Origin of the sequence: Allobosea sp. NPDC003192, assembly GCF_050275675.1 — a bacterium.
Taxonomy (GTDB): Bacteria; Pseudomonadota; Alphaproteobacteria; order Rhizobiales; family Beijerinckiaceae; genus Allobosea.
In genome coordinates, this window is sequence record NZ_JBNNPK010000024.1 from 1 (window position 1) to 103,295 (window position 103,295).

Consider the following 103,295-nt stretch of genomic DNA (forward strand, 5'->3'; position numbering starts at 1 on the left):
GTCGCGATTCCGAGCCGGAGCGCCTGCGCCAGCTCGCCGAGGCCGCCTTCGCCCAGAGCAAGGTCGCGCCAGCCCGCAAGACCGCAAACGGACGCGCAGACGATGCCGGATGGGAAGAGTTCTGAGCGCGGGGCGCTTAGGCCGAGCGCTGGCTGGCGACGCCGGCGGCGAGCATGGTCGACGCCATCTGGTCGTAGAGTTCGCTCCAGGCCGCTCGTGCCTGCGCTGTGAACTCTTGTCCGAGCGAGGTCTCCAGCGTCCACAGCAGGGCGCTGCGGACGGCATCGTAATGAGACGGCCGGACACCGTAGCCGCGATGGCGTTCGCCCAGGCGCGTGAGCAGGGCGGTGAGACCGGCTGGATCGTTCAGCATGGCGAGCGCCACGGTAAGCGTCTCGATCAGCTTTGCCGCTTGTGCTTCGATATCGGTCTTGAACAGCGCGCGCGTACTCGGCGCAGTGGTGAACAGCCGCTCATAGAACAGGCAAGCCGTCTCGATCTTGCGCCGATGCAGTTGCGCGAAATTCGACCGGATCAACGCGATATCCTGCGGCGTCACGACCTCCCCCCCTTTTCGAGCGAGGCATCATGAGGGATCGCTTCAGGAACTCTCCGCCAGGACTCGTGAAAACGCAACTCAGAGTTAGCGAATCGTTGCTTCCCTGCGACCGCTAGCTTTGCGCCACCGCCTGACCGGCTCCCCTGGTCAGACCGAGGCGTTCGCGCGCGGACCAGCGCGCCAGCATCAGGACGGCGACGACCGACAGGCCGGTTGCAAGCCCGATCCAGACGCCGACGCCGGCGAGCGGTGTCAGGAAGCCGAGCGCGGCCGAGAGCGGCAAGCCGATCCCCCAATAGCCGAGACCGGCGAACAGCATCGGCACGCGCGTATCGCGCAGGCCGCGCAGGATCGAGACGCCGACCACCTGCACGCCGTCGACGATCTGGAAGATCGCGGCATAGAACAGGAACAGCACGGCCATCTCGGCCACTTCGGCGGCGCGCGGTTTGCTGGCGTCGAGGAAGGGCACGACCAGCCAGTGCGGGACCAGCAGCATCAAGAGGGCGGTGAAGCACATGAAGGCGGTTGCGAGGCCGAGCGCCGTCGTGCCCGCCCGCGTGATGCCCTGGCCGTCGCCGGCGCCGAAGGCGTGGCCGACCCTGACGGTCCCGGCCTGGCCGATGCCCATCGGCACCATGAAGCACAGCGAGGCGATCTGGATCGCGATCGCATGGGCTGCGAGCGGGGTCGGGCCGAGCAGGCCCATCAGGAAGGCGGCGCCGTTGAAGATCCACACCTCGAAGCCGACGGTGATGCCGATCGGCAAGCCCATCCGCCAGAAGGCGCTGTAGCGGCTCCAGTCCGGCCGCCAGAACCGGCCGAACAGATGGTAGCGCCGGAAGCGCCGGTCGAGCGAGACCACCATGGCGAGGCCAGCGAACATCAGGGTCGAGGCCAGCGCTGTCGCCAGCCCCGAGCCGGGCAGACCGAGCGCCGGGAAGCCGAGCCGGCCGAACATCAGCACCCAGTTGGCGAAGGCGTTGAAGACGACCGCGAAGAGTACGGTCACGAAGACCCAGAACGGCCGCTGCAACGCCGCCAGGAAGCCACGCAGGACGAGATAGCAATAGAAGGGCAGGAGCCCCCATTGCAGCGTGTGCAGATAGGAGGCGGCGGCCGCCGCCAGCGCCGGATTCTGGCCCATGGTGGTCAGGATCGTCTCCGCCTGCCAGAGGCAGAGCCACATCGGCCCGGCCATGGTCGCCGCAACCCAGAAGCCCTGGCGCACCGTGCGCCGGACATCGCGCACCGAATGCCGGTTCCGCCCGAGCTCGATCGCGACCATTGGCGCGACCGCCGCCATCACGCCGATGCCGAAGATCAGGAAGGCCATGTAGAGATTGGAGGCGAGCGCGCCGGCCGCCAAGGCATCGGGGCTGAGATGCCCCATCATGATCACGTCGGTCGCCGTCATCGCCGTCTGGGCGACATTGGTCAGCACCATCGGCCAGCTCAGCGCCAGCATGGCTTTGACCTCGGTGAGCCAGGGGCTCGCCGACCGGTAGGGCAGGGCGATCTGCGACATGATGATTGCCTTTTATCTGGGCAGACTGCTCCTTCACAGTCCTTGCCGCGCTTGGTCGGGCCGCGCCCTGCGCGTGGCGCGCTGCGGGTCCGCGCTCGATCGCCGATTCTGCCTCTTGCGCGCGCGGCCTCGTTCCGGCCTGCTGGGCTCCCGAATTGATCGACGCCTGTGGAGAGCCGACGCGATGAGCACCAACCTGCGGATCGATGGGGAGCGCCTGCTCTCGCGGCTGGCGGCCCTGTCGCGGATCGGGGCGACGCCGGAGGGTGGCTGCCGGCGTCTGGCGCTGACCGATGAGGACAAGGCGGGGCGCGACTGGCTTGTCGGCGAATTGAAGGCGCTGGGCCTCGATGTCCGCGTCGATGCGATCGGCAACATCGTCGGCATCCTGAAGGGCCAGGAGGACGGGCCGGCGGTGATCATGGGTTCGCATATCGACACGGTCGGCACCGGCGGGCGCTTCGACGGAGCGCTCGGTGTGATCGGCGGCGTCGAGGTGCTGGCGGCCCTGCGCGATGCCGGCGTGACCCCGAAGCGCGACATGGCGGTGATCGCCTTCACCAATGAGGAGGGCGCGCGCTTCCACCCCGACATGCTCGGCTCCTATGTCTGGGCCGGCGGGATGAGCGTCGAGGCTGCCCATGCCGAACTCGATTCCGACGGCGCCGTGCTCGGGACCGAGTTGACGCGCATCGGCTATCACGGGCCGGAACAACCCGGCTTCCTGCCGGCGCATGCCTATCTCGAACTGCATATCGAGCAGGGGCCGGTGCTGGAGAGCGAAGGCGGCGGGCTCGGCGCCGTCACCGGCATCCAGGCGATCTGCTGGCTCGAGCTGACGCTGACCGGGCGGCCGAGCCATGCCGGCACGACGCCGATGCGTTATCGCAAGGATCCCGGCCTCGCGGCGGCCCGCATCAACATCTTCGCCAACGAGCTGACCAAGACGATCCCGGGCCAGCTCGCCAATTCAGGCGTGATCCGCACCTGGCCCGGCAACGTCAACGTCGTGCCGGAGACCGTGGTGATGACGCTCGACCTGCGCAATCCGCTCGACGTGCCTTTGGCCGAAGCCGAGGCGGCGGTGCGCAAGTTCTGCGCCGAACTCTCGGCGCGCGACGACATCGCGATCAGCTTCCGCGATCTCGCCCGCTTCCCGGCGACGCCCTTCGCTGAGGAATTGATCGCCAGCGTCGAGGCGAGCGCCGCCGAGTTCGGCCTGCCGATCCGCCGGATGATTTCCGGTGCCGGTCATGATGCGCAGATGATGTCGCGTCTCTGCCCGACGGCGATGGTCTTCATCCCCTCGATCGGCGGGCTCTCGCACAATCCGGCCGAACTCAGCAGCGACGACGACATGGTCGCCGGCGCCAATGTCCTGCTCAGCGCCGCCTGGCGCGCCGCCAACGCCTGACGGGGATTTGGAGCCATGACCACCATTTCCTCCCTCTCCGCCGCCGAGCTCGGCGATCTCTATGCCGCACGCGAACTCTCGCCGGTCGAAGTCGCCCGCGACGCGCTCGCCCGCATCGAGCGTTTCGAGCCCGAAGTGAATGCGTTCGTCGTGCGTGACGAGCCGGTGACGCTCGCCATGGCGCAGGCCGCCGAGGCCCGCTGGCTGAAAGGCGAGGCGCTCGGCCCGCTCGACGGCGTGCCGGTGACGATCAAGGACAATCTCGGCGTCGCCGGCTGGCCGATGCGTCGTGGCTCGGCGATCGCGTCCGATGCGCCGTTCCAGCAGGACGCCCCGGCGACGGCGCGGCTGCGCGAGGCCGGCTGCGTCTTCCTCGGCAAGACGACGATGCCGGAATATGGCTGGAAGGGGGTCGGCGATTCGCCGCTCTCCGGCATCACCCGCAATCCCTGGGATACCTCGACCGGCCCGGGCGGCTCGTCCTCGGGAGCGGCCGTCGCCGCTGCGCTCAATCTCGGCTGTATCCATCTCGGCACCGACGGCGCTGGTTCGGTGCGAATTCCCGCCGCCTTCTGCGGTGTCTTCGGCCTGAAGCCGACCTATGGCCGCGTGCCGGCCTGGCCGGCCTCGGTGATGGGCTTCCTCGCCCATCTCGGGCCGCTGACCCGCACCGTGCGCGATGCCGCCCTCGCCATGAATGCGATCGGCTGCCCCGATGCGCGCGACATGACCGCCTTCAAGGATGCCCCGCCCGATTTTACGGCAGAACTCGACCGCGGCGTGCGCGGCTTGCGCATCGCCTGGTCGCCCCGTCTAGGCAGCGATGTTCAGGTCGATACGGAGATCGCGGCATTGGCGCATGCGGCGGCACTGACCTTCCGCGATCTCGGCGCGACCGTCGAGGAAGTCGACCCCGGCTTCGACGATCCGATCGCGACGTTGACGACGCTCTGGTCAGCCGGCGCGGCGCTGGCGCTGCGCAGCACCGATGCCGCGGGGCGCGCGCAGATGGACCCTGGCCTCGTCGCGGCTGCCGAGATCGGCGAGGCGATCGACAGCGCGGCCTACGTCGATGCCTTGCTGTATCAGCGCAACGCGCTCGCCTACCAGATGGCGCAGTTCCACGAGCGCTTCGACCTGCTGCTGACGCCGACGCTGCCGCTGCCGGCCTTCGCGGTCGGCAGGAACACGCCCGAGCATGGCGGCTATGGCGAGGACTGGACGCGCTGGACGCCGCTGACCTACCCCTTCAACATCACCCAGCAGCCGGCCGCCGCCGTGCCCTGCGGACTGACCTCGGCAGGATTGCCGGCGAGCCTGCAGATCGTCGGCGCCTTCGGCAATGATGCGCTTGTCATGCAGGCGGCAGCGGCGCTCGAAACAGCGCATCCTTTCGCTCGGGTCGATGCGCCGATCAAATCGATTTAAGCAGATCGGCGCAATTTTCTGCGTCGCTCCGGTGGGGCGACGCGTCATTTGTTTGCAAACGGTGTCGTGAGCCGCAAACCGGTTCCGTTTGGCACGAACCCTGCAGGGTCGCTTCTTGTCGTAGCGGCCCGTCAAAGCGTGTTGTCAGGTGCGGATTTTTCTGCCCACACTCTAGGCAAGGTCGCCCGATCAGAGGCCGCCGCTTCAGGGGAGAGCATGAGATGGACCGCAGGAATTTTCTGAAGACCGCCGCCGGGACCGGCGTTCTGGCAGCAACCGGCGGTCTCGCCATGCCGGCGCTCTCACAAGGCGCGGCAGCCAAGACGCTGCGCTTCGTGCCGCAGGCGAATCTCGCCAATTTCGACCCGATCTGGGGGACGCAATACGTCGTCCGCAACGCGGCCGCGCTGGTCTGGGACACGCTCTACGGCATCGATTCGAAGTTCCAGCCGCAGCGCCAGATGGTCGACGGCGAGGAGGTCTCCTCCGACGGGCTGACATGGACCTTCAAGCTGCGCTCCGGCCTCAAATTCCATGACGGCACGCCGGTGCTCGCCAAGGACGTGGTGCAGAGCCTGAAGCGCTGGCAGGCCCGCGACCCGATGGGCCTGATGATCAAGGCGATCGAGAACGAACTCTCCGCCGTCGACGACCGCACCTGGACATGGAAGCTCAAGCAGCCCTTCCCGAAGATGCTGCTGGCGCTCGCCAAGAACAATGCGCCGTGCTCCTTCATCATGCCCGAGCGCATCGCCAAGACCGACCCGTTCACGCAGATCACCGAATATGTCGGCTCCGGGCCGATGAAGTTCGCCCGCAATGAATGGGTGCCGGGCGCCAAGGCGGTGTTCGAGAAGTTCGCCGACTACGTGCCGCGCTCCGAGAAGGCCGATTGGCTCGCCGGCGGCAAGAACATGCTGGTCGACCGGATCGAGTGGGTGATCATCCCTGACGCTGCGACCGCGGCGGCGGCGCTGCAGAGCGGCGAGGTCGATTGGTGGGAGACCCCGCTCTCCGATCTCGTGCCGGTGCTCAAGGGCCACAAGGACATCAGCGTCGATATCGGCGATCCGCTCGGCAATATCGGCGCCTTCCGCATGAACCACCTGCATCCGCCCTTCAACAATCTGAAGGTGCGTCAGGCGGTGCTGACGGCGATGAACCAGGAAGACTTCATGCGCGCGATCGTCGGCGACGACGACAAGCTCTGGAAGCCGCTGCCCGGCTTCTTCACGCCAGGCACCCCGCTCTACACCGAAGCCGGCGGCGACATGCTGAAGATGAAGAACGTCGCGGCCGCCAAGAAGCTGATCGCCGAGTCCGGCTATAATGGCGAGCCGGTGATCTGCGTGGTGGCGCAGGACATGTCCGCGACCAAGGCGATGGGCGACGTCACCGCCGAGCTCTTGAAGAGCATTGGCCTGAAGGTCGATTTCGTCGCCACCGACTGGGGTACGGTCGGCGCGAGGCGCGCCCAGAAGACCCCGCCGAGCCAGGGCGGCTGGAGCATGTTCCACACCTGGCATGCCGGCGCCGACTGCATCAACCCGTCCTCCTATACGGCGATCCGCGCCAATGGCGACAAGGCCTGGTTCGGCTGGCCGGACGTGCCGGCGGTCGAAACCGAGGTCACCAACTGGTTCAACGCCAAGGACCTGGCCGAGGAGAAGGCGGCGATGGACCGTCTCAACAAGGCGGCCGTCGAGAACGTGGTCTATGCGCCGACCGGCTTCTATCTCGGCTACCAGGCCTGGCGGAAGAACGTCACCGGCGTGACCAGCGGCCCGCTGCCCTTCTTCTGGGGCGTGTCCAAGGCCTGAGACCGAGCAAGCCCGCGGCCCGGCTCACCACCGGGGTGCGGCTCCAATCAAGCCCGCCGGACTTGTCGGGATCGCCATCCCGATAAGTCCGGCGCCAGCAACGGCAACTCAGGGGTTCGATGCTCGCTTTCATCGTCAGACGCATCATCTCGACGATCCCCGTCATGGCTTTCGTGGCGCTGTTCGTCTTCTCGCTCCTCTACATCGCGCCAGGCGATCCGGCGGCCGTGATCGCCGGTGACCAGGCCTCGCCCGCCGATGTCGAGCGGATCCGCCAGAGCCTCGGCCTCGATAGGCCCTATCTCGTCCGCTTCGGCGAATGGTTCTTCCGGGTGCTGCAGGGCGATCTCGGCACCTCGATCTTCACCTCGCTGCCGGTGACGCAACTCATCGCCCAGCGCATCGAGCCGACCTTGTCGCTGATGGTGCTGACGCTGATCTTCGCGGTGGTGATCGCCGTGCCGCTCGGCGTCGTCGCAGCCTGGAAGGCCGGTACCTGGGTCGATCGCGCCGTGGTCGGCTTCGCGGTCTTCGGCTTCTCGGTCCCGGTCTTCGTGATCGGCTATCTGCTCGCCTATGTCTTCGCGCTCAAGCTCGACTGGCTGCCGGTGCAGGGCTACACGCCGATTTCTCAGGGCATCTGGCCCTGGTTCAAGAATCTGATCCTACCCGCGATCACGCTGGGCACGGTCTATATCGCGCTGATCGCGCGCATCACCCGCGCCACCATGCTCGAGGTACTTCAGCAGGACTATGTCCGCACCGCCCAGGCCAAGGGCGTCAACAACCGCGACGTGCTGTTCCTGCATTCGCTGAAGAACGCAGCGGTGCCGGTCGTCACCATCATCGGCATCGGCGTCGCGCTCCTGATCGGCGGCGCTGTCGTCACCGAGAGCGTCTTCGCCATTCCGGGCCTCGGCCGGTTGACGCTCGATGCGATCCTGCGGCGTGACTATCCGGTCATCCAGGGCGTCGTGCTGATCTTCTCCTTCGTCTACGTGCTGGTGAACCTGGCCGTCGACCTGATCTACACCCTCGTCGACCCGAGGATACGCTATTGACCGCTCCCGCTGCCCCACTGCCCCTGGCGGATGAAGCCGGCGCGGCCAAGCCGCTCAAGCGCTCCTATCTGCGCAAGCACCCTTCGGTCGCGATCGGCGGTTTCCTGCTGCTGGCGATGATCTTCATCGCGATCTTCGCCCCGCTGCTCTGGACGGTCGATCCGACCGCGATCTCGACGGCGCGGCGCACCCGCATGCCGTCCGAGCTCTACTGGTTCGGCACCGACATGCTCGGTCGCGACATCTATTCGCGGGTCGTCTACGGTGCCCGCGTCTCGCTGATCGTCGGTTTCTCGGTGGCGATCCTGGCCTCGGTCGCAGGGCTCGCGATCGGGCTGTTCTCCGGCTTCGTGCGCTGGGCCGACGGCATCGTGATGCGCGTCATCGATGGCATGATGTCGATCCCGCCGATCCTGCTCGCCATCGCCCTGATGGCGCTGACGCGCGGCTCGGTCGGCAACGTCATCGTCGCCATCACCATCGCCGAGATCCCGCGCGTCGCGCGCCTGGTGCGCAGCGTCGTGCTTTCCCTGCGCGAGCAGCCCTATGTCGAGGCGGCGATTTCGAACGGTGCCCGCGTGCCGCGCATCATCTTCAAGCACATCCTGCCCAACACGATCGCGCCGATGACGGTGCAGGCGACCTATATCTGCGCCAGCGCCATGATCATCGAGGCGATCCTGTCCTTCATCGGAGCCGGTGTGCCGCCGGCGACTCCGTCCTGGGGCAACATCATGGCCGAGGGCAGGGCGCTCTGGCAGGTCAGGCCGCACATCGTCTTCTTTCCTGCGCTGTTCCTGTCGATTACCGTTCTGGCGGTGAACCTGCTCGGCGACGGCCTGCGCGACTCGCTCGATCCGCGGCTGGCGAAGAGCATCTGAAGGCGGTTCGGCGTCATGTCATGCGTCGCCATCGGGCGAAGACGAAGCCCGATCCGTTTAGGCTTGGGGAACCCCTCCCCCTTGTGGGGAGGGGCAGGGGTGGGGGTCGCAAAGCCGGAGCGGTCGGCAGACATTAATTGCGCTGCCGTTGTTGCCGGCTCATTTCTCCGACCGGTCACCAAGCGGCGCCACCCCCATCCCCAGCCCTTCCCCACAAGGGGGAAGGGAGGAGCCCGGGCAATCAGCCTTGAGCAAAGAGACTGCGCTGACTGCCAGGCGGCGCTAGCCGCGCAGGTCGAGGACGACGTCGCCGGACACCGCGTCGGTGACGCCGAGACCGCCGCCTTGATCCTCAAGCGTGTCGCGGAAGCTGCCCAGCGTCGCGATCATCTGGTCGCGGGCGCCCTTCAGCGTGGCAAGGTCGGCCCATTCGCCGATCAGGCAATAGGTGTGGTCGCCGGTCTTGATGATGTGGCCCCTTGCGAGACCGGGCCAGTTGGCTTTGCCCTGGCGATGGGCATCGAGGAATTCGTCCTCGCGCCCGGGCTTGATGCGGAAGCGGACGACATTGAACGTGGTCATGGCCTTGATCCGCAGCTCGATGCTGCCTCGGCAGCCGCGGCCGGCGCTTCCGGACCGAGCCCAGAGGAAACGCCCGACGCTATTGCCGTAACGGCAACTGCGCAATGGCGCACAGGGATAACGACGTCCGCTTACAGCGGAAGCCTTGAGCCACGACCAAGCACAGTAGGAACTTTCCAATGCCTCGTATCCTGACCGTCGGCGCAGCCCAACTCGGGCCGATCCAGCGCGACGAGAGCCGCGGCTCCGCCGTCGCCCGGATGATCGAGCTGATGCGCCAGGCGAAGTCGAATGGCTGCGACCTCGTCGTCTATCCCGAGGCGGCGCTGACGGCCTTCTTTCCGCATTGGTGGATGGATGACGAAGCCGAGATCGACTCCTATTTCGAGAGCGCCATGCCCTCGAACGAGACGGCGCCGCTCTTTGCCGAGGCGCAGCGGCTCGGCGTCGGCTTCCATCTCGGCTATCCCGAGCTCGCCTTCGAGGATGGCCGCAAGCGCCGCTTCAACACCGCGATCATCGTGGACAAGGCCGGCAAGATCGTCGGCAAGTACCGCAAGATCCATCTGCCGGGCCATCCCGAGCACCGGCCGGACGCCGTCTTCCAGAATCTCGAGAAGCGCTATTTCGAGACCGGCAATCTCGGCTGGCCGGTCTGGGAGACGATGGGCGGGCGGCTCGGCATGATGATCTGCAATGATCGCCGCTGGCCCGAGAGCTATCGCGTCATGGGGCTGCAGGGCGTCGAGATGATCGTGCTCGGCTACAACACGCCCAAGCACAATCCGCCGGCTCCAGCCCATGACCGGCTCGGCAATTTTCACAACCAGCTCGTCATGCAGGCCGGCGCCTATCAGAACGCGACCTGGGTGGTCGGCGTCGCCAAGGCCGGGCTGGAGGCCGGCGTCGACCAGATCGGCGGCTCCTGCATCATCGCCCCGACCGGCGAGGTGGTGGCGCAGGCGGTGACCGAGGATGACGAGCTCGTCGTTGCCCGCTGCGATCTCGACCTCGGCAACAGCTACAAGAACTCGACCTTCAACTTCGCGAGGCATCGCGAGCCGCAAACCTACGGCATGATCGTCGAGCGCAAGGGCGCGGTGATCGCGTGACCGTCGCCGGCGCATGCGCCGCATTCCCCGGACGCAATCGAGAACCGGCTCTGATCAGGCCAAGGGCTCCCCGAAGCTGCGCCGTGCTCGTCGAGCCGACGGCCGCGGCACCTCGACAGGAGCGATGACATGGCCGCCGAACCCGTGAACAAGAAATTCTTCGTTTCGGACGACCCCGCTGACCAAGCCGACATCACCTACCACAATATGGCCGCGCGCGGCCTCTCGGGTGGGCCTCAGAACGGCGGCATGTCGCATGTCCAGCGTATCCATCTCGATGTTGGACAGCATTATTTCCGCTTCTGCGATTCGAAGCGTTTCACCAAAGATTGGAGAGATGCCGCCTCCGGCTGCTGGTGGGCGGACTACGAGGTGTTCGTGAAGGTGAAGCAGGCGGCGCAGCGCCACGGCACGATCCAGCGCTACGCCAAGAGTATCCGCTCGTCGCGGCTCGCCTATGCCGCCAAGCTCTATTTCGCCATTCCCTATGAATGGGGCGATTGCGGTTCGCTGGTGATCGCCCGGCTCAACGTCCGGCTCGACGCCTATAAGGGGCGCGGGCTTCCCGCCTATTACAATCGTGATCCGCACAAGGCCGACAAGCGGGATGGCAAGGCCGACTACGTTCCGATCCAGGATCCGACCATCTCGCAGCTCTACATTCCGGGCTTGCGAGGTCGCCTCAAGACCGTCTTTACCATCATCCAGAAGGGCGATACGGCCAGTTTCGCCTGAATGCGAAGCATCCGCCGCCCGGTTTCCCAGGGAGCTGTCATGACTCACGATCTCATCCTCAAGGGCGGCAGGGTCATCGACCCGTCGCAGAAGCATGACGGCGTGGTCGATGTCGCCTTCACCGACGGGAAAGTCTCGGGCTTCGGCAAGGACCTGAAGGGTGCCAAGGAGATCCGCGACGTCTCCGGCTACATCGTCACGCCCGGCTTGATCGACCTGCACACCCACGTGTATTGGGGCGGCACGTCGCTCGGCATCGACGCCGACGAGTTCTGCCGCGCCTCTGGTGTCACCACCTCGGTCGATACCGGTTCGGCCGGCCCGGGCAATTGGCCGGGCTTCCGCAAGCATGTGATCGAGAAGAGCCAGGCCCGCATCCTCGCCTATCTCCATGTCTCGCATGCCGGCATCTATGGCTTCGACCACCGCGTCATGGTCGGTGAGAGCGGTGATCTCAGGCTGATGAATCCGATCGATTGCGTCGAGGTCGCCGACAAGAACCGCGACCTGATCGTCGGCATCAAGGTCCGCGTCGGCCTGCATGCCTCCGGCACCTCCGGCACGGTGCCGCTCAACATCGCGCTGCAGGTCGCCAACGAGGTCGGCATGCCGCTGATGTGCCATATCGACCACCCGCCGCCATCCTATGAGGAAGTCATCGGCATGCTGCGGCCGGGCGACGTGCTGACCCACGCCTTCCGCCCGTTCCCGAATGCCCCCTCGACCGCGCAGGGCACGGTGAAGCCGGAGGTGCTCGCCGCCCGCAAGCGCGGCGTCATCTTCGACATCGGCCATGGCAAGGGGTCGTTCTCGTTCAAGACGACGCGCGCCATGCTCGCCAACGGCTTCGAGCCGGACGTGATCTCCTCCGATGTGCACAAGCTCTGCATCGACGGCCCGGCCTATGACCAGGTCACCACCATGTCGAAGTTCCTCTGCATGGGCATGAGCCTGAACAATGTGATCGCCGCTTCGACCGTGAACGCCGCCACGGCGCTGAAGCGGATGGAGTACGGGTCGCTCAAGGTCGGCTCGCTCGGCGATGCGACCGTGCTCACCGTCAAGGAAGGCAAGTTCGACTATGTCGACGTCGTCGGAGAGCACCTGATCGGCGATCGCAAGATCGTTTCCGAGGGCGTGGTGCTGAAGGGCGCCTGGTGGCACCCCAAGCGCAGCAACAAGTTCAAGAAGGTCGAGGCGTAAGGCCTAAGGCGTCATTCTCGGGCGAAGCAAAGCGCAGGCCCGAGAATCTCATGAGGAGAAGGCGCCGTAGGAGCCTCCTCCGGCCTGAGATGCTCGGGGCAAGCCCGAGCATGACGCAGGATCGCTCTCATGAGCATGTCCCCACCCTCCTGGCGTCCAATGCTCGCCGCCGACCTGCCGGCCGTCATGGCCGTGGCGGCGCAGGTGCATCCTGACTACCCGGAAGGCGAGGCGGTCTTCACCGAGCGGCTCGCGCTTCATCCCGCCGGCTGTCTCGTATTGGCCGGCGCGCAGGGGTTTGGTGGTTATGTGCTGAGCCATCCCTGGCTTCTCGGACAGGTGCCGGCGCTCGACAGCCTGCTCGGCGCGCTGCCTGATGATGCCGACGCCTATTATATCCATGACCTTGCTCTGCTGCCGAGTGCGCGCGGCGGTGGCGCTGCCTCCGATTGCGTCAACAGGTTGGCCACACATGCCAGCGCTTCCGGCTTCGCCCGGATGGCGCTCGTCGCCGTCGGCAACTCGGCCGGCTTCTGGCGTCGCCAGGGCTTTCGCGAGGCGCATGACGAAGCCCTTGCCCGCAAGCTTGCGAGCTATGACAGTGCGGCCCGCTATATGATCCGCGATCTGAAAGACGATGGGAGAGACGCATGAGTGCCGATGACAAGCTCAAGGAGCTGGGCCTGACCTTGCCGGAAGTGCCGACCCCGGTCGCGACCTATGTCAGCTTCAAGCGCGTCGGCGACTTCATCTATCTCTCCGGCCAGGGCCCGAAGCGTGCCGACGGCACCTATCCGACCGGCAAGGTCGGCGCCGATGTCTCGATCGAGGAAGCCTATGAGCATGCCAAGCAGACTGGTCTCGGCCTGCTGGCGGCGATGAAGAAGGCAGCCGGATCGCTCGACAAGATCGAGGTGGTGAAGCTGCTCGGCATGGTCAACGCGGCGCCCGATTTCGCCCAGCATCCCAAGGTCATCAATGGCTGCTCCGACCTGTTCGTTGCCGTGCTCGGCGACAATGGCCGCCATGCCCGCTCCGCCGTCGGCATGGGCTCGCTGCCCAACAACATGACCGTCGAGATCGAAGTCATCGTGCGGGTGCTGCCGTGACGACCGCGCTCGCTGAAGAGATCGCCCGCGTCTACGGCACGCCGGCCGTCGTCATCGACCTCGACAAGGTCGAGGCCAACATCGCCCGGCTCCAGGCCGCCTGCGACGCCGCCGGCGTCGCCAACCGCCCGCACATCAAGACGCATAAATCCCCCGAGCTGGCCCGGCTCCAGGTCGCGGCCGGCGCGCGCGGCATCACCTGCCAGAAGCTCGGCGAGGCGGAGGTCATGGCCGATGGCGGCATCGACGACATCCTGATCAGCTACAATATTTTGGGCGAAGAGAAGCTCGGTCGCCTCGGTGCGCTGCAGCGCCGCGTCCGCATGATCGTCGCCGCCGACAACCCGGTGACGATTGCCGGCCTGCCCAAGGCTGCCGAGATCGCCGGGCGCAATCTCGAGGTCGTGGTCGAGTGCGATACCGGCCGCAAGCGCGCCGGCGTCGAGACCCCCGGCGAGGCGGTCGAGCTCGCCAAGCAGATCGCCGCCTCCAAGGGCCTGACCTTCGCCGGTTTCCTGATGTACCCGCCCGAGACCGGCTGGCCGGCGACGCAGGACTTCCTCGACACTGCCAATGCCGGCTTGCGCGAGGCAGGGCTGGAGGCCGGTATCGTCTCGACCGGCGGCTCGCCCAACATCCCCAACATCGGCAAGCTCAAGGGCTCGACCGAGCACCGCTCCGGCACCTCGATCTTCAACGACCGCATGCAGATCGCGGCGGGAGTGGCGGAGCTGGAAGACTGTGCGCTGACGGTCTATGCCACCGTGGTCAGCCGGGCTGGGCCGGAGCGCGGCATCCTCGATTCCGGCTCGAAGACGCTGACCAGCGACAAGGGCAATCTCGACGGTCACGGCTACATCCTCGAATACCCGCTGGCCCGGATCGCCCAATTCGCCGAGGAGCACGGCTTCCTCGACCTTTCCGGCAGCAATGAACGGCCCAATGTCGGCGAGATCGTCCGCGTGGTGCCGAACCATGTCTGCGTCGTCGTCAACATGGTCGACCGGCTGGTGACCGTGCGCGGCGACAAGCTCGTCGGCGAATTGCCGGTGGCGGCGCGGGGTAAGCTGACCTGATCTGTTTAGGCGGAACGGTTCTGAAGCGCGCGGGGAACCCTTCTCCCGTGTGGGAGAAGGGCAGGGATGAGGGCCCGCCCTACCAGTAGAAGGCACTGCGGCAGCCGCCCCGCCCCAACAATCAGCGGCGGTCCCTCACCCCTGCCCCTCTCCCATCCGGGAGAGGGGTTTCCCCCGCGGATGTTTCTTCGCCCTTACCCCTTCCCGCGTTCCTCCAGGAACGCCACCAGATCCCGCCGAACCAGCTCGATATGATCGATGAGCAGGCGGCTCGCCTCCTTCATCGCTCCTGTGCGGCAGAGCCGGATCAATTCGTTATGCTCGGTCCGCGCCCGTTCGATCGACGAGCTGCGCTGCAGTTGCAGGCGCGTATAGCGATCGCTGGTCTGCAGCAGCCCGGCCACGATCGATAGCGTGCGCGGCTGCGTCGAACGGGCATAGAGCGCCATGTGGAAATCGGCGTTAAGCAGGCCCCAGCGGCTGATGTCGCGCGCCGTCATCGCTTCCTCGAACGCGGCCTCCATCCCGGCGACGGCCGCGAAATCCTCTGCCGTCAGCGCCGGCACCGAGCTCGCCAGCAGCCGCGGCTCCAGGAGCTTGCGCAGCTCGAAGACGTCGTTGATCTCGTCGAGCGACAGCCCTGAGACGATCGCGCCCTTGTGTGGCACGATCCTGACGAAGCCCTCCGCTTCGAGCTGGAACAGCGCCTCGCGCACAGGGATGCGGCTGACCTCATAGGCCTGCGCCAGCGCGTCCTGCCGCAATTGCGAGCCGGCCGGATAGCTGCCGTCGAGGATCTCCTGGCGCAGGCGATCGACGATCGCCGAGGACAGGGTGCGGTGCTTCAGGGGAGGGGACATCGGCTGCACCGTAGTGGATCGTGTCGCGGAAAACCATTGACACGTAGATTTTATACAATCTACAACGCGGTCAGGGGAAGGCAAGCATGAACAACGAAGCTGTCGCGGCGAAAAGCCGTTCCATGGCCGTGCCGGAGGCGATCGTCGCTGTGTCCGGGCGCCTGCTCCGGGTCGAGCATCGCGCCATCCAGGGCCTGATGTTCCTGCTCGCGGCGCTGATCCTGCTCAACGTGATCACGCGCTACACCGGCTATCCGATCTACTGGATCGACGAATCCGCGGTCTATAGCGTCGTCTGGCTCACCTTCATCGGCGCTTCTGCGATGACGCGCATGCGGCTCGACTTCGCGGTGACCATGCTGACCGAGCGCTTCTCGGAGCGCGGTGCGGCTATCTTCCGGGTGATCGCGACGCTCGGCGTCGTGCTGTTCGGCATCAGCCTCGGCGTGATGTGCTGGCTCTGGCTCGATCCGGTCGGGATCGCGCAGGCGGGCTTCGATGCCAGGGAATACGCCGCCGGGTCCTTCAACTTCATCTACACCGAGCGCACCCAGACCCTGAACTGGCCGACCTGGGTGATCTACCTGATCATGCCGATCTTCGCGCTCTCGATGACGCTGCATGCGCTGGCGAACCTGTTCGAGGATCTCGGCCTCGTCGCCAGACGGGAGCTGCCCGGCTTCGCCGCCAATGCCGACGGGGTGGTGAACTGATGGCCCTCACGATTGGAGCCTTCTTCGGCATCATGCTGGCCGGCGTGCCGATCGCGCTGTGTCTCTGCCTCGGCGCCCTCATCTACATGGCGGCCACCGGCAACATGCAGCTCCTGCCGAACTACCCGCTGCAGATGTTCGGCGGCGTCGACAGCTACGGGCTGATCGCGATCCCGCTCTTCATCCTGATCGGCGAGATCATGAATGGCGGCGGCATCACCCGCCGCATCGTCGACCTCGCCATGGCCTTCGTCGGCTCGCTCAAGGGCGGGCTCGCCTATGTCAACATCCTCGCCAACATGTTCGTCGCCTCGATCCTCGGATCGGCGACGGCCCAGGTCGCGATCATGGCGCAGGTCATGGTCCCTGAGATGGAGCGCAAGGGCTACGACAAGGACTTCGCTGCCGGCCTCACCGCCTATGGCGGCATGCTCGGCCCGATCATTCCGCCTTCGGTGATGTTCGTCGTCTATGCCGTGCTGGCCCAGGTCTCGGTCAGCGACATGCTGATGTCCGGCATCGTGCCGGGCGTGCTCCTGACGGTCCTGTTCTTCCTGATCATCGCCGGCATGGGCTTCGTCTACAACTATCCGGCCGGCGACAAGCTGACCCTGCGCGAGCGCGCCAGGATCGTGCTGAACTCGGCCCCGACCCTGCTGATCCCGATCGTCATCGTCGGCTCGATCCTCGGCGGCTTCGCCAATGCGACGGAGGCGGCAGCCGTCGGTTCGGTCGCGGCGCTGCTGATCGGCCGCTACTGGACGAAGCAGCTCAGCTTCGGGCAACTGCCGCAGATGATGCTGCGCGCCGGCGTCTATTCGGCGATCGTGCTCTTCCTCGTCGCTGCCGCTGCTGTGTTCTCCTGGGTGCTGGTCTACGGCAAGGTCCCGCAGAGCGTCGCCGCCTCGATCCAGTCGATCGCCAAGGATCCGGTGACCTTCATGCTGCTGGTCAACGTCATCCTGCTGGTCATCGGCACGGTGATCGACGGCATCCCGGGCCTGATCATGACGGTGCCGATCCTGCTGCCGATCGCGACCGAGGTCTACAGCATCGATCCCCGCCATTTCGGCGTGGTCGTGGTGATCAACCTCGTGCTCGGCCTGCTCTCGCCGCCGGTCGGGCTGTGCTTCTTCGTCGCTGCCGCGGTGACAGGAGCCAAGCCCGGCAAGATGTTCCTGGTGACGCTGCCCTTCTTCATCATCTCCTGCGTCCTCCTGGTCCTGCTCTCGATCTACCCATGGCTCTCGCTGGCCCTGGTGAAGTGAACCCGCCTGCCAACCAATAAGGGGAGTACCGTCATGACCATTTCACGCCGCCATCTGATCGCCGCCGCCGCGACCTTGCCGATCGCCAAGCCCGCGCTGTTGCTCGCGCAGAGCAAGGACCTGCGCCTGGGCATCCTCACCCCGAACGGCCACCCCTGGAACGTCGCGGCCGTCAAGGTCGGCGAACGCCTTAAGGCAGAGACCAATGGCCGGCTGAACCTCACGGTGTTCCACTCCGGCCAGCTCGGCAACGAGGCGGCGATGCTGCAGCAGATGCAGTCCGGCGCGCTCGACATGGGCTGGATCATGGCCGCAGAGCTCGGCTCGCGCGTCCCGGCGATCGGTGCGATCACCGCGCCCTATATCGTCGACTCCACCGCCAAGATCGCCAAGCTGGTGCGTGATCCCGTTGCGATGAAGCTGTTCGAGGTGCTGCCGCGTGAAACCGGCTGTGTCGGCATGGCCTGGGGCATCACCGGCATGCGCGCGGTCTTCGCCGCCAAGGAGATCGACGGTATCGCCGGCATCAAGGGCATGAAGCTGCGCATCAACCCGACCCCGGTCTATCGCGATTTCTACCAGCTGCTCGGCGCCGCCCCGACACCCATCCCGACGCCGCAGGTCTTCGACGCGATGACGAACGGCCAGGTCGATGGGCTCGAGGCCGACCTCGAGTTCTCCTGGAACCAGCGCTTCGACAAGGTCTCCAAGACCATCCTGCAGATGAACGCGATCTTCATGCCAGTGATCGCGCTCGCCTCGGGCCGGGTCTGGCAGGGCATGCCGGCGGCCGATCGCGAATTGATCCAGAAGACGGTCCGCGCCGCGCTCGACGAGCAGATCGATGCGCTCGCCGTCAACGAGCCCAAGCTGGTCGAGCAGTTCAAGGCTGCCGGCGCCAACTTCAAGCTCGCCAACCCGAAGGATGCCGAGGCCGTCGTCGCCGAGTTCGACAAGATCTGGCTGCCCAAGGCGCCGGTGCTCGCCGATCTGCGCAAGGCCGGCAAGTCGATCACCGCCTGATAGTCAGGCTATCATCACGGCTGCGAGCGCTCCGCTCGCAGCCGCATCCCTCCCGCCAGCGGACCCTGCCATGACCAAGAACATCTTCAGCGGTACAATTCCCGCCCTGATGAGCCCCTGCACCGCCTCGGGCGACGTCGACTACGCCGAGCTGGTGCGCACCGGCCGCCATCTGATCGACGCCGGCATGTCGGCGGTGGTCTATTGCGGCTCGATGGGCGACTGGCCGCTGCTCACCGACGAGCAGCGCATGGAGGGTGTCGAGGCGCTGGTGAAGGGCGGCATCCCGCTCATCGTCGGCACGGGCGCGCAGAACCCCAAGCGCGCCGCCGCCCTCGCAGCCCATGCCAAGAATGCCGGGGCGCAAGGCCTGATGGTGATCCCGCGCGTGCTCTCGCGCGGCTCCTCGCTTCAGGCCCAGCGCGCCCATTTCGAGGGCATCCTGGAAGCGGCGGTCGACCTGCCGTCGGTGATCTACAACAGCCCCTATTACGGCTACGAGACCAAGGCCGACCTGTTCTTCGCGCTCAATGCGCGCTTCCCGCATCTCGTCGGCTTCAAGGAGTTCGGCGGCGGGGCGGCGCTGACCTATGCGGCCGAGCACATCACCAACCGTGATCCCAAGCTGACCCTGATGGTCGGCGTCGACACGCAGGTCACTCACGGCTTCATCCGTTGCGGCGCCGGCGGCGCGATCACCGGCATCGGCAATGCCCTGCCGAAGGAAGTGCTGCACCTCGTCGCGTTGTCGCAGAAGGCCGCGGCGGGTGATCCGCAGGCCGAGCGCGATGCGCTCGAGCTGGAGCGGGCGCTCTATGTGCTGTCATCCTTCGACGAAGGCGTCGATCTCGTGCTCTACTACAAGCACCTGATGGTGCTGGAGGGCCACAAGGCCTATGAGCGCCACTTCAACGATGCCGACAGGCTCTCCGACGCCCAGCGCAACTATGTCGAGACCGAATGGCGCCGCTTCAAGAACTGGTACGCGAAGTGGGCCGCCGGGGGCCGCGCTGCCAAGGCGGCGTGACGTCAGCCGTCATTCTCGGGCGGCTCCGGATGCCGCGCATTCCACGCCGCGGCATACTCCGCACACAACCGGTCGAGCTCGGCCCGGTCGGTGACGCCGGCCGGCCGCGCCCGCGAGGGCGAGGCCTGCTGGAACGGCACATAGCGCTGATGCGCCACCCGCCAGAGCCGGCGCAACTCGGCGAGCGGATCGGCGTGGTCGTCGACACGGATGTCGAAGCTCGGCACGGGGTCGCTGGCCCAGATCCGGATTGCGCAGGACTGCCGGCCGCGCTTGTCGCCGCCGGCCTTCTCGCCGGCTTCGAGCGCCACCAGCAGGCGCTCGTCGAAGTCGAGCCCCGAATTCTCGACATAAGCCTTCAGGGTTTCCTGGACGACTTCCGGCCCGGCCAGCATGTTGCCGGCGACCGAGACCTGCGGCCCGTTCACCGCCCCGCACCAGTCGATGCAGGCATTGCCGGTATAGGACGCGGTGCGCCCGTCGCGGTCGATCAGATGCAATTGCCGATGCGCTCGGCCTTCGTCAGCAGAGGTCAGGTTGGCGATGATCTCGACCGAGGAGCGCCCTTCCTGCAGCAGCCTGAGGCCATCGACACCGTAGAGCGGGTTGACGAAGGCCTGCGTCGCGATCGCACCGACCCGGCCGCAGCCATAGGGCACGCGCGAGCCGACGGCGAAGGCGCAGGTCGAGACGGCGACGCCATAGGCGCCCGTCGCGGCATCGCGCGCGACGATGGACCAGGTCATAGGCTTATTCCTCAGCGGCCGGCGGCGTAGGCCTGCATCAGACGCGGCGTCGCCGCGGCGCGCAAGAGCCCGTCGGCGCTCTTCTCGGCTGCGGTCAGACGCCCGACGGTCCAGGCCGGCGCCTTCTCCAGCTTGTGGCCGCGCCGCACGAGATCGGCCAGCACCGCCTCGCCGACACTTACCTCGACCGTCAGATGGCCCGGCCGCGCCTCGCGCGGATAGAAGGTCGAGGGGAAATGCTGGGTGTGGAACAGCGGCAGGTCGATCGCCTCCTGCAGATTGAGCCCGTGATGCACCCGGCGCAGGAACATGCCGAGCTGCCATTGCTCCTGCTGGTCGCCGCCCGGCGTGCCGAAGGCGAGGCGCGGCTGCCCGTTCTCGAAGGCGATGGTCGGGGTCAGTGTCGTGCGCGGGCGCTTGCCGGCCGCGAGCGAGGAGGGCAGGCCCTCTTCGAGGAAGAAGGCCTGTGCGCGCGAGTTCAGCGGGAAGCCGAGCTCCGGGATCACCGGCGAGGATTGCAGCCAGCCACCCGACGGCGTCGCTGCGACCATGTTGCCCCAGCGGTCGATCACGTCGATATGGACGGTGTCGCCGCGCCGCGAGGAGGAGACCATCGAGGCCAAGGTCGGTTCGCCGACGGTCGCGCCGCCCTTGGCGCCGTGCTGGCCGGCGATGCGGATATTGGCGAGCGCCTGCGCGACCTGGGCCTCGAAGCCCGGCACCACGCCCGGGCGGATTTCCAGCGAAGCCTCGTTACCGATCAGCTCGCGCCGGCCGCGGGCATAGTCATCGGACAGCAGCGTCGCCAGCGGCACCTTCACGAAGTCGGGGTCGCCGTAATAGGCCTCGCGATCGGCGAAGGCGAGCTTCATCGCCTCGGCGACATGGTGGATGAACTCCGGGCTGGCCGGACCCATCGCGGAGAGATCGAAGCCTTCGAGGATTTTCAGCGTCTGCAGGAAGACGGGTCCTTGGCCCCAGGGGCCGATCTTGAACACCTCCCAGTCATGGTAGGTCACGCTCGCCGGCGCCTCGTAATGCGGCGTCCAGCCGGCCATGTCCTGCGCGGTGAGCAGGCCCTTGTGGCGCTGCCCGGTCGAATCCATCGGCGCTTCCGTGCGGCAGAAGGCGTCCATCGCCTCGGCGACGAAGCCTTTGTACCAGGCATCGTATGCGGCCTGGATCTGCTTCTGGCGGTCGCCGCCGGCGGCCTCCGCCTCGGCGAGGATGCGCTTGTAGGTCGCGGCTGCCGCTGGATTGCGGAAGAGTTCGCGGCCCTTGGGGACATTGCCGCCGGGCAGATAGACCGCGCCCGAGGTCGGCCATTCCCGGGTGAAGAGGTCGCTCAGGCCCGCGATCGTATCGGAGACGCGCGGCAGCATTGGGTGCCCATTCTCGAAATAGCCGATCGCCGGCTCGAGGACCTCGCGCAGGGGCAGGCGGCCATGGTCGCGCAGCATCGTCATCCAGCCGCCGAAGGCGCCGGGGATCACGGTAGAAAGCAGGCCGTCGCCGGGGATGATGTCGATGCCGAGGTCCTTATAGGCCTTGATCGTCGCGGCCGCTGGCGCCGGTCCCTGGGCGCAGAGCACTTCGACCTTCTTCGTCTCGGCCGAATAGAACACCGCCGGCATGTCGCCGGCCGGGCCGACGAGGTGAGGCTCGACCACCTGCAGCACGAAGGCGGCGGCGGCGCAGGCGTCGAAGGCATTGCCTCCCTTTTCCAGCATCGCCATGCCGGAGGCGGTCGCGAGCCAATGCGTCGAGGTGACGACGCCGAATGTGCCGAGGATCTCGGGGCGGGTGGTGAACATGATTGGTTCCTTGGGCAGTAAGGTCAGGATTCTTTGGGATCGAGCGCGTCGCGCAGGCCGTCGCCGAGCAGGTTGAAGCCGAGGACCGCCAGGAAGATGGCGACGCCGGGCGCCACTGACATCCACGGGGCCTGCTCCATGAAGTTCTTGGCGACGTTGAGCATCTGGCCCCAGGACGGGGAGGGCGGTTGCTGGCCGAGGCCGAGGAAGGAGAGGGCGGCTTCGAGCACGATCGCTTGCGCCATGAACAGCGTCGACTGCACGATGATCGGCGAGAGCGTGTTCGGCGCGACATGGCGGAACAGGATGTAGAGCTTGCCGCCGCCAATGGCGCGGGCGCCGTCGACGAACTCCTCGTTCTTGATCGCCAGCACCTGGCCGCGGACCAGGCGGATCAGGATCGGCGCGAAGGAGAGCCCGATCGCGATCATCGCATTGGTCAAGGACGGACCGAGCACGGCGGCGAGTGCGATCGCCAGGATCAGGAAGGGGCAGGCGAGCAGGGCCTCGGTGACGCGCGAGATCACCGCGTCGATCCAGCCGCCATACCAGCCGGCGATCAGGCCGATCGGCACGCCGACCGCCAGCGCGATCGCGACCGAGATGATGCCCGCCAGCAGCGAGGCCTGCGCACCGAAGATCAGCCGCGAGACCTGGTCACGGCCGAGTTCGTCGGTACCGAACCAGTAGAGTTCGGAGGGCGGCTTGCGGATGGCGAGGAAGTTCGACTTCAAGGGGTCAGCGAGCGGCAGCAATGGCGCCAGCAGCGCCATTGCAACGAAGACCAGCACGATCAGGCCGCCGATGCGAGCGGAGCGGCTGCGCAGGAGCTTGCGGAGGGAGCCGCGGCCCTGAAGGGTTGCCCCGGTGGCGCGGACGGTCATGGCGCCCATCAGCTGTCCCTCAGGCGCGGGTTGACGAGGATGTAGAGGACATCCGCGAGGAGGTTCATCACGATGAAGCCGATCGCGGTGCAGAGCACGACGCCCTGGACGACGCCGTAGTCGCGGTTGAAGACCGCATCGACGATCAGCTTGCCGAAGCCGGGGATGGTGAAGACCTGCTCGGTCAGCACCGCGCCGGCGAGCAGTTCACCGAACAGGATCGTCGACAGGGTGATGATCGGCACCAGCGCGTTGCGCAGCGCATGCCGGTTGATCACCGCATCCTCGGCGAGGCCCTTGGCGCGCGCGGTCCGGACATAGTCCGACTGGAGCACTTCGAGCATGGCCGAGCGCGTATGGCGCATCAGCGACGCGGCGAGCCCGCCGCCGAGCACGAAGGCCGGCATGATCATCCGCTCGATCGCGGCGCGCGGATCGCTGAAGATCGATTCGAACCCTGAGGCCGGCAGCCAGCGCAACTCGACCGAGACAAGCAGGATCAGCATGATCCCGAGCCAGAAATGCGGGACCGAGAGGCCGAATAGCGCAACCGCGCTCGCCGAATAGTCGGCGACGGTGTCCTTGCGCCTGGCAGCGATGATGCCGGCGGGGATGCCGATGCCGATGGCGATGAGCATCGAGGCGACCGCCAGCTGGAAGGTGACGCCGAGCTTTTGCACGATCAGCCCGAGCACCGGCTCGCCCGTGCGCAGCGAGCGGCCGAAATCGCCCTGGATCACCTGGCCGAGCCAGGCGAAGAATTGCACCACGATCGGATCGTCCATCCGGTAGATCTGGCGCAGGCGCGCGATCACCTCGGGGTCGCGCTCCTCGCCGGCGATGACGAGGAACGGGTCGCCCGGCAGCGCCCGCTGCAGGGCGAAGACGAACAGCGACACCAGGAACAGCGTCGGGATCGCGATCAGGAGGCGCCGGCCGATCAGGGCGAGCATGGTTCTGGCCGGCGCGATTCCCCTCCCCCTTGTGGGGAGGGGTTAGGGGTGGGGGGCGAAAAGCCGGAGCGATGGTTCGGACGGTCGGGAGACGGGGCGCATGCAATGGGGGCCGTCTTACCGACGGTCACCAAGCGGGACGCCCCCCACTCGCAGCCCCTCCCCACGAGGGAGAGGGGAGGAGCCTTGGCGATTTCGCCAATCACGACCGCTTCAGCCCCGAGAGCCGGATCATCCCGTCGGGGTTGATCACGAAGCCCTGGATATTGGAGCGCAGCGCGAAGAAGACCGTCTGGTTGTAGAGATAGACGATCGGCAATTCGTCCTGGAGGATCTTCTGAGCCGCGTCGTAGCGCTTCTTGCGCTCGGCGACGTCGTAGATCGTGCGGGCTTCGTCGAGCAGCTTGTCGACTTCGGCGTTGGAGTAGCGCCCGTCGTTCTGGTTGCCCTTGGTCGTCACGAACTGGTGGATGTTGCCGTCGGGATCGATGCGGCCGGACCAGCCGATCCGGCTCATCTGGAACTTGCCCTGCTGCTGGTCGCGCAGCTGGCTGGCGAACTCGGTCGAGCGGATCTGGATGTCGATGCCGGCTTCCTGCGCCATCGCCTGGATGACCTGGCCGAGTTGGGCGTCGACCGGGTTGTTGGTGACGAAGAGCTCGACCGAAACCTTGCTCTGTCCGGCCTCCTTGAGCAGCGCCTTGGCCTTGGCGACGTCGCGCTCGGGCACGGGCAGGGCGGCGGAAAGATACTGGTTGCCCGGATTGAAGGGCTGGTTCATCGGCGCATAGAGCCCCTCGAACACCACCTGGCTCAGCACCTTGCGGTCGATCGAGAGCGACAGCGCCTGCCGGATGCGCTTGTCCTTGCCCATCGGCTGGCTGGCGGCATCGCCATGGTTGGTGTTGATGGTGATGCCCTGGTAGCCGAGATTGGCCGTGCTCTGAACCTTGAGGCTCTTATCGCCCTGTGCCGATTTCACGTCTGTCGGCGCCAGCCGCTCCAGCATGTCGAGCTCGCCGGCGCGCAGGTTCGCGAGCCGGACCGTGGTGTCGGGAATGGCGCGGTAGACGATCCGGTCGAACTGGTACTTGTCCGCTTCCCAGTGCCCCTTGAACTTGTCGAGCACGATGCGGTCGTTCTGGACGCGCTCGACGAACTGGTAGGGGCCGGAGCAGATCGGCTTGGCGGTGATGTCGGGTCCCAGGCTCTTCGGCGACAGCATCATGCCGGCGCGATCGGTGAGCTGGGCGAGTAGCGTCGCATCGGGGCGCTTGAGCTTCAGCACGAGCGTCTCCGGGTCGGGAGCCTCGACAGTTGCGACCGAGGCGAGTTCCGATTTGCGCAGCGAATCCGGCAGGGTCATCGCCCGTTCGAGATTGGCCTTGGCCGCTTCGGCGTTGAAGCTCTCGCCGTCATGGAACTTGGCGTCGGTCCTGAGCTTCATCGTCAGCGTCAGGCCGTCGCCTGAGAACGACCATTGCGTCGCAAGGCGCGGGATGATCTTCAGCTCCGGATCGATGTCGACGAGCCGGTCGCACAGGCCCATGAAGACGATACGGCCGACGAAGGTGCGGGCCTTATGCGGATCGAGCATATCGGGGTCTTCCTGAAGGCCGATACGCAAGGTCGATGGCGATTGGGCTTGAACTGGAAGCGCGGCGAGACCGAGCATGGCGGCTGACGCCAGCAGAACGATATGTTTCATCGCTGTTCCCCTCATCGTTGTTTTGCTTTGAACTGGGCTCGTTACCCGAGGCTCCATCGCTCTTGCGGCGATCCCGGAGCCCCGCGAGGCATTCTTGTTTGGTCCCATTCGGTACCAAGCTGGCGCATTTTTCGATGATCGTCGATAGGCTCGTCTTGCCCCTGCCGAGCGTTGTGGCGAACATTCCATGCCGACGCGATTGGTGCAATGGATACAGTGTGACGGCCTGCCGGCACTCATGCATGGCTGCGACGCAACTCGGGCCTGTCGCCGCCGGCATTGCTTCTGGTATGCAAAATCTGCCGGCGCCGCTCGCAGGGTCGCGACGGCGTTGCAGAAGAAGGATCTGACGATGCTGCTGGGTGTGATTGCCGACGACATGACGGGCGCGACCGACGTCGCCCTGATGCTGAACCGCGCCGGCATGCGCACGGTTCAGGTCATCGGTGCGCCTCCCGCCGGCGCAAAACTGCCCGAAGCCGATGCCGTCGTCGTCGCGCTGAAGTCGCGCACCAATCCCGTCGCCGAGGCCGTGGCGGATTCGCTCGCCGCCTGCGAGGCGCTGCTCGCTGCCGGTGCCAGGCAGATCCTGTTCAAATACTGCTCGACCTTCGACTCGACTGCCAAGGGCAATATCGGCCCGGTCGCCGATGCGCTGATGCAGCGCCTCAACGCCCATCAGGCGATCGTCTGCCCGGCTTTCCCGGCCAATGGCCGCTCGATCTTCCAGGGCTATCTCTTCGTCGGGGCGGTGCCGCTGCACGAGAGCTCGATGAAGGATCACCCGCTGACGCCGATGCGGGACTCCAACCTGATGCGTCTGATGGGCGCGCAGACCCCCCACAAGGTCGGGCTCGCCTCCTATGCCGCCGTCAACCAAGGCGCTGCCGCCGTGCGCAAGCGCCTGGCCGAGCTGGCGGCCGACGGCGTGCGCTACGTCGTCACCGACGCAATCGACAACGGCCATCTGATGGTGCTCGGCGAGGCGATTTCTGACCATGTCCTGCTCACCGGCGGCTCCGGCATCGCCATGGGCCTGCCCGAGAACTTCCGTAAGGCGGGGCTGTTGCCCCGGCGCGAGACCGCGACGCATCTCTCTGCGCCGGCCGGCCGCGCCGGCATCATCTCCGGCAGCTGCTCGACTGCGACGCGCGGCCAGATCAAGGCGGCGCTTGCGGCCGGCATCCCGGCGCTGAAGGTCGATCCGCTTGCCTTGACGGCGGGCGAGCAGACACCGGCCAAGCTGGTCGAATGGGCGTTCGCCCAGCCGACCGACAAGCCCTTCCTCATCTATTCCAGCGACGATCCGGCCGAGGTCGCGGCGGTGCAGGACAAGCTTGGTCGCGAGAAGGCCGGCGAGACTGTCGAGCACGCTTTCGCCGAGGTCGCACGCCTTCTGAACGTTGGCGGCGTCGCCCGCCTGCTCGTAGCCGGCGGCGAGACTTCCGGAGCCGTGGTGCAGGGCCTTTCCATCCGCACGCTGGAGATCGGGCCGGAGATCGATCCCGGTGTGCCGTGGACCCGTGTCGTCGATGGGCCGGAGATGGTGGTTGCATTGAAGTCTGGGAATTTCGGCGCGCCCGATTTCTTCCTCAAGGCGTGGGAGCTTTTGAAGTAGCGCGATCGTGTCGCGGCTCGTCACGTTTGCACTGCGGCAAACTCGTATAGGATAGGCAGTGCAAGCGAGGCTTTGGGGGTGCAGATGGCGTTTCTTGGCGATCTCCTGACCAGCGTCGCCGATCGCGGCCGGGCGCTGATCAATTTCGAGCGCTTCGCCTCGAACCGCCGCCGGCCGCTCGACAAGCTTTGCGAGGATCTGCTCTCGGGGCGCGGTGAGGCTTCCGGCATGGCGCTGGCGCAGGCCGTTCTGGAGGACTGGCAGCAGCTCGACGAGGCCGGCCGGCTCGCCTTCTTCCGCCTGCTGCAGGAGCGCTTCGGCCCCGATCGCGAGCGGCTCGACGCCGCGTTGGAGCGCTATCGCGACAATCCCGACGCCGAGGCGATCGGCCAGCTCCATCTGGCCTCCGAGCCACGGCGGCAGGAGCTGTTCCGCAGGCTGAATCTGGCACCTGGCGGCACGCATGTGCTGGTGCGCATGCGCGAGAGCCTGTTCGAGGCGATGAAGCAGGAGCCGGAACTCAAGGCGGTCGATGCCGATTTCCGGCACCTGTTCGGCTCCTGGTTCAATCGTGGCTTCCTGGTGCTGCGCCGGATCGACTGGACCACGCCGGCGAACGTGCTGGAGAAGATCATTCGCTACGAGGCGGTCCACGCCATCAAGGACTGGGACGATCTGCGCCGCCGGCTCGAGCCGGCCGACCGGCGCTGCTTCGCCTTCTTCCACCCGCAACTGATCGACGAGCCGCTGATCTTCGTCGAGGTGGCGCTGACCCGCGAGAGCCCGAGCCGGATCGTCGACGTGCTGAGCGAGGACCGCGAGGTGCTCCCGGCCTCGTCGGCGAGCACGGCGGTGTTCTACTCGATCTCCAACTGCCAGGAGGGCCTGCGCGGCATCTCCTTCGGCAACTTCCTGATCAAGCAGGTCGCGGAGGATCTGAAGCGCGAGCTCCCGGGCCTCGACGTCTTCGTCACGCTCTCGCCGGTGCCGGGCTTCGCCCGCTGGCTCGGTCCGGCGCTGGCGGAGCCGGCCGAACTCGGCCTGACCAATGAGGAAGCGGCGCTGCTGATGCAGGCGCCGGCCGAGGTCGCGGCGCAGGACGAGGTCACCCGCGCCCGCCGCGACAAGCTGCTCGGCCAGATGATGGCGCAGTACATGCTGCGGGCCCGAACCTCGTCGGGACGCGTGATCGACCCGGTCGCCCGCTTCCATCTCGGCAATGGCGCGCGGCTGGAGCGTATCAATGTCGGCGGCAACCTCTCCGACCGGGGCCGGCGCGAGTCGCATGGCGTGATGGTCAATTACCGCTATGAGCTCGACGACATCGAGACCAATCACGAAGCCTTCGCCAGTCGCAATACGGTGGTCGCTTCCTCCTCGGTGAAGAAGCAGCTGCGGCCGGCGACGAAGTGACCAAAGACAACGGAAACGCCTGAAAGGACCCGAAATCATGGGCAATCATCTGTTCGACCTGATCAAGGCCCGCATGCCGGCGCTGACCGCGCCCTTCGCGTTCCTCGATGACGGCCGGACCTATACCTACGCCGACATGGTTGCGGTCTCCGCCCGCTTCGCCAACGCGCTGGTCGCGCTCGGCGTCAAGCCGGGCGATCGCGTCGCCGTCCAGGTCGAGAAGAGCATCGAGGCGCTGATGCTCTATCTCGGCACGGTCCGGGCCGGCGCGATCTTCCTGCCGCTCAACACCGCCTATACCCCGGCGGAGATCGAGTACTTCCTCGGCGATGCCGAGCCGGCCGTCTTCGTTTGCGGTCCCGCCAAGGCCGAGGCGCTGAAGCCTTTCGCCGACAAGGCCGGAGCGAAGCTGGAGACGCTCGGCGTCGGCGCCGGCAGCCTGCTCGACAAGGCCAACGCCGCTGCGGCCGAGTTCGCGGATGTCGCGCGCGGCGCCGACGATCTCGCCGCCATCCTCTACACCTCCGGCACGACCGGGCGCTCCAAGGGCGCCATGCTTTCCCATGACAACCTCGCCTCGAACGCCTTGTCGCTGGTCGACTACTGGCGCTTCAGCAAGGGCGACGTGCTGTTGCATGCGCTGCCGATCTTCCACACTCACGGCCTCTTCGTCGCGACCAACACGATCCTGCTTGCCGGCGCCTCGATGATCCTGCTGCCGAAGTTCGATCCCGAGCAGGTCTTCAAATACCTGCCCAGGGCGACCAGCATGATGGGCGTGCCGACCTTCTATGTCCGCCTGCTCCAGGACCAGAGGCTGTCGAAGGAGGCGGTGAAGCATATGCGCCTCTTCGTCTCCGGCTCGGCGCCATTGCTGGCCGAGACGCATCGCGAATGGCGCGAGCGCACGGGCCACGCCATCCTCGAGCGCTACGGCATGACCGAGACCAACATGAACACCTCGAATCCCTATGACGGGGACCGGGTGGCGGGCACGGTCGGCTTCCCGTTGCCGGGCGTTTCGGCCCGCGTCACCGATCCGGAGAGCGGCACGGAGCTCGCCCGCGACGAGATCGGCATGATCGAGGTCAAGGGCCCGAACGTCTTCAAGGGCTATTGGCGCAATCCCGAGAAGACCAAGGCCGAGTTCAGGGCCGACGGTTTCTTCATCACCGGCGACCTCGGCAAGATCGACTCGGCCGGCTATGTCCACATCGTCGGGCGCGGCAAGGACCTGATCATCACGGGCGGCTACAACGTCTACCCGAAGGAGGTCGAGGCCGAGATCGACGAGATGCCGGGCGTGATCGAGAGCGCCGTGATCGGCTGCCCGCATCCGGATTTCGGCGAGGGCGTTACCGCGGTCGTGGTGGCCAAGCCCGGCGCCGAGGTCAGCGCCGCCGGCATCGCCGCAGCGCTGGAGCAGCGCCTCGCCAAGTTCAAGCAGCCCAAGCAGGTCTTCGTCGTCGCCGACCTGCCACGCAACACCATGGGCAAGGTCCAGAAGAACCTGCTGCGCGAGCAATACAAGGACATCTACGCCAAGCAGTTCAAGGCTGGAGAGTAAGCGGGCTCGTTCGAATGGAGGACGCGGTCAGGCGCTTCCGGAGCAAGGATTGGTGCAGTGATACCAGCGCCGTCCTCCGGAGATCGTCATGCGACGCTTCCTACTGCCGCTTCTCGCAACCGTCTTCGGCTCGGCGGGGATCGCCTCTGCCGCTACCGACTGCAAGGGGACGCTGACCGGGCGCTGGGCCACCAAGGGCGATGTCGCCATGGGGCCGATGAAGATCAAGGTCGACAATCTCGACGCCTACAACGCGGACGGCTCGTTCAGGGCCGTCCGCCGTTTCGTCAATCAGGAGGGGAAGTGGGAGGAGCAGGTCACCTCCGGGCAGTGGACCACCAAGCCCGGTTCTGGTGCTGGTGAATGCGTGCTGAAGATGTCCCTCAAGAGCGAATTCGGCAGTTCCAGCTCATCGACGACTGTGACCGTCATCGATCGCGATACCTTCCGCTCCTTCGGCGTCGACGCCAGGCGGGTCAAATAAGCTCGCTCAGGCGTGCACCGGCGCCTTCAGTTCGATCGTCTCGCCATCGGCCGGGATCAGGAGCCGGTCGCGACCGATGCCGCGGGAATCGGCCGCCTCGCGCAATGCCTGCCGGCTGACGCTGGCATGGTCGAGCGCTTCCATATGGGTCGCGACGATCACCGCCTGCGGCGCCTGCTCGGCAAGGTCCAGCGTCTGCTGCGCATCCATCACGATCAGCGTGCCGTCCCAGAGCGCGCCGCAGGAATGGGTGACGATGACGTCGGGCTCGGCCTTGGCGACAGCCTCCTGCAGCGGCGGGTAGAGCACGCTGTCGCCGCACCAGTAGACTGAAGGCTCGCCCGGCGCTTCCAGGGTGAAGCCCATCACCTTGCCCATCACCTCGACGACCGGCCCGGTGCCGTGCTGAGCCGGCTGCGGCTTGACCACGATCGGCCCGATCCGGACGAAGCATTCGAGCGGCTCGACATTGCTGAAGCCGGCCGCCCGGATCGCCTCTTCGTTGCCGGGCTGGCAGATCAGCGGAATGTCCTTCGGGATGCGAGCCTTGGCGACCTCGTCGAAATGGTCGGCGTGCAGATGCGAGACGATGACGTGGTCGACGCCTGCGAGGATGTCCTCGATCGGCTCGGGCAGGTCGACCATCGGGTTCTGTGACTTGCCGGCGATCGAGCGGCGGCTGAGCTTTTCGCCGAAATCAGGGTCGATCAGCAGGGTCTTGCCGGCGTAGCTCAGCTTGAGCAGGGCGTTGCGCAGGAGTTTGATCTGCATGGCGGCTCCGCGGAAGGAGGGATCGGTCTATCCGATCCTTCCCCGGATGCCACCGCCGCGACCAGTTCGAATTTGTGAAGCAAACTGCATCGCGGCGTTAGATACCTGCGTTTTCAGGGAAATGTTCCACGCGCAGCCGTCCGGGTAATCGATTGGCCTCAGACAAGCTGCTGGCACGAGAAAATCCCTGCGAACGAGCTGTCGATATCGTGTTGTGGTGGAAGCCGCTCAGGCCGCGAACTGGCCGTAGGGCACGGTGTTGCGGGCCGTCCTGAGCGCGCTCGCCCACCAGTGCAACTGCCCGAGCATGGTCGCCATCGCCCGCTCGGCCCGGTCGGCATCGCGCAGGCGGCCGGTCTCGTCGAACTGGTCCCAGGCATTGGCGAAGCAGACGCCGTCGCGGATCGTCGCGGCGTGCAGTTCGGCGAAGACGAGGCGCAGTTGCTCGACGGCGCGCAGGCCTCCAGAGACCCCGCCATAGGAGACGAAGGCGACCGGCTTGCCGCGCCATTCTGCGCCGGTGCCGTCGATCAGTGCCTTCAGTGGGGCCGGGAAGCTGCGGTTGTATTCGGGCGTCACCACGATGAAGGCATCGGCTCGGCCGAGCCGCTCTGTCTGCTCGACGAGGTCGTGCGCGCCGGGGTCGACGCTCTCGACCGAGAAGGGGCCGTCACCCTCGATCTGCGCGATTGTCCAGGCCGCCACCTTGTCGCAGAGGCGCCCCTGGCGCGTGCTGCCATAGATCACGGCGACCTTGATCTGGGGGATGAGCGGGCGATGCATGGGAAGGCTCCGAGGGGCTGGCGGTGCAGCGGAGCGATCTCTATAAGACCTCAAGTAAGGTTAAGGTCAAGCGCCATGAAGCACCCAGCCCGCAATCCGTTCGCCGACGATCTCAGCGTCGGCCAGGTCGCGAGCCGCAGCGGCATCGCGGTCTCAGCGCTGCACTTCTACGAGGCGGAAGGGCTGATCCGCAGCCGCCGCAATGCCGGCAATCAGCGCCGCTACCCGCGCGAGGTGTTGCGCCGCGTCGCCATCATCAAGGTGGCGCAGCGCACCGGCATCCCGCTCAAGACCATCCGCGAGGCCTTCAAGGCGCTGCCGCAGGAGCGCACGCCGACGGCAGAGGACTGGAGCCGGCTCTCGGCGGCCTGGAAGGAGGAGCTGGAGCACCGCATCGACCGGCTGACGCGCTTGCGCGACCATCTCACCGACTGCATCGGCTGCGGCTGCCTCTCGGTCAGGAGCTGCCCCTTGCACAATCCCTGGGACGAGCTCGGCAAGCAGGGCGCCGGGCCGAGGCTGCTCGATCCGGATTGACCGAGGAGGCGTCATTCTCGGGCGGAGCGAAGCGCAGACCCGAGAATCTCGTGACCAGAAGGTGCTTGCCGGAGCCTCTTCTGGCCTGAAATGCTCGGGTCAGGCCCGAGCATGACGCGTTTCAATTAGCCTTGTGCAGCTTCGCGAGCGGGAAACGCGCCACGTCGGCGAGCAACTCGATGAAGCCCTTAGCCTGAAATTCGGCCGTCGCCTTGCCCTTCTCGGCCGTGGCGAGGCTGGCATCGCCTGCCGCGCCGGAGGAGTGAACGTCCTGCGCCATCCAGGCAAAGGGGTGCGCGCCAGTCGGTCTCAGCCAGTTGTAGCCCTCATCCGCCATCTCGACCGTGCGCGGCACGAAGCGGCCGGCCTGGCTCATATCGACGAGGTCGGGCCGGAAATGCAGCATCAGCGAAGTCTCGATGTCGCCGGCATGGATGCCGTGTTTGGCGTCCATTTCGCCATAGAGCTCCGGCGGCAGGCCGAAATTGCTCCAGGAGGTCGAGACCGCGAACATGCCCTGGCTGACGCGCAATTCGCGCGCCACCACCTTCATCGGGTCGACATTACCGCCATGGGAGGTGACGAGCACGAGCTTGCGCAGGCCGGCGCGCTTCACGCTCTCGCCGATCTCGATCCAGCTCCGGATCGCGCTCTCCCAGGAGATGGTCAGCGTGCCCGGCGAGTGCAGGTGCTCGTTCGACTTGCAGATCGCCTGTGTCGGCAGCACCAGCACGTCGAGCCCGGCAGGAACCTGCGGCATCGCCAGCGCCAGCATCGCGTTCATCACGGTGGTGTCGACCGACACAGGCAGATGCGGCCCGTGCTGCTCGATCGCGGCAAGAGGCAGCACGGCGATGGTCGCCTCGGGGGAGAGGTCGGCGAAGTCGGTGGTCTTCAGGTCGCCCCAGAAGCGTGCGGTCATGGTCTTCAGGTCTCGTCGGTGAAGCTGCGGGCCGGCCCCGCGATTCGCGCCTGCTGCCTCAGGGCGACAGGACTGCCCAGCATAGTGAGCGGGGATGACGAGGGAAGGGCCGATGGCACGCGCACGCCATGCGGGCCGCAGTCTCGCCGGCAGGGTTCGTCTGTGCGAAAGCCGGCCACGACGCATTTCCAGTGGGCCTCAGGCCGTGGCATACAAGCTGCCTGCGGGACGCGAGGGTTGTGCGGTCCGGCGACAGGTTCGCGACATGATGGAGGGGGTTAGGCCATGACGATGAAATATCGCCTCGACCGGCGCGCTGCGCTCGGCCTGCTCGGCGGCTCGGCCGCCTCGGTGCTGATCCCGGTACCGGGTGCGCGCGTCAATGCGCAGACCCTCGACAAGGTCAGCTACCAGACCAACTGGCGCGCCCAGACCGAGCATGGCGGCTTCTATCTCGCCGCCGCCAACGGCATCTACAAGAAGTACGGGCTCGACGTCGACATCCGGCCGGGTGGTCCGCAGCAGAACCCGACCCAGCTCCTGCTCGGCGGCCGCGTCGACATGATCATGGGCAATTCGCTGGAGGCGCTGAGCTTCGCGCAGGAGAACCTGCCCTTCCTCTGCATCGCCTCGATCTTCCAGAAGGATCCGCAGGTCCTGATCTCGCATCCTGGCCAGGGCAACGACTCGCTCGCCGCCCTCAAGGACAAGCCGATCCTGATCGCGGCGCAGGCCCGCGTCGGCTTCTGGCCGTTCCTGAAGCTGAAATTCGGCTATCGCGACGAGCAGATCCGGCCCTACACCTTCAACATGGCGCCGTTCCTGGCCGACAAGAAGCTGACCCAGCAGGGCTTCCTGTCCTCCGAGCCCTACGTGATCCGCAAGGCCGGCGTCGAGCCGGTCGTCCATCTCCTCGCCGATGCCGGCTTCGAGAACTACAACACGACCATCACCATCTCCCGCAAGATGGTGCAGGAGAAGAAGGAGATCGTGCAGCGCTTCGTCGACGCGACGGCTGAGGGCTGGGCCGAATACATGAAGGGCGGGCCGAACATCGCCGCCGCCAATGCCCGGATCCTGAAGGATAACCCCGACATGGATCAGGAGAAGATCGACTACGCCCTCAAGGTGATGAACGACAACGGCATCGTCGCCTCGGGTGATGCGAAGACGCTCGGCATCGGCGCCATGACCGATGCGCGCTGGGCGAGCTTCGCCAAGACGATGACGGAAGCCGGTGTCATCCCCGCGGGAGTCGACGTCAAGAAGGCCTACAGCCTGGAGTTCATCAACAAGGGCGTCGGCAAGCCCTGAGAAGGCGGCCCTGCCGTGTAGAGCGGGTCATCCCGGACAAGCCGCCGCAGGCGGCGCTGATCCGGGATCCATTCCTGAACGGTTCAGGCATGGATCCCGGGTCTCCCTTTGGTCGCCCGGGATGACTTCTACTTAAAGATCGCAAACTGGATCATCAGGCCTTTGGACACAGCCTATCTGAGCAGACATCCGGCGGCGGGGCAGGCGAGCGGTGCTCCGCTCGTCTCGATCCGCGGGGTCTCCAAGCAGTTCGCCAACGGCACCATTGCCGTGCGCGATGTCGATCTCGATCTCGGCACCGGCGAGTTCATCAGCCTGCTCGGCCCCTCCGGCTGCGGCAAGTCGACCTTGCTGCGTATGATCGCCGGTCTCGGTAGCCCGTCCACCGGTACGATCGACTGGCCCGGCGCCGGCGAAGACAAGGCCGGGCGCGATCTCGGCTTCGTCTTCCAGGACCCGACGCTGATGCCTTGGGCCAATGCGCTCTCCAACGTCATGCTGCCACTCGTGCTCAAGCATGTGCCCAGGCGCGAGGCGCAAGAGCGCGCCGCCGAGATGCTGGCGCTGGTCGGCCTCAAGGGCTTCGAAAAATCCTATCCGCGCGAGCTATCCGGCGGCATGAAGATGCGGGTCTCGATCGCCCGCGCTCTGGTGATGCGGCCGAAGATCCTGCTGATGGACGAGCCCTTCGCCGCGCTCGACGAGATCACCCGTCACCGCCTCAACGACGACCTGCTGAACCTGTGGTGGCGCGAGCGCTTCACCGCCGTCTTCGTCACCCATTCGGTCTTCGAGTCGGTCTATCTCTCGCAGCGCATCGTGGTCATGGCGGCCCGGCCGGGCCGCGTCATGGCCGATCTCGACGTCTCCGCTCCCTATCCGCGCGACGAACTGTTCCGGACCTCGGCCGAATATGCCCATCTCTGCCGGCTCGCCTCCGGCAAGCTCAAGGAGGCGATCGGCGCATGAGTTCCTCGTACCCGACGACCGCCGTGCCGCATGACGGCACCGATGCCGAGGCCCGCCCGCTTGCGCTTGCCGAGCCGACCATCCTCGGCCTACCGGTCAGCTTCTGGCCGCGCATTCTCGCGCCGATCGCCGTCGGCATCCTGGTGCTCGGGCTTTGGGAATTCGCCGTGCGCTGGAACGAGGTGCCGTCCTATGTGCTGCCCGGGCCGCTCCTCGTCGGGCAGACCCTGATCGCCGACTGGGGCACGCTTTCGGCCTCGCTCTGGATCACCTTGCGCATCACCTTCATGGCGCTGGCGGCGGCGGTGATCGTCGGCGTCGCGCTCGCCGTGCTGTTCACCCAGTCGAAATGGCTGGAGATGGCGCTCTTGCCCTATGCGGTGATCCTGCAGGTGACGCCGATCGTCGCGATCGCGCCGCTGATCATCATCTGGGCCGGCGACATCAACCTGTCCCTGCTGATCTGCGCCTGGATCGTCGCCTTCTTCCCGATCCTGTCGAACACCATCCTTGGGCTGAATTCGGCCGACCACAACCTGATCAATTTCTTCCAGCTGCATGGGGCGACGCGCTGGCAGACCCTGCGCTATCTCAAGCTTCCGGCGGCGCTGCCCTATTTCCTGGCGGGGCTGAAGATTTCGGGCGGGCTCGCGCTGATCGGCGCCGTCGTCGCCGAGTTCGTCGCCGGCACGGGCGGTTCGGAATCGGGGCTGGCCTACCGCATCCTCGAGGCCGGCTACCAGCTCAAGATCCCGCGCGTCTTCGCCGCGTTGCTGATGATCTCGCTCTCGGGCATCGCGATCTTCCTGGCGACGAGCCTGATCTCGCATCTCCTGCTGCGGCGCTGGCACGAGAGCGCGTTGAAGCGCGAGAATTGAAAGCTGGAAGAATTCAGCCGAAGAAGTGCAGCCGGTCCTCGACCGGCAGCGAAGCGATCGCCCGCAGATCGGCCTCGGAATAGCTGAGCTCGACCTGCGCCGAACTCGCGGTTTCCGGCAGCATGATCGCCTTGGCCGGCGCGCCGACCTCGGCGAAGGCGATATCGTCCTCGGCGACCTGCGTGCTGCTGCGCCGGCGATAGGGCGTCGTCTGCTGGCGCAGTCCGGCCTCGTTCAGAGGCGCGCGCCGCTGCGTCTCGTCCTCGACCACGTCGATATCGCCGGGATCGGTCATCGGCTTCGCGGACATCGACCACAGGGGCTCGGCCGGTGGCGCGGGTGCCGGGAGCGGCGTGTCGACCGCGGGCATCGCGGTCCCGTCACCCCCGGCGCGCAGGCTCGCATCGAGCATGGCGACGGTGTCGGCGACCTTCTCGATCTGGTTGGCGCCGGCTTCGATCACCGTGGTCGCGCCGTAGATTTCGGTCGCGCGACGGTCGAGGCGGTCGCAGAGCTCGGGGGGGGCACCATCCTCGCGCAAGGTCCAGGCGATCTCCTGGATGGCTTCGGCTGCATCGAGGATGCCGGCGGCGGTCTCCTGGATGCGGGCGGACAGACGGGAGGAGGCGCCGCCGACGCCGGCGCGATCGAGGTCGTCACGCAGTTCGGCGATGGTACGGGCTGTTTCCGAGAGATCGGCGCCCTGGTCCAGCATGGCTGCGGGGACCGTGCAGAGCCGCTCGAGGCGGGCGATCGCCGACAGCACCATCTCGGTGTCGGCCTGACGGTTGCGCCTGGCGTATTCGGCCAGGAACCAGCGGCCGCGCGCCGTTTCCATCACGGCGGCGGCAATCGCGTCATAGTCGGCCGCGCTCAGCGGAGATAGCGAACGCGCGTCGCTCATGGCCAGGCTGCTCTCCCTGGGCTGGCCGAATCGCATGTCGTCGGCCGAAGATGCCCATCGGCAAAATTGCTGCTGATTCTTTAAGAAATCGCTGCCATCGGCATGTCTCCGTCACTCCGGACCGAACCGCCGCGCCTGCTCGCCGTGCGCCTGTCGGTGATGCACGCGCTGAACTTTCTCGGCGTCGGCTTCTATCTGCCCTTCTTTCCGGTCTGGCTCGGCTCGAAGGGACTGAGCGATGTCGAGATCGGCTATGTGCTGGCGATCCCGATCCTTGTGCGCGTCTTCGTCGCATCATCGGTGACGGGGCTGGGTGACCGGCTGCGGCCCAACATCCTGCTCGCCCTGCTGAACGCGCTGGCGGCGGCGATCTATTTCGCCCTCGCACCACAGGCCCAGCTCGTTCCGATTGCGGCGCTGACGGCGCTCAGCGCCATCGCATTGTCCGGTGTGGTGCCACTCGCCGACGTGCTGACCACGGCTCAGGTCAAGGCCGGGGCGTTGAAGGACTACGGCCGTGTCAGGCTCTGGGGCTCGGTGACCTTTGTGCTCTCCAACCTCGCTGGCGGCTATCTGATCGCGCGCCACGGCGCCTGGCTGATTCCCTTGGTGCTCGCCGGCAGCAGCTCGCTCGCGGCGCTCGCGGCGCTGCAGGCCCCGTCGCCGCCGCTGGGGCTCTCGCCGGCCACGCCGCGCGGCGCATCCGTGGCCGGCTTCGGATTATCGTTTTGGCTGGCGGTCGGTGCAGCGGCTTGCGTCAACGCCACGCATGCGGCGGTCTATGCCTTCAGCTCCCTGCATTGGCGCAGCATCGGCTTCAGCGGCGAGGCGGTCGGCTGGCTCTGGGCCGTCGCCGTCCTCGCCGAGATCGCCGTCTTCCTGTTCGCGGGCAGTATTGCCGCGCGAGGTCTCGTCGGCCTGCGCTGGATCGCGATCGCGGCGGTTGCGGCGGCTCTGCGCTTCGGGGCGATGAGCGCCGATCCTGGCCTTGCCGTCACCTTCCTGCTTCAGCTCCTGCACGGCGTCACCTTCGGCTGCATGCATCTGGGCACACTTGCGGCCGTGTCGGCGCTCGCCCCGGAGGCGCGCCGCGCGGCGGCGCAGGGACGCCTCGTCGCTGCGAGTGCTCTGGTTATGGGCCTGACGACGATCCTCTCCGGTTATCTTTATCGCCTGTTCGGCCCGGGCGTGTTCCTCGCCATGGTGCCGGTTGCACTGCTCGGGCTCGTCCTGGCGGCCCTTGCCATCCTCCGGGCCCGCGGCGATACAGGCTATGGGGGCCGAATCTGATGTGGGGAGTAGGCGAGCCGTCATGGCTGTCGTCGACGACGTTGAGCCGCAGGCCGTCTATCGCGACGATGGTGGCGTCCTCGTCGTGTCGCTGGCCGGGCGCTGGAGCGTAGGGCGGGCGCCGCGTCTCGAAGCCCTGACCAGCGAATTGTCGAAGCGTGTCGCCGATGTGCGCCAGGCGCGGCTCGACCTGTCGGCGATCGAGCGCCTCGACACGCTCGGCGCCTATCTGCTCGACCAGGTCAAACAGGCGGGCGAGGCGAAAGGGGCCTCGGTCGAGCTGGTGAGCCGCCGTCCCGAGCACGGCGTGCTTCTGCGCGAGGTCGAGCGCGACGTCACCGACTACCAGCCGCCGGTCCGCCCGATCGGGCTGGTCACGATCCTCGTCGACATCGGGCAGGGGGTCACCCGCTTCGGCCGCGACCTCGCTGGCGGCGCCGTCTTCCTCGGCGAGGTGATGGCGGGTTGTGTCGGCGCCTTGCTTGGACCGCGTCGTTTCCGCGGACCGTCCCTGGTCAATCAGATCGAGCTGATCGCCTTCAATGGCGCGCCGATCATCATCCTGATCTCGTTCCTGGTCGGCTGCATCGTCGCGCAGCAGGGCATCTTCCAGCTCCAGCGCTTCGGTGCGACCGCCTTCGTCGTCAATCTGACAGGCATCCTCGTCCTGCGCGAGCTCTCGGTGCTGCTGACCTCGATCATGGTGGCGGGTCGCTCGGGCTCTGCCTTCACCGCCGAAATCGGCTCGATGAAGATGCGCGAGGAGATCGACGCGCTCCGCGTGATGGGGCTCGATCCGATCGAGGTGCTGGTGGTGCCGCGCATCCTGGCGCTGATCATCGCGCTGCCGATCCTGACCTTCATCTCGGCCATGTCAGGGCTCGTCGGTGCCGGCCTGGTGAGCTGGCTCTATGGCGGAATCGGCCTCGACACCTATCTCGACCGCCTGAAGTCGGTGATCACCTGGCAGCATTTTGCCGTCGGCCTCATCAAGGCCCCGTTCATGGCGTTCGTCATCGGCCTGATCGCCTCGATCGAGGGGCTGGCGGTCAAGGGCTCGGCCGAATCACTCGGCCATCAGGTGACGGCGTCGGTGGTGAAGGCGATCTTCATGGTGATCGTGGTCGACGGGCTGTTCGCCATGTTCTTCGCCTCGATCCGGATGTGAGGGAACTTCCGGTGCTCGACAGGCCCTCACAGACCGGTCCGCGCGGACCCCAGGCGTCGGGTGGCGGGGAACCCGAGGCGGTGATCCGCGTTCGCGATCTCAAGGTCGCCTTTGGCGACAAGGTGATCATGGACGGACTCGATCTCGATGTGATGCGTGGTGAAATTCTCGGCTTCGTCGGAGGATCCGGTCAGGGCAAATCGGTGCTGACCCGCACCATCCTCGGCCTCGTGCGCAAGCAGCGCGGCACGATCGAGGTCTTCGGCGAGAACGTCGACAAGCTCGATCCGCGCGGCCGGCGCCGGCTCGAGCGCCGTTTCGGCGTGATGTTCCAGCAGGGCGCGCTGTTCTCGGCGCTGACCGTCAAGCAGAACATCCAGGTACCGATGCGGGAATACCTCCAGCTTTCGCCGCGTCTGCTGGAAGAACTCGCCATGCTCAAGGTCGAGATGGTGGGCTTGAAGCCCGATGCGGCCGACAAGGTTCCCTCGGAGCTCTCCGGGGGCATGATCAAGCGTGCCGCGCTCGCCCGGGCGCTGGCGCTCGATCCTGAGATCGTCTTTCTCGACGAGCCAACCTCGGGCCTCGACCCGATCGGCGCCGCCGAGTTCGACGAACTGATCATGACGCTCAAGCAGACTTTGGGCCTGACGGTGTTCATGGTAACCCATGATCTCGATAGTCTATACGTAGCTTGCGACAGGATTGCCGCCTTGGCGGACAAGCGTGTCATCGCGGTCGGTCCGCTCGCCACCATGCTGGCTTCCGATCATCCCTGGCTCAAAGCGTATTTCGGCGGCGAGCGCGCCCGCGCCCGCATGCCCGATCAAACGAGGACGTGACGGACGCCCGCGATGGAATCCCGTGCGAACTACGCCCTGGTCGGTCTCTTCACCCTCGCCGTGATCGCGGCGATGTTCGGCTTCGTCTACTGGTTCGGCAGCGGCGGCGGCGGCCGCAAGCAGGATGTCCGCGTGATCTTCACCGGCACGGTGACCGGCCTGGGACGCGGTTCCAGCGTGCTCTTCAACGGCCTGCGCGTCGGCGAGGTCAAGCAGATCGGCCTGCAGCCGGATGACCCGCGCCGCATCTTCGGCGTGATCGAGGTCGACAACACGACGCCGCTGCGGGTCGACACCCGCGCTCGTATCGAGGCGCAAGGGCTGGCCGGCGTCGTCGCGCTGCAACTGATCGGCGGCGAGCCGGACGCTGCCGTGCTGCAGGCGAAGCCCGGCGAGCCGTTGCCGACCATCATCGCCGAGCGCTCCGAATTGCAGGACATCATCGAATCGGTCCGCAACGTCGCCAAGAAGGCTGACGAAGTGCTCGGCAATCTCGACGGGCTGATCAAGACCAATTCCGGTTCGATCACCAACACGGTCCGCAATGTCGAGAAGTTCTCGCAGGCCCTCGGCGACAATTCCGGTAACATCGACAAGCTGATGACGAGCTTCGGCCAGATCGCCGATACGATTGCGCCGCTCTCGCAGAAGCTCGGCACGCTCAGCGAGGAATTGACCGGGGTGGTTCGCTCGGTCGATCGCGCCAAGATCACCGGCATCATCGACAATGTCGACAAATTCACCGCGGCGTTGGGTGGCTCGAGCAACGATGTCTCCAAGGCGGTCAGCGACGTCGCCTCGATCACCGACAAGCTCAATCGCGCCGCCGACCAGGTCGAGGGCGTGCTCAAGGCGGCGCAGTCCTTCCTGAACACGCAGGACGGGCAGGGCGCCTTCGCCGAGGTCGCCAGCGCCGCGAAGTCGATTCGGGTACTTGCCGACAATCTCGACAAGCGCACGGCCGAGATCACGGCCGGCATCAGCCGCTTCACCGGCCCGGGCCTGCGCGATCTCGAAACGCTCGCTTCCGACGGCAAGCGCACGCTCGGGGATCTCAACCGCGTTCTGCGCAATGTCGAGCGCAATCCCCAGCAGTTCATCTTCGGCGGCCGTCCGCCGCTTCCCCAATACAGCGGATCGCGCTAGCCCGTTATGACCATGCCGATTCTGCCTTCGCTGCTTCGTGGTCGTCTGCGCGCCCTGTCCCTGGCTGTGGCAGGCTCGTTGCTGCTGGCCGGCTGCGGCGGCGGATCGGCGCCGACCACCTATGACCTCTCGGCGCCGCGCGATTTCGGCCGCATCGGCGGTGGCGGTGGCGTGCTGATCGTGGCGCAGCCGACGGCGGTGCAGGCGCTCGACTCCGACCGGCTGATCGTCAAGGATTCGACCGGCGCGCTCTCCTTCCTCGGCGGGGCGCAATGGGCTGACCGGGTGCCCAATCTGGTGCAGACCCGCCTGATCCAGACCTTCGAGAACGGCAGCCGCATCGCTGCCGTCGGCCGGCCGGGCGAACGCATCGTGCCCGATTTCCAGCTCAACACCGACATCCGCGCCTTCAACATCGAAGCCGCCAGCGGCCAGGCCGTGGTCGAGATCACCGCCAAGCTGATCGGCGACCGCAGCGGCAAGGTCCAGCGCGCCAAGCTGTTCTCGGCCCGTGTGCCCGCTGGTGCCGATGGGGCAGGGGCGGCGCAAGCCCTCGACCAGGCCCTGTCGCAAGTGCTGATCCAGATCGCCCGCTGGGCGCGCTGACGGAACGAGCCCGGGCGGTGATGCGTCGCGGGTAATCACATGTAACCGCGCCAAAAGAAAAGGCCGCCCAGAGGGCGGCCTTTTCGTATCGGGCTTGGCCGGCGCTTACTCGAACCGCCCGCTGGCATGGGCCAGCATGGTGTAGACCTTGCCGGTCTCCGACGTCAGGTAGGTTTTCGCCACCATCGAGTCGCGGTCGTCCTTGGCCGCTTCGCCGAGCAGGCGCTCGAACTCTTCGATATAGCGGTCGACCGTATCCTTGAACTCGGTGTCGCGGCGATATTTGCGCCGGATCTCGTCAAAGGTCTGCTGGCCCTGCAACGTGTAGAGCCGGCGGGTGAAGACGTTGCGCTCACCGCGCTTGTAGCGCTCCCAGAGTTCGACGGCCGCGTCATGGTCGATCATCCGGGCAATGTCGACCGAGAGCGAATCGAGCTTCTCGATGCTGTGCGCCGTCGGCTTGGAGGCCTCGGGTGCCCGGTCGTCGCGCGAGGCGCGGCTGAGCAGGTCCGAGAGCCAGCCCGACTTGGCCGGGGCGGGCTGCTCGGCGGCAGGGCGGCGTGCCGGCTCGGCGCGCTGGACCATCTCGGCCCGCACCGGCTCGGGAGCAGGGGCAGGGCGCGCCTGCACCGGCTCTGGCGTCGGATCGATCGAGGCGCGCAACGGCTCGGTCAGCACCGGTGCGCTCTGCACGGCGACAGATGAGGAGGCGCTGACGACCGGAGTCGGCTGCTGATAGCTCGTTGCCGTCCGCCGCTCGCCGTTCGGGCGCGCGACGTCGCTGCTGCGGCCCGAGCGCGAGACGATCTCGGTCAGCTCGTTGAGCGCCTTGATCTGGTCAGCGACGACGCGGCGCATCGCGGCGGTCGATTCCTGCGTTTCGCGCGGCAGTTCGAGCACGCCCTTCTTGAGCTCGGTCCGGGTCGTCTCGAGCTCGCGGTGGATCTCGGCCGACATCGAGCGCATGTCCTCGGCGGCGCTCTGGAAGCGCTCCGTGACCTTGGAGAGCTCGCCCGAAATCTCGTTCACCACCTCCTCATAGGCAGCGCGCAGTGCCTGCGCCGTCGCCTCGCGTTCGCGGCCGCTGGCGGCGCGGATCGAGTCGAACTGCTGGGCGATGGCGCTGCTGGTCGATTCGGCGGCGTCGCTGAGCACGGTGCTGAGCTGGCGGGTGCGCGTCTCGGCATTGCTGAGCGATTCGTCGAGCAGCGACGAGAACGAGCGGGTGATCTGCTCGATATCGTCGGTGCGGGTGGCGATCAGCCCGTGCAGATGCTCCAGCGATTCCTTGCGGTCGGCCAGCACGTTGCCGACGCGGGCCTCGACCTGCTCCAGCCGCTGTGCGACGGCGTTGAGCGCCGAAGCATTGGCCTGCGAGGTCTCGGTCATCGACGAGCCCTGCGCGTCGATCCGCGAGATGAGCGCAGCGGTGTCGCGCAGCGTGCCTTCCGAATAGCCCTTCAGCGTCGCGATCTGGCTCGCGACCTGCTCGGAGGTCCGGTTGGTCTCCTGGACGACCGTCGAGAGGACGCTCTGCAACTCCTCGACGCGGCCCGACAGGCTGCCTTCGACCGCGGCGAGGTTCTTGTTCGCGCCGGTGACGATCTGCTGCATCAGCTTGTTGGCCTCGCCGAGGCGGCCCAGCATGCTGCCGAGCTCGCTGCGTAGCTGCTCGTTGGTCTTGAGCAGCGCCTCGACCGACTGGTTGGTGCCGCTCTCGATCGTCTCGCGCAGCGCGCCCGAGGCGAGGTCGAGCGCCTGGCTGATCTCGGTGCTGCGCTCGTGCAGGCCGGCGACCATGCTGTTGCCGCGGCTCTCGATGTTGTTGACCAGCGCTTCGCCGATGCTGGCGAACTGGTTGGCGAGGGTCGCGCCCTTGCGGCCGATCGCATCGACCACGCCATTGCCGCGTTCGTCGAACAGCGCCCGCAGCTCCTCCGTGCGCGTCGTCAGCGCCGAACTCATCCCCTCGGACTGTTCCGCCAGCGTCCGGCCGAACTGCCGGCTCTGCTGGTCGAGCGTGTTGAGGATGTCGCCGCCGCGCTCGTCGAACAAAGCGCGCAATTCCTCGGCGCGCTGCGAGAGGGCGCCGGCGATGCCGTCAGACCGCTCCTGCAGGATCTGGGCGATCTGGCTGCCGCGCTGGCCGAGCGCGTTCAGGAGGCCGCCGCCGCGCTCGTCGAAGAGCACGCGCAGTTCCTCGGCCCGTTCGGAGAGGGCGGAGGCGATGCCGTCCGAGCGCTGCTGCAGCGTCTGGGCGATCTGGCTGCCGCGCTGGTCGAGCGCATTGAGGACGCCGCCGCCGCGTTCGTCGAACAGGGTCCGCAGTTCCTCGGCCCGCTCGGAGAGGGCGGCGGCGATCCCGTCCGACTTCTCCTGCAGCGTCAGCACGATCTGGTTGCCGCTCTGGTCGAGCAGGCCGATCAGGCCGGTGCCCTTGTCCTCGAACAGGGTCCGCAGCTCGGCGGTACGAGCGTCGAGCGCGCTCGCGATCGCTTCCGAGGTGCCCTGCAGGGTCTGCGCGATCTGCGTGCCGCGAGAGTCGAGTGTGCCAGAGACCGTGTCGAGCCGGTTGACGACGCGCTCTTCGAAGCGCGCCACGCTCTGGTCGAGCGTGTCGGCGATCTGCAGGGCGCGCCCGCCCAGGGTCGCGTTGATGCTGTCGGCCTTCTCGGCAAGCGTCTGCGTCAGCGCCTCGCTCTTGCTGGTGACGATCTCGCCGATCTCGTCGGCCTTGGCGGTGAGGGCGCGTGTGACCTCGCGTCCACCTTCGGCCATGACCCGGGCGATATCGACGGTACGCTCGACCAGCGCCTCGTTGAGTGCGCTGGCGCGCGCACCAAGATTACCGTCGATGCGGGCGATGAGCCCGTCGAGCGAGGTCGCGATCTCGGCGCTCTTGGCGCTGGAACGGTCCTCGAAGGTCTTGATCTGCGTCTCCATGGCGGCGGCCGCTTCCTGCGTGCGCGCCATCATGGTCTCGGCGGCGTGCTGCGAGCGCTCGCCGATGCGCTCGGCCAGCGCCTGGCCCTCCTCGCCGAGCAGCTTCTCGACCTGGCCGAGGCGCAGCGTCACCGAATCGGTGAAGGAGCGGGCGTCGTTGCCGAGCTTGGCGGCGAGTGTGCCACCGCGGGTGACGATGATCTCCTCGAAGGCGCCGAGGCGGGCGCCGATCGACGTCTCGATCTCGCGGCCCTGGACGTCGAAGAGACGGGTCAGCGCATCGTGCTTGCTGGCCAGCGACTCGTTGAGCGCCTGCGAGCGGGCGTCGACCGAGCGCAGCAGCGACTCGGCATTGGCGGCCAGCGCCTGGTTGACGCGGCCCCCCTGCTGGGTAAGGGCGACCACCACGTCCTTGCCGGTCGCGGCGAGCAGGCTGCTGGCGCGTTCGGCCTCGGTGGTGAAGGTGCCGCGCAAGGCGTTCGCAGCTTCCGAGACACGGTCGGCGATCTCACGGCCGTCGACATTGATGGCGTCGGACAGGGCCTTGGTCGCATCGTCGAGGCGGGTGGCCAGAGCCTGGCTCTGCTCGCCGATGAGGCCATGAACCTCGCGACCGGTCGCGGTGAGGCCGGCGATGACTGCATCGCGCTGGCTACCGAGCAGGGCGCCGACCTCGTCCCCGGCCTGGCCGAGGCGAGCGATGAAGCCGGTGTGCTGGTCGTCGATGACCGATTTGGCCGTCTCGCTCGCGGCCAGGATCTTGGCGGCGAGGGCCTCGCCGGTCTCGTCGAGCCGCTGATGGGCGGTCCCGCTCGCTTCCGCCAGCCGGTCGATCAGCGCATTGCCGCGCTCCGCCAGCAGGCCATGGACCGAGCGGCCGACATCGGCGACGCGGGTGACCAGCGCCTGGCTCTGGCCGGAGAGCAGCTCCTGCATGTCCTGGCCGGTCGCGATGACGCGGCCGCTGAGCGCCTCGCCTTCGGCGATGAGCAGGTTGCGCACGCTGGCGCCGGCATCGGTGAGCTGGGCCACCAGCGTCTCGCGCTGGCTGCCGATCGCGCCCTGGACCTCGCTGCCGACATGGGACAGGCGCGACACCAAGCTGTCGCCGCGCTCGCCGATGGCGGTGTGGACTTCGGTGCCGACATCCGACAGGCGGGCGACCAGGCTGTCGCCGCGCTCGCCGATGGTGGCGTGGACTTCGCGCGCGACCTCGGACAGCCGGGCGATCAGCCCGTCGCCGCGTTCGCCGATCGCCGATTCGACGTCGCGGCCGGCATGGGCGACGCGGGCGACGATGCCCTCGGCGCGGTCGCCGAGCGTGCGGTGGATCTCTTCGGTGGTCTCGGACAGCTTGGCGACCAGCCCGTCGCCGCGCTCGCCGATCACGCTCTCGATGCCGCGGCTGGCATCGGCGATGCGGGCGACGATGCCGTCGGCCCGGCCGCCCAGGGTCTGCTCGATCTGATAGGTAGTCTCGGACAGGCGCGAGACGAGGCCGTCGCCGCGCTCGGCGATGATCGCCTCGACGCTGCGGCCGGCATCGGCCACGCGGTTGACGATGCTGTCGGCGCGCTCGCCGATCGCATGCTCGACGCCCTGGCCGATCTCGGCCATGCGCAGCACCAGCCCGTCGCCGCGCTCGCTGATCGCCTCCTGCAGGCGCTGGCCGGTCTCGGACAGGCGGCCGACCAGATGGTCGCCCTGCTCGCCGATCGTGCTGCGCACCTCGTGGCCGAGGTCTGAGAGGCGGGTGACGAGGCTGCTCGCCTCCTCCGAGAACAGGCTGTGCACGGTCGCGCCGACGGCGGAGATGCGCGCGGTCAGTTCCTCGCCGCGCTCGCCGATCAGGTTGTGCAGGCCCTTGCCGGCTTCGTCGAAGCGCAGGGTGATCGAATCGGTCTTCTCGCGCAGCAGCTCGTCGACGGTCTGGACCGTGCCGGAGAGCTTCTCGACCAGGGTCTCGCCCTGGCTGGCGATCAGGCCCTGGACGGTGTTGCCGGCTTCCTGGATGCGGTTGACGACGAGCTCGTTCTGCTTGCCGAGCAGCATGTGCACGCCGCGGCCGACCTCGGCGAGGCGGGTGGTGACGCTTTCGCCCTCGCTGCTGATCGAGGTGCGCAGGCTCTCGCCGGTCTCGGTCAGGCGCTGGGTCAGGCTGCTGCTCTGCGTGTCGAACAGGTCGACCAGGGTGCGGCCGCTCTGCTCGAAGCGCTCGGCGACGGTGGCGCCGCGCTGGGTGATCTCCTGGGCGAGATTGTCGCCGGTCGAGCGCAACGTCTCGTTGACGGTCTCGGCGCGGGTCGCGAGCGACTCGACGACCTGCGCGCCGGTCTCGCTGATCGCGCGGGTGACGTCGCGAGCGCCGGCGGTCAGGCCCTCGGTGAGGACGGCGCCGGTGCGTTCCAGTGAGCTTGCGATCTCCTGGGCGCGGTTGTCGAGTACGGCGGTCACAGACTGGCTGGCGCTCGTCATTCGCTCGCTGACGTCGTGCGAGGTCGTTTGCAGGCGCTCGACCAGATCATTGCCGCGGCCGCTGATCTCGTCGACCATGCGCTCGCCGGCATGGCCGAGCGCGAGCGTGATCTGGTCGCCCTTGTCGGTCAGGCGCGAGGTGACGCGCTCGCCGGCCTCAGCCACCGCCTCGGAGATCGAGCGGCTGGCGGTCTCCAGGTCCTTGGTGATGCTTTCATGCGCGCCTGAGATCGCGAACTTCACGCGCTCGGCATTGCCGACGACGGATTCGCGCTGGGTCACCAGCTCGTCGATGAGCGAGCGTAGCCGGATCTCGTTGTCGGCATAGGCACGTTCCAGCGTCGCGATCTCGCCGCGCACGATGGTCTCGAGCTCGCCGGCGCGAGCGACCGCGCGCTCGATGCCGTCGCCCATGGCGGCAACCTCGCGGCGGATGGTCTGGCTGAGCGACAGCACGGAATCCGTCGCGACGACCTCCGGCTCGGCCAGGCGCAGCGCGACCTCGGTCATCGCGCGCGAGACCAGCCGCATCTCCTGCGTCCGGCGATAGAGCGCCGCGAGCACGAAGAAGAACACCACCGGCGTGCCGGCGCCGAGCGCCAGCAGCGCCCATTGCCCGGGGCCCCAGGCGGCCATGCCGGCCGGAAGACCCTCGGCGAAGGAGCCGTAGCGGCTGACCAGGGTGAAGCCGACACCACCGGCCCAGACCAGGGTGGCGAGGACAGCGAGCCAGTAGGGCCGGCCCGACGGGCGGGCGGCGAAAGCCTGGACGAGCGAGGAGGAATCGCGGCGGTCGTCATTGGCGACGCGGCTGGTGTCCGGTGCGATGGCGGGGCGGGCAGGAGCCGGCAGCGCCTCGGGGGCGGCCTCGGTGCTGGCCGGTGTGATCGGAGCGCTTTCGACGCGCGGCAGCTCGATCTTGAGTTCGTTTTCCCCTGTCGAGGGCAGTCGTGGTTCTACCGGACCAGGTCCCTCGCCCTTCGCCGGGTCGAGCCTCAGCGCCTCCTCGATCGCCGACATTGCCGCTTCGGTCGGATCCTGGAGCTTGTTCTGCCGGGTCATGAATACCGCCTCGCTACGCCACTTGCGACGGGCGGCGCTGTCCGCCGCAGAGCGGGAACCGGCAGCCTCCAGCCGGATCCTACAAGCGACACGACGCCCATCGTTTACTGTCTCGAAGGGTAGTTGAGGCAAGCAGGGATTGAAACCCGTTTGACCGTCTGATTCACAAACGTCGTTAACGCCTCATTCACCATAACGGCGCTTCATCAGGGGTCAGAAGGCTGCGCGAGTTCAGCAGCTTGTGAGAAAACCGAGTACCCCCATGCCCCAGACTGCCATCGACCTCGTGCACCTCGCCCGCCAGACCGGCGGCGATGCCGAGCTGGAGCGCGAGCTGCTGACGCTGTTCGCCCAGCAATGCGCCCGTCATTTGCGCGCCATCCATGGCGGCGACGCCAATGTCCGCCGCGATGCCGCCCACACCCTCAAAGGGGCCGCCCGCGCCATCGGCGCCTGGGAGGTGGCTGAGGCTGCCGACCGGATCGAGCAGCAGCTCGGCCAGGCCGGCTCTGCGCCACGTGAGGATGCGCTCGACGCGCTGACGCTCGCGGCCGCCGAAGCGCGCGCCGTGATCTCACGGCTTGACTGCGCGGCCTGACGCCGCAGGAGAGCGGGCGCGGCACGGCCGATATCGCCGTTTCGCCCGCTTTCGAAATCCTCTAGAGACGAACTGTCCGCAAGCCTCGCTTGCGGACGATGTTCCTCTCGCGAACCTGCCTGCGGCACCCCAGGAAGCCCGGCCGGTTCCTCCAGACCGCGCCAGCCGCGCAGCCGTCGCCAGGCGGCCGGAGTTCACGATGCCGAAGATCACTTACATCGACGCCCAGGGCACGAGCCGCACGGTCGAGGGCGAGACGGGCTCGACAGTGATGGAGGTCGCGGTGCGCAACGGTGTGCCGGGCATCGAGGCCGAATGCGGCGGCGCCTGCGCCTGCGCCACCTGCCATGTCTATGTCGACGAGGCCTGGACTGAGAAGACCGGCCATGCCGAGCCGATGGAGGAGGACATGCTCGACTTCGCCTTCGACGTCCGCCCGAATTCGCGCCTGTCCTGCCAGATCAGGGTCCGTGACGAGCTCGACGGCCTCGTCGTCCGCACACCGGCCCGCCAGGGCTGAATTCCATCTGACTTGATCTCTATTCCGCCGCGGCCGCTGCCGGCGCGACCAGCGTCGTCTCGTGTCCGGGCAGCGGATGGCGTGGCACCAGCAATGACAGGCTGAGCGACACCGTCGCGACCGCCGCCCCGATATAGAAGACGATCGCCGGGTCGCGCAGCCAGATCAGCCCGAAGGTGATCGGCAGGAAGACCGCGGCGATGTGGTTGATGGTGAAGGCGACCGCCGAGGTCGGGGCGATGTCGGCGGGGTCGGCGATCTTCTGGAAATAGGTGCGCTGCGCCAGGACGAGCGTGAAGAAGACGCCGTCGATGACGAAGAGGGCGCCGGCGACGAGCCCGCCCGCCGCGCCGAACTGGCCGTGGCTGGCAAGCGCATAGCCGACGAAGACCGCGATCAGCGAGACGTTCTCGAGCTGGATCGTCGCCCGCTCGCCGACCTTGCCGACGAGATGGCCGAGCAGCGGGCCGGCGAACATGTTGATGCCGTAGGTCACCAGCAGCAGCGTCGCGGTCGCGGCTACGTCGTAGCCGAAGCGCTCGACCAAGAGGAAGCCGCCGAAGGCCATGAAGATCTGCCGGCGCGCGCCCGACATGAAGGTCAGGGCGTAATAGAGCCAGTAGCGCTTGCGCAGCACGAAGCCCTTGTTCTGCGTGACCGTGCCTTGGAAGCGAGGAAAGAGCAGGATGGCAGCCGCCGTCAGCGCCATGGTGACGAGGCCGGCGCCGAGGAAGACATGGGCATAGCTCGGCTGCCAGAGGCGCCAGATCAGCGCGATCGAGCCGAAGGCTATGAGCTGCGCCACCGCCGAAGCCCCGGCGATCTTGCCGAGCAGCCGCGGCGCTTCCGATTTCGGCAGCAACTGCAATTGCAGCGATTGCTGCGCCGTTTCGTAATAGTGGAAGCCGAGCGACATGATCGTCGTCGTCAGCAGGAGGCCGCCGAGGCTGGGGAAATATCCGGTCAGCGCCACGCCGAGTCCGAGCGTCAGCAGGCTGAGATAGGCCAGCACCTGCTCGCGCATGATCCAGAACAGGATGATGGCGGTGAAGGCCAGGAAGCCCGGAATCTCACGGACCGATTGCAGGATGCCGATGTCCTGCCCGGTGAAGCCGGCGGCTTCCTTGGCGAAATTGTTGAGCAGAGCGCTCCAGCTGGCGTAGCCGAGCCAGTTGAGGAAGGCGAGAACCATCAGGAAGGTGGCCGGCGAGGCGAACGGGCCTGTGCGCGGAGCAGGGGAGGCAGTTTCGGTCATCGGTCCACCCGAACGGGCGCAAAATGCGGCTGCGGACTGTCGGGTTCCTGACGGTCGTCGTCAAATTCCGCCGCCCCATGGCAGGCATGCGCCAAATTGATCGATCGCAAAGACGGCGCCGCATCTGCTCGCGATGATCGCATTGTCGGCAGCCAGAGCGGCTCGCGACGACGCGACGCTCTTCCCTTGAGGCGATCGGCTCCGACATAGTGTGCAGGCGTTGGTGCCGATCGTTCGACCATGCCGGCCGGGCGGGCACGCCGGAGGAGGGTGCGATGTACAAGTCGATTCTGGTGCCGGTCGATCTCGCCGAGGCCGAACTGGCAGGCCCCGCCATCACCGCTGCCGAAGGCTTCGCCAATCAGTCGGACGGCTCGATCAGGCTGGTCTATGTCCGCTCGCTGGTGCCGATCACCTATATGGAATTCGTGCCGGCCGACTTCGACGCCGGCCAGCAGTCGGAATCCGAAGCCAAGCTCGCCGAGATCGCGGCGAAGGTGAATCTCCCCGCCGAGCGCGTCTCGGCCAAGGTCCTCGTCGGCTCGGTCCATGGTGAGGTGCTGGCCGAGGCCGACGCCAGCGGCGCCGACCTGATCGTCATCGGCTCGCACGAGCCAGGCATGCTGGCCTATGTGATCGGCTCGAATGCGTCGACCATCGTGCGGCGGGCGAAGTGCTCCGTGCTGGTCGTTCGGTAAGGCGACCTCAGGCCGTCCGCCGACCCGGGACGAGGTCATCGGGAACCTCGCCGGTCGTGAGATTCCTCGGTCGGTTGAGCCTGATCATCGGCCAGACCTGCCAGAAGGAGGCTGCGGCGAGCACAAGTCCCAGCCCCGCGGCGGCGGTCGCGCCCTGCTGGAGCGCGCGCAGGCTGAAGAAGGTCAGCATCACCATCGCACCACCGCCGGCCAGCGCCAGCGCCAGCCAGAGCAGATAGGGTTTGCCGGCGAGGAAGCGCGCCTTGGGACTGGCCCGCGCGATGGCCGCCGAGAGCGCCGAGACGAAGGCATGATAGCGCGCATCGTCACGCTCGATATCGGTGAGCGAGCGCCAGGACAGGTTGCCGAAGGTGATGCTCTTGCCGTCGCTCAGCCGCAGCTGGGTCCGGAAGCCTTTCGACGAGACATTGCTGGGCGCATAGATGAAGCGCACCTGCTCGACGGCGGACAGCCTGACCTGGTCGACCTTGCGGGTCGAATCGATTTCCAGCACGTCGCCCTTGAGTCGATAGGCGATCTCGAAGCCGATCGGCTTCGGGCGTTGGCGCCAGGAGGGCAGGGTGGTATCGTCGAGCTTGTCCATGATGCAGCCTCTAGCGGCTGCCAGCGAACTTGTCTTGGCTTTCGCCCACACTGCCCAGCCCGATCCTTGCCGAGCTGCTGCGAGTGTGGCTCCTTCTGCCCATGGAAAAGATCGCCAGAGCGTCGGAAGGCCGAGCGCGGCATGTTCTGCTCGCGCTGCTCTCCGACGGGTTTCTCATCGTCACTACGGTAGCAGTGCCCGTCTTGGGCTTTCTCTGGTTCATGTCGCCACTCGGCCTCGGCTTCGCCGAGCAGCCCGCGGATCCGGTCAGGAGACAATGGGCCGATATCCTCTATCGGCTTTCATATTATGTCGGCATCCCCATGCTCCTGATCGGGCAGGCCGTGGCAGTTGTCTGCCATAGGAGAGGCCATCGTCGCCGGGGTCTGATCATATCCGCTCTGATCATAGGAGCGTTCGTGCTCTGCGCGGCCCTCGTCCTCGGCCTTCGCTAGCTGTCTGGATCGCCATCTACCGCGTCAGCGCCTTCATCGCGCCGTCGAGCCCATCGAGGGTCAGCGGGAACATCCGTCCGCCCATCAGCCCGGCGATCTGGCGGATCGACTGGGTGTAGCCCCAGAGGTTCTGCTGGATAGGATTGAGCCAGACCGACTTCGGGAAGCGCTCGGTCAGCCTCCGCATCCAGACCTCGCCGGCCTCCTCGTTCCAATGCTCGACCGAGCCGCCCGGCATGGCGATCTCATAGGGGCTCATCGAGGCATCGCCGACGAAGACGAGGCGATAATCGGCCGGATAGGTGCGCAGCACGTCGAAGGTCGGGATGATCTGGTCGTGGCGGCGCCGGTTCTCCTTCCAGACCCGCTCATAGGGGCAATTGTGGAAGTAGAAATGCTCGAAATGCTTGAACTCGGCCCGCGCCGCCGAGAAGAGCTCCTCGGCCAGCTCGATATGCCAGTCCATCGAGCCGCCGACATCGAGAAAGAGCAGGACCTTGACGGCGTTGTGTCGCTCGGGCCGCAGCTTGACGTCGAGATAGCCGTGCTTGGCGGTCTCGGTGATGGTCTGGTCGAGGTCGAGCTCCTCGGCCGCGCCGGTGCGGGCGAATTTGCGCAGCCGGCGCAGCGCGATCCGCAGGTTGCGCACGCCAAGCTCGCGCGTGTCGTCGAAATCCTTGAACTCGCGCTTGTCCCAGACCTTCACGGCCCGGAAATTGCGGTTCTTGTCCTGGCCGATACGCACGCCTTCGGGATTGTAGCCATAGGCGCCATAGGGCGAGGTGCCGGCGGTGCCGATCCATTTCGAGCCGCCCTGGTGGCGTCCCTTCTGCTCGGCGAGGCGCTGTTTCAGCGTCTCGAGCAGCTTCTCCCAGCCGAGCGCCTCGATCTGGGCCTTCTCCTCGTCGGTGAGGAATTTTTCGGCGAGCTTGCGCAGCCACTCTTCGGGAATGCCGACCTGCTCGAAGGCCTCGCCAAGCGTCTCCACGCCCTTGAAGACTTCGGCGAAGACGCGGTCGAAGCGGTCGAGATGGCGCTCGTCCTTCACCAGGCAGGCGCGGGCGAGATAATAGAACTCGTCGACGCGATACTCGGCGAGTTCGGCCTCCACGCCCTCCAGCAGCGCCAGATATTCGCGCAAGGTCACCGGGACCTTGGCGGCGCGCAGATCGGTGAAGAGGCGGAGGAACATCGCGCTACTGTGGCCAGCGGCGCGTCGAGGTCAAGCTGCGGCGGCCTAGGGCCCGTCCGATCGACTTGCGATGCAGGCTGATCGGGGCCGGCTCTGGGCCGCCGCGGTCTAGCAAGGCTCAGGCGACGGCGTCGGCCAGATCCTTGGTGACCTTGAACTTCACGACCGTCTTGGCCGGGACCTTGATCGTCGCGCCGGTCGACGGGTTGCGGGCCTCGCGGGCCTCGCGCTTGGCGGCGGCGAGCTTGCCGATGCCGCCGAGCGTGACGTCGCCACCGGACTTCAGCGTCTTGGCGACGACGCCGGCGAGCGAGCCGAGGATGGCCGAGACATCGGCCTTGGTCTTGCCCGTCTCGTCCGCGATCGCGGCGATCAGTTCATTCTTGGTCATGAAAACCTCCTGAGACCAATGATGCTTAAATTGACGCCACGCCGAATCCCAACGGGTCCGGCGCGTCGCGGCGAATCGACGCGCTATCGCGCACGAATTCGCCCTTTGACATGCCTGCCGCCGAAACACGACGGCATCGGCCGTACATACGCACAGCAATCGGCTTCGTTCCTGTCAAAAGCTGCGAAATTGGGGCGGTTTTCACCAGCTTTGTGGAGCGATTGACAAAACGCCCCAGATTATTTGAAGCTTGAAATAATTTAAGGGAGCGCAACGCGGCATGAAGGCCATCATCATCGGCGGCGGCATCGGGGGGCTGTCACTGGCTCTGATGCTGCACGCACGCGGCATCGCCGCGACCGTTTACGAGCAGGCAAGCGAGATCCGCGAGGTCGGCGTCGGCATCAATACGCTGCCGCACGCGATCCGCGAGCTGGCGGAACTCGGCCTGCTGCCGGCGCTCGATGCGGTGGCGATCCGCACGCGCGAACTGATCTACATGAACCGCTTTGGCCAGACCGTCTGGCGCGAACTGCGCGGCCTGCACGCAGGAGCGGCAGTGCCGCAGTTCTCGATCCATCGCGGCCGACTCCAGGGGGTGATTCGCGACGCGGTGATCGAGCGGCTGGGTGTCGACGCGATCCGCACCGGCCGCCGGCTGCAGGGCTTCCTGCAGGACGAGGGAGGCGTCACCGCGCATTTCGCCGACGCCAGGCTGGGCGAGGGCGGCGAGACGGCGCGCGCCGACATCCTGATCGGCGCCGACGGCATCCATTCGACGGTGCGGGCTCATTACTTCCCCAACCAGGGCGGGCCGCGCTGGAACGGCGTCCAGATGTGGCGCGGCGCCTGCGACTGGCCGGCCTTCCTCGATGGCGAGAGCATGATCATCGCCGGCGGCATGGCCGGCAAGCTCGTGCTCTACCCGATCGCCGAAGGCAAAAAGCCAGGCACGCGCCTGACCAACTGGGTCGTCAACATCCGTACGGGCGACCCGGCCAAGCCGCCGCCGAAAGAGGCCTGGTCCAAGGCCGGGCGGCTCGAGGACGTGCTGCCCTTCGCCCGGCGTTTCACCGTGCCCGGCGTCGACATCCTCGCCTTGATCCATGCGAGCGGCACTTTCTGGGAATACCCGATGTGCGACCGCGATCCGTTGCCGCGCTGGAGCCATGGCCGGGTGACGCTGCTCGGCGATGCCGCCCACCCGATGTACCCGGTCGGCTCCAACGGCGCCTCGCAGGCGATCCTCGACGCGCGCTGCCTTGCCGACCTCCTGGTCAAGGCCGAGCATCCGCGGCATGCGCTCGCCGCCTATGAGGCGCAGCGCTTGCCGGCGACGGCCGAGATCGTCGCGATGAACCGTGCCGGCGGGCCGGAGCGCGTCATCGATGCCGTCGAGGCGCTCGCCCCCAACGGTTTCGACGATGTCGAGCGTGTCCTGCCCTACGGAAAGCGCGAGCAGATCGTGAACGCCTATGCCGGCAAGGCCGGCTTCTCGGCGGCGCAACTCGCCAAGCGCTGAGACGGCCTCAGCGCTGCTCGGCCTTTACCAGCGGCGCGATCCGGTCGATCCGGTTGGTCCAGATGCCGGGGATCGGCCGCGCGAGAGCGCTGAACTCCTCGCCCCGGTCGATGCCGGCCGACCCATTGCCGCCGACCAGTGGCCCGGCGACGATGACCTCGCTGCCGGCAGCGCGCATGCGAGCCGTGAAGCGCGCCGGCCAGCCCCAGATCCAGCTGGTATAGTTGGACGGGATCAGCAGGAGCTGCCGTTCGCAGGATTGCGGCGTCAGTCCGGCCCAGCCGAGCGCGAGGTGATGGATCAGGCAGCGCTTCTCCGCCTCCTTCGACATGGTGCGCAGGGTCGGGATGCGTTCGCGCAGCACTGTGATCGGCCGATCGCCGCCATAGGCCATCACCAGGGAAAGCTGTGCGGCCGGAAGCTTCAGCAGGCGCTCGGCCAGTGCCTCGCCCTCGCGCGGATCATTGCTCTTGACGTTGATCAGCAGGCGCCGGTCCGGAAAACGCGCCAGCACCTCGTCGAGCGATGGCATCAGGCCGATACCCTTGCCGCGGAACGGATAGGTCTTGCCGCCATCGGCCGTATAGCCATGGCCGATGTCGAGCGCCTTGAGCTCCGCCAGGGGCTTCTCGCGGGTGACACCGGTGCCGTTGGTCCGGCAGTCCAGCGTCCAGTCATGGATCACCGCGAACTGGCCGTCGGTCGTCGGATGAATGTCGAACTCGACGATATCAGCGCCCGCACTGAATGCTGCCTCCATCGAGACCAGCGTGTTCTCAAGATGGGGATGCTCCGGCGGATTGATCCGGCTCGCCGTGCAGGTCGTATCGGTGATGCCGCTCGATGGGTAGGTCTGCGCCAGGCCGCGATGCGCCAGCAGGACCGGGCGGCCCGTCGCCGCCGGAGCCAGCAGCGAGGTGTTCTGCACGAAGGTCGTGATGCCCAAAGCGGCGGCCACTGCGCCAGCGGCAAGCCAGAATCGTTTCATCGCTATCCCCTTGAAGCGGGGCGCGATGTCGGCGGCGAAAGCCGGCGAAATTCAGCCGGAACTCAGGCGCCTTCCGTCAGCGCGGCGATGCGAGCCTTCAATGCCGCGTTCTCCTGTTCGAGCTGGCGCAGGCGCCGGACCAGATCGAGCTGGATGGGGGCGTCGTCCTGTTTGGTCTCGGCTGCGAAGGAGACGCCGATGCGCTCGCCGTCGCGCCAGCGGCTGCGCGCCATCCGGCTCTCGCGCTTCAGCGGGGAATAGAGTTCGAACAGCTCGGGCAGCGCGATGCTGCCTGGGAAGACCAGCAGCGCCCCGTCATCCGACTGGTTCCTGACCATGCAATCCAGCGTCGACTGGCGCTGGTTGAAGATGATCTTGGCGCCGATGAAGGTCCGGATTCGGGTGGACCGGCGGCGTTCGGGAATGGTTGTCGCGGCGGGCATGGCCTGGCTCTTGTTCTAGCTCAGGTTGAGATCATGCCCGCTGACGCTCCTGGTTGCAGCAGCAAGCTTTCCTTAACCTTAACTGCACCCGGCGCCCGGAGCATGGGTCGTCGGATCGAGGAACGGCACGATGCTACGCGTGCAGGCTGAGCCTCGTTCATTCAACCGAGGCTCAGCCTGCTTCGCCGCTCTATGATCCGATGCTGGGGGGCGGCAGCTGTGGAAGGAGCCGCGATGAAGACGCCAGCCGTCGCCTTGTTGTCGCTCGGGCTGCTCGCCTCGATCGCGCAGGCCGCCGAGGTCGAGTTCGTCACCTGCGACAACGGGCTTCGCTGCTTCAAGCCGCCATGCCCGTCGCGGGACAGCTTGCTGTTGCCGTCGGGGCGCCGACTCGCCAGGACTGCACCCGATCTCTCCAGACTCAACGAGGCGCAGCGCCAGCAGCTCTTGGTCGGAAACACCGGCCACGGGAGCGCCCTCTATGCAGGCACCATGGTGCTGGCCGGGACCCTGGAGGAGGGATCTTCGGCCAGACTCGTTGCGAGCAGGATCGTGCGCACCGCCACGAAGGCGGAATCGGATTTGTGTCGCCGGCGTTAGGCGCCTTCGGGCGGGGGCGGCAGGAAGTCGATCTCGTAGCGCGCCGACAGGGCGACGACCTCGGCCGGGTTCTGCTCCTTCATCGAATGAATCGCCCAGAACAGGTCGTAGAGCCGGCCGGTGGGAGCGACCCAGAACAGGCACTTCACCGGCGCGTCGCTCTTGTTGAACAGCCCATGCGGGATGTTGCGCGGCAGCTTTATCAGGTCGCCGGGCAGGGCATGCGATTCCTGGCCGTCGAGCACGAGGTCGAGCCGGCCCTCGAGCATGTAGATGAACTCGTCCTGGGTCGGGTGGATATGCGGCGGCACGAAGGTGCCGGGCGGGAAGATGGCGTGCCAGGAGAAGCTGTCCTCGCTCAGCATCTTCGGCACATAGGTCTGGCCGAGGATGTTCCAGGAGATCGCGTCGATCCCCTCATTGGCCTTGGTTACGCCGGCAGTGAGCGGTTTCATCCTCGGTCTCCTTCTTCAAAGATGCAGGAAGCGGTCCTTGACTGCGCTGTCGCTGCGCAGATCGTCGCTGCTGCCGCGCCAGGCGACGCGGCCCTTTTCCAGCACGACATGCCGGTCGGCGATCCTGGCGAGCGCGTCGACGTTCTTGTCGATCACCAGGATCGACTCGCCCTCGGCCTTCAGCGCCGACAGGCAGGACCAGATCTCCTGCCGGATGATCGGCGCCAGCCCCTCGGTCGCCTCGTCGAGGATGACGAGCTTGGGATTGGTCATCAGCGCCCGGCCGATCGCCAGCATCTGCTGCTCGCCGCCGGAAAGCTGGTTGCCGCGATTGGTCTTGCGTTCCCTGAGGCGCGGCAGGAAGGCGTAGACGCGCTCCAGCGTCCAGCGCGCCGGGCCGAAGCGGCTGGCGGCGGTGGCGATCAGGTTCTCCTCGACCGAGAGCGTCGGGAAGACCTGCCGCCCTTCAGGAACGAGGCCGATGCCGGCCTGCGCCAGCCGGAACGGAGCGCTGCCGGTGAGGTCGACGCCGCCGAAGCTGACGCGGCCGGCGCGTGGCCGGATCAGCCCCATGATCGCGCGTACCGTCGTGGTCTTGCCCATGCCGTTGCGGCCGAGCAGGGTCACGACCTCGCCGGCGCCGACCGAAAGATCGACGCCGAACAGGATCTGCGCCTCGCCATAGCCGGCATCGAGGTTCTCGACCGTCAGCACGGGCTAGCCCTCCTCGCCGAGATAGGCTTCGCGCACGGCCGGATCGGCTCGGACGACAGCCGGATCGCCCGAGGCGATGACGCGGCCATAGACCAGAACTGTCACGGTATCGGCCAGCGCGAACACGGCCTCCATGTCGTGCTCGACCAGCAGCATGGCATATCGCCCCTTCAGGCTCTTGAGCAGGGCGATCAGGCGCTCGCCTTCCTCCTTGCCGACGCCGGCGAGCGGCTCGTCGAGCAGGATCGCCGCCGGCTCCAGCGCCAGCGCCATGGCGATCTCCAGCGCCCGCTTTTCGCCATGCGACAGGCTGCCAGCCGGGACATGGGCGCGCTCGGAGAGGCCGACCGCATCGAGCGCGGCGCGGGCCGGGCGGTTCAGGCGCTCGTCGCTGGCGGCGTTGCGGAAGAAGGAGAGCGGATGGCTCGCCTTGGCCTGCACGCCGAGCGCGACATTCTCCAGCGCCGAGAGCGAGGCGATGGTCGAGGTGATCTGGAAGGTCCGCGCCAGGCCGTGGCGGGCGCGTTTCTCGGCATTGAACGCCGTGACGTCCTGTCCGCGGAAGCGGATGCTGCCGTCGTCCGGCGTCAGCATGCCGGAGATCTGGTGGACCAGCGTGGTCTTGCCGGCGCCGTTCGGGCCGATCAGCGCATGCAACTCGCCGGGCGCGACGGCGAGGCTGACGCCGTCGGTGACCTTCAGCGCGCCGAAGGATTTGCGCACGCCGTCGAGGACGAGGACCGGCTCAGCCATGGCGCGGGCCCAGCTTGCGCAGCATCCCGACGATGCCGCCACGGGTGAACAGCACGAACAGGATGATCATCGGCCCGAAGATGACGCGCCAATGCTCGGTCAGATGCGAGAGCGCATCCTCGGCGATCAGATAGGCGATCGCGCCGATGATTGCGCCGTGCAGCGAGCCGACGCCGCCCAGCACCGCCATGAAGATCAGTTCGCCCGAGCGCTGCCAGGACATGAAGGCCGGGCTGACGAACTCGGTGTGGTTGGCGAGGAAGAAGCCGGAGAGGCCGGCCAGCATGCCGCTGATCACATAGGCGACGAGGCGCACACGGGTGACGTCGAAGCCGGTGACGCTGACGCGGGTCGGATTCTCGCGCGCCGCCCGCAGCACCCGGCCGAAGCGCGAGGCGACGAGGCCGCGCACCAGCAGATAGGCGCCGCCGAGCGCGATCAGCACGCTGTAATAGAACGAGGTCCGGTTCGCGAACGGGTTGAGGCCGAGGAGCGTGCTCTTCTCATAGAGCGTCAGCCCGTCATCCCCGCCATAGGCCGAGAGCGCCTGCGCCAGGAAATAGACCATCTGGCCGAAGGCGAGGGTGATCATGATGAAGGCGACGCCGCGCGTGCGCAGACAGACCGCGCCGGTGATCGCGCCGAACAGGGCGCAGACGGCGAGGATCACCGGCAGGATGACGAGCGCCTCGCTGCGGCCCTCGGTGATCATGATGCCGGTGACATAGGCGCCGATGCCGAGGAAGGCGGCGTGGCCGAAGGAAACCAGCCCGCCGACGCCGAGGATCAGGTCGAGCGAGAGCGCGGCGATGGCGAAGATCAGCGCCCGTGTCAGCAGAGCGAGCCAGCCGGCCGGCATGCCGATGGAGACGGCGAGCGGCGCCAGCGCCAGCAGCAGGAACAGGAGGGCCGGCAACAGGACCTTGGCGCGCTCGCGCGGCGGCGCGACGCTGGTGATGTCGGCGGTAGCCGGCGTCGCGTTCATGTCCGGCCTCGCGCCGGCAGCAGCCCTTCCGGCCGCACGAACAGCACCACCGCCATCAGGAGATAGATCAGCATCGAGGACAGGGCGGCGCCGGTCGCTCGCGCCGAGGGCGCGCTCATGAACAACCGCAGCAGATCGTTCATGAAGGAGCGGCCGAGCGTGTCGACCAGGCCGACGATCAGCGCCGCGACGAAGGCGCCGCGGATCGAGCCGATGCCGCCGATGACGATGACGACGAAGGCGAGGATGAGGACGGTGTCGCCCATGCCGGGCTCGACCGAGAGGATCGGCGCCGCCATCGCCCCGGCAAAGCCCGCCAGCATGGTGCCGAAGGCAAAGACGATCATGAACAGCTTGCGGATGTCGACGCCGAGCGCCGAGACCATCGGGGCATTGGAGGCGCCGGCGCGCAGCAGCATGCCGGTGCGGGTCTTCTCGACGATGAACCAGAGCAAGGCACCGACCGCGAGGCCCGAGCCGATCAGCGCGAAGCGATAGGTCGGGTAGAGGATGCCGTCCATCAGCGCGACATTGCCGGTCAGGAATTCGGGAAGCGGCACGGAGAGGGGAGCGGCGCCCCAGACCATCTTGACGCCCTGGTTGAGCAGCAGGATCAGTCCGAAGGTCGCCAGCACCTGGTCGAGATGGTCGCGCTCGTAGAGATGCCGGAAGACCAGGAATTCGAGCGCGAGGCCGAAGACGAGCGCCGCCGCCAATGCCAGCACAAGGCCGAGCACGAAGGAGCCGGTCAGCGAAACGAAGGTCACGGCGAGATAGGCGCCGAGCATGTACTGCACGCCATGCGCCAGGTTGATGAAGTCCATCACGCCGAAGACCAGCGTCAATCCGGCCGCCACCAGGAACAGCAGGATGCCGAACTGCAGCCCGTTCAGGATCTGGACGATGAGGAGGCCGGTGGTCATGCGCTTTGGCAACTCGGCTCGAGAACAACGGACGCCGTCATCCCGGCCGCAGCGAAGCGGAGAGCCGGGATCCATGCCTGAACATCGATCGGTCTGGCATGGATCCCGGGTCGGGCTGAAGCCCGCCCGGGATGACCATTCAGGTCGCGGTGAAGGATGTCACCGTCACTTCAGCGCGCAATCCTTCGCATGCGGGTCGGCGTAGTCCTCGAACACCTTCTGGGCGATCTCGGTCTGGAACTTGCCGTCCGCCCGCTTGGCGACCTTGACCAGGTAGAAGTCCTGGATCGGGTAGCCATTGGTGTTGAACTTGAACTTGCCGCGCAGCGAGGTGAAGTCGGCCTTCTTGATCGCGGCGCGCAGCTTGTCCTTGTCGCCGGTGCCGCCGGCGGCCTTGACCGCCGAATCGATCAATTGCGCCGCGTCATAGGACTGCTGGGCATAGGAGCCGGGCACGATCTTGTAGGCGGCTTCATAGGCCGAGACGAACTTCTTCGTCTGCGGGTTGTCCATGTTGGGCGCCCAGGTCATGCCGCCGAACATGCCGACCGCCGCGTCCTGCTGCGCCGGCAGCGTCGACTCGTCCACCGTGAAGGCGGAGAGGAACGGCACCTTGCCGGTGAGGCCGGCTTGCGACCATTGCTTGACGAAGTTGACGCCGAGGCCGCCGGGCAGGAAGGCGAAGACCACGTCGGGCTTGGCCGAGGCGATCTTGGCGAGCTCGGCCGAGAAGTCGAGCGCGTTCAGCGGGACATAGACCTCGTCGAGGACTTCGCCCTTGAAATAGCGCTTGAAGCCGGCGAGCGAGTCCTTACCCGCCTGGTAGTTCGGCGCGATGATATAGGCCTTCTTGTAGTTCTGGTCCTGGGCGTATTTGCCCAGCACCTCGTGGACCTGGTCGTTCTGATACGAGGTCACGAAGAAGTTCTGGTGGCAGGCCTTGCCGGCCATAGTCGAGGGGCCGGCGTTCGGGCTGATCAGGATCGCGCCCGAGTCCAGCACCGGCTTGGCGATCGCGCCGAGGATGTTCGAGAACACCGGGCCGACGACGAAGTCGACCTTGCCGCCCTCGACGAAGCTGCGGACCTTGCCGACCGCGACGTCGGGCTTGAGTTCGTCGTCGATCACGGTGATCTGCACCGGCACGCCGCCGAGCTTGCCGCCATTCTGGTCGACCGCGAGCTGGAAGCCGTCACGGACCTGCTGGCCCAGTGCTGCCGCCGGACCGGTCAGCACGCTGACCACGCCGATCTTCAAGGGCTCCTGCGCCTGGGAGGCGGAGAGGCCGAGCGCGAGCACGCCGGCGCCGAGCGACAGAATGAATTTGAGCGTCATATCCGATGTCCTCCCGGGACGTGCCAGATGCGACCGCCGGCGGGGTTCCCCATCCCTGTCCATGCGGTGTCGGCAGCCATATTGTTTCAAGCTTAAAATATCTGCAAGAGGGTTCCTGCGGGTAATTTTTGTTCGTGTGCGGAGAGCGTCATTCTCGGGCGTAGCGAAGCGCAGACCCGAGAACCTCTGGAAGGGGAGGCGCGCGGACGAGCCCCCTCCAGCCTAAGATGCTCGGGACGAGCCCGAGCATGACGTTTCCTGGGTAGCTGTCGTCAGGCCTGCACGCCGTCGACGTACCAGTCCATCTTCGAGAGCATCTCGTCGGTGGCGGTCTCGCCGGCCTTGAGGCGCAGCGTGCCCTTCTGGTCCTTGAGCTCGCCAGTGAAGGGGTGGATCGTGCCGGCGACGATGCCCTTCTGGAGCTCGTCCGCCGCAGCGCGCGCCGCCGGGGTCACGGCGTCGTTATAGGGCGCGAGCTTGACCATGCCGTCCTTGATGCCGCCCCAGACGTCGCCGCTCTTCCAGCTGCCGTCCATCGCCTCCTTGACGCGCTTGATGTAGTAGCCCGACCAGTCGTCGACGATCGCCGAGAGCTGCGCCTTGGGCGCGAAGGCCTTCATGTCGGAGGCCTGGCCGAAGGCGAAGACGCCGCGCTGCTCGGCCGCCTGCAGGGCCGCCGGGCTGTCAGTGTGCTGGCTGATCACGTCGCAGCCCTGGTCGATCAGCGCCTTGGCGGCGTCGGCTTCCTTGGCCGGGTCGTACCAGGTCGAGGCCCAGATCACCTTGGTCTTGAAGTTCGGGTTCACCTTCTTCGCGGCGAGATGGAAGGCGTTGATGCCCATCACCACCTCCGGGATCGGGAAGGAGGCGATGTAGCCGGCCTGACCAGCCTTCGACATGTGGCCGGCGAGGGTGCCGATCACGGCGCGGCCTTCATAGAAGCGGGCATTGTAGGTCGCGACGTTCTCGGCGCGCTGATAGCCGGTGGCGTGCTCGAACTTGATCTTCGGGAACTGCTTGGCGACCTGGATCGTCGGGTTCATGAAGCCGAAGGACGTCGTGAAGATCAGCTGATCGCCGGCCTGGGCGAGCTGGCGGATGGCGCGGACCGCATCGGGCCCCTCGGCGACGTTCTCAATGAAGCTGGTCTTGATCTTGTTGCCGTATTCCTTCTCCAGCGCCTTGCGGCCCTGGTCATGCGTCCAGCTCCAGCCATGGTCGCCGACTGGGCCGACATAGATGAAGCCGACGCCGAACGGCGCCTGGGCGCGTGCGCCGACCAGCGGCAGGGCCGAGCTGGCGGCTGCGCCGGCAAGAAGAGTGCGGCGGGTGATGATAGCAGACATGACGGTGCTCCCCATTGTCGGTTGCGGCGTCGTCACGACGCCGGGAAAGGCTTGCCGAGGCAGGCGGGCGCGTCGCGTCCGCCGGTGCGTCCTCCTAGCGACATCATGGTCAGAACCACAATCGTCGCAAGGTAGGGGGTCATCGCCAGAACCTCCGGCGCGATGAAGCTCCAGCCGGCGGCCTTGGCCTGCAGTTCGAAGGTCGCGACCGCGCCGAAGAGATAGGCGCCGGCAAGCAGCCGTCCCGGCTTCCAGGCGGCGAAGACGACGAGGGCAAGCGCGATCCAGCCGCGGCCGGCGGTCAGTCTGTCGGCCCACATCGGCGTCAGCGCCAGCGAGAAATAAGCGCCGCCTAAGCCCGCGAGCGCGCCGCCGAAGGCGGTCGCTGCGGTGCGGATCGCCAGCACGCGATAGCCGATGGCATGGGCCGAGTCGGCGTTCTCGCCGACGGCGCGCAGGATCAGCCCGGCCTTGGTCCGGCGCAGGAACAGGCTGACGGCGAGGACCAGCGCGAGCGAGAGATAGACGATCGCGTCATGCCCGAACACGAGGCGCAGCCAGGGATGTGCGGCATAGTCGGCCGGGAAGAGGGGACCGAGCCGCGTGATCGTGCGCCCGACGAAACCGGCGCCGATCAGCGAGGAGGCGCCGATGCCGAAGATCGTCAGGGCCAGGCCGGTCGCGACCTGGTTCGAGCCGAGGCCGAGGGTCAGCAGCGCGAAGATCATCGCCGCGGCGACACCCGCCAGCGTGGCGGCCAGGAGCCCGAGCGGGACGCTGCCGGTGGAATAGGCGACTGCGAAGCCGGCGACGGCGCCGCACAGCATCATGCCCTCGACGCCGAGATTGAGGACGCCGGCCTTCTCGGTGACGAGCTCGCCCAAGGCCGCGAGCAGGATCGGCGTCGCCGCCGCGGCGAGCGTCATGAAGATCGAGACGAGGATCGCGGCCGTCATGGCGCGCTCCTCGCCGACCGCGCCTTCCAGGCGAGCCGATAGCGCACCAGCACATCGGTTGCGAGCAGGAAGAACAGCAGCAGCGCCTGGAACATGCCGGTGGCGGCCGAGGGCAGGCGCACCGTGCTCTGGGCGATCTCGCCGCCGACATAGGTCACCGCCAGCACCAGCGCGCCGAAGACGATGCCGGGGGGCGAGAGCCGGCCGAGGAAGGCGACGATGATCGCGGTGAAGCCGTAACCGACCGGGAATTGCGGCGTGAGCTGGCCGAACGGGCCGGCCGCCTCGAACAGCCCGGCGAGGCCGGCGAGCCCGCCCCCAGTGAGCAGCGCCGCCCAGGTGACGCGGTTGGCATCGAAGCCGCCATGGCGGGCGGCTGCCGGAGCACGGCCGACGACGCGGACGGCATAGCCGGCAACGGTCTTGCCCATGACGAACCAGGCGACGAGCGCGAGCAGGATGGCGAGCGGCACGCCGAGATGGACGAGCGAGCCTTCCGCAACCGCCGGCAGCGTCTGGCTAGCGCTGAACATCTTGGTCTGCGGGAAATTGAAGCCGTCCGGATCTTTCCACGGCCCGCGCACGAGATAATAGAGGAACTGGACCGCGACATAGGTCAGCATCAGGCTGGTCAGGATCTCGCTGACCTGCAGTCTGACCTTGAGCAGGGCAGGAAGCGCCGCCCAGGCCGCGCCACCCGCAATGCCGGCTATTGCCATCGCCGGCAGGATCCACCAGCCGGTCATGTCATGGGTCAGCAATGCGACGCCGGTGCCAGCGATCGCGCCCATGACATATTGCCCCTCGGCACCGATGTTCCAGACATTGGCGCGAAAGCCGATGGCGAGGCCGAGCGCGATCATGATGAGAGGCGCCGCCTTGACGCCGAGATCGGCCCAGCGCTGCGGTTCGAGCAGCGGCGTGATGAAGATCGCCGTGACCGCCCGCAGGCCGTCATAGCCGATCGCGCCGAAGACCAGCATGCCTGTCAGCATGGTCAGCCCGACCGCGATCAGCGGGCTGAGGTACAGCATCGCCTTGCTGGGCTCGCGCCGGCGCCGCCATTCAAGCATGCGCCGGCTCCCCGGCATGGCTCTCGCCGTGGACGCCGCCCATCAGCAGGCCGATCTCTTCCAGCTTTAAGCCCGCGATCGGCCGCGCCTGCGACAGCCGGCCCTCATTGATCACGCAGAGCCGGTCGGAGAGCTCGAGCAGTTCGTCGAGATCCTGCGAGATCACCACGATGGCCGAGCCCTGCGCGGCAAGATCGACCAGCGCCTGTCGGATCGCAGCGGCGGCGCCGGCATCAACGCCCCAGGTCGGCTGCGCAACCACCAGCACGTCGGGCTTCTGCCCGATCTCCCGACCCATGATGAATTTCTGGAGGTTGCCGCCGGAGAGCGAGCCGGCCAGCGCCGCCGGGCCGGTGGTGCGGACGTCGAAGCGGCCGATGACATCGCCGGCATAGCGCTCGACCGGCCCCTGCCTGATCAGCCCGGATGGCGCCAGCGGCAGGCGATGGCGCGCGGTCAGCACGACGTTCTCGGCCAGCGAGAACTCGGGCACCGCGGCATGGCCGTTGCGCTCCTCGGGCACGCAGGCGAGGCCGGCGGCGCGGCGGGCGCCGGCATCGGCCTGGCCGATCGGCCGGCCGTCGAGCTTGATCGCATCGGCTCGGCCGGCGAGGTGTTCGCCCGAAAGCGCCATCAGCAATTCGGCCTGGCCATTGCCCGCGACGCCAGCGATGCCGAGAATCTCGCCAGCCTGCGCAGAGAAGGAGATGCCCTTCAGGCTGGTGCCGAAGGGCGGCTCGCCTGGCATGTCGAGCCTGTCGACGCTGAGCCGCGCCGCGCCGGCCTTGCCGTCGCCGGCGGGGCGCTCGATGCTCTTCAGCTCCGCGCCGATCATCAGCTCGGCCATGCGCCGTGTCGTCTCGATGCGCGGATCGCAGGTCGCGACGACCTTGCCGCCACGCAGGATGGTCGCGGCCTCGCACAGCGCTTTGATCTCGTGCAGCTTGTGGCTGATGTAGAGGATCGAGCAGCCTTCGCCGGCGATCTGGCGCAGCGTGTCGAACAGGCGCTCGACCTCCTGCGGCGTCAGCACCGAGGTCGGCTCGTCCATGATCAGGAGTTTGGGCTTCTGCAGCAGGCAGCGCACGATCTCGATGCGCTGGCGCTCGCCGACCGAGAGTGTGTGCACGGCGCGATCCGGGTCGAGCGGCAGCGAATAGCTGTCGAGGATCGCCTTGATCCGCGCCTTCAGCTCCTCCGCCGGCACCGTCTCGTCGAGCCCGAGCGCGATGTTCTCCAGCACGGTCATGCCGTCGAACAGCGAGAAGTGCTGGAAGACCATGCCGATGCCGAGCTTGCGTGCCGCCTTGGGCGAGGCGATCTCGACCGGCCTGCCGTCGAAACTGATCTGCCCCTCGTCGGCGCGCTGCACGCCATAGATGATCTTGACCAGGGTCGACTTTCCGGCGCCGTTTTCGCCAAGCAAAGCGTGGATCTCGCCGGGGCGGACGGCAAGGTTGATGTCCTGATTGGCCTTCACGCCCGGAAAGCTTTTCGAGACATGGGCGAGCGCCAGTCGCGAAGATGCCGTCTGATCAGGCGGCTGCGTCATGGCGGTTCCGTGTCCTCGCGCGTCTCGTGGTTGTCTCGCCAAGCAAGCAGCGCACCAGCTCGGCACTCGTCAAGGCGGCGATCACCTCCGGACGCTTGTCATGCACATCCGATCCGCCGATCGGGCAGGTGAGACCAGCCAGAGCCGTGCTGCCGGGGTGGCGGCGGCGGAAGCTCGCCTCGAAACGGGCGCGCTTCGTCGCCGATCCGATCATGCCGACATAAGCGGCATCGCCACGAAGCAACGCGGCCTCGGCCAGACGATAATCCAGCGCGTGGCTATGGGTCAGGACGACGAAGGCCGAGCCGGGCTGGGTAGCTGCTAGCGCGCTTTCGGGGTCGTCGAGCTGCAGGCAGGAGACGGTTGCCGGCACCTCGTCGAACTGGCCGGGCCGGTCGTCGATCAGCGTCACGGCGACCGGCAGCAAGGCGAGGCTGCGCGCCAGCGCCTTGCCGGTGTGGCCGGCGCCGAAGATCAGCACCTGGGGCCGCTCGGCCGCCGCTTTCGCTTCTTCCTGACGCAGCGCCTCGAGATGGGCTGCGGTCGCCGGTTCCATCATCACCCGCACGCGCCCGCCGCAGCATTGGCCCATTTGCGGGCCGAGCGGGATGTCGATCAGCTGCCGCGGCCCGCCGCTGTCGAGCAGGACGCGGGCGAGGTCGATGCAGTGGAATTCGAGCTGGCCGCCGCCAATGGTGCCGGCGCTGCCGCGGGCGCTGACGATCATCGTCGCGCCGGCCTCGCGTGGGGTCGAGCCTTGCGCCTCCGCGATGCGGACGATGATGGCGCCTTCGCCGAGGCTGCTGGCGAGGAAGGCGGAGGGGGTCATCGTACCGCCTCCACCAACGCCCGCACCCGCTCGACAGCATCGAGTACCCGCTCTGGCGTCGCCGGGGCGTCGAGCTGCGGGCAGAAGCGGTGATCGCCGACACTGGCCACCGCATCGGAGAGCGCGTGCAGCACGCTGATCGCCAGCATCAGCGGCGGCTCGCCGACCGCCTTGGAGCGATGGATGGTGTGCTCGCGATTGGGGGCCTTCTCCAGCAGCGCGACGTTGAAGATGCGCGGCCGGTCGGAGGCGACCGGAATCTTGTAGGTCGAGGGCGCGTGGGTCTTGAGCCGCCCCTTCTCGTCCCAGACCAGTTCCTCGGTGGTCAGCCAACCCATGCCCTGGACGAAGCCGCCCTCGATCTGGCCCTTGTCGATCGCAGGGTTCAGCGAGTTGCCGCAGTCGTGCAGGATATCGACGCGCTCGACCTTGTACTCGCCGGTCAGCGTGTCGATCGCGACTTCGGCCGCGGCGGCGCCATAGGCGAAATAGTAGAACGGGTGGCCGCGCCCGGCCTTGCGGTCCCAATGGATTTTCGGCGTGGCGTAGAAGCCGGTGGCCGAGAGCTGCACGCGGGCCATATAGGCCGCCTTGACCAGCTCGACGAAGCCGATCTCGCGTGCGCCGACCTGCACCCTGCCGGGCAGGAAGGCGATCGCCTCCGGCTTTTCCTGCCAGTGCTTCGCGGCGAAGGCTGTGAGCCGCGCCTTGATCGTCTCGCAGGCGTCGAGCGCCGCCATGCCGTTGAGGTCGGAGCCGGAGGAGGCGGCCGTCGCCGAGGTGTTCGGCACTTTGCCGGTGGTGGTCGCTGTGATCTTGATCTCGCCGAGCCCGATGCCGAAGGCCTGCGCCACCACCTGCGCCACCTTCTGGTAGAGCCCCTGGCCCATTTCGGTGCCGCCATGGTTCAGCGCCACCGTGCCGTCGGTGTAGATATGCACCAGCGCGCCGGCCTGATTGTACCAGGTCGCGGTGAAGGAGATCCCGAACTTGACCGGCGTCAGCGCGATGCCGCGCTTGATCACCGGGCTTTCCCGGTTGAAAGCGCGGATCGCCTCCTGGCGGGCGCGGTAGTCGCAGGAATGCTCGAGATCGTCGATCACCTCTGCGGCGATCATGTCCTCGACCTGCTGGTGATAGGGCGTGATCTCTCGCCCTTCGCCGCCATAGAGATTGCGCTTCCTCACCTCCAGCGGATCGAGCCCAGTGGCGTAGGCGACCTCTTCGATGAAGCGCTCGGCTCCGACCATGCCCTGCGGTCCGCCGAAGCCACGAAAAGCGGTGTTCGAGACGGTATGCGTGCGCAAAGGTTCCGAACGGGCCCGCACCGCCGGGTAGAAATAGCAGTTGTCCATATGGAAGAGGGCGCGGTCGGTGACCGGGCCGGAGAGGTCGGCGTTCCAGCCGCAGCGGGCGGCATAGACCGCGTCCACCACATGGATGCGGCCGTTATCGTCGAAGCCGATCTCGTAGTCGACGACGAAGTCGTGGCGCTTGCCGGTGATGACCATGTCGTCGTCGCGGTCGGGCCGGAGCTTCACCGGCCGTTTCAGCTTGCGGGCGGCGAGCGCAGCGACGCAGGCGAAGAGATTGGCCTGCGTCTCCTTGCCACCGAAGCCGCCGCCCATGCGCCGGACCTCGATCGTCACCGCATGCGCGCCGACGCCGAGCACGTTTGCGACCATGTGCTGGACCTCGCTCGGATGCTGCGTCGAGCACAGCACCAGCATGTCCTGGTCCTCGCCGGGGATGGCGAGCGAGATCTGGCTTTCCAGGTAGAAATGATCCTGCCCGCCGATCGCCATCGAGCCCTTCAGCCGGCGTGGGCTGGCGGCGAGGGCGGCAGCAACATCGCCGCGTTCGAGCTTCAGCGGCTCGGTGACGAGATCGGAGCCAGCCGCGCGTGCGGCGGCGACATCGAGCAGGGGAGGCGCCTCATCATAGCTCGCCTTGGCCAGGAGCGCGGCATGGCGGGCCTGCTCGCGGGTTTCGGCGACGACCGCAAAGAGCGGCTGGCCGTGATGCAGGATGTCTTTCGTCGCGAAGACCGGCTCGTCATGCCTGTGCGTCGAGGAGATGTCGTTCGCGCCGGGAATGTCGTTGGCGGTGAGGACCGCGAGCACGCCGGGCGCCGCTTCGACAGCCGAGAGGTCGAGCGAGAGCAGTTTGCCATGCGCGATGGTCGCGAGCCCGAGATAGGCATGAACGGCCCCGGCCGGCTCGGCGATGTCGTCGATATAGAGCGCTTCGCCGGCGACGTGCTTCTCGGCGGAATCATGCTTCAGCGGCGCGCCGACGATCGGCCGGGTCGCCATGGCGTCGAGCCGCTTGCGCGCGTCAGCCATGGGCGGCCTCCGCCAGCAGGCCGGCGACGCGGGTCGAAGTCTGAGGCGTCGTTGTTTCGATCAGGAAACGCCGCAGCAGATTGCCGGCGACCTTGAGCCGATAGGCGGCAGAGGCCCGCATGTCAGTCAGCGGTGTGAAATCCTGTGCCAGCACGGCGATTGCGGCGGCGACTGCGGCCTCATCCCAGGCGCGGCCGAGCAGGGCGGCTTCCGCCTCCTTCGCGCGCTTCGGGATGCCGGCCATGCCGCCATAGGCAAGCCGCGCCTCGTTGACGCGGCCGGCCTCGTCCAGATCCAGATAGAACGCGCTGCAGACGGCGGAGATGTCCTCGTCGAAGCGCTTCGAGATCTTCGAGATGTGGAAAAGCGCGCCAGCCGGCAGCTTCGGCACCAGCACCGCCACGACGAATTCGCCGGGCTGCCGGTCCTGCTTGCGGTAGTCGAGGAAGAAGGCTTCGAGCGGCAGTTCGCGGCGTTCCGCGCCCTTGCGCAGCACGAGAGTCGCCCCGAGCGCGATCAGCGCCGGCGGCAGGTCGCCGATCGGCGAGCCGTTGGCGATGTTGCCGCCGATCGTACCGGCATTGCGCACCTGCTCGCCGCCGAAGCGGCGCATCATCTCGTCCAGCTGCGGCGAGATGGTCGCCAGGGCCTCGCGTACCGCGATCTGGTTGGCCATGGCGCCGAAGCGAAGGTGGTCGCCTTCATCCGAGATCGCACGCAATTCGTCCAGGCGGCCGAGATAGATCACCGGACCCAGCCTCCGCATGCCTTTGGTGACCCAGAGGCCGATATCGGTCGCACCGGCGACCAGAGTCGCCTGCGGATGGGCGCTGACGAGCTCGGCCAAAGCCGTGACGGTGGCGGGCGCGTAGAATTGGCGCTCGCCATCGCCGACCGAGATCGTCTCGCTATCCGCGAGCGCCTTCAGCTGGGCGATGATCGCGGGCATCCCTGCGACGAAGCGATCCTGCTCGCGCTCGGCCACATCCATGCGCTGCGCCGCCGCGATGATCGGCTCGTAGCCGGTACAACGGCACAGGTTCCCGGCGAGGGCATCCTCGATCCGCTGCACCGATGGCGCACGTTCGTTCAGCCAAAGCGCCAGCAGCGACATCACGAAACCGGGCGTGCAGAAGCCGCATTGCGAGCCATGGCAATCGACCATCGCCTGCTGCACCGGGTGGAGCGTCCCGTCCGGCGCCTTCAGATGCTCGACGGTGAGGACATGGCAGCCGTCCAGCGTCGGCAGGAAGCGGATGCAGGCATTGATCGCCTCATAGCGCAGCCGCTCGCCGTCGAGCCGGCCGACGACGATGGTGCAGGCGCCGCAATCGCCTTCGGCGCAGCCTTCCTTGGTGCCGGTGCGGCGCCGGTCGAGTCTCAGCCAATCGAGCACTGTGCGGGTCGGATCGCAGGACGCGATCTCGACCAGCTCGTCGCCGAGCAGGAAACGAACGGTCTCACGCATGGCGGCACTGCCGCTCGCAAATCGGAGTCATGCCCAAGATTAGGCACGTTCGCGGCTTGGCCGGAAGCTTTGATTTAGAGCCTCTAACAATACCTGGACCTATCTGGATGCCGGCAATTCGTCCGATCCGCCAGGAGCGGCGTGAAGCCGATACCGTTGGTATCGGCAAGCGGCGCGACGCCGCGGGCGGGCGAATTCCCGGCGCCGGAGGTGGGTCTTGGAGGGCCGCCTGCGGCGTCGGACCGACTTGCCGATATCGAAGGATATCGGCTGCGCGCTCCTCCTGGCATCCGGCTCCTCCAAGGCCCATCCAGATAGGCCCAGGTTTTGTTAGAGGCTCTTGGTGCAGATATGATCGCGATTTAAGCCGGAGCGGCGAGCCTTGAGCAAAGATGGTGCGACCTTAGCCCTGCGCGGCCGGCTTCTCTGGTTCGTCGCTGATCCGCACGAGGTCGGCGAGGCTGCGCATCGCTATGTCGAGGACGGGCTGCTCGTCATGGAGAACGGCTTGATCAAGGCTGCCGGCGAGGCGAAGGAGCTGCTGCCGAGCCTGCCGGCCGGCGCTGCCATCACCGATCATCGCCCGCATCTGATCATGCCGGGCTTCATCGACGCCCATCTCCACATGCCGCAGACGCAAGTTGTCGCCTCCTATGGCGCGCAGCTGATGGAGTGGCTGAACAAATACACCTTCGTCGAGGAGCAGAAGCTCGCCCAGCAGGGCCATGCGCAGAAGCTCTCAGCCTTCCTGCTCGACGAATTGCTGGCGAGCGGCACCACCACGGCGGCGGTCTATTGCTCGGTGCACAAGCAGTCGGCCGAGGCCTTCTTCGCCGAATCGCATCGGCGCAACACCCGCATGATCGCCGGCAAGGTGATGATGGACCGCAATGCCCCGCCGGCGCTGACCGATACCGCCGAGAGCGGCTATGCCGACAGCAAGGATCTGATCGGCCGCTGGCACGGCAAGGGCCGCCAGCTCTATGCCATCACGCCGCGCTTCGCCGTGACCTCGACGCCCGAGCAGATGGCGGCTTCACAGAAGCTGGTCGAGGAACATCCGGACTGCTTCGTCCAGACCCATATCAACGAGAACCGGGCCGAGATCGCCTTCGCCAGGGAGCTCTATCCCGACGCTGCCGACTATGCCGGCATCTACGAGGATTACGGGCTCCTTGGCCATAAGAGCCTGCTCGGCCACTGCATCCACATGACCAAGCGCGAATGGCGCGCTTTTGCTCAAGCTGGCGCGATCGCCGTCTTCTGCCCGACCTCGAACCTCTTCCTCGGCTCCGGCCTGTTCGATTGGCAAAGAGCCCGGCACGAGGGCGTCAAGGTCGCGGTTGCGACCGACATCGGCGGCGGCACTTCCTATTCGATGCTGCGCACCATGGCCGAGGCCTACAAGATCCTCCAGTTGCAGGGGCAGTCGCTTTCGACTTTCGAGGCGCTGCACGCGATCACGCTGGGCAACGCTGCGGCACTCGGGCTGGACCACCTGATCGGCTCGTTCGAGCCGGGGCGCGAAGCGGATATCGTCGTGCTCGACCCTGCCGCGACGCGCGCGATGGCGCACCGGCTGGAGACGGTGCGCGATCTGGCCGAGGAGCTCTTCGTGCTGGTCACGCTCGGCGACGAGCGCAATGTCGCCGCGACCTATGTCGCGGGGGAGCGGGTGGGGCTGTCGCCATTCTCGGGCGCCGCGTAGCGGCGACCCGACAATCTCTCGCAGGATAGGACGCTCTCTTGTCCTGAGATGCTCGGGTCAAGCCCGAGCATGACGCGCTTTCAGCCCAGCACGCCGCCCTTGCGGGCGTGGTCGAGATAGATCTCGCGCAGGCGGATCGTCGCCGGGCCCGGCGCGCCGTTGTGGATGCTGTGGCCGTCGATGGTCGTCACCGGCATGACCAAGCTGGTCGCCGAGGTGATGAAGGCCTCCTCGGCGTCGAGCGCTTCCTCCAGCGTGAATTCACGCTCCTCGAAGGTGAAGCCGCTCTCGGCCAGGAAGGCGAGCACCGCCGTGCGGGTGATGCCGGGCAGCACCTTGTGCGAGAGCGGGCGCGAGATCAGCGTCTTGCCCTTGACGATCCAGGCGGTCGAGGAGGCGCCCTCGGTGACGACGCCGTCCTCGATCATCCAGGCTTCCTGCGCGCCGTTCTCGGCAGCGAACTGCTTGGCCAGCACGGGAGCGAGCAGGTTGACGCTCTTGATGTCACGGCGGGCCCAGCGCAGATCCGGCGTAGTGACGACCTTGATGCCGGTCTTCGCCAGCGGCGTATTGGCGAACTGGCGTGCTTGCGTGAACAGGACCAGGGACGCTTTCACGCCCTTCGGGAAGGGAAAATCGCGATCCGAAGCGCCGCGCGAGACCTGCAGATAGACGCTGCCTTCGTCCAGGCTGTTGCGGGCGATCAACTCCTGATGGATCGCGACGAGCTCGGCGCGCGAGCAGGGCAGTTCGAGACCGATCTCGCCGGCCGAGCGCTCCAGCCGCGCCAGATGCGCCTCGCAATCGACCAGCTTGCCGCCGAGCACGGCCGAGACCTCGTAGATGCCGTCGCCGAAGATGAAGCCGCGATCGAAGATCGAGATCGTCGCCTCTTCCTCGGGAAGATAGGCGCCATTGACGTAGACGGTGCGGCTCATGGGGAAGGTCTCATGCGGGAAGGACGGACCTTCCTAGCCGAGGTGAGCGCATGAGGCGAGATGGCATGCCGGCTTGCCGACCGGCGTCGGATGCAGGGCGACGCTAGCTGACCGTCTTCGCTTCGAAATGGCGCTGGCGGAAAGCGCGGACCTTGGCTCGGTTGCCGCAGACCGCCATCTCGCACCAGCGCCGCAGCCGGTTCTTGGTGGTATCGAAGAACAGCCAGCCACAATGGTCGCCCTCGCATTGCTTGATGCGGGCGAGGTTCTGTTGCGTGAGTACGGTCAACGCCGACAGTGCGATCGGCCCGCGGATCGCCTCGCTGAGCGTCTGGCTCGAATCCCAGCGCCAGACGAAGCCGTCGCCGAAAGGCGAGAGCTTCGCGCAGGCGAGGCAATGCGCGTGGACACTGGCCAGCCGTGTCCGGTCTTCCTCCGCCGGCGGCTGGCGGCGGCTGAGCGCGACGCCGATCCGGTAGATCGTGTCGCGCAGATCGAGCGCCTCGGCGAGCAGTCGCGCCGCCAGACCGGCGTCCGCCTCGACCGCAGCCAGTGACGCATCGCGGTCGCTGTCGCTGATCACCTTGGCATGCCGGGCCCAGATCACGACGTCGCGTCCCTCGCGCAGATGCTCGAGCTGGTTGGGTCCGCCGCGATCCGAGGTGGTGTTGGTGAAGTCGAAGGCAAGCTCGCTGGCGACGAGCGGCAAGGAGCCGGCGCGGCTGGGGCCGCCTGTGCGATCGATGATCATGTAACCAGCTATCTCAGATTTACAGGTTAAAGCAAGCGACGTAGCGTCCGGCCACGGCTTGGACCGTGGAGGAGAACGGAGATGAGGACCAATCTGATCGCGATGCTCGCCGCCGGCGCGCTCGCGGTGTCGCAAGGCGCAGCGCAGGCGCAGGTCAAGCTCGGCGTCGTCGGACCGATGACCGGCGCGAGCGCTGCCTTCGGTGCGCAGTTGAAGAATGGGGTCGAGCAGGCGGTGGCCGACATCAATGCCGCCGGCGGCATCCTCGGCCAGACGATCGCGCTTTCGAGCGGCGATGATGTCGGGGATCCCAAGCAGGGCGTCTCGGTCGCCAACAAATTTGTCGGCGACGGCGTCAAGCTCGTCGTCGGCCATTTCAACTCCGGCGTCACCATGCCGGCGTCCGAGGTCTATGCCGAGAACGGCATGCTGATGATCAGCCCGTCAGCGACCAATCCGAAGATCACCGAGCGCGGCCTGTGGAACGTCTTCCGCACCTGCGGCCGTGACGACCAGCAGGGGGTCGTCGCCTCCGGCCACATCGCCAAGACTTTCAAGGGCAAGGTGATTGTCGTCGTCCATGACAAGACGACCTATGGTCAGGGTGTTGCCGACGAGACCCGCAAGGGCCTGCACGCCGCCGGCATCAAGGAAGCCCTCTATGAGGGCGTCAACACCGGCGAGAAGGACTTCTCGGCGCTGGTCTCGAAGATCAAGGCGGCCAAGGCCGACCTGCTCTATTGGGGCGGGCTGCACACCGAGCTCGGCCTGATCGTCCGCCAGATGCGCGACCAGGGCCTGACCACGGTGGCGATGGGCGCGGACGGCATCACCTCTGACGAATACGCAGTGATCGGCGGTCCCGGCACCGAGGGCACCCTGATGACCTTCCCGCCCGATCCGCGCCGGCGTCCTGCTGCTGCGGAGGTGGTCAAGCGCTTCGAAGCCAAGGGCATCAATCCCGAGGCTTACACGCTCTACTCCTACGCCGCGGTCCAGATCATGAAGCAGGCGGCCGAGCAGGCGAAATCGCTCGATCCGAAGAAGATCGCCGCCGCGATGCATTCGGACATGACCTTCAAGACCGTGCTTGGCGACATGTCCTATGACAAGAAGGGTGACCGCACCAATCTCGACTACACCGTCTACACCTGGAAGAAGGGCGCGGACGGCAAGATCAGCTATGTCGAGAACTGATAACTTCAGCTAGCCGGTGTCGGTGGCCTCCCCTGGCCGGACACCGATAGGGCGCCGCTTCGCTCCTGCGAGGCGGCGTTTTTAGTTTCAGCATTTCAGCGCCGCCGCGATCAGGCGCTGGGTATAGTCCTGCTGCGGCGCTTCGAAGATCGCTTCTGTCGGCCCGCGCTCGACCACCCTGCCATCCTTCATCACCATGATCTCGTCAGCCATGGCGCGGACCACGGCGAGGTCGTGGCTGATGAAGAGATAGGAGAGGTCGTGCCTTGCCTGCAGCTCCTTGAGCAGGGCGACGATGCTCTGCTGCACGGTGCGGTCGAGCGCCGAAGTCGGCTCGTCCAGCACGACCAGCGCCGGGTGCAGGATCATGGCGCGGGCGATGGCGATGCGCTGGCGCTGGCCGCCCGAGAACTCATGCGGATAGCGGTTGCGCAGCGCCGGGTCGAGGCAAACTTCGGTCAGCGCCGCCGCCGCCCGCCGCTCGCGCTCGGCACGCGACAAGGCGGGCTCGTGCACCAGCAGCCCCTCGGTGATGATCTCGCCGACAGTGAGCCGCGGCGAGAGCGAGCCGAACGGGTCCTGGAACACGACCTGCAGGCTGCGGCGCAAGGGGCGCATCGCGGCGCGATCGAGCGGGGCCAGCGCCCGGTCCTCGAAGCGGACGATCCCGGAGGAGGGCAGGAGCTTGAGCAGAGCACGCCCGAGTGTCGACTTTCCCGAACCGGATTCACCGACGATGCCGATCGTCTGGCCGCGCCGCACGGTCAAATCGATGCCGTCGACGGCGTGCAGTGTCACCCGCTCACGCTTCAGGAAACCGCGCGAGAGGTCGAAGGAGACACGCAGGTCGCGGGCTTCGAGCAGGACGGGCGCATCGGCAGGTGGCGGCTCCTTGTGACCGTGAGGCTCGGCTGCGAGCAAAGCCCTGGTGTAGGAGTGCTGCGGTGCCTCGAAGATCGCCTGCGCCGGGCCGCTCTCGACGACTTCGCCAGCCTTCATCACATAGACGCGCTCGGCATATTTGCGGACGAGGCCGAGGTCGTGGCTGATCAGGATCACGGCCATGCCGAGCCGCTGCCGGAGCTCGGCGATCAGCGCCAGGATTTCGGCCTCGATGGTGACGTCGAGGGCCGTCGTCGGTTCGTCGGCGATCAGGATATCGGGATCGTTGGCGAGCGCCATCGCGATCATCACGCGCTGGCGCTGCCCGCCGGAGAGTTCGTGCGGATAGGAATCGAGCCGGCGCTCCGGATGCGGGATGCGCACCAGCTTCAGCAGTTCCAGCGCCCGCGCCCGCGCCGCCTTGCGCGACAGGCCTTGATGCTTGCGCAAGGGGGCCGCCATCTGCGTGCCGATCCGGAACAAGGGATCGAGCGAGGTCATCGGCTCCTGGAAGATCATCGCGAGCTTCTTGCCGCGATAGCTGTTGAGCACCGCCGGCGGCAGCTTGAGCAGATCGACCTCGCGATAGCGGATCGCGCCGGTGACCTCGCCATTGCTGGCAAGTAGGCCCATCGCCGCCATCACGCTCTGGCTCTTGCCGGAGCCGGATTCGCCGACCACGGCGATAAATTCGCCGGGGCCGACATCGAGATCGATGCCGCGCACCGCCTCGCACGGACCGTCATTGGTGCGGAACCGGACCTTGAGGTCGCGAATGGCGAGGATCGGCTCGCCCATCTCAGCGATCCCTGGGATCGAGCGCATCGCGCAGGCCGTCGCCGAGGAAGTTGAGCGCGAACAGAGTCGTCACCAGGAAGGCGGCCGGGAAGATCAGCATCCACGGCGTCGCCTGGATGGCGCGGGCGCCGTCCGAGATCAGCACGCCCCAACTCGTCATCGGCTCCTGCACGCCGAGTCCGAGGAAGGAGAGGAAGCTTTCGAGCAGGATCACTTTCGGCACCAGCAGGGTGACGTAGACGACGACCGGGCCGAGCGTGTTGGGGATGACATGGCGCCTGAGGATGCCGCCGGTCGAGACCCCGAGCGCTTCGGCCGCCAGCACATAGTCCTGCCGCCTGATCGAGAGCGCTTGGCCGCGGACGATGCGGGCCATGTCGAGCCATTCGATCGCGCCGACGGCGAGGAACATCAGGATGAAGTTCCGGCCGAAGAAGACGACGAGCAGGATGACGAAGAAGATGAAGGGCAGGGAATAGAGCACGTCGACGATGCGCATCATCACCATGTCGATGCGCCCGCCGAGATAGCCGGCGGTCGCGCCATAGGCGACGCCGATCACCAGCGCGACGCCCGTCGCGAGCAGGCCGATCGCGAGCGAGACCCGGCCGGCTATCAGCGTGCGGGTGAGCAGGTCGCGCCCGTTCGAATCGGTGCCGAACAGGAAGTATTGCCGCTTGATCGGGACATCGAGGGAGAGCTGGCGGCCCTCCTGCTCATTGGCGGTGATCACCGGCGTGCCGAACTGGTCGGAGCGGTCGAAATAGACCAGCAGGCGCTGATCGATCGGCCTCTGCGCGGTCAGCACCAGCCTGATGCGATCTCCCTGCGCCACGATCTCGCTTGGCGTCGCCCTGATACGGGAGGCGATGCGTTGCACGGCGGCGGGCAGGGCCTCGGCCTTGGGATAGGCGGAGAGGCTGGCGGGGACGCGGACATAGTCCTGATAGACTCGGTCGTAAGGATGGCCGGTCAGCAGAGGGCCGACGAGGCAGGCCAGTGTCATCAGCGCCAGCACGATCAGGCTCGCCACGGCGGCGCGGTTGCGCAGCAGGCGGATACGGGCGTCCTGCCAGAGCGAGCGGCCGATGGGCGGAGTGGGACAGGCGGAGGTATCGCTCATCGCTCACTCCAGCCTGACGCGTGGGTCGAGCAGCGCGTAGAGCACGTCGACCACGAGGTTGAAGAGCAGCACGAAGATCGCGACCACGACGACCGTGCCCATCACCAGAGTGTAATCGCGATTGAGCGCGCCTTCGACGAAATAGCGCCCAATCCCAGGAATGCCGAAGATCGTCTCGACCACGACCGAGCCAGTGAGCAGGCTCGCTGCCGCCGGCCCGAGATAGGAGACGACCGGCAGGGCCGCGCCGCGCGCCGCATGCAGCGCGATCGTCGTGGTCGAGAGCCCCTGGGCCCTCAGTGTGCGGATATGGTTGGCGCGCAGCGTTTCGATCATCGCCGCGCGGGTCATCCGGGCGATCACGGCGATCTGGGGCAAAGCGAGCGTCACGATCGGCAGTACGGTGTTGCGGAAGGCGCCGCCATTCCAGCCGCCGACCGGCAGCCAGGCGAGGCTCAGGCCGAAGACGATCTGCAGGATCGGCGCGACGACGAAGTTCGGGATGGTGATGCCGGCAGTGGCAAAGCCGATCACCGCATGATCGGCCGCACCATTCTGGCGGAAGGCGGCGAGCGCACCGAGCGGACCGCCGATCGCGAGCGCGAGCAGCAGCGCGCAGGCGCCGAGCCGCATCGAGACCGGCAGCCCTTGCGCAAACAACTCACTGATCGAGAAATCGCGGAAATAGAAGGACGGGCCGAAATCGCCGCGCAGCAGGGCCGCGAGATAGGTCAGGTATTGCTGGAACAGCGGCTGATCGAGCTTGTAGATGCGTCGCAGGTTCTCCATCACCTTGGCTTCCAGCGGCTGCTCGAGATCGAACGGCCCGCCCGGCGCGACGCGCATCAGGAAGAACGAGATCGTCACGATCACGAACAGGGTCGGGATCGCGGTAGCGAGACGGCGCAGAATGTAGGTGAGCACGGGGCTGGCCTCAGGCTCCTGGCCGATCAGGCCAGGAGCCTGCTGTTTGCTATGGCTTCAGGCTCATGAACCGCGTCGGCAGCGCGCCGCGCAGGTTCTGCTGGAAGCCTTGCACCTTCGGTGAGACCAGGTTCTTCGAGGAATAGTAGAGTACCGGGATCCAGGGCACGTCGGCAGCGAGGATCGCGTCCGCTTCTCGCAGGATCGCGGCGCGCTTGGCGATGTCGATTTCCTCGGCGCCCTGCTTCATCAGCGCATCGAATTTCGGGTTGTTGTACTTGCCGGAGTTGAAGCCGGTATTGTCGCTCTGGAACAGGAACAGGAAGTTCTGCGGGTCGGAATAGTCGCCGATCCAGCCATAGCGGGCGATGTCGAAATCGCCGCCGTCGCGCAGCAGGGCGAAATGCGTCTTGCCGTCGGTGTTGATGAAGCTGGTCTCGACGCCGATCGCCTTCCACTGCTCGGCGATGGCGATGACGGTGCGGCGGTTATTGTCGGTGGTGTTGTAGCGCAATTGGACCCGGAGCGGCATGCCCGGCCCGAAACCCGCCGCGGCGAGCAGCTTCTTGGCCTCGTCCTCGCGATCAAGCGGGGAGGCGCCCTTGAAGTCGGCCTCTGCCCGCTCGCCGTAATTGCCGATATTCGGAGGGATCACGCCATAGGCCGGCAGCATGGTGCCGCCCCAGATCTCCTCGGCGATGAACTCACGGTCGATCACCAGCGAGAGGGCGCGGCGCACCCTTATGTCGTCGAAGGGCTTCTTGGCGGTGTTGATGATCAGGAAATAGGTGCCGAGATAGGGCGAGATCCTGACCTGTTCCTTGCCGAGTTTCTCGCGCAATTGCTGGACCTGGTCGGCCGGGATGTCCGAGGTCATCTGCAGCTCGCCGGCCTGGAAGCGGCGGGCGGCGGCGGAGAAGTCCGGTGTCGGATAGTAGAGGACCGTGTCGATCTTGACGTTCGCGGCGTCGTGGAAGGCCTTGTTCTTCTCCAGCCGGATATGCGAGTTCGGCACGAATTCCTTCAGCGTGTAGGCGCCGTTCGAGACCCAGTTCTCCGGCTTGACGAAGTCCTTGCCGAATTTCTGGACGGAGGCCGGATGGACCGGCAGCCCCGTCTGGTGCGTCAGCAGCTCCAGGAAATAGGGCGTCGGCCGCTCCAGCGCGATCTCGAGCGTGCGCTCGTCGACCGTCTTGACGCCGAGATCCTCGAGCTTGGCGCCCTCGCTGGCCTTGTTGATCTTCTCGGCATTGCGGATCGGATAGAGGATGTTGGCGTATTTCGCCCCGGTCTCCGGGTTGACCATGCGCCGGAACGAGAAGACGAAATCATTCGCCGTGACCGGATCGCCATTCGACCATTTGGCGTTGGCGCGCAGCTTGAAGGTGTAGACCCTGCCATCCGGCGCCATCGTCCAGCTTTCGGCGACGCCGGGGACGACCTCGCCGTTGATGTGATGGATCACCAGGCCTTCGGAGAGGTCGCGCAGCAGATGGGCTTCGCTGACGGTCGAGGTCTTGTGCGAATCGAGCGTCTCCGGGTCGCCGTCATTGCCGCGGTGGAACACGACCTGCGCCATGGCGGCGCCGGCAAAGCCCGCGAACGCAAGAAAAAGGCCGCTCGCCAGCGCGAGCGGCCGGATGGCACGCCTGATACCAGACTGACGGTGGGTCTCACGCATGAGAGCTCTCCGAACGTTTCGCACGGGCCCCTTTCCCGCTCCTGAAACGAAGTATGAGCCTATCGCGCGTCGCCCGCCAAGAGCGAAAAGCCGGTATCAACCGCTGAGCTTAAGTCACTGGCCTGCTTTCGAAAGCTGGCTCAGAAACGACTTGAACGGGAGCTCTCCCAAGGTCAGCCGGCAGCGGCTCGCCCTTGCGCCTCCGCCACGGCGACGGCGGTCATGTTGACGACGCCGCGCGCTGTCACCGAGCCGGTCAGGATGTGCACCGGCTTGGCGGCGCCGATCAGGATCGGGCCGACCGGGAGCGCATCCGCCAGCACCTTGGCGAACTGGTAGGCGATGTTGGCCGCGTCGAGATTGGGGAAGATCAGGACGTTGGCAACGCCCTTCAGCTTCGAGGAGGGCAGCACGCGGTCGCGGATAGCCGCGACGAGTGCTGTGTCTGCCTCCATCTCGCCATCGCATTCCAGCTCCGGCGCACGCTCCTGGATCAGCTTGACCGCCTTGCGCATCTTGATCGAGCTCGGTGTATCGGCCGCGCCGAAATCGGAATGCGAGACCAGGGCGATCTTCGGGGTGATGCCGAAGCGTTCGACATGGCCGGCGGCGAGGATCGTCATATCGGCGATCTCTTCCGCGGTGGGGTCATACTTCACATGCGTATCGGCGAGGAAGAAGGCGCCCTTGCTGGTGATGATCAGCGTCATCGCCGCGATGTCGCAGACGCCTGGCTCCAGCCCGATGATGTCGCGGATATGGCGCAGCCGTGAGAGGAAGCGCCCTTCAAGGCCGGTGATCATCGCGTCCGCTTCGCCGCGGGCGACGGCCAGAGCCGCGATCACGGTGTTGTTGGTGCGCACCAGCGAACGGGCCGCCTCGGGCGTGATGCCGCGCCGGCCGGCGATGTCGAGATAGGTCTGGACATAGTCGCGATAGCGCGGATCGTCCTCGGGATTGATCAGCTCGCAATCGATGCCGGGGCGGATCGACAGGCCGAAGCGCTTGACGCGGGTCTCGATCACCGAGGGACGGCCGATCAGGATCGGAATCGCCATGCCTTCCTCGATCGCGACCTGGGCGGCGCGCAGCACGCGCTCATCCTCGCCTTCGGCGTAGATCACGCGCTTGGGATCGGCCTTCGCCTTGGCGAATAGCGGCTTCATCAGGAAGCCGGAGCGGAAGACGAAGCGCGAGAGGTCCTCGCGATAGGCTTCGAGGTCGATCAGCGGCTTCTTGGCGACGCCGGTCGTCATCGCCGCTTCCGCCACCGCCGGCGCGATGCGCAGGATCAGGCGCGGATCGAACGGGTTCGGGATCAGTGAGGTCGCGCCGAAGGTCGAGGCCTCGCCGCCATAGGCGCGCGCCGCGATGTCGGAGGTCGCCTCGCGCGCCAGCGCGGCGATGGCGCGGACCGCGGCGAGCTTCATCGGCTCGTTGATCGTCGTGGCCTGCACGTCGAGTGCGCCGCGGAAGATGTAGGGGAAGCAGAGGACGTTGTTGACCTGGTTCGGATAGTCCGAGCGGCCGGTGCAGATCATGGCGTCGGGGCGCACGGCGAGCGCGTCCTCCGGCGTGATCTCGGGGTTGGGGTTGGCAAGCGCCAGGATCAGGGGTTTTTCCGCCATCTGCTTGGCCATTTCAGGCTTCAGCACCCCGGCGGCCGAGAGGCCGAGGAAGATGTCGGCACCACCGATCACCTCGGCGAGTGTGCGCGCGTCGGTCTCCTGGGCATAGACCTCCTTCCAGCGGTCCATCAGCGTGTTGCGGCCCTTGTAGACCACGCCGTCGAGGTCGGTGACCCAGATATTCTTCCTGCTGGCGCCGAGCTCGACCAGGAGGTTGAGGCAGGCCAACGCGGCCGCACCGGCACCCGAGACGACGATCTTGACCTCGCCGATCTTCTTGCCGGCGAGGTCGAGCCCGTTCAGCACTGCGGCGCTGACGATGATCGCCGTGCCGTGCTGGTCGTCATGGAAGACCGGGATGTTCATCTGGGCCTTGAGCTTCTCCTCGATTTCGAAGCATTCGGGGCCCTTGATGTCCTCGAGATTGATGCCGCCGAAGGTCGGCTCCAGCGCGGCGACGACGTCGACGAACTTGTCGATGTTCTTCTGCTCGACCTCGATGTCGAAGCAGTCGATGCCGGCGAACTTCTTGAACAGGACGGCCTTGCCTTCCATCACCGGCTTGGAGGCCAGCGGACCAATGTCGCCGAGGCCGAGCACGGCGGTGCCGTTGGTGATGACCGCGACGAGGTTCTGGCGCGAGGTCAGCTCGGCCGCTTCCGCCGGATCCTCGACGATCGCCTCGCAGGCCGCGGCGACGCCGGGTGAATAGGCGAGGGCGAGGTCGCGCTGATTGCCGAGCGGCTTGGTCGCCTGGATCTCGAGCTTACCGGGCTTGGGAAGGCGGTGATAAACCAGCGCGCCAGAACGAAGGTCCGCCGACAAGGTGCTCTTAGCCATCCCCACGCTTCCTCTGCGCCGCCGTTGCTTACAGACGAGGTCGCGCGGAAAGGGGGTGGGCGTCAAGCCGGGGCGGGCGACGAAAGACTTGTGCCGCTGAGAAAACGGCGCCGAGTTTCGCCGGCATGTGCCGCAGGATCGCGAAAACCCATCAAAGTCGCGGTCCGTGAAACAGCCGTGAAACAAAATTGAACATTACAAAGAAATAATGATTTCAAAGGCCTCGGCTGTTGCACACTGCCTCTCGCGATACCCGCGGATTTGATCCCTGCGGGGCGTCCCTGGGAGGGGTTGATGGAAGCGACGCGTTCCGCCTTCGAGGAAGTCGTCTCGTTGCGACAGGCCAAGCAGCTGATCCAATGCATGGCGCATGAGCAGAGCTTCCTGCTGCTCTCGCCGCCGGGGCTCGGCAAGTCCGAGCTGGTCTATGAAGCGGCGCGCGAAGCCGGCTTGCCCTGCCGGTCGCTGCTTGGCACCCAGATCGCGCCGGAAGACGTCAGCGGCATCCCGCGCATCGTCGGCGAGCGCTCGGTGTTCTGCCCGCCGCGCGTGCTCTTGCCGGAGAAGCCCGAGCCGTTCTGCCTGTTCCTCGACGAATTGCCGGCCTGCTCGCCCGATGTCCAGAAGGCCTTCTATTCGTTGTTGCTGGAGCGGCGACTCGGCGAGCATGCCTTGCCGAAGGGCACCTGGGTGGTCGCTGCCGGCAACCGCCTTCAGGACCGCGCTTTGGTGCGGGCGATGAGCTCGGCGCTGGTCAATCGCGTCACCATCCTGCAATTGCGCGTCGACACCGACGACTGGCTGGCCTGGGCCCAGCGCGCCGGCGTGCGAGCCGAGATCCGCAGCTTCATCGCGACGATCCCCGACGCGCTGATGCGGCCAGTGCCGGCCGAGCCGGTGCCATTCTCGACGCCGCGCGCCTGGACGCTGCTGTCGCGGGCGCTCGACATGGCGCAGAAGGCCGGCTTTCTCAGCAATGAATTGCGGCGCGCGCTCGCCTTCGGGCGGCTCTCGCCGGAGGACGCCGTGGTGTTCTGCGCGCTGGCCGAGGATTCGATCGGCGCAGTCCGCCCGCTCGAGGACTATCTGCGCAAGCCGGAGCTGCTGCCGAAGGGCGATTCCGCCCGCTGGTTCATCCTCGACTGCATCCGCCAGTTCGTTCGCGATGGGCGCGCCGAGGGCATCAAGCCGGCGGTGATCAATCGCTTCCTGCGCAGCCTGTCGCATGAGCACCAACTGCTCACCCTCAACGACATGGTCGAGACCTGGGGTACGCTCGGTGCCGACCGCGCCATGTATGATCTGCTGCGCAAGGTCGCGGCATGAGAACGGCATCCGATCTTCCGGCTGCCGAACGCGCCACCCATGCGCGGATCATGCGGGGCCTGCGGCTGGTGACGGTGCCGTTCCCGCATCTGGCCGGGCTTGCCGCCGCTGTGCGCGTCGAGATCGACGAGCGCGTGCCGACCATGGGTGTCTTTGCGTCCGGCCGGCTCCTGGCCAACGCGGCCTTCACGGCCAGGCTCTCCGCCGACGACCTGGTCTTCGTGCTCGCCCATGAGCTGCTGCATCTGGCGCTGCGGACCCATGATCGGGCCCGTGGCAGTGCCGCGCTCGAGTTCAACTACGCCCACGACTACATCATCAACGACATGCTGCGGCATGCGCTGGGTACGACCAGCATCCCGGCCGGCGGGCTCGACATGCCAGGCGCACGGGAGCGCTCGGCCGAGGACATCGTGCTGGAGATGCGCCACACCGGCAATTACATGCCGTCGCGGACTCAAGTCTGGGAAGGCCAGGTCGTGACCGTCGAGCAGGTGCTCGGTGCGGCGCGTCAGGCGCCTGCCGGCGCGATGGGCGATGCGCTCGACGCCCAGCGCGAACGTGAGCTTTTCCCCGAGGACAGCGCCGACCAGGCCGAGCGGGCACGGGCGATGCGCGATCTCGCGGCGCGCGGCATGGTGCTGGCGAAGGCGATGGGTGCCTTGCGCGGCCGGGGCGACAGCGCAGGCGGCCAGCAACAGAGCGTGCGGGCGCAGCGCGGCTTCTTCCACACGCCCTGGCATGTCGCGCTCCAGGCTTGGCTCGACGGTGCCGCGCCCGGCGAGCGCACTTACACCCGCGCCTCGCGTCGCGGCGATGATCGCAGCGACGTCGTGCTGCCCGGTCGCAAGCGCCACTCCTGGATGCTGAACGTCATCCTCGATACCAGCGCCTCGATGGGCGACGACATTCCGAAGGCGCTCGGCGCCATCGCCGATTTCTGCGATGCGGCCGGGGTCGACGATATCCGCGTCGTCCAGTGCGACACCGTCGTCACCTCGGACGAGGTGCTCTCGCCGGCGACGCTCGCCGACTACCAGATCAGCGGCTATGGCGGCAGCGACCTCACGCCGGCGCTCGACGCATTGGCGGACGATCCGCGCGTCAGCGCCGCGATCGTCATCACCGACGGCGACATCACCTATCCCAACGAGGCCGTCCCCTACGCGGTGCTCTGGGCGCTGCCGAAGCCCTCGGCCTCGTTCCAACCGTCCTATGGACGGGTCGTCGTCATGCAAGCCGGAGGCGCATCGTGAAGGTCGTTCAGGATCTCGTCGCCTATTTCGACAAGCGCGGAAAACTCTCTCGCCGGCAGCTCAGGACGCTGCTGGAGCAGAACTCCATCGCCTCGGACGCGCCGACCAACATGCACGGGCTCTGCGAGAAGGTAGGCGCCGTCTACTATTTCCGCGTCACCGGTGTCCTCGAAGGCCAGCTCTGGGGCACGGACATCTATAGCGGCGATTCCACGATCGGCGCCGCCGCCGTCCATATGGGCCTGCTCAAGCCGGGCAAGACCGGGGTCTTCAGGGTCACGGTGGTGACGCCGCCGGAGGAGTTCCCCGGCACCGAGCGCAACGGCGTCACCAGCACCCAGTATGGCCGCTATCAGTATGCCTGGCAGCTCTCGCCGCTCTGAGCCGGGGCCTCAGGCCGCCAGCGCGCCGACGCCGCCATCGTGCAGATGGCAGGCGGCGACATGGCCGGGGGCGATCTCCTTCAGCGCCGGCCGCTCGGCCTTGCAGCGCGGCCCGGCCTGCGGGCAGCGCGGGTGGAAATGGCAGCCGGTCGGCGGGTGCAGCGGCGAGGGGATCTCGCCCTTGAGCGGGGCGAAGCGCTTCTTGCGGGCGCTGATCGTCGGGACATTGGCGAGCAGAGCCTGCGCATAAGGATGCTGCGGGCCCTTGAACAATTCGCTCGCTGGCGCCGCCTCGACGACGCGGCCGAGATACATGATCACGACCCGGTCGGAGAGGTGGCGGACCACCGAGAGATCATGGCTAATGAAAAGATAAGTCAGGTTAAGTTCGTCGCGCAGCTTCATGAAAAGATTCAGGACTTGGGCCTGAATCGATACATCAAGTGCGGCGACGCTCTCGTCGCAGACGAGGAATTGCGGCTTGACCGCCAGCGCCCGTGCAATGCCGATGCGGGCACGCTGGCCGCCGGAGAACTGGTGCGGATAGCGGCGGCGATAGGTCGAGTCGAGACCGACCCGGTCGAGCATCTCGGCGACATAGGCGTCCTGCTGCGCCTTCGGCACCAGCCCATGCACCACCGGCGCCTCGCCGACGATGTCTGTGACGCGCAGGCGCGGGTTGAGCGAGGACATCGGGTCCTGGAAGATCATCTGGATGGCGAGCGTTGCCGCCTTGCGCTCCTCCGCCGACATCTCGTCGGTGTAGCGCCCGCGCCAGGAGACGCGGCCGGAACTGGCATGGTGGACGCCGGCGACGACGCGGCCGAGCGTCGACTTGCCGCAACCGGATTCGCCGACGAGCCCGACCACTTCGCCCTGGCGGATCGAGAGGTCGACGCTGTCGACGGCGTGGACGGTCTGCTCGCTGTAATTGGCGCCGAGCAGGTTGGCGAATTTCGAGGCGGCGTCGAGCGGCTTGGTAAAGCGCTTCGAGACGCCTTCGAGCGTGAGGATCGGCGTGCTCATGCCGCAACTCCGGCGAGGTTCAGCGGGTGGTGGCAGCGCACGCCGCGCTCTCCCGGGAACGGGGTGACGTCGGGGGCGATGGCGAGGCAGTCGGCCTGGGCGTAGTCGCAGCGCGCTGCGAAGGCGCAGCCTTGCGGCAGGCGTGCCAGCGACGGCGTCGAGCCCCTGATCTGGCGCAAGGGCGCGCCGGGTTCGCCCTCGGCCGGCAGCGAGCCGAGCAGGCCGTTGGTGTAGGGATGGAGCGGGGTATCGAGCACCGGATCAACCGGGCCGGTCTCGACGATGCGGCCGGCATACATCACTGCGATCCGGTCGGCGAGGCCGGCGACGACGCCGAGATCATGGGTGATCCAGACCAGCGCCGTGCCGGTATCGGCGCAGAGGCTCTGCATCTCTGCCAGGATCTGGCTCTGGATGGTGACGTCGAGCGCCGTGGTCGGCTCGTCGCAGATGATCAGCGGCGGGCGATGCAGCAGGGCGATCGCGATCGCGACGCGCTGGCGCATGCCGCCGGAGAACTGGTGCGGATAGGCGTTGAGCCGCTCCTCGGGCGAGGGGATGCCGACCTTGGCTAGGGCATCGCGTGCGCGGTCCCGTGCCGCCTTGTGCGAGACCTTGTCATGGGCGGTGACGGCCTCGATCATCTGCGTGTCGACGCGCAGGACCGGGTTCAACGTCATCATCGGGTCCTGGAAGATCATCGCGACCTCGCGGCCACGGACCTTGCGGAAGCCCTCCTCGTCGAGCCCGACCAGCTCCTTGCCGTTGAGCTTGATCGAGCCTTCGACGATCTTCCCGGGTGGATCGATCAATCCCATCACCGAGAAGCCGGTGACCGACTTGCCCGAGCCGGACTCGCCGACGAGGCCGAGCACCTCGCCGCGATCGACCCGGAACGAGACGCCGTCGACCGATTTCACCGTGCCGGCGCGGGTAAAGAAATGGGTCTTGAGGCCGCTGACTTCGAGAACGGGCGCCATGCTCACTTCTCCAGCCGCGGGTTGAGCACATCGCGCAGGCGGTCGCCGACCAGGTTGATCGAGACGATCGTCAGCAGCAGCGCAAAGCCGGGGAAGACCGAGATCCAGTAGCTGCCCGAGAGCATGTACTGGAAGCCGTTGGCGATCAGCACGCCGAGCGAGGGCTCGGTCTGCGGCAGGCCGACACCGAGGAAGGACAGCGTCGCTTCCAGCGAGATCGCATGGGCCGTTTGCACGGTGACAATGACGATGACGGGGGCGAGGCAGTTCGGCAGGATGTGCCGGAAGACGGTGCGGGCATGGGACAGGCCGAGAGACTGCGCCGCCTCGACATATTCCTTGCGCCGCTCGACCAGCGCCGAGCCGCGCACGGTGCGGGCGTAATAGGCCCATTGCACCATCACCAGCGCGATGATGATCTTGTCGACGCCCTTGCCGAGGCCCGCGACCAGGATCAGCGCGACCAGCACCGAGGGCAGCGAGAGCTGCAGGTCGACAAGGCGCATGATCGCATTCTCGATGCGCCCGCCGGCATAGGCAGCGATCAGGCCGATCGCCGCGCCGATGCTCGCCGCCAGGATGCCCGAGAAGGCGCCGACCATCAGCGAGATGCGCAGGCCGTAGAGGATGCCTGAGAGCAGGTCCCGGCCGACGCCGTCCGAGCCGAGCCACATGGTGAAGCCCTCGCCCGAGACCGAGCCCGGCGGCTGGCGTGAATCCATGACGTCGACGCTGGCGAGATCGTACGGGTTCTGTGGCGCGATCAGCGGCGCAGCGATCGCGAGCAGGACGATCAGGATGAAAAGGGCGAGGCCGAACAGCGCCAGCCGGTCCTCGATGAAGGAGCGGACGAAGCGCCGGAACGGCGTCTCCTCCTTGGCGGGAGCGGCCGGCGGGGCGGCAGTCGTGGAGGGCAGGGCGGCTTCGCTCATGATGTCGCCTCCGTCAGGCGCACGCGTGGGTCGAGCGCCGAATAGATCAGGTCGACCAGCAGGTTGATGGTGACGAACAGCACGACGACGACCATGACATAGGCGACGATCACCGGCCGATCGAGCCTTGTGATCGCCTCCAGCAGCAGGCGGCCCATGCCCGGCCAGGCGAAGATCGTCTCGGTCACCACCGAGAAGGCGACGAGCGAACCGAACTCCAGCCCGAGCACGGTGACGATCGGGATCATGATGTTCTTGAGGATGTGCACGCCGATGATCCGGCCCTGCGACAGGCCCTTGGCCCGCGCGAACTTGACGTAGTCCATCAGCGCCGCTTCGCGCGCACCGGCCCGCGCCAGGCGGATCACCAGCGAGATCTTGAGCAGCGCCAGGTTGAAGGCAGGCAGGGCGACGTGCTTCCAGCCCTGGAGCGACAGCAGCGAGGTCTCTAAGCCGAGGATCGAGACGGTCGGTCCGCGCCCCGTCGCCGGTAGCCAGCCGAGGCTGACCGCGAAGGTCAGGATCAGCATCAGGCCGACCCAGAAGGTCGGCAGCGAGAAGCCGAGGATCGAGACCGCCATGATGAAGCGGGACAGCCGGCTCTCCGGCTTCAAACCGGCATAGAGGCCGAGCGGCAGGCCGATCACGATCGCCAGGACCAGCGCGACGAAGGCGAGCTCCAGCGTCGCAGGCATGCGGTGCAGGATCAGCTTGATCGCGGATTCGCCATGGACGAAGGAGCGGCCGAGATCGCCCTGGGCAGCGTTCTTCAGGAAGACCAGGAACTGTTCCCAGATCGGCCGGTCGAGCCCGAGCGCGCGCGCCGTCTCGGCGATCTGCTGCTGGTCCATCTCCGGCGAGATCAGCATGTAGATGGGATCGCCGACGACGTTGACGCCGAAGAAGACGATCACGAGCATCGCCGCGATGACGAAGAGGGCTTGCGCCAGGCGGCGCAGGACGAATGCCAGCATGGTCCGGGCCTTCCGGATCGAAGTGCGGGGCGCCATCCCACCCGGCAAGGCCGGTGGGATGGCGCCTTCGCATTTTTACAAGGAAAGAGTGTCGCGCGGTCAGGACCTGGCTTCAAGCCGGTCCTGACCGGGATCGACAGGTCCGGTCAGTCCTTACGGATGCCGGTCGCGAGCGTGTATTCGTCGGTGCGGGCCTGGACCTTGACGCCCTTGCGCGAGGCCCAGGTGTTCAGCTGGAAATGCGTCGGGATCAGGCCGACATCATTCATGCCGATGTCCATCGCCTCGGCCAGGGCAGCGTCGCGCTTGGCGTCGTCGACGGTGCTCAGCGCCTCGACCAGCTTGGTGTCGAAGGCCGGGTTGGAGTAGCGGCCGCGATTGGTCGCACCCATGCCCTTCTGCGGATCGAAGGTGGCGAGCAGCGCCTTCAGCGAGTCCGAGGATTCACCGGTGCCGGCGCCCCAGCCGACCAGGATGAAGGAGAACTCCGGCACGTTGCCCTGGCCGCCCTGCGAGGCGCGGGTGAAGAAGTTCGCCGACGGCAGCGTCTCGACCTCGGTCTCGATGCCGAGACGCGAGAACATCTGCGCCACCGCCTCGATGATCTTGGTATCGTTGAGGTAGCGGTTGGTTGGCCCGTGGAGCTTCATCTTGAAGCCGTTGGGATAGCCGGCCTCAGCGAGCAGCTTCTTGGCGCCGTTGAGGTCATAGGCGACCGGCTTCAGCTTCTTGGAGGTGCCGAAGAAGCCATCGGGCAGGAGCTGGCCGGCGGGGATCGCCTCCTTCTCCATGATGCGATCGACGATGCCCGGGCGGTTGATCGCCATCGACAGCGCCTGGCGGACCTTGAGGTTGCGCAGCGGGTTCTTGATCTCCGAACCGTCCTTGCCCTTGATGAAGGGCGAGACCTCGCGGAAGTGATCCATGTGGAAGTAGATCACGCGGTTCGAGACCGTGCTGGCGACGCTGAGCTTGGCGTCGCCCTTGAGGCGGGCGACGTCGGAGGTCGGCACGTTCTCGATCACGTCGAGATCGCCGGCCAGCAGCGCCGCGACGCGGGTCGGTGCCGAGGTGATCATCCGGAAGGTGACCTTCGACCAAGGCTCCTTGCCCCCCCAGTAATTCTCGTTCGGGGTCAGAACGACGCGGTCGCCGGCGACGTACTCGGCCTGCTTGTAGGCGCCGGTTCCGCCGGTGGTGCACTTGCCGAGGTTGAAGTCCTCGGTGGTGGTGTCCTTGCACTTGGCCGGGATGATGCCGAAGGTCGAGAGGTCGGTCGGCACCAGCGGCGCCGGCGCCGCGGTCTTCACGCGCACGGTGAAGTCGTCGACCTTGGTGAACTCCTTGCCGCGGACATAGGCCGAGAAGCTCGACGGGCTCTTCGGCACGTTCGGGGCGCGCTGCATGGTGGCGATCACGTCGTCCGCCGTGAACGGCGTGCCGTCATGGAACTTGACGCCCTGGCGCAGCTTGAACTCCCAGGTGGTGTCGTCGATCGCCTTCCAGCTCTCGGCCAGCAGCGGCTTCAGCGCCTGCTTCTCGTCCTGGCCGACCAGTGGCTCGTAGATGTGTCGCGCCAGCATGTTGTTGGGCGAGACGTTGTGATAGTGCGGATCCATCGCGCTGAGTTCGGCTGACAGGCCGATCTTGAGCTCCTGGGCCGATGCAAGGCCGGCGATGGTCATGACCGGAGCTGCCAGAATGGCGAGCTTGAGAGCTTTCAGCCCATTGGCGCTGAACGTTTTCATTCCGAACCTCCCGATGGCTTCATGGCGCCATCTTTCACAACTGAGCCGCGCGTGGCGAGTCGCCGGATTGGCCGGTCTGCCCCTGACCTCGCCCGCCCGGGCTTGTAGAACGAAATCATATACCTGTAAATTATACAGCGGGCGCTTTGATATAATCTCGTTGCATAAGCGGATGCGAAGCGTGGATAGGGGCGGGACGCGATCATGGTGAACACGGCGAGCGCCGAGCGGCGGCCCCCGAGCTTGCGAGAACTCGAAGTGCTGCAGGCTATGATCGCGACCCGCAAGACCGTGGCAGCAGCGCAGATGCTCGGGATTTCGCAGCCCGCCGTATCGCGGGCGCTCGCGGCGCTCGAGGCGCATGTCGGCCGCCCGCTGTTCGCGCGCGAGGGCGGCAGGCTCGTGCCGACTGCAGACGCCTTTGCGCTGGACGCGGAGGCGCAGCCGATCTTCGCGGCGCTCGACCGGTTGAACCGCTGGCCCGGACAGTCCGTTCAGGCGAGCGTGCTGCGCATCGCCACGCCGCCGACCCTGGCCCAGTTCGTCCTGCCGCCGGTGCTGGCGGAATTCCGCCGGCAGGAGCCCGATGTCGTCGCCAATGTCGAGATCGATACCAGCTCGACCGTGATCACGCAGGTCGCCGACCGCGCCGTCGATCTCGGGCTCGTGGACATGTCCGCATCTCATATCGGCATCCACGGCAAGGCTATCCGGGAGGCCGTCGCGCATGTGTTGATGCCGGAGGATCACCCGCTTGCCGACCGCGATGTTCTCGGGCCTCAGGACCTCACCGAAGAGCCGATCATCGCCCTCGCACGGCGCTTTCCGGAGCGCATCAAGGTGGAGCAGGCCTTCGCCGACGCCGGCGTGGCTCTACGACTGGTCGGGGAGGGCACGGCAGCCGTCTTCGTCGCCGAGATGGTTCGGCAGCGCGTCGGTCTGGCTTTGCTGAACCCGTTTCCGCTGACATTCGGCGGCATGCAGGGGCTGGTGGCCCGCCGCTTCGCGCCGGCCATCGCCTACCGGACGATGCTGCTGTTTCCGTCCGCCGGCTCGGTCGCGCCCGCAGCGCGTCGATTTGCCGATCTGCTCGTTGCGATGTTGCCGGAAGACGGTCTGACCATGCCGATCAGATAGAGCCAATCTGATCGGATCCGGCGCTGGTGCTCAGAACGCCTTGAAGGTGATGATCGTGTGGGTATCGGCGATCTCGGGGATCGACTGCACCTTCTGGGCGACGAAGTGGCCGATATCGACATCGGCCGCGACATGGAATTTGGCCAGGATGTCGTAGTTGCCGGCAGTCGAATAGATTTCCGAGGCGATCTCGCGGTCGGCGAGTTCGCTGGCGACCTCATAGGTCTTGCCGAGCTTACATTTGATCTCGACGAAGAAGGTCTGCATCGCTTGGCTCCGGAATCCTGTCGCCTCTGGATAGAGCCTGCTGCGGGCGGGTCAAGCGCCTGCGAGTTCGGCGATGCGGCGTGTCATGGCGCTTTCCGGATCGGGGATCGTCTCCAGCACGGTGAAATGGTTGGCACCGTCGATCTCTTCATAGCGCGTGCGCACGCCTTCCAGGCCCCAGACATCGGTCAGTCTTCGGCTCTGCTTGAGGTATTCGGCGCTCTCGGCGCCACCGACGACCGCATCCATGACGAGCCCGGACGGCGCCGGCCAGAACAGCGGGCTTTCGAGTTCTGCCCCCTCCATCGTCAGGCCGAGGGCCTTGTTGATGCTGGTCTCGGTCAGCGGCTTCAGATTGTAGAGGCCGGAGATGCCATAGGCGGCCGGAACGACGTGTTCGGGGAGCTTGGCGTCGACATTGCTCCAGTCGGTCGCCAGCAGGCAGGCGGAAAGCTGGCCCCCGGCCGAGTGCCCGGCTGCGACCACCGGCAGGTTGTAGCGCCGCCAGATCGCCGCTGCGGCCTGCTGCAGCTCCCAGACGATATGCCCGACCTCGACCTGCGGGCACAGGTCATAGCCCACGACGGCGACCGGAACGCCGCGAAGATTCAGTCCGCGCGCCATGTGGGAAAAGAAACTCGGATCGAGCGCCTGCCAGTAGCCGCCATGGATGAAGAGCACGATCGCCTGGCTCTTCACCGCTTCCGGCTTGAACAGGTCGTAGGTCTGGCGCAGGCCCTCGCCATATCGGATGCCGAGCTCGCTGACGGCGACGTCGCGATAGGCCGCCGCATCGCTTGCCCAGTCGGCGATGATGCCGGGATGCTCCGGCACACGGGCGCGGTTGTTGTATTCGACTTCGTAGTCGGGGGCCGTGCTGCTGTCGGTCATCTGATCCTGGGCCGCGCCTCACCGGGGCAAGGCGTCTGCTCACGTTTACGGTTGGGCGAAGGCGCTGACCTGCCCCATGCCGCACTGTGCGCCATGGGCTTTGACAGGTCGAGAGACAAACGCGACAAGGCGGTGGCCGTTCCGCCGGAGATGCCAGATGGACAATCCCGTTCTCGCCGAAGTCACCCGTGGCAGCACGGTCGAATCGCGTCATCGTGGCACGGCGATTGTCGTCGATGCGGACGGGGCGGTCGTGCTTTCTCTGGGGGATGTCGAGCGCCCGGTCTTTCCGCGCTCGGCAGTGAAGGCGCTGCAGGCCCTGCCGCTGCTCGAAAGCGGCGCTGCCGATCGCTATGGCCTGACTCCGGCCGAGATCGCGCTCGCGGTCTCCTCTCATTCCGGTGAGGAGCTGCATGCGCAGACCTCGCTCGGCATGTTGAGGAAGGCCGGCCGCGACGCCGGCTGCCTGGAATGCGGTGCGCATTGGCCGATGGGCGAGGCGGCGGCGCGGGCGCTCGCCAAGGCTGGTCGCGAGCCGACAGCCCTCAACAATAATTGCTCCGGCAAGCATGCGGGCTTTGTCTGCCTGTCTTGCGGCATCGACGAGGACCCGGCCGGCTATGTGAAGGCGGGCCACAAGGTGCAGCAGGCGGTTCGCGCCGCACTTGAGGAGGTGACCGGCGCTGCGCACAAGGCCGAGCTCTCCGGCACCGATGGCTGCTCGATCCCGACCTATGCGGTGCCGCTGAGGGCGCTGGCGCTCGGCTTCGCCCGCTTCGGCACCGGCAATGGCCTGGGTCCGAAGCGCGCGGAGGCGGCGCGGCGCATCCGCGAGGCAGTCGCCGCCAACCCGTTCATGGTTGCCGGCACCGGCCGCTTCGACACGCGTTTCATGGAGGTCTTCGGCGCTCGCGCCTTCATCAAGACCGGAGCCGAGGGCGTCTATTGCGGCACGCTGCCGGAGCTCGGCTATGGCATCGCCCTGAAATGCGATGACGGCGCCGGCCGCGCCACCGAGATCGCCATGGCGGCGCTGGTCGAGCGCTTCCTGCCGCGGCAGGGCGGCGACGAGGCGGCCTTCGCGCCCTTCCGCGAGACGGTGATGAAGAACTGGAACGGTATCGAGGTCGGCCGCGTCCGCGCGGCGGAGGCGTTGCGGTCGCGCGCTTGACGGAGAATACGGTGCGGCGCGAGGGTCTGAGTCCGCCTTCGGTTTCGCGCGATGCCGCCTGCTTCCCTTTCAGATGAAAGCCCCGTTGTGCCCGGCCGCGCCGGCTCCTTTGGCCGCGACCTTCTCGCCGGACTGACGCTCGCGGCGATCACCATCCCCGAGCAGATGGCGACGGCAAGGCTCGGCGGCTTCGAGCCGCAGATCGGCTTCTATGCCTTCGTTGCGGCGACGCTCGGCTTCGTCCTGTTCGGCGCGAGTCGCCTGCTGACGGCGGGCGCGGATTCGACGATCACGCCGATCTTCGTCAGCGGCCTCGCGGCGCTGGCGGCGGGCGGGGCGATTCCTGCGGGCTCGGCGACCCTGCTCGCGCTGCTGGTCGGGCTGGTGCTCGTCGTCGCCGGCCTGCTCCGGCTCGGCTGGATCGCCGATCTCTTGTCCGTGCCGGTGCTGACCGGCTTCCTCGCCGGCATCGCCGTCCATATCGCCGTGTCGCAGCTTCCCGGCCTGCTCGGCATTCCTGGTGGTGGCCATCACATCGCCGGCCAGATCGCGGCGCTCTGGCACGGGCTCGGCGGCGTCAACCCGATCTCGCTGGCGATCGGTGTCGCGACATTCGCGATCGTGAACCTGTGCGAGCGCTTCGCGCCGCGTGTGCCCGGGGCATTGCTGGCGCTCGTGGGGGCGACAGCGGCAGTTGTTTTCTTCAAGCTGGAGACGCGCGGTGTCGCGGTGCTCGGCGCCTTGCCTTCCGGCGGGCCGAATTTCGCGCCGCCGGTGCTCGACTGGGCCGATATCCGCAGCCTCGTCCCGCTCGCGCTCGTAATCGCCTTGGTGGTGATGATGCAGACGGCCACCGTAAGCCGTTCCTTCCGCGATCCCGATGGCGCCGAGCCGAAGATCGATCGTGATTTCATCGGGATCGGCGCGGCGAATCTCTTCGCCGGGCTCGCCAGCACCTTCCCCGTCAATGCCAGCCCGCCGCGGACGGCCGTGGTCGCCGAGAGCGGCGGACGCTCGCAGCTCGCGGCGGCGACGGCGGCGCTGATCGTGCTGGCGCTCGCAGTCGCGGGCGGCTCGCTGCTGGCGCAGGTGCCGGTGGCGGCGCTGGCCGGCGTGCTGCTCTTCGTGGCGCAGCGCATCGTCCGGGTCGAGGTCATCCGGCGGATCGCCGGCCAATCGCGCTCCGAATTCGCGCTTGTGCTGCTCACCGCGGTCGCCATCGTCTGGCTGCCGGTCGAGACCGGCGTCGCCGTCGGGATCGGCCTGTCGCTGCTGCACGGGGTCTGGATGACGACGCGCAGCGAGCCGATCGAGCAGTTGCGCATCCCTGGCACGACCATCTGGTGGCCGCCCGAGCCCGCCCGCCAGGGCGAGCAGGTCGACGGCGTGCTGGTGATCGCCTTTCCGGCGCCGCTGCTCTTCGCCAACGCCGAGACGTTCCGACTTGGCGTCCTCACATTGCTGGCGGAACGAAAGCCGGCCTTGCTCGTGCTGGACGCCGGCGGCATCCCGGCCATCGATTATACGGCAGCGCAAGGCTTGCTTGCTGTGGCGGCGGCCTGCCGGAAGCAGGGCGGAACCTTCGCCATTGCCCGGGCCGAGTCGGTGCGGGCGCTCCAGGCCTTGCGGGACTTCGGCGTGACTGCCGAGATCGGGGCGGAGCACGTCTTCCATAGCGTCGAGGAGGCGGTGAGGGCGCTCGCGCCCGCTAAGGCCGCGACCGTCAGCTGACGGAATTGCCCTCGATCCGGATGCCGGCGGCGCGCTTGTCCTCCGCTTTGGTCAGATCACCGGTCACTGCCTTTCCGAACTCGGTGCCGACCACCGCGCCGAGCTTCGCCTCGCTGATCAGATTGTTGGCGATCAGCGCATTGCGCTCCTTCGCGACGAGCGAGACCGAGATGCCGATCCCGGTACGCCTGATGACGTTGCCGGTCGCGACGAGGTTGCGCATCGCCCAGGACCAGCCGAGCGAGATACCGACCTCGCTGGCGTTCTCGATGACGTTGCCTGTTACTGCTGCTTCCGCCTCGACATGCACGCCCGAGCCGCCGACGAGCTCCTTGCCCTTCGGCGCCAGCCCCTTCTGCGCATTGCGGATGATGTTGTTGGCGAAGACCGCGAGCCGCCCGCCATGATCGAGATTGGTGATGTTGGCGCCTTGGGCGCAATCCTCGACGAGGTTGCCCGCAATGATCGCGCCCTCGAAGGCGAACTCGGAATAGAGCGCGGTCTCGCCGCAGCGCCGGCCCTGATTGCCGAGCATCTGCACGGCCGAGCCGGAATTGTTGCGGATGAAGGTCAGCGCGCAGTCGCGCAGGCTGTTGCCTTCGATCAGGACGCCGCCGGAACGGAAGAGACTGATGCCGTTGCCGTTCGGCCCGTCGCCGCCGCCATCATTGCGGATGCGGTTGATCCGGTTGCCCCTGACGAGGCTCTGCTCGTCGCCGGCCTGGCTGCGCCAGAGCTGGATGCCGTTGTTGCCGCAATCCTCGACCGTGTTGGCTTCGATCGAGAGCCCGCGCGAATCCAGCGAGAACAGCGCCGAATCCCGCATCGAGCGGAAGCGGTTGCGCTCGATGCGCCCCGCGGTCCGGTTGAGCGTCAGCCCGACCGAGCCGGCATTGGCGAACTCGCAATCGGACAGTGCGAGATCGAGCACCTCCTCGGCATTGAGCAGACCGCTGCGCTGGCCCGCCTTGATGTCGAGGCCGTCGAGCACGATCCCGGAAATCGCAGCCCGCTTGATCCGCCGCGCGACCAGCAGCGGCCCCGCTTGCGCGGCGATGAACTGGGTCGCGCCCGGGACACCGATCAGGCGGGCATTCTCGGGCAGCACGACATTGCCGATGCGATAGCGGCCGGGGGCGACGATGAGCGGCGCATCACGCTTCACCGCCTCGACCAGCGCAGCCTGGAGAATACGGGACTGGTCCTCGGCCGAGCCGGGCCGCAAGCCGAAATGCGTCGCCTCTAACCCTAGTGTGCCGAGCGGGGTCGGGGTGGTGGGACGCGGCGCCTGTGCCAGGACGGGACCAGTGGAGGCCGCGACCGTGCCGAAAAGGGCCGTGCGCAGCCAATCGCGGCGCGAAAGCGTCATCGAAGCCTCCATCATGGTCGCAACGGTTCAAGAGATGTGCCGGAGGCAGGGCGCCGGCGCTGAGACTACAGCCCGAGCGCCCTGGCGATCTCGTCGGCGGCGGCGGTCGGGGCCATCTCGCCCGCGGCGACGGCCGCTTCCAGCTTCGGCGTGCGCGCCTTCAGGGCCGGGTCGTGCCGGAGCTTGGCCTGCAGCCGGTCCTGCACCATCGCCCAGATCCATTTGACGTCCTGCCGCCGGCGCTTCTCGGCGATCAGGCCCTTCGCCTCGAAGCGGGCGCGATGCTCCTCGACCTTCGCCCAGAGCGCGTCGAGGCCGGCTCCGGTCAGGCCGGAGATCGTCACCACCGGCGTCGACCACAGCGGCGAGGTCGGCGCCAGGATGTGCAGGGCCGCCTTGTATTGTGCTGCCGCGGCGCGCGCCGCGGTCGCTCCCTCTCCATCGGCCTTGTTGACCGCGAGCATGTCGGCGAGCTCGATGATGCCCTTCTTGATGCCTTGCAACTCGTCGCCGGCATTGGGCAGCATCAGCACCAGGAAGAAATCGGTGAGATCGGCGACCGCCGTCTCCGACTGGCCGACGCCGACCGTCTCGACCAGGATGACGTCGAAGCCCGCAGCCTCGCAAAGCAGCATGGTCTCGCGCGTCTTGGCGGCGACGCCGCCCAGTGTGCCGGAGGAGGGCGAGGGGCGGATATAGGCGCTGGGATCGACGGCGAGCCGGGCCATCCGGGTCTTGTCGCCGAGGATCGAGCCGCCGCTGCGCGTCGAAGACGGATCGACCGCGAGCACCGCGACCTTGTGGCCCTGGCTCGTCAGATAGCTGCCGAGCGCGTCGATCGTCGTCGACTTGCCGACCCCCGGCACGCCGGTGATGCCGACGCGAAAAGCCTTGCCGGTATGCGGCAACAGGCGGGAGAGCAGGGCCTGCGCCTGCTCGCGATGGTCGGCGCGCCGGCTTTCCGCGAGCGTGATAGCCCGCGCCAGCGCCGCGCGCTCGCCCTTGAGAATCGCATCGCCGAGCGCTGTGAGGTCGACCATACCCGCTGGTAGCAAGAGAGCGGGCGCAGCGGAAGCGAGGCTTTCGGAGGCGGAAGTGTCATCCCCGCTCTTGCCAAGCAGCAGGGAGGGTGAGACGAGTCGCGCCGGTGCGGAGAGCGTGTCTCGTGTCCGGTTTGCGGTCTTTTGTTCTGGCTTTGCTGTTGCCGCTCGCGCTCGCCGCCTGCGGCGGCCCGCCGCGCGTATTGGTAGTTTCTGCGGCGAGGCCTGAGGATACCGCCGGCGCGGTCCGCATCTTCGTTGCGACCTCACGAGCCACGACCAAGCAACCCGAATATTTCAGCGGCGAGCGCAGCGCGTCGGTTGGGTTCGCGCGGCTCGATATCAGCGTGCCGCGCAGCCACCAGGTCGGCCAGCTCGAACTCCCGGGCAGCGTCACGAGCGCCGGCGATCCGGCCAGCCATTTCACTGTCGGCGGCGTCGAGCGCCTGACCGAGCCGGAGATCCTGAAGCAGGTGCGGGCGGAGATCGCGCGGCGGCCGCAAGCGGACCGGGAGGTGCTCGTCTTCGTCCATGGCTTCAACACCAATTTCGCCGATGCCGCCTTCCGCTTCGCCCAGATCGTCACCGATTCCGGCTTCAAGGGCGTGCCCGTGCTGTTCACCTGGCCGTCGCGCGCGCAAGTCCTCGCCTATCCCTATGATCGCGACAGTGCCGATTTCTCGCGCGATGCGCTCGAGATCGGTCTGCGGGCGATCTCGAGCGATCTCGGCGCCAACCGCTTCGACATCCTCGCGCATTCGATGGGGACGCTGCTCACGGTCGAGACCCTGCGGCAAGCGGCGATCCGCGGCGATGGCAGCTTCGGCGGCAAGCTGCGCAACGTCATGCTGGCGGCGCCCGACATCGATCTCGACGTGTTCAAGACCCAGCTTGCAGCGATCAAGCGGCCGGTCACCGTCTTCGTCTCGTCGGATGACAAGGCGCTCGACTTCTCGCGGCGCATTGCCGGCGACAAGGCGCGGCTGGGCGCGATCTCGGAGAAGGATACCGACCTCGTCGCCGATCTGCGCCGGTCGGGGGCGACGATCATCGACTTGTCGAAGGATCGCAGCGGCGACGACTACAACCACGGCAAGTTCGCGACGACGCCGCGCATCGTCCAGATGATCGGAAAGCGGCTCAGCGCCGACGGTCTGGATGGCGGAACGGGCGGCGGCATGCTCGGCCTTGACTCGAAGGCCTCGCCCTCTTTCGCAGCGCGTGACAAATAGCTGCCTAATTCTGGCCGCGTTGGTCTGGCCTTAAGGTTCTGCGGCCAGAAGGTCCGCGTCCCCCAATTCCTGGATTTCGCCAGTGACCTCGCCTTCGCGACACGCCGTTTCACGCCGCTCCTTCGTTGCCCTCTTCGGGCTGGGGCTGGCCGGTTGCGCGCAGAGC

General features: G+C 66.9%; 92 protein-coding genes. 43 read left to right on the forward strand and 49 right to left on the reverse strand.

What is annotated here, in order from left to right:
• Positions 1-136: 136 nt before the first annotated feature.
• Both ACQKLX_RS25460 and ACQKLX_RS25465 read right to left on the reverse strand, forming a co-directional pair.
• On the reverse strand, positions 137-559 hold the full coding sequence (locus ACQKLX_RS25460) for a globin domain-containing protein (RefSeq protein ID WP_427364353.1): 423 nt from the start codon (positions 557-559) through the stop codon (positions 137-139).
• 112 nt (positions 560-671) lie between these two features.
• Positions 672-2,087 carry an MATE family efflux transporter gene (locus tag ACQKLX_RS25465; protein ID WP_427364354.1) on the reverse strand — a complete coding sequence of 472 codons (1,416 nt, stop codon included), beginning with the start codon at positions 2,085-2,087 and terminating at the stop codon, positions 672-674.
• 184 nt (positions 2,088-2,271) lie between these two features.
• On the opposite strand from ACQKLX_RS25465, the gene ACQKLX_RS25470 reads away from it, so the two are divergent.
• The 5 genes from ACQKLX_RS25470 (at position 2,272) to ACQKLX_RS25490 (ending at position 8,691) form a co-directional block, all read left to right on the forward strand.
• The gene (locus ACQKLX_RS25470; RefSeq protein ID WP_427364355.1) at positions 2,272-3,501 is read left to right on the forward strand and encodes a M20 family metallo-hydrolase; all 1,230 of its coding nucleotides are present in this window, start codon (positions 2,272-2,274) and stop codon (positions 3,499-3,501) included.
• 15 nt (positions 3,502-3,516) lie between these two features.
• A complete protein-coding gene (locus ACQKLX_RS25475) occupies positions 3,517-4,929 on the forward strand; it encodes an amidase (RefSeq protein WP_427364356.1) in 1,413 nt (470 codons plus the stop codon).
• 221 nt (positions 4,930-5,150) lie between these two features.
• Positions 5,151-6,749, forward strand: a complete 1,599-nt coding sequence (locus tag ACQKLX_RS25480) for an ABC transporter substrate-binding protein (RefSeq protein WP_427364357.1) — start codon at positions 5,151-5,153, stop codon at positions 6,747-6,749.
• A 119-nt stretch (positions 6,750-6,868) separates the two neighbouring features.
• Entirely contained in the window at positions 6,869-7,810 is a 942-nt protein-coding gene (locus ACQKLX_RS25485; protein ID WP_427364358.1) for an ABC transporter permease, read from the forward strand.
• 17 nt (positions 7,811-7,827) lie between these two features.
• Positions 7,828-8,691, forward strand: coding sequence for an ABC transporter permease (locus tag ACQKLX_RS25490; protein ID WP_427364439.1), 864 nt, complete (start codon positions 7,828-7,830; stop codon positions 8,689-8,691).
• Positions 8,692-8,973: 282 nt separating this feature from the next.
• Here the strand turns inward: ACQKLX_RS25490 and ACQKLX_RS25495 are convergent, their stop codons facing one another.
• A complete protein-coding gene (locus tag ACQKLX_RS25495) occupies positions 8,974-9,273 on the reverse strand; it encodes an antibiotic biosynthesis monooxygenase family protein (protein WP_427364359.1) in 300 nt (99 codons plus the stop codon).
• Positions 9,274-9,452: 179 nt separating this feature from the next.
• Between ACQKLX_RS25495 and ACQKLX_RS25500 the strand changes: the two genes are divergently transcribed.
• The 6 genes from ACQKLX_RS25500 (at position 9,453) to ACQKLX_RS25525 (ending at position 14,508) form a co-directional block, all read left to right on the forward strand.
• Positions 9,453-10,385, forward strand: coding sequence for an N-carbamoyl-D-amino-acid hydrolase (locus ACQKLX_RS25500; RefSeq protein ID WP_427364360.1), 933 nt, complete (start codon positions 9,453-9,455; stop codon positions 10,383-10,385).
• Positions 10,386-10,514: 129 nt separating this feature from the next.
• Complete coding sequence (locus ACQKLX_RS25505) at positions 10,515-11,120, forward strand: hypothetical protein (RefSeq protein WP_427364361.1); 606 nt, start codon at positions 10,515-10,517, stop codon at positions 11,118-11,120.
• Positions 11,121-11,159: 39 nt separating this feature from the next.
• Positions 11,160-12,323: an amidohydrolase/deacetylase family metallohydrolase gene (locus tag ACQKLX_RS25510; RefSeq protein WP_427364362.1), complete on the forward strand. Its 1,164-nt coding sequence runs from the start codon at positions 11,160-11,162 to the stop codon at positions 12,321-12,323.
• Between the two features lie 129 nt (positions 12,324-12,452).
• Positions 12,453-12,977, forward strand: coding sequence for a GNAT family N-acetyltransferase (locus ACQKLX_RS25515; protein WP_427364363.1), 525 nt, complete (start codon positions 12,453-12,455; stop codon positions 12,975-12,977).
• Complete coding sequence (locus tag ACQKLX_RS25520) at positions 12,974-13,432, forward strand: RidA family protein (protein WP_427364364.1); 459 nt, start codon at positions 12,974-12,976, stop codon at positions 13,430-13,432. The genes ACQKLX_RS25515 and ACQKLX_RS25520 overlap by 4 nt, the downstream gene beginning before the upstream one ends.
• Positions 13,429-14,508, forward strand: coding sequence for an alanine racemase (locus ACQKLX_RS25525; RefSeq protein ID WP_427364365.1), 1,080 nt, complete (start codon positions 13,429-13,431; stop codon positions 14,506-14,508). Before ACQKLX_RS25520 ends, ACQKLX_RS25525 begins: the two co-directional genes overlap by 4 nt.
• Positions 14,509-14,702: 194 nt before the next feature.
• Here the strand turns inward: ACQKLX_RS25525 and ACQKLX_RS25530 are convergent, their stop codons facing one another.
• A complete protein-coding gene (locus ACQKLX_RS25530; protein WP_427364366.1) occupies positions 14,703-15,368 on the reverse strand; it encodes a GntR family transcriptional regulator in 666 nt (221 codons plus the stop codon).
• Between the two features lie 86 nt (positions 15,369-15,454).
• Between ACQKLX_RS25530 and ACQKLX_RS25535 the strand changes: the two genes are divergently transcribed.
• From ACQKLX_RS25535 to ACQKLX_RS25550, 4 genes are all read left to right on the forward strand, one after another.
• A complete protein-coding gene (locus ACQKLX_RS25535) occupies positions 15,455-16,081 on the forward strand; it encodes a TRAP transporter small permease (protein WP_427364367.1) in 627 nt (208 codons plus the stop codon).
• On the forward strand, positions 16,081-17,349 hold the full coding sequence (locus ACQKLX_RS25540) for a TRAP transporter large permease (RefSeq protein ID WP_427364368.1): 1,269 nt from the start codon (positions 16,081-16,083) through the stop codon (positions 17,347-17,349). Before ACQKLX_RS25535 ends, ACQKLX_RS25540 begins: the two co-directional genes overlap by 1 nt.
• 33 nt (positions 17,350-17,382) lie before the next feature.
• Positions 17,383-18,372: a TRAP transporter substrate-binding protein gene (locus ACQKLX_RS25545; RefSeq protein ID WP_427364369.1), complete on the forward strand. Its 990-nt coding sequence runs from the start codon at positions 17,383-17,385 to the stop codon at positions 18,370-18,372.
• Positions 18,373-18,442: 70 nt separating this feature from the next.
• A complete protein-coding gene (locus tag ACQKLX_RS25550; RefSeq protein WP_427364370.1) occupies positions 18,443-19,399 on the forward strand; it encodes a dihydrodipicolinate synthase family protein in 957 nt (318 codons plus the stop codon).
• A 2-nt stretch (positions 19,400-19,401) separates the two neighbouring features.
• Here the strand turns inward: ACQKLX_RS25550 and ACQKLX_RS25555 are convergent, their stop codons facing one another.
• The 5 genes from ACQKLX_RS25555 to ACQKLX_RS25575 all read right to left on the reverse strand — a co-directional run bounded on the left by ACQKLX_RS25555 (position 19,402) and on the right by ACQKLX_RS25575 (position 25,504).
• Positions 19,402-20,145, reverse strand: a complete 744-nt coding sequence (locus tag ACQKLX_RS25555) for a DUF1028 domain-containing protein (protein ID WP_427364371.1) — start codon at positions 20,143-20,145, stop codon at positions 19,402-19,404.
• Positions 20,146-20,156: 11 nt separating this feature from the next.
• Entirely contained in the window at positions 20,157-21,959 is a 1,803-nt protein-coding gene (locus ACQKLX_RS25560) for a gamma-glutamyltransferase family protein (protein ID WP_427364372.1), read from the reverse strand.
• Positions 21,960-21,982: 23 nt separating this feature from the next.
• Positions 21,983-22,852, reverse strand: a complete 870-nt coding sequence (locus ACQKLX_RS25565; protein ID WP_427364373.1) for an ABC transporter permease — start codon at positions 22,850-22,852, stop codon at positions 21,983-21,985.
• On the reverse strand, positions 22,852-23,796 hold the full coding sequence (locus tag ACQKLX_RS25570) for an ABC transporter permease (protein WP_427364374.1): 945 nt from the start codon (positions 23,794-23,796) through the stop codon (positions 22,852-22,854). Before ACQKLX_RS25570 ends, ACQKLX_RS25565 begins: the two co-directional genes overlap by 1 nt.
• A gap of 202 nt (positions 23,797-23,998) precedes the next feature.
• Entirely contained in the window at positions 23,999-25,504 is a 1,506-nt protein-coding gene (locus ACQKLX_RS25575) for an ABC transporter substrate-binding protein (RefSeq protein WP_427364375.1), read from the reverse strand.
• Between the two features lie 352 nt (positions 25,505-25,856).
• Here ACQKLX_RS25575 and otnK point away from each other — a divergent pair, with 352 nt between their 5' ends.
• From otnK to ACQKLX_RS25595, 4 genes are all read left to right on the forward strand, one after another.
• Positions 25,857-27,122, forward strand: coding sequence for a 3-oxo-tetronate kinase (gene otnK, locus ACQKLX_RS25580; RefSeq protein WP_427364376.1), 1,266 nt, complete (start codon positions 25,857-25,859; stop codon positions 27,120-27,122).
• Between the two features lie 84 nt (positions 27,123-27,206).
• Complete coding sequence (locus tag ACQKLX_RS25585; RefSeq protein ID WP_427364377.1) at positions 27,207-28,535, forward strand: malonyl-CoA decarboxylase; 1,329 nt, start codon at positions 27,207-27,209, stop codon at positions 28,533-28,535.
• A 37-nt stretch (positions 28,536-28,572) separates the two neighbouring features.
• Positions 28,573-30,102, forward strand: coding sequence for a malonate--CoA ligase (locus ACQKLX_RS25590; protein WP_427364378.1), 1,530 nt, complete (start codon positions 28,573-28,575; stop codon positions 30,100-30,102).
• Positions 30,103-30,190: 88 nt separating this feature from the next.
• Positions 30,191-30,586 (forward strand): hypothetical protein, encoded by a 396-nt coding sequence (locus ACQKLX_RS25595; RefSeq protein ID WP_427364379.1) that lies wholly within the window; start codon positions 30,191-30,193, stop codon positions 30,584-30,586.
• 6 nt (positions 30,587-30,592) lie between these two features.
• On the opposite strand, the gene ACQKLX_RS25600 is transcribed toward ACQKLX_RS25595, so the two are convergent.
• On the reverse strand, positions 30,593-31,357 hold the full coding sequence (locus ACQKLX_RS25600) for an MBL fold metallo-hydrolase (RefSeq protein ID WP_427364380.1): 765 nt from the start codon (positions 31,355-31,357) through the stop codon (positions 30,593-30,595).
• A 228-nt stretch (positions 31,358-31,585) separates the two neighbouring features.
• On the reverse strand, positions 31,586-32,140 hold the full coding sequence (locus ACQKLX_RS25605) for an NADPH-dependent FMN reductase (RefSeq protein ID WP_427364381.1): 555 nt from the start codon (positions 32,138-32,140) through the stop codon (positions 31,586-31,588).
• A 75-nt stretch (positions 32,141-32,215) separates the two neighbouring features.
• Between ACQKLX_RS25605 and soxR the strand changes: the two genes are divergently transcribed.
• Positions 32,216-32,677, forward strand: coding sequence for a redox-sensitive transcriptional activator SoxR (gene soxR, locus ACQKLX_RS25610; protein ID WP_427364382.1), 462 nt, complete (start codon positions 32,216-32,218; stop codon positions 32,675-32,677).
• A gap of 121 nt (positions 32,678-32,798) precedes the next feature.
• On the opposite strand, the gene ACQKLX_RS25615 is transcribed toward soxR, so the two are convergent.
• Positions 32,799-33,599, reverse strand: a complete 801-nt coding sequence (locus tag ACQKLX_RS25615; RefSeq protein ID WP_427364383.1) for a creatininase family protein — start codon at positions 33,597-33,599, stop codon at positions 32,799-32,801.
• Positions 33,600-33,884: 285 nt separating this feature from the next.
• Here ACQKLX_RS25615 and ACQKLX_RS25620 point away from each other — a divergent pair, with 285 nt between their 5' ends.
• From ACQKLX_RS25620 to ACQKLX_RS25630, 3 genes are all read left to right on the forward strand, one after another.
• Positions 33,885-34,913 carry an ABC transporter substrate-binding protein gene (locus tag ACQKLX_RS25620; protein WP_427364384.1) on the forward strand — a complete coding sequence of 343 codons (1,029 nt, stop codon included), beginning with the start codon at positions 33,885-33,887 and terminating at the stop codon, positions 34,911-34,913.
• Between the two features lie 162 nt (positions 34,914-35,075).
• Entirely contained in the window at positions 35,076-35,882 is an 807-nt protein-coding gene (locus ACQKLX_RS25625) for an ABC transporter ATP-binding protein (RefSeq protein WP_427364385.1), read from the forward strand.
• On the forward strand, positions 35,879-36,760 hold the full coding sequence (locus ACQKLX_RS25630; protein ID WP_427364386.1) for an ABC transporter permease: 882 nt from the start codon (positions 35,879-35,881) through the stop codon (positions 36,758-36,760). Before ACQKLX_RS25625 ends, ACQKLX_RS25630 begins: the two co-directional genes overlap by 4 nt.
• A gap of 13 nt (positions 36,761-36,773) precedes the next feature.
• Here the strand turns inward: ACQKLX_RS25630 and ACQKLX_RS25635 are convergent, their stop codons facing one another.
• On the reverse strand, positions 36,774-37,664 hold the full coding sequence (locus ACQKLX_RS25635; RefSeq protein WP_427364387.1) for a hypothetical protein: 891 nt from the start codon (positions 37,662-37,664) through the stop codon (positions 36,774-36,776).
• A gap of 102 nt (positions 37,665-37,766) precedes the next feature.
• Here ACQKLX_RS25635 and ACQKLX_RS25640 point away from each other — a divergent pair, with 102 nt between their 5' ends.
• From ACQKLX_RS25640 to ACQKLX_RS25660, 5 genes are all read left to right on the forward strand, one after another.
• Complete coding sequence (locus ACQKLX_RS25640) at positions 37,767-38,954, forward strand: MFS transporter (RefSeq protein WP_427364388.1); 1,188 nt, start codon at positions 37,767-37,769, stop codon at positions 38,952-38,954.
• A 22-nt stretch (positions 38,955-38,976) separates the two neighbouring features.
• Positions 38,977-40,122: an MlaE family lipid ABC transporter permease subunit gene (locus ACQKLX_RS25645; RefSeq protein WP_427364389.1), complete on the forward strand. Its 1,146-nt coding sequence runs from the start codon at positions 38,977-38,979 to the stop codon at positions 40,120-40,122.
• Positions 40,123-40,250: 128 nt separating this feature from the next.
• Positions 40,251-40,964 carry an ABC transporter ATP-binding protein gene (locus tag ACQKLX_RS25650; RefSeq protein ID WP_427364440.1) on the forward strand — a complete coding sequence of 238 codons (714 nt, stop codon included), beginning with the start codon at positions 40,251-40,253 and terminating at the stop codon, positions 40,962-40,964.
• 12 nt (positions 40,965-40,976) lie between these two features.
• Entirely contained in the window at positions 40,977-42,110 is a 1,134-nt protein-coding gene (locus ACQKLX_RS25655) for an MlaD family protein (RefSeq protein WP_427364390.1), read from the forward strand.
• Between the two features lie 12 nt (positions 42,111-42,122).
• Positions 42,123-42,716: an ABC-type transport auxiliary lipoprotein family protein gene (locus ACQKLX_RS25660; RefSeq protein ID WP_427364391.1), complete on the forward strand. Its 594-nt coding sequence runs from the start codon at positions 42,123-42,125 to the stop codon at positions 42,714-42,716.
• 105 nt (positions 42,717-42,821) lie between these two features.
• Here ACQKLX_RS25660 and ACQKLX_RS25665 read toward each other — a convergent pair whose 3' ends face one another.
• Positions 42,822-49,196 (reverse strand): apolipoprotein A-IV repeat region-like domain-containing protein, encoded by a 6,375-nt coding sequence (locus ACQKLX_RS25665; protein ID WP_427364392.1) that lies wholly within the window; start codon positions 49,194-49,196, stop codon positions 42,822-42,824.
• 262 nt (positions 49,197-49,458) lie between these two features.
• Here ACQKLX_RS25665 and ACQKLX_RS25670 point away from each other — a divergent pair, with 262 nt between their 5' ends.
• Positions 49,459-49,794 (forward strand): Hpt domain-containing protein, encoded by a 336-nt coding sequence (locus ACQKLX_RS25670; RefSeq protein ID WP_427364393.1) that lies wholly within the window; start codon positions 49,459-49,461, stop codon positions 49,792-49,794.
• A 199-nt stretch (positions 49,795-49,993) separates the two neighbouring features.
• Positions 49,994-50,314 carry a 2Fe-2S iron-sulfur cluster-binding protein gene (locus ACQKLX_RS25675; RefSeq protein WP_427364394.1) on the forward strand — a complete coding sequence of 107 codons (321 nt, stop codon included), beginning with the start codon at positions 49,994-49,996 and terminating at the stop codon, positions 50,312-50,314.
• 19 nt (positions 50,315-50,333) lie between these two features.
• Here the strand turns inward: ACQKLX_RS25675 and ACQKLX_RS25680 are convergent, their stop codons facing one another.
• The gene (locus ACQKLX_RS25680; RefSeq protein ID WP_427364395.1) at positions 50,334-51,569 is read right to left on the reverse strand and encodes an MFS transporter; all 1,236 of its coding nucleotides are present in this window, start codon (positions 51,567-51,569) and stop codon (positions 50,334-50,336) included.
• 275 nt (positions 51,570-51,844) lie between these two features.
• Here ACQKLX_RS25680 and ACQKLX_RS25685 point away from each other — a divergent pair, with 275 nt between their 5' ends.
• Positions 51,845-52,267, forward strand: coding sequence for a universal stress protein (locus ACQKLX_RS25685; RefSeq protein WP_427364396.1), 423 nt, complete (start codon positions 51,845-51,847; stop codon positions 52,265-52,267).
• Positions 52,268-52,274: 7 nt separating this feature from the next.
• Here ACQKLX_RS25685 and ACQKLX_RS25690 read toward each other — a convergent pair whose 3' ends face one another.
• The gene (locus tag ACQKLX_RS25690) at positions 52,275-52,871 is read right to left on the reverse strand and encodes a hypothetical protein (RefSeq protein ID WP_427364397.1); all 597 of its coding nucleotides are present in this window, start codon (positions 52,869-52,871) and stop codon (positions 52,275-52,277) included.
• 101 nt (positions 52,872-52,972) lie between these two features.
• On the opposite strand from ACQKLX_RS25690, the gene ACQKLX_RS25695 reads away from it, so the two are divergent.
• Complete coding sequence (locus ACQKLX_RS25695) at positions 52,973-53,326, forward strand: hypothetical protein (RefSeq protein ID WP_427364398.1); 354 nt, start codon at positions 52,973-52,975, stop codon at positions 53,324-53,326.
• 16 nt (positions 53,327-53,342) lie between these two features.
• Here the strand turns inward: ACQKLX_RS25695 and ACQKLX_RS25700 are convergent, their stop codons facing one another.
• Positions 53,343-54,518 (reverse strand): vWA domain-containing protein, encoded by a 1,176-nt coding sequence (locus ACQKLX_RS25700; protein WP_427364399.1) that lies wholly within the window; start codon positions 54,516-54,518, stop codon positions 53,343-53,345.
• 118 nt (positions 54,519-54,636) lie between these two features.
• Positions 54,637-54,909: an HU family DNA-binding protein gene (locus ACQKLX_RS25705; RefSeq protein WP_066468590.1), complete on the reverse strand. Its 273-nt coding sequence runs from the start codon at positions 54,907-54,909 to the stop codon at positions 54,637-54,639.
• A gap of 280 nt (positions 54,910-55,189) precedes the next feature.
• On the opposite strand from ACQKLX_RS25705, the gene ACQKLX_RS25710 reads away from it, so the two are divergent.
• Complete coding sequence (locus ACQKLX_RS25710; RefSeq protein ID WP_427364400.1) at positions 55,190-56,431, forward strand: flavin-dependent oxidoreductase; 1,242 nt, start codon at positions 55,190-55,192, stop codon at positions 56,429-56,431.
• Positions 56,432-56,438: 7 nt separating this feature from the next.
• On the opposite strand, the gene ACQKLX_RS25715 is transcribed toward ACQKLX_RS25710, so the two are convergent.
• Complete coding sequence (locus ACQKLX_RS25715) at positions 56,439-57,425, reverse strand: glycerophosphodiester phosphodiesterase family protein (RefSeq protein ID WP_427364441.1); 987 nt, start codon at positions 57,423-57,425, stop codon at positions 56,439-56,441.
• 56 nt (positions 57,426-57,481) lie between these two features.
• On the reverse strand, positions 57,482-57,862 hold the full coding sequence (locus ACQKLX_RS25720) for a PilZ domain-containing protein (protein WP_427364401.1): 381 nt from the start codon (positions 57,860-57,862) through the stop codon (positions 57,482-57,484).
• Positions 57,863-58,096: 234 nt separating this feature from the next.
• Here ACQKLX_RS25720 and ACQKLX_RS25725 point away from each other — a divergent pair, with 234 nt between their 5' ends.
• Positions 58,097-58,462 (forward strand): hypothetical protein, encoded by a 366-nt coding sequence (locus ACQKLX_RS25725; RefSeq protein ID WP_427364402.1) that lies wholly within the window; start codon positions 58,097-58,099, stop codon positions 58,460-58,462.
• Here the strand turns inward: ACQKLX_RS25725 and ACQKLX_RS25730 are convergent.
• The 13 genes from ACQKLX_RS25730 to xdhA all read right to left on the reverse strand — a co-directional run bounded on the left by ACQKLX_RS25730 (position 58,459) and on the right by xdhA (position 73,196).
• Positions 58,459-58,917, reverse strand: a complete 459-nt coding sequence (locus tag ACQKLX_RS25730; protein WP_427364403.1) for a cupin domain-containing protein — start codon at positions 58,915-58,917, stop codon at positions 58,459-58,461. The genes ACQKLX_RS25725 and ACQKLX_RS25730 overlap by 4 nt on opposite strands.
• 15 nt (positions 58,918-58,932) lie before the next feature.
• Entirely contained in the window at positions 58,933-59,631 is a 699-nt protein-coding gene (locus ACQKLX_RS25735) for an ABC transporter ATP-binding protein (RefSeq protein ID WP_427364404.1), read from the reverse strand.
• Positions 59,632-59,634: 3 nt separating this feature from the next.
• Positions 59,635-60,384 carry an ABC transporter ATP-binding protein gene (locus tag ACQKLX_RS25740; protein WP_427364405.1) on the reverse strand — a complete coding sequence of 250 codons (750 nt, stop codon included), beginning with the start codon at positions 60,382-60,384 and terminating at the stop codon, positions 59,635-59,637.
• Positions 60,377-61,369 (reverse strand): branched-chain amino acid ABC transporter permease, encoded by a 993-nt coding sequence (locus ACQKLX_RS25745; RefSeq protein WP_427364406.1) that lies wholly within the window; start codon positions 61,367-61,369, stop codon positions 60,377-60,379. The genes ACQKLX_RS25740 and ACQKLX_RS25745 overlap by 8 nt, the downstream gene beginning before the upstream one ends.
• Entirely contained in the window at positions 61,366-62,292 is a 927-nt protein-coding gene (locus ACQKLX_RS25750) for a branched-chain amino acid ABC transporter permease (RefSeq protein WP_427364407.1), read from the reverse strand. Before ACQKLX_RS25750 ends, ACQKLX_RS25745 begins: the two co-directional genes overlap by 4 nt.
• 165 nt (positions 62,293-62,457) lie before the next feature.
• Positions 62,458-63,627, reverse strand: a complete 1,170-nt coding sequence (locus tag ACQKLX_RS25755) for an ABC transporter substrate-binding protein (protein ID WP_427364408.1) — start codon at positions 63,625-63,627, stop codon at positions 62,458-62,460.
• 272 nt (positions 63,628-63,899) lie between these two features.
• Complete coding sequence (locus ACQKLX_RS25760; protein WP_427364409.1) at positions 63,900-64,973, reverse strand: BMP family ABC transporter substrate-binding protein; 1,074 nt, start codon at positions 64,971-64,973, stop codon at positions 63,900-63,902.
• 32 nt (positions 64,974-65,005) lie between these two features.
• Complete coding sequence (locus ACQKLX_RS25765; RefSeq protein ID WP_427364410.1) at positions 65,006-65,929, reverse strand: ABC transporter permease; 924 nt, start codon at positions 65,927-65,929, stop codon at positions 65,006-65,008.
• The gene (locus ACQKLX_RS25770; RefSeq protein WP_427364411.1) at positions 65,926-67,002 is read right to left on the reverse strand and encodes an ABC transporter permease; all 1,077 of its coding nucleotides are present in this window, start codon (positions 67,000-67,002) and stop codon (positions 65,926-65,928) included. The genes ACQKLX_RS25765 and ACQKLX_RS25770 overlap by 4 nt, the downstream gene beginning before the upstream one ends.
• Positions 66,995-68,554 (reverse strand): ABC transporter ATP-binding protein, encoded by a 1,560-nt coding sequence (locus tag ACQKLX_RS25775; RefSeq protein ID WP_427364412.1) that lies wholly within the window; start codon positions 68,552-68,554, stop codon positions 66,995-66,997. The genes ACQKLX_RS25770 and ACQKLX_RS25775 overlap by 8 nt, the downstream gene beginning before the upstream one ends.
• Positions 68,538-69,383: a xanthine dehydrogenase accessory protein XdhC gene (gene xdhC, locus ACQKLX_RS25780; RefSeq protein WP_427364413.1), complete on the reverse strand. Its 846-nt coding sequence runs from the start codon at positions 69,381-69,383 to the stop codon at positions 68,538-68,540. Before xdhC ends, ACQKLX_RS25775 begins: the two co-directional genes overlap by 17 nt.
• Positions 69,380-71,698 (reverse strand): xanthine dehydrogenase molybdopterin binding subunit, encoded by a 2,319-nt coding sequence (gene xdhB, locus ACQKLX_RS25785; RefSeq protein WP_427364442.1) that lies wholly within the window; start codon positions 71,696-71,698, stop codon positions 69,380-69,382. The genes xdhC and xdhB overlap by 4 nt, the downstream gene beginning before the upstream one ends.
• 22 nt (positions 71,699-71,720) lie before the next feature.
• Positions 71,721-73,196, reverse strand: coding sequence for a xanthine dehydrogenase small subunit (gene xdhA, locus ACQKLX_RS25790; RefSeq protein WP_427364414.1), 1,476 nt, complete (start codon positions 73,194-73,196; stop codon positions 71,721-71,723).
• Between the two features lie 382 nt (positions 73,197-73,578).
• On the opposite strand from xdhA, the gene guaD reads away from it, so the two are divergent.
• Positions 73,579-74,904, forward strand: a complete 1,326-nt coding sequence (guaD, locus tag ACQKLX_RS25795) for a guanine deaminase (protein ID WP_427364415.1) — start codon at positions 73,579-73,581, stop codon at positions 74,902-74,904.
• An 80-nt stretch (positions 74,905-74,984) separates the two neighbouring features.
• Here the strand turns inward: guaD and ACQKLX_RS25800 are convergent, their stop codons facing one another.
• Together ACQKLX_RS25800 and ACQKLX_RS25805 are read right to left on the reverse strand one after the other, a co-directional pair.
• Positions 74,985-75,842 carry a D-amino-acid transaminase gene (locus ACQKLX_RS25800; RefSeq protein ID WP_427364416.1) on the reverse strand — a complete coding sequence of 286 codons (858 nt, stop codon included), beginning with the start codon at positions 75,840-75,842 and terminating at the stop codon, positions 74,985-74,987.
• Positions 75,843-75,945: 103 nt separating this feature from the next.
• A complete protein-coding gene (locus tag ACQKLX_RS25805) occupies positions 75,946-76,593 on the reverse strand; it encodes a CGNR zinc finger domain-containing protein (RefSeq protein WP_427364417.1) in 648 nt (215 codons plus the stop codon).
• An 81-nt stretch (positions 76,594-76,674) separates the two neighbouring features.
• Here ACQKLX_RS25805 and ACQKLX_RS25810 point away from each other — a divergent pair, with 81 nt between their 5' ends.
• Entirely contained in the window at positions 76,675-77,790 is a 1,116-nt protein-coding gene (locus ACQKLX_RS25810; protein ID WP_427364418.1) for a branched-chain amino acid ABC transporter substrate-binding protein, read from the forward strand.
• A gap of 87 nt (positions 77,791-77,877) precedes the next feature.
• On the opposite strand, the gene ACQKLX_RS25815 is transcribed toward ACQKLX_RS25810, so the two are convergent.
• From ACQKLX_RS25815 to ACQKLX_RS25835, 5 genes are all read right to left on the reverse strand, one after another.
• The gene (locus tag ACQKLX_RS25815; protein WP_427364419.1) at positions 77,878-79,470 is read right to left on the reverse strand and encodes an ABC transporter ATP-binding protein; all 1,593 of its coding nucleotides are present in this window, start codon (positions 79,468-79,470) and stop codon (positions 77,878-77,880) included.
• 1 nt (position 79,471) lies between these two features.
• On the reverse strand, positions 79,472-80,593 hold the full coding sequence (locus ACQKLX_RS25820; RefSeq protein ID WP_427364420.1) for an ABC transporter permease subunit: 1,122 nt from the start codon (positions 80,591-80,593) through the stop codon (positions 79,472-79,474).
• A 3-nt stretch (positions 80,594-80,596) separates the two neighbouring features.
• Positions 80,597-81,517, reverse strand: a complete 921-nt coding sequence (locus ACQKLX_RS25825; protein ID WP_427364421.1) for an ABC transporter permease subunit — start codon at positions 81,515-81,517, stop codon at positions 80,597-80,599.
• Between the two features lie 49 nt (positions 81,518-81,566).
• Complete coding sequence (locus ACQKLX_RS25830) at positions 81,567-83,198, reverse strand: peptide ABC transporter substrate-binding protein (RefSeq protein ID WP_427364422.1); 1,632 nt, start codon at positions 83,196-83,198, stop codon at positions 81,567-81,569.
• 173 nt (positions 83,199-83,371) lie between these two features.
• A complete protein-coding gene (locus ACQKLX_RS25835) occupies positions 83,372-85,666 on the reverse strand; it encodes an NADP-dependent malic enzyme (protein ID WP_427364423.1) in 2,295 nt (764 codons plus the stop codon).
• Between the two features lie 294 nt (positions 85,667-85,960).
• Between ACQKLX_RS25835 and ACQKLX_RS25840 the strand changes: the two genes are divergently transcribed.
• The 3 genes from ACQKLX_RS25840 to ACQKLX_RS25850 are packed head-to-tail and all read left to right on the forward strand — an operon-like array spanning position 85,961 to position 88,631.
• Complete coding sequence (locus tag ACQKLX_RS25840) at positions 85,961-86,992, forward strand: AAA family ATPase (RefSeq protein ID WP_427364424.1); 1,032 nt, start codon at positions 85,961-85,963, stop codon at positions 86,990-86,992.
• On the forward strand, positions 86,989-88,248 hold the full coding sequence (locus ACQKLX_RS25845; RefSeq protein ID WP_427364425.1) for a vWA domain-containing protein: 1,260 nt from the start codon (positions 86,989-86,991) through the stop codon (positions 88,246-88,248). Before ACQKLX_RS25840 ends, ACQKLX_RS25845 begins: the two co-directional genes overlap by 4 nt.
• Positions 88,245-88,631: an LCCL domain-containing protein gene (locus ACQKLX_RS25850; RefSeq protein WP_427364426.1), complete on the forward strand. Its 387-nt coding sequence runs from the start codon at positions 88,245-88,247 to the stop codon at positions 88,629-88,631. Before ACQKLX_RS25845 ends, ACQKLX_RS25850 begins: the two co-directional genes overlap by 4 nt.
• Positions 88,632-88,640: 9 nt before the next feature.
• On the opposite strand, the gene ACQKLX_RS25855 is transcribed toward ACQKLX_RS25850, so the two are convergent.
• From ACQKLX_RS25855 to ACQKLX_RS25875, 5 genes are all read right to left on the reverse strand, one after another.
• Positions 88,641-89,657 (reverse strand): ABC transporter ATP-binding protein, encoded by a 1,017-nt coding sequence (locus tag ACQKLX_RS25855; protein WP_427364427.1) that lies wholly within the window; start codon positions 89,655-89,657, stop codon positions 88,641-88,643.
• Complete coding sequence (locus ACQKLX_RS25860; protein WP_427364428.1) at positions 89,654-90,637, reverse strand: ABC transporter ATP-binding protein; 984 nt, start codon at positions 90,635-90,637, stop codon at positions 89,654-89,656. Before ACQKLX_RS25860 ends, ACQKLX_RS25855 begins: the two co-directional genes overlap by 4 nt.
• A 2-nt stretch (positions 90,638-90,639) precedes the next feature.
• Positions 90,640-91,569 carry an ABC transporter permease gene (locus tag ACQKLX_RS25865; protein ID WP_427364429.1) on the reverse strand — a complete coding sequence of 310 codons (930 nt, stop codon included), beginning with the start codon at positions 91,567-91,569 and terminating at the stop codon, positions 90,640-90,642.
• Complete coding sequence (locus ACQKLX_RS25870; protein ID WP_427364430.1) at positions 91,566-92,543, reverse strand: ABC transporter permease; 978 nt, start codon at positions 92,541-92,543, stop codon at positions 91,566-91,568. Before ACQKLX_RS25870 ends, ACQKLX_RS25865 begins: the two co-directional genes overlap by 4 nt.
• Positions 92,544-92,689: 146 nt before the next feature.
• Positions 92,690-94,291 carry an ABC transporter substrate-binding protein gene (locus ACQKLX_RS25875; protein ID WP_427364431.1) on the reverse strand — a complete coding sequence of 534 codons (1,602 nt, stop codon included), beginning with the start codon at positions 94,289-94,291 and terminating at the stop codon, positions 92,690-92,692.
• 204 nt (positions 94,292-94,495) lie between these two features.
• Between ACQKLX_RS25875 and ACQKLX_RS25880 the strand changes: the two genes are divergently transcribed.
• Complete coding sequence (locus tag ACQKLX_RS25880; protein WP_427364432.1) at positions 94,496-95,428, forward strand: LysR substrate-binding domain-containing protein; 933 nt, start codon at positions 94,496-94,498, stop codon at positions 95,426-95,428.
• Between the two features lie 30 nt (positions 95,429-95,458).
• Here ACQKLX_RS25880 and ACQKLX_RS25885 read toward each other — a convergent pair whose 3' ends face one another.
• Both ACQKLX_RS25885 and ACQKLX_RS25890 read right to left on the reverse strand, forming a co-directional pair.
• Entirely contained in the window at positions 95,459-95,695 is a 237-nt protein-coding gene (locus tag ACQKLX_RS25885) for an Lrp/AsnC ligand binding domain-containing protein (protein WP_038361355.1), read from the reverse strand.
• Between the two features lie 51 nt (positions 95,696-95,746).
• The gene (locus tag ACQKLX_RS25890; RefSeq protein WP_427364433.1) at positions 95,747-96,586 is read right to left on the reverse strand and encodes an alpha/beta hydrolase; all 840 of its coding nucleotides are present in this window, start codon (positions 96,584-96,586) and stop codon (positions 95,747-95,749) included.
• Positions 96,587-96,743: 157 nt separating this feature from the next.
• Between ACQKLX_RS25890 and ACQKLX_RS25895 the strand changes: the two genes are divergently transcribed.
• Both ACQKLX_RS25895 and ACQKLX_RS25900 read left to right on the forward strand, forming a co-directional pair.
• Complete coding sequence (locus ACQKLX_RS25895) at positions 96,744-97,757, forward strand: asparaginase (RefSeq protein WP_427364434.1); 1,014 nt, start codon at positions 96,744-96,746, stop codon at positions 97,755-97,757.
• Positions 97,758-97,844: 87 nt separating this feature from the next.
• Positions 97,845-99,488, forward strand: coding sequence for a SulP family inorganic anion transporter (locus tag ACQKLX_RS25900; protein ID WP_427364435.1), 1,644 nt, complete (start codon positions 97,845-97,847; stop codon positions 99,486-99,488).
• Here the strand turns inward: ACQKLX_RS25900 and ACQKLX_RS25905 are convergent.
• On the reverse strand, positions 99,481-100,857 hold the full coding sequence (locus tag ACQKLX_RS25905) for a TIGR03808 family TAT-translocated repetitive protein (RefSeq protein WP_427364436.1): 1,377 nt from the start codon (positions 100,855-100,857) through the stop codon (positions 99,481-99,483). The two genes, ACQKLX_RS25900 and ACQKLX_RS25905, sit on opposite strands and share 8 nt — an antisense overlap.
• A gap of 65 nt (positions 100,858-100,922) precedes the next feature.
• Positions 100,923-101,897: a methylmalonyl Co-A mutase-associated GTPase MeaB gene (gene meaB / locus ACQKLX_RS25910; protein ID WP_427364437.1), complete on the reverse strand. Its 975-nt coding sequence runs from the start codon at positions 101,895-101,897 to the stop codon at positions 100,923-100,925.
• A gap of 161 nt (positions 101,898-102,058) precedes the next feature.
• On the opposite strand from meaB, the gene ACQKLX_RS25915 reads away from it, so the two are divergent.
• Complete coding sequence (locus tag ACQKLX_RS25915) at positions 102,059-103,129, forward strand: alpha/beta hydrolase (RefSeq protein ID WP_427364438.1); 1,071 nt, start codon at positions 102,059-102,061, stop codon at positions 103,127-103,129.
• Positions 103,130-103,295: the final 166 nt, after the last annotated feature.

Coding starts and splice junctions, on each gene's coding strand:
- ACQKLX_RS25700 (WP_427364399.1), bottom strand. CDS start 54,518: ATGTTCCTCCGCCTCTTCACCGATCTGCGCGCCGCCAAGGTCCCGGTG.
- ACQKLX_RS25810 (WP_427364418.1), top strand. CDS start 76,675: ATGAGGACCAATCTGATCGCGATGCTCGCCGCCGGCGCGCTCGCGGTG.
- ACQKLX_RS25775 (WP_427364412.1), bottom strand. CDS start 68,554: ATGACGCAGCCGCCTGATCAGACGGCATCTTCGCGACTGGCGCTCGCC.
- ACQKLX_RS25845 (WP_427364425.1), top strand. CDS start 86,989: ATGAGAACGGCATCCGATCTTCCGGCTGCCGAACGCGCCACCCATGCG.
- ACQKLX_RS25480 (WP_427364357.1), top strand. CDS start 5,151: ATGGACCGCAGGAATTTTCTGAAGACCGCCGCCGGGACCGGCGTTCTG.
- ACQKLX_RS25640 (WP_427364388.1), top strand. CDS start 37,767: ATGTCTCCGTCACTCCGGACCGAACCGCCGCGCCTGCTCGCCGTGCGC.
- ACQKLX_RS25470 (WP_427364355.1), top strand. CDS start 2,272: ATGAGCACCAACCTGCGGATCGATGGGGAGCGCCTGCTCTCGCGGCTG.
- ACQKLX_RS25475 (WP_427364356.1), top strand. CDS start 3,517: ATGACCACCATTTCCTCCCTCTCCGCCGCCGAGCTCGGCGATCTCTAT.
- ACQKLX_RS25870 (WP_427364430.1), bottom strand. CDS start 92,543: ATGCTGGCATTCGTCCTGCGCCGCCTGGCGCAAGCCCTCTTCGTCATC.
- ACQKLX_RS25600 (WP_427364380.1), bottom strand. CDS start 31,357: ATGCAGATCAAACTCCTGCGCAACGCCCTGCTCAAGCTGAGCTACGCC.
- ACQKLX_RS25720 (WP_427364401.1), bottom strand. CDS start 57,862: ATGCCCGCCGCGACAACCATTCCCGAACGCCGCCGGTCCACCCGAATC.
- ACQKLX_RS25685 (WP_427364396.1), top strand. CDS start 51,845: ATGTACAAGTCGATTCTGGTGCCGGTCGATCTCGCCGAGGCCGAACTG.
- ACQKLX_RS25595 (WP_427364379.1), top strand. CDS start 30,191: ATGCGACGCTTCCTACTGCCGCTTCTCGCAACCGTCTTCGGCTCGGCG.
- ACQKLX_RS25805 (WP_427364417.1), bottom strand. CDS start 76,593: ATGATCATCGATCGCACAGGCGGCCCCAGCCGCGCCGGCTCCTTGCCG.
- xdhB (WP_427364442.1), bottom strand. CDS start 71,698: ATGGCGACCCGGCCGATCGTCGGCGCGCCGCTGAAGCATGATTCCGCC.
- ACQKLX_RS25770 (WP_427364411.1), bottom strand. CDS start 67,002: ATGCTTGAATGGCGGCGCCGGCGCGAGCCCAGCAAGGCGATGCTGTAC.
- ACQKLX_RS25650 (WP_427364440.1), top strand. CDS start 40,251: ATGGACGGACTCGATCTCGATGTGATGCGTGGTGAAATTCTCGGCTTC.
- ACQKLX_RS25575 (WP_427364375.1), bottom strand. CDS start 25,504: ATGAAACATATCGTTCTGCTGGCGTCAGCCGCCATGCTCGGTCTCGCC.
- xdhC (WP_427364413.1), bottom strand. CDS start 69,383: ATGACCCCCTCCGCCTTCCTCGCCAGCAGCCTCGGCGAAGGCGCCATC.
- ACQKLX_RS25635 (WP_427364387.1), bottom strand. CDS start 37,664: ATGAGCGACGCGCGTTCGCTATCTCCGCTGAGCGCGGCCGACTATGAC.
- ACQKLX_RS25730 (WP_427364403.1), bottom strand. CDS start 58,917: ATGAAACCGCTCACTGCCGGCGTAACCAAGGCCAATGAGGGGATCGAC.
- ACQKLX_RS25645 (WP_427364389.1), top strand. CDS start 38,977: ATGGCTGTCGTCGACGACGTTGAGCCGCAGGCCGTCTATCGCGACGAT.
- ACQKLX_RS25695 (WP_427364398.1), top strand. CDS start 52,973: ATGGAAAAGATCGCCAGAGCGTCGGAAGGCCGAGCGCGGCATGTTCTG.
- ACQKLX_RS25800 (WP_427364416.1), bottom strand. CDS start 75,842: ATGAGCCGCACCGTCTACGTCAATGGCGCCTATCTTCCCGAGGAAGAG.
- ACQKLX_RS25540 (WP_427364368.1), top strand. CDS start 16,081: ATGGCCCTCACGATTGGAGCCTTCTTCGGCATCATGCTGGCCGGCGTG.
- ACQKLX_RS25745 (WP_427364406.1), bottom strand. CDS start 61,369: ATGAACGCGACGCCGGCTACCGCCGACATCACCAGCGTCGCGCCGCCG.
- ACQKLX_RS25865 (WP_427364429.1), bottom strand. CDS start 91,569: ATGAGCGAAGCCGCCCTGCCCTCCACGACTGCCGCCCCGCCGGCCGCT.
- ACQKLX_RS25690 (WP_427364397.1), bottom strand. CDS start 52,871: ATGGACAAGCTCGACGATACCACCCTGCCCTCCTGGCGCCAACGCCCG.
- ACQKLX_RS25705 (WP_066468590.1), bottom strand. CDS start 54,909: ATGACCAAGAATGAACTGATCGCCGCGATCGCGGACGAGACGGGCAAG.
- ACQKLX_RS25620 (WP_427364384.1), top strand. CDS start 33,885: ATGACGATGAAATATCGCCTCGACCGGCGCGCTGCGCTCGGCCTGCTC.
- ACQKLX_RS25660 (WP_427364391.1), top strand. CDS start 42,123: ATGCCGATTCTGCCTTCGCTGCTTCGTGGTCGTCTGCGCGCCCTGTCC.
- ACQKLX_RS25585 (WP_427364377.1), top strand. CDS start 27,207: ATGGCGTTTCTTGGCGATCTCCTGACCAGCGTCGCCGATCGCGGCCGG.
- ACQKLX_RS25855 (WP_427364427.1), bottom strand. CDS start 89,657: ATGAGCACGCCGATCCTCACGCTCGAAGGCGTCTCGAAGCGCTTTACC.
- ACQKLX_RS25890 (WP_427364433.1), bottom strand. CDS start 96,586: ATGACCGACAGCAGCACGGCCCCCGACTACGAAGTCGAATACAACAAC.
- ACQKLX_RS25820 (WP_427364420.1), bottom strand. CDS start 80,593: ATGAGCGATACCTCCGCCTGTCCCACTCCGCCCATCGGCCGCTCGCTC.
- ACQKLX_RS25670 (WP_427364393.1), top strand. CDS start 49,459: ATGCCCCAGACTGCCATCGACCTCGTGCACCTCGCCCGCCAGACCGGC.
- ACQKLX_RS25465 (WP_427364354.1), bottom strand. CDS start 2,087: ATGTCGCAGATCGCCCTGCCCTACCGGTCGGCGAGCCCCTGGCTCACC.
- ACQKLX_RS25570 (WP_427364374.1), bottom strand. CDS start 23,796: ATGCTCGCCCTGATCGGCCGGCGCCTCCTGATCGCGATCCCGACGCTG.
- ACQKLX_RS25555 (WP_427364371.1), bottom strand. CDS start 20,145: ATGACCTGGTCCATCGTCGCGCGCGATGCCGCGACGGGCGCCTATGGC.
- ACQKLX_RS25840 (WP_427364424.1), top strand. CDS start 85,961: ATGGAAGCGACGCGTTCCGCCTTCGAGGAAGTCGTCTCGTTGCGACAG.
- ACQKLX_RS25750 (WP_427364407.1), bottom strand. CDS start 62,292: ATGACCACCGGCCTCCTCATCGTCCAGATCCTGAACGGGCTGCAGTTC.
- ACQKLX_RS25560 (WP_427364372.1), bottom strand. CDS start 21,959: ATGTTCACCACCCGCCCCGAGATCCTCGGCACATTCGGCGTCGTCACC.
- ACQKLX_RS25765 (WP_427364410.1), bottom strand. CDS start 65,929: ATGACGGCCGCGATCCTCGTCTCGATCTTCATGACGCTCGCCGCGGCG.
- ACQKLX_RS25875 (WP_427364431.1), bottom strand. CDS start 94,291: ATGAAAACGTTCAGCGCCAATGGGCTGAAAGCTCTCAAGCTCGCCATT.
- otnK (WP_427364376.1), top strand. CDS start 25,857: ATGCTGCTGGGTGTGATTGCCGACGACATGACGGGCGCGACCGACGTC.
- ACQKLX_RS25510 (WP_427364362.1), top strand. CDS start 11,160: ATGACTCACGATCTCATCCTCAAGGGCGGCAGGGTCATCGACCCGTCG.
- ACQKLX_RS25675 (WP_427364394.1), top strand. CDS start 49,994: ATGCCGAAGATCACTTACATCGACGCCCAGGGCACGAGCCGCACGGTC.
- ACQKLX_RS25605 (WP_427364381.1), bottom strand. CDS start 32,140: ATGCATCGCCCGCTCATCCCCCAGATCAAGGTCGCCGTGATCTATGGC.
- ACQKLX_RS25710 (WP_427364400.1), top strand. CDS start 55,190: ATGAAGGCCATCATCATCGGCGGCGGCATCGGGGGGCTGTCACTGGCT.
- ACQKLX_RS25760 (WP_427364409.1), bottom strand. CDS start 64,973: ATGTCTGCTATCATCACCCGCCGCACTCTTCTTGCCGGCGCAGCCGCC.
- ACQKLX_RS25530 (WP_427364366.1), bottom strand. CDS start 15,368: ATGTCCCCTCCCCTGAAGCACCGCACCCTGTCCTCGGCGATCGTCGAT.
- ACQKLX_RS25830 (WP_427364422.1), bottom strand. CDS start 83,198: ATGCGTGAGACCCACCGTCAGTCTGGTATCAGGCGTGCCATCCGGCCG.
- ACQKLX_RS25630 (WP_427364386.1), top strand. CDS start 35,879: ATGAGTTCCTCGTACCCGACGACCGCCGTGCCGCATGACGGCACCGAT.
- ACQKLX_RS25495 (WP_427364359.1), bottom strand. CDS start 9,273: ATGACCACGTTCAATGTCGTCCGCTTCCGCATCAAGCCCGGGCGCGAG.
- soxR (WP_427364382.1), top strand. CDS start 32,216: ATGAAGCACCCAGCCCGCAATCCGTTCGCCGACGATCTCAGCGTCGGC.
- ACQKLX_RS25615 (WP_427364383.1), bottom strand. CDS start 33,599: ATGACCGCACGCTTCTGGGGCGACCTGAAGACCACCGACTTCGCCGAC.
- ACQKLX_RS25665 (WP_427364392.1), bottom strand. CDS start 49,196: ATGACCCGGCAGAACAAGCTCCAGGATCCGACCGAAGCGGCAATGTCG.
- ACQKLX_RS25545 (WP_427364369.1), top strand. CDS start 17,383: ATGACCATTTCACGCCGCCATCTGATCGCCGCCGCCGCGACCTTGCCG.
- ACQKLX_RS25835 (WP_427364423.1), bottom strand. CDS start 85,666: ATGGCTAAGAGCACCTTGTCGGCGGACCTTCGTTCTGGCGCGCTGGTT.
- meaB (WP_427364437.1), bottom strand. CDS start 101,897: ATGGTCGACCTCACAGCGCTCGGCGATGCGATTCTCAAGGGCGAGCGC.
- ACQKLX_RS25485 (WP_427364358.1), top strand. CDS start 6,869: ATGCTCGCTTTCATCGTCAGACGCATCATCTCGACGATCCCCGTCATG.
- ACQKLX_RS25885 (WP_038361355.1), bottom strand. CDS start 95,695: ATGCAGACCTTCTTCGTCGAGATCAAATGTAAGCTCGGCAAGACCTAT.
- ACQKLX_RS25905 (WP_427364436.1), bottom strand. CDS start 100,857: ATGACGCTTTCGCGCCGCGATTGGCTGCGCACGGCCCTTTTCGGCACG.
- ACQKLX_RS25550 (WP_427364370.1), top strand. CDS start 18,443: ATGACCAAGAACATCTTCAGCGGTACAATTCCCGCCCTGATGAGCCCC.
- ACQKLX_RS25565 (WP_427364373.1), bottom strand. CDS start 22,852: ATGGGCGCCATGACCGTCCGCGCCACCGGGGCAACCCTTCAGGGCCGC.
- ACQKLX_RS25895 (WP_427364434.1), top strand. CDS start 96,744: ATGGACAATCCCGTTCTCGCCGAAGTCACCCGTGGCAGCACGGTCGAA.
- ACQKLX_RS25655 (WP_427364390.1), top strand. CDS start 40,977: ATGGAATCCCGTGCGAACTACGCCCTGGTCGGTCTCTTCACCCTCGCC.
- ACQKLX_RS25725 (WP_427364402.1), top strand. CDS start 58,097: ATGAAGACGCCAGCCGTCGCCTTGTTGTCGCTCGGGCTGCTCGCCTCG.
- ACQKLX_RS25680 (WP_427364395.1), bottom strand. CDS start 51,569: ATGACCGAAACTGCCTCCCCTGCTCCGCGCACAGGCCCGTTCGCCTCG.
- ACQKLX_RS25500 (WP_427364360.1), top strand. CDS start 9,453: ATGCCTCGTATCCTGACCGTCGGCGCAGCCCAACTCGGGCCGATCCAG.
- ACQKLX_RS25755 (WP_427364408.1), bottom strand. CDS start 63,627: ATGACGCTCAAATTCATTCTGTCGCTCGGCGCCGGCGTGCTCGCGCTC.
- ACQKLX_RS25740 (WP_427364405.1), bottom strand. CDS start 60,384: ATGGCTGAGCCGGTCCTCGTCCTCGACGGCGTGCGCAAATCCTTCGGC.
- ACQKLX_RS25515 (WP_427364363.1), top strand. CDS start 12,453: ATGAGCATGTCCCCACCCTCCTGGCGTCCAATGCTCGCCGCCGACCTG.
- ACQKLX_RS25520 (WP_427364364.1), top strand. CDS start 12,974: ATGAGTGCCGATGACAAGCTCAAGGAGCTGGGCCTGACCTTGCCGGAA.
- xdhA (WP_427364414.1), bottom strand. CDS start 73,196: ATGCGTGAGACCGTTCGTTTCCTGCTCGGCGACGAGCTGGTCGAGATC.
- ACQKLX_RS25505 (WP_427364361.1), top strand. CDS start 10,515: ATGGCCGCCGAACCCGTGAACAAGAAATTCTTCGTTTCGGACGACCCC.
- ACQKLX_RS25815 (WP_427364419.1), bottom strand. CDS start 79,470: ATGGGCGAGCCGATCCTCGCCATTCGCGACCTCAAGGTCCGGTTCCGC.
- ACQKLX_RS25590 (WP_427364378.1), top strand. CDS start 28,573: ATGGGCAATCATCTGTTCGACCTGATCAAGGCCCGCATGCCGGCGCTG.
- ACQKLX_RS25880 (WP_427364432.1), top strand. CDS start 94,496: ATGGTGAACACGGCGAGCGCCGAGCGGCGGCCCCCGAGCTTGCGAGAA.
- ACQKLX_RS25860 (WP_427364428.1), bottom strand. CDS start 90,637: ATGGCGCCCGTTCTCGAAGTCAGCGGCCTCAAGACCCATTTCTTTACC.
- ACQKLX_RS25535 (WP_427364367.1), top strand. CDS start 15,455: ATGAACAACGAAGCTGTCGCGGCGAAAAGCCGTTCCATGGCCGTGCCG.